86 protein-coding genes, 1 tRNA gene and 6 pseudogenes (1 of these 93 running past the window's edge) are annotated in these 115,343 nt (G+C 72.4%); 48 read left to right on the top strand and 45 right to left on the bottom strand.

Annotated elements, in window-relative coordinates:
• Window positions 1-91: 91 nt before the first annotated feature.
• Together ACFY4A_RS00005 and ACFY4A_RS00010 are read right to left on the bottom strand one after the other, a co-directional pair.
• On the bottom strand, window positions 92-1,921 hold the full coding sequence (locus tag ACFY4A_RS00005; RefSeq protein WP_390827117.1) for a glycoside hydrolase family 3 protein: 1,830 nt from the start codon (window positions 1,919-1,921) through the stop codon (window positions 92-94).
• Window positions 1,922-2,250: 329 nt separating this feature from the next.
• On the bottom strand, window positions 2,251-3,168 hold the full coding sequence (locus tag ACFY4A_RS00010; RefSeq protein WP_390827118.1) for a LysR family transcriptional regulator: 918 nt from the start codon (window positions 3,166-3,168) through the stop codon (window positions 2,251-2,253).
• Between the two features lie 96 nt (window positions 3,169-3,264).
• Between ACFY4A_RS00010 and ACFY4A_RS00015 the strand changes: the two genes are divergently transcribed.
• A complete protein-coding gene (locus ACFY4A_RS00015) occupies window positions 3,265-4,209 on the top strand; it encodes an EamA family transporter (protein ID WP_390827119.1) in 945 nt (314 codons plus the stop codon).
• 31 nt (window positions 4,210-4,240) lie between these two features.
• On the opposite strand, the gene ACFY4A_RS00020 is transcribed toward ACFY4A_RS00015, so the two are convergent.
• The 3 genes from ACFY4A_RS00020 to ACFY4A_RS00030 all read right to left on the bottom strand — a co-directional run bounded on the left by ACFY4A_RS00020 (window position 4,241) and on the right by ACFY4A_RS00030 (window position 7,370).
• Entirely contained in the window at window positions 4,241-5,041 is an 801-nt protein-coding gene (locus ACFY4A_RS00020; RefSeq protein WP_390827120.1) for a sugar phosphate isomerase/epimerase family protein, read from the bottom strand.
• Between the two features lie 31 nt (window positions 5,042-5,072).
• The gene (locus ACFY4A_RS00025; RefSeq protein WP_390827121.1) at window positions 5,073-6,005 is read right to left on the bottom strand and encodes a GNAT family N-acetyltransferase; all 933 of its coding nucleotides are present in this window, start codon (window positions 6,003-6,005) and stop codon (window positions 5,073-5,075) included.
• A gap of 315 nt (window positions 6,006-6,320) precedes the next feature.
• Window positions 6,321-7,370, bottom strand: coding sequence for a LacI family DNA-binding transcriptional regulator (locus ACFY4A_RS00030; RefSeq protein WP_390827122.1), 1,050 nt, complete (start codon window positions 7,368-7,370; stop codon window positions 6,321-6,323).
• 290 nt (window positions 7,371-7,660) lie between these two features.
• Here ACFY4A_RS00030 and ACFY4A_RS00035 point away from each other — a divergent pair, with 290 nt between their 5' ends.
• The 4 genes from ACFY4A_RS00035 to ACFY4A_RS00050 are packed head-to-tail and all read left to right on the top strand — an operon-like array spanning window position 7,661 to window position 11,370.
• A complete protein-coding gene (locus tag ACFY4A_RS00035; RefSeq protein WP_390827124.1) occupies window positions 7,661-8,812 on the top strand; it encodes a Gfo/Idh/MocA family protein in 1,152 nt (383 codons plus the stop codon).
• Window positions 8,809-9,960, top strand: coding sequence for a dihydrodipicolinate synthase family protein (locus ACFY4A_RS00040; RefSeq protein WP_390827125.1), 1,152 nt, complete (start codon window positions 8,809-8,811; stop codon window positions 9,958-9,960). Before ACFY4A_RS00035 ends, ACFY4A_RS00040 begins: the two co-directional genes overlap by 4 nt.
• Window positions 9,957-10,793: a sugar phosphate isomerase/epimerase family protein gene (locus tag ACFY4A_RS00045; RefSeq protein ID WP_390827126.1), complete on the top strand. Its 837-nt coding sequence runs from the start codon at window positions 9,957-9,959 to the stop codon at window positions 10,791-10,793. The genes ACFY4A_RS00040 and ACFY4A_RS00045 overlap by 4 nt, the downstream gene beginning before the upstream one ends.
• Before the next feature lie 4 nt (window positions 10,794-10,797).
• Window positions 10,798-11,370, top strand: coding sequence for a hypothetical protein (locus ACFY4A_RS00050; RefSeq protein ID WP_390827127.1), 573 nt, complete (start codon window positions 10,798-10,800; stop codon window positions 11,368-11,370).
• 22 nt (window positions 11,371-11,392) lie between these two features.
• On the opposite strand, the gene ACFY4A_RS00055 is transcribed toward ACFY4A_RS00050, so the two are convergent.
• Together ACFY4A_RS00055 and ACFY4A_RS00060 are read right to left on the bottom strand one after the other, a co-directional pair.
• Entirely contained in the window at window positions 11,393-12,295 is a 903-nt protein-coding gene (locus ACFY4A_RS00055) for a ribokinase (RefSeq protein WP_390827128.1), read from the bottom strand.
• A gap of 114 nt (window positions 12,296-12,409) precedes the next feature.
• A complete protein-coding gene (locus tag ACFY4A_RS00060) occupies window positions 12,410-13,414 on the bottom strand; it encodes a LacI family DNA-binding transcriptional regulator (protein WP_390827129.1) in 1,005 nt (334 codons plus the stop codon).
• Window positions 13,415-13,517: 103 nt separating this feature from the next.
• Between ACFY4A_RS00060 and ACFY4A_RS00065 the strand changes: the two are divergent.
• The 3 genes and pseudogenes from ACFY4A_RS00065 to ACFY4A_RS00075 all read left to right on the top strand — a co-directional run bounded on the left by ACFY4A_RS00065 (window position 13,518) and on the right by ACFY4A_RS00075 (window position 17,632).
• Window positions 13,518-13,714, top strand: a pseudogene (locus tag ACFY4A_RS00065) (DUF4287 domain-containing protein).
• Window positions 13,715-13,824: 110 nt separating this feature from the next.
• Window positions 13,825-16,089 carry an ATP-dependent RecD-like DNA helicase gene (locus ACFY4A_RS00070; protein WP_390827130.1) on the top strand — a complete coding sequence of 755 codons (2,265 nt, stop codon included), beginning with the start codon at window positions 13,825-13,827 and terminating at the stop codon, window positions 16,087-16,089.
• A 253-nt stretch (window positions 16,090-16,342) separates the two neighbouring features.
• Window positions 16,343-17,632: a citrate synthase gene (locus tag ACFY4A_RS00075; protein WP_390827131.1), complete on the top strand. Its 1,290-nt coding sequence runs from the start codon at window positions 16,343-16,345 to the stop codon at window positions 17,630-17,632.
• A 663-nt stretch (window positions 17,633-18,295) separates the two neighbouring features.
• On the opposite strand, the gene ACFY4A_RS00080 is transcribed toward ACFY4A_RS00075, so the two are convergent.
• Entirely contained in the window at window positions 18,296-20,581 is a 2,286-nt protein-coding gene (locus tag ACFY4A_RS00080) for a heavy metal translocating P-type ATPase (protein ID WP_390827133.1), read from the bottom strand.
• A gap of 44 nt (window positions 20,582-20,625) precedes the next feature.
• Window positions 20,626-20,865, bottom strand: a complete 240-nt coding sequence (locus ACFY4A_RS00085) for a heavy-metal-associated domain-containing protein (protein WP_390827134.1) — start codon at window positions 20,863-20,865, stop codon at window positions 20,626-20,628.
• Window positions 20,866-21,167: 302 nt separating this feature from the next.
• Here ACFY4A_RS00085 and ACFY4A_RS00090 point away from each other — a divergent pair, with 302 nt between their 5' ends.
• Window positions 21,168-22,211, top strand: a complete 1,044-nt coding sequence (locus ACFY4A_RS00090) for a zinc-dependent alcohol dehydrogenase family protein (RefSeq protein ID WP_390827135.1) — start codon at window positions 21,168-21,170, stop codon at window positions 22,209-22,211.
• Between the two features lie 80 nt (window positions 22,212-22,291).
• Here ACFY4A_RS00090 and ACFY4A_RS00095 read toward each other — a convergent pair whose 3' ends face one another.
• Complete coding sequence (locus ACFY4A_RS00095; protein WP_390827136.1) at window positions 22,292-22,495, bottom strand: helix-turn-helix transcriptional regulator; 204 nt, start codon at window positions 22,493-22,495, stop codon at window positions 22,292-22,294.
• Between the two features lie 655 nt (window positions 22,496-23,150).
• Between ACFY4A_RS00095 and ACFY4A_RS00100 the strand changes: the two are divergent.
• From ACFY4A_RS00100 to ACFY4A_RS00150, 11 genes and pseudogenes are all read left to right on the top strand, one after another.
• A pseudogene (locus tag ACFY4A_RS00100) lies at window positions 23,151-23,336 on the top strand (hypothetical protein); the annotation flags it as partial.
• A gap of 14 nt (window positions 23,337-23,350) precedes the next feature.
• Window positions 23,351-24,853, top strand: coding sequence for a CoA-acylating methylmalonate-semialdehyde dehydrogenase (gene mmsA, locus ACFY4A_RS00105; protein WP_390827137.1), 1,503 nt, complete (start codon window positions 23,351-23,353; stop codon window positions 24,851-24,853).
• A 319-nt stretch (window positions 24,854-25,172) separates the two neighbouring features.
• Entirely contained in the window at window positions 25,173-26,591 is a 1,419-nt protein-coding gene (locus ACFY4A_RS00110) for an APC family permease (RefSeq protein WP_390827138.1), read from the top strand.
• A 126-nt stretch (window positions 26,592-26,717) separates the two neighbouring features.
• A complete protein-coding gene (locus ACFY4A_RS00115) occupies window positions 26,718-29,408 on the top strand; it encodes a CocE/NonD family hydrolase (RefSeq protein WP_390827139.1) in 2,691 nt (896 codons plus the stop codon).
• On the top strand, window positions 29,405-30,268 hold the full coding sequence (locus ACFY4A_RS00120) for an ABC transporter permease (RefSeq protein WP_390827140.1): 864 nt from the start codon (window positions 29,405-29,407) through the stop codon (window positions 30,266-30,268). The genes ACFY4A_RS00115 and ACFY4A_RS00120 overlap by 4 nt, the downstream gene beginning before the upstream one ends.
• 287 nt (window positions 30,269-30,555) lie before the next feature.
• Window positions 30,556-30,741: a hypothetical protein gene (locus ACFY4A_RS00125; protein WP_390827141.1), complete on the top strand. Its 186-nt coding sequence runs from the start codon at window positions 30,556-30,558 to the stop codon at window positions 30,739-30,741.
• A gap of 246 nt (window positions 30,742-30,987) precedes the next feature.
• On the top strand, window positions 30,988-31,215 hold the full coding sequence (locus ACFY4A_RS00130; protein WP_390827142.1) for a chaplin: 228 nt from the start codon (window positions 30,988-30,990) through the stop codon (window positions 31,213-31,215).
• A 125-nt stretch (window positions 31,216-31,340) separates the two neighbouring features.
• Window positions 31,341-31,997 (top strand): chaplin, encoded by a 657-nt coding sequence (locus tag ACFY4A_RS00135; protein WP_390827143.1) that lies wholly within the window; start codon window positions 31,341-31,343, stop codon window positions 31,995-31,997.
• Window positions 31,998-32,751: 754 nt separating this feature from the next.
• Complete coding sequence (locus ACFY4A_RS00140) at window positions 32,752-32,991, top strand: chaplin (RefSeq protein ID WP_390827144.1); 240 nt, start codon at window positions 32,752-32,754, stop codon at window positions 32,989-32,991.
• 233 nt (window positions 32,992-33,224) lie between these two features.
• A complete protein-coding gene (locus ACFY4A_RS00145) occupies window positions 33,225-33,512 on the top strand; it encodes a hypothetical protein (RefSeq protein ID WP_390827145.1) in 288 nt (95 codons plus the stop codon).
• 71 nt (window positions 33,513-33,583) lie between these two features.
• Window positions 33,584-34,093, top strand: coding sequence for a hypothetical protein (locus ACFY4A_RS00150; protein ID WP_390827146.1), 510 nt, complete (start codon window positions 33,584-33,586; stop codon window positions 34,091-34,093).
• A 567-nt stretch (window positions 34,094-34,660) separates the two neighbouring features.
• On the opposite strand, the gene ACFY4A_RS00155 is transcribed toward ACFY4A_RS00150, so the two are convergent.
• From ACFY4A_RS00155 to ACFY4A_RS00165, 3 genes and pseudogenes are all read right to left on the bottom strand, one after another.
• Window positions 34,661-35,872 (bottom strand): helix-turn-helix domain-containing protein, encoded by a 1,212-nt coding sequence (locus ACFY4A_RS00155; RefSeq protein WP_390827147.1) that lies wholly within the window; start codon window positions 35,870-35,872, stop codon window positions 34,661-34,663.
• Between the two features lie 113 nt (window positions 35,873-35,985).
• The gene (locus ACFY4A_RS00160) at window positions 35,986-38,016 is read right to left on the bottom strand and encodes a hypothetical protein (RefSeq protein WP_390827148.1); all 2,031 of its coding nucleotides are present in this window, start codon (window positions 38,014-38,016) and stop codon (window positions 35,986-35,988) included.
• A 943-nt stretch (window positions 38,017-38,959) separates the two neighbouring features.
• Window positions 38,960-39,133 (bottom strand): annotated as a pseudogene (locus ACFY4A_RS00165) (VOC family protein); the annotation flags it as partial.
• Between the two features lie 764 nt (window positions 39,134-39,897).
• Between ACFY4A_RS00165 and ACFY4A_RS00170 the strand changes: the two are divergent.
• Entirely contained in the window at window positions 39,898-40,623 is a 726-nt protein-coding gene (locus ACFY4A_RS00170; protein ID WP_390827149.1) for a hypothetical protein, read from the top strand.
• 311 nt (window positions 40,624-40,934) lie between these two features.
• Here ACFY4A_RS00170 and ACFY4A_RS00175 read toward each other — a convergent pair whose 3' ends face one another.
• Window positions 40,935-41,288 carry an antibiotic biosynthesis monooxygenase family protein gene (locus tag ACFY4A_RS00175; protein WP_390827150.1) on the bottom strand — a complete coding sequence of 118 codons (354 nt, stop codon included), beginning with the start codon at window positions 41,286-41,288 and terminating at the stop codon, window positions 40,935-40,937.
• Window positions 41,289-41,457: 169 nt separating this feature from the next.
• Window positions 41,458-41,715, bottom strand: a pseudogene (locus tag ACFY4A_RS00180) (IS982 family transposase); the annotation flags it as partial.
• Window positions 41,716-41,874: 159 nt separating this feature from the next.
• Between ACFY4A_RS00180 and ACFY4A_RS00185 the strand changes: the two are divergent.
• Together ACFY4A_RS00185 and ACFY4A_RS00190 are read left to right on the top strand one after the other, a co-directional pair.
• Complete coding sequence (locus ACFY4A_RS00185; RefSeq protein WP_390827151.1) at window positions 41,875-42,552, top strand: alpha/beta hydrolase; 678 nt, start codon at window positions 41,875-41,877, stop codon at window positions 42,550-42,552.
• 400 nt (window positions 42,553-42,952) lie between these two features.
• Window positions 42,953-43,192, top strand: coding sequence for a hypothetical protein (locus tag ACFY4A_RS00190; RefSeq protein WP_390827152.1), 240 nt, complete (start codon window positions 42,953-42,955; stop codon window positions 43,190-43,192).
• A gap of 179 nt (window positions 43,193-43,371) precedes the next feature.
• Here ACFY4A_RS00190 and ACFY4A_RS00195 read toward each other — a convergent pair.
• Window positions 43,372-43,444 (bottom strand) — tRNA-Arg (locus tag ACFY4A_RS00195).
• A 321-nt stretch (window positions 43,445-43,765) separates the two neighbouring features.
• Here ACFY4A_RS00195 and ACFY4A_RS00200 point away from each other — a divergent pair.
• The 10 genes from ACFY4A_RS00200 (at window position 43,766) to ACFY4A_RS00245 (ending at window position 55,444) form a co-directional block, all read left to right on the top strand.
• Window positions 43,766-45,379, top strand: a complete 1,614-nt coding sequence (locus ACFY4A_RS00200) for a dynamin family protein (protein ID WP_390827153.1) — start codon at window positions 43,766-43,768, stop codon at window positions 45,377-45,379.
• 3 nt (window positions 45,380-45,382) lie between these two features.
• Window positions 45,383-47,461 carry a GTPase gene (locus tag ACFY4A_RS00205; protein ID WP_390827154.1) on the top strand — a complete coding sequence of 693 codons (2,079 nt, stop codon included), beginning with the start codon at window positions 45,383-45,385 and terminating at the stop codon, window positions 47,459-47,461.
• Between the two features lie 208 nt (window positions 47,462-47,669).
• Complete coding sequence (locus ACFY4A_RS00210) at window positions 47,670-48,137, top strand: single-stranded DNA-binding protein (protein WP_390827155.1); 468 nt, start codon at window positions 47,670-47,672, stop codon at window positions 48,135-48,137.
• Between the two features lie 179 nt (window positions 48,138-48,316).
• A complete protein-coding gene (locus tag ACFY4A_RS00215; RefSeq protein ID WP_390827156.1) occupies window positions 48,317-49,720 on the top strand; it encodes a Cys-Gln thioester bond-forming surface protein in 1,404 nt (467 codons plus the stop codon).
• 123 nt (window positions 49,721-49,843) lie between these two features.
• Window positions 49,844-50,098 (top strand): hypothetical protein, encoded by a 255-nt coding sequence (locus ACFY4A_RS00220; protein ID WP_390827157.1) that lies wholly within the window; start codon window positions 49,844-49,846, stop codon window positions 50,096-50,098.
• A gap of 92 nt (window positions 50,099-50,190) precedes the next feature.
• Window positions 50,191-50,463 carry a hypothetical protein gene (locus tag ACFY4A_RS00225; RefSeq protein WP_390827158.1) on the top strand — a complete coding sequence of 91 codons (273 nt, stop codon included), beginning with the start codon at window positions 50,191-50,193 and terminating at the stop codon, window positions 50,461-50,463.
• A 477-nt stretch (window positions 50,464-50,940) separates the two neighbouring features.
• The gene (locus tag ACFY4A_RS00230) at window positions 50,941-52,164 is read left to right on the top strand and encodes a PP2C family protein-serine/threonine phosphatase (RefSeq protein ID WP_390827159.1); all 1,224 of its coding nucleotides are present in this window, start codon (window positions 50,941-50,943) and stop codon (window positions 52,162-52,164) included.
• Between the two features lie 437 nt (window positions 52,165-52,601).
• Window positions 52,602-54,266 carry an energy-dependent translational throttle protein EttA gene (gene ettA / locus ACFY4A_RS00235; protein ID WP_390827160.1) on the top strand — a complete coding sequence of 555 codons (1,665 nt, stop codon included), beginning with the start codon at window positions 52,602-52,604 and terminating at the stop codon, window positions 54,264-54,266.
• Window positions 54,267-54,275: 9 nt separating this feature from the next.
• The gene (locus tag ACFY4A_RS00240; protein ID WP_390827161.1) at window positions 54,276-54,722 is read left to right on the top strand and encodes an acyl-CoA thioesterase; all 447 of its coding nucleotides are present in this window, start codon (window positions 54,276-54,278) and stop codon (window positions 54,720-54,722) included.
• Entirely contained in the window at window positions 54,719-55,444 is a 726-nt protein-coding gene (locus ACFY4A_RS00245) for a hypothetical protein (protein WP_390827162.1), read from the top strand. Before ACFY4A_RS00240 ends, ACFY4A_RS00245 begins: the two co-directional genes overlap by 4 nt.
• Window positions 55,445-55,454: 10 nt before the next feature.
• On the opposite strand, the gene ACFY4A_RS00250 is transcribed toward ACFY4A_RS00245, so the two are convergent.
• From ACFY4A_RS00250 to ACFY4A_RS00320, 15 genes are all read right to left on the bottom strand, one after another.
• Window positions 55,455-56,414: an ABC transporter ATP-binding protein gene (locus tag ACFY4A_RS00250; RefSeq protein ID WP_390827163.1), complete on the bottom strand. Its 960-nt coding sequence runs from the start codon at window positions 56,412-56,414 to the stop codon at window positions 55,455-55,457.
• A gap of 49 nt (window positions 56,415-56,463) precedes the next feature.
• Window positions 56,464-59,220 carry an ABC transporter permease gene (locus ACFY4A_RS00255; RefSeq protein WP_390827606.1) on the bottom strand — a complete coding sequence of 919 codons (2,757 nt, stop codon included), beginning with the start codon at window positions 59,218-59,220 and terminating at the stop codon, window positions 56,464-56,466.
• Window position 59,221: 1 nt separating this feature from the next.
• Entirely contained in the window at window positions 59,222-62,491 is a 3,270-nt protein-coding gene (locus tag ACFY4A_RS00260; RefSeq protein ID WP_390827164.1) for an FtsX-like permease family protein, read from the bottom strand.
• A gap of 152 nt (window positions 62,492-62,643) precedes the next feature.
• The gene (locus tag ACFY4A_RS00265; protein ID WP_390827165.1) at window positions 62,644-63,048 is read right to left on the bottom strand and encodes a globin; all 405 of its coding nucleotides are present in this window, start codon (window positions 63,046-63,048) and stop codon (window positions 62,644-62,646) included.
• A 113-nt stretch (window positions 63,049-63,161) separates the two neighbouring features.
• Entirely contained in the window at window positions 63,162-64,466 is a 1,305-nt protein-coding gene (locus ACFY4A_RS00270) for an FHA domain-containing protein (RefSeq protein ID WP_390827166.1), read from the bottom strand.
• A gap of 93 nt (window positions 64,467-64,559) precedes the next feature.
• Entirely contained in the window at window positions 64,560-65,906 is a 1,347-nt protein-coding gene (locus tag ACFY4A_RS00275) for a VWA domain-containing protein (RefSeq protein ID WP_390827167.1), read from the bottom strand.
• 136 nt (window positions 65,907-66,042) lie between these two features.
• Entirely contained in the window at window positions 66,043-67,677 is a 1,635-nt protein-coding gene (locus ACFY4A_RS00280) for a PP2C family serine/threonine-protein phosphatase (protein WP_390827168.1), read from the bottom strand.
• Between the two features lie 3 nt (window positions 67,678-67,680).
• Window positions 67,681-70,254, bottom strand: coding sequence for a tetratricopeptide repeat protein (locus ACFY4A_RS00285; protein ID WP_390827169.1), 2,574 nt, complete (start codon window positions 70,252-70,254; stop codon window positions 67,681-67,683).
• An 8-nt stretch (window positions 70,255-70,262) separates the two neighbouring features.
• A complete protein-coding gene (locus ACFY4A_RS00290; RefSeq protein ID WP_390827170.1) occupies window positions 70,263-71,564 on the bottom strand; it encodes a hypothetical protein in 1,302 nt (433 codons plus the stop codon).
• 81 nt (window positions 71,565-71,645) lie between these two features.
• A complete protein-coding gene (locus tag ACFY4A_RS00295) occupies window positions 71,646-72,662 on the bottom strand; it encodes a glutamate ABC transporter substrate-binding protein (protein WP_390827171.1) in 1,017 nt (338 codons plus the stop codon).
• A 35-nt stretch (window positions 72,663-72,697) separates the two neighbouring features.
• On the bottom strand, window positions 72,698-74,137 hold the full coding sequence (locus tag ACFY4A_RS00300) for a hypothetical protein (protein WP_390827172.1): 1,440 nt from the start codon (window positions 74,135-74,137) through the stop codon (window positions 72,698-72,700).
• 267 nt (window positions 74,138-74,404) lie between these two features.
• Window positions 74,405-75,376, bottom strand: a complete 972-nt coding sequence (locus tag ACFY4A_RS00305; RefSeq protein ID WP_390827173.1) for an N-acetylglucosamine kinase — start codon at window positions 75,374-75,376, stop codon at window positions 74,405-74,407.
• Window positions 75,367-76,632, bottom strand: a complete 1,266-nt coding sequence (locus tag ACFY4A_RS00310; protein ID WP_390827174.1) for a 6-phospho-beta-glucosidase — start codon at window positions 76,630-76,632, stop codon at window positions 75,367-75,369. The genes ACFY4A_RS00305 and ACFY4A_RS00310 overlap by 10 nt, the downstream gene beginning before the upstream one ends.
• Before the next feature lie 113 nt (window positions 76,633-76,745).
• Window positions 76,746-77,957, bottom strand: a complete 1,212-nt coding sequence (locus ACFY4A_RS00315) for an ROK family protein (protein WP_390827175.1) — start codon at window positions 77,955-77,957, stop codon at window positions 76,746-76,748.
• Between the two features lie 189 nt (window positions 77,958-78,146).
• Window positions 78,147-79,253, bottom strand: a complete 1,107-nt coding sequence (locus tag ACFY4A_RS00320) for a mechanosensitive ion channel family protein (RefSeq protein WP_390827176.1) — start codon at window positions 79,251-79,253, stop codon at window positions 78,147-78,149.
• 312 nt (window positions 79,254-79,565) lie between these two features.
• Between ACFY4A_RS00320 and ACFY4A_RS00325 the strand changes: the two genes are divergently transcribed.
• A complete protein-coding gene (locus tag ACFY4A_RS00325; protein WP_141360845.1) occupies window positions 79,566-80,102 on the top strand; it encodes an HNH endonuclease in 537 nt (178 codons plus the stop codon).
• 386 nt (window positions 80,103-80,488) lie between these two features.
• On the opposite strand, the gene ACFY4A_RS00330 is transcribed toward ACFY4A_RS00325, so the two are convergent.
• The 4 genes from ACFY4A_RS00330 to ACFY4A_RS00345 form a co-directional block, all read right to left on the bottom strand.
• Window positions 80,489-81,844 (bottom strand): ABC transporter permease, encoded by a 1,356-nt coding sequence (locus ACFY4A_RS00330; protein WP_390827177.1) that lies wholly within the window; start codon window positions 81,842-81,844, stop codon window positions 80,489-80,491.
• Window positions 81,841-82,530 carry an ABC transporter ATP-binding protein gene (locus ACFY4A_RS00335; RefSeq protein ID WP_390827178.1) on the bottom strand — a complete coding sequence of 230 codons (690 nt, stop codon included), beginning with the start codon at window positions 82,528-82,530 and terminating at the stop codon, window positions 81,841-81,843. Before ACFY4A_RS00335 ends, ACFY4A_RS00330 begins: the two co-directional genes overlap by 4 nt.
• Window positions 82,527-83,060, bottom strand: a complete 534-nt coding sequence (locus ACFY4A_RS00340; protein WP_390827179.1) for a PadR family transcriptional regulator — start codon at window positions 83,058-83,060, stop codon at window positions 82,527-82,529. The genes ACFY4A_RS00335 and ACFY4A_RS00340 overlap by 4 nt, the downstream gene beginning before the upstream one ends.
• An 81-nt stretch (window positions 83,061-83,141) precedes the next feature.
• Window positions 83,142-86,159: a beta-N-acetylglucosaminidase domain-containing protein gene (locus ACFY4A_RS00345; RefSeq protein WP_390827607.1), complete on the bottom strand. Its 3,018-nt coding sequence runs from the start codon at window positions 86,157-86,159 to the stop codon at window positions 83,142-83,144.
• Window positions 86,160-86,416: 257 nt separating this feature from the next.
• Between ACFY4A_RS00345 and ACFY4A_RS00350 the strand changes: the two genes are divergently transcribed.
• From ACFY4A_RS00350 to ACFY4A_RS00365, 4 genes and pseudogenes are all read left to right on the top strand, one after another.
• A complete protein-coding gene (locus tag ACFY4A_RS00350) occupies window positions 86,417-86,731 on the top strand; it encodes a hypothetical protein (protein ID WP_390827180.1) in 315 nt (104 codons plus the stop codon).
• Window positions 86,732-88,924 carry a 4-alpha-glucanotransferase gene (gene malQ / locus ACFY4A_RS00355; RefSeq protein ID WP_390827181.1) on the top strand — a complete coding sequence of 731 codons (2,193 nt, stop codon included), beginning with the start codon at window positions 86,732-86,734 and terminating at the stop codon, window positions 88,922-88,924.
• Between the two features lie 87 nt (window positions 88,925-89,011).
• On the top strand, window positions 89,012-89,281 hold the full coding sequence (locus ACFY4A_RS00360; RefSeq protein ID WP_390827182.1) for a hypothetical protein: 270 nt from the start codon (window positions 89,012-89,014) through the stop codon (window positions 89,279-89,281).
• A gap of 103 nt (window positions 89,282-89,384) precedes the next feature.
• Window positions 89,385-90,497: pseudogene (locus ACFY4A_RS00365) on the top strand (FAD-dependent monooxygenase); the annotation flags it as partial.
• A 46-nt stretch (window positions 90,498-90,543) separates the two neighbouring features.
• Here ACFY4A_RS00365 and ACFY4A_RS00370 read toward each other — a convergent pair.
• Window positions 90,544-91,062, bottom strand: coding sequence for a MarR family winged helix-turn-helix transcriptional regulator (locus tag ACFY4A_RS00370; RefSeq protein WP_390827184.1), 519 nt, complete (start codon window positions 91,060-91,062; stop codon window positions 90,544-90,546).
• Between the two features lie 78 nt (window positions 91,063-91,140).
• On the opposite strand from ACFY4A_RS00370, the gene ACFY4A_RS00375 reads away from it, so the two are divergent.
• Both ACFY4A_RS00375 and ACFY4A_RS00380 read left to right on the top strand, forming a co-directional pair.
• Entirely contained in the window at window positions 91,141-92,106 is a 966-nt protein-coding gene (locus tag ACFY4A_RS00375) for an EamA family transporter (protein ID WP_390827185.1), read from the top strand.
• Window positions 92,107-92,217: 111 nt separating this feature from the next.
• Window positions 92,218-92,421, top strand: a pseudogene (locus ACFY4A_RS00380) (LysR substrate-binding domain-containing protein); the annotation flags it as partial.
• A 78-nt stretch (window positions 92,422-92,499) separates the two neighbouring features.
• Here ACFY4A_RS00380 and pepN (ACFY4A_RS00385) read toward each other — a convergent pair.
• Window positions 92,500-95,082: an aminopeptidase N gene (gene pepN, locus ACFY4A_RS00385; protein WP_390827186.1), complete on the bottom strand. Its 2,583-nt coding sequence runs from the start codon at window positions 95,080-95,082 to the stop codon at window positions 92,500-92,502.
• A gap of 112 nt (window positions 95,083-95,194) precedes the next feature.
• Here pepN (ACFY4A_RS00385) and ACFY4A_RS00390 point away from each other — a divergent pair, with 112 nt between their 5' ends.
• Window positions 95,195-95,707 (top strand): DUF1203 domain-containing protein, encoded by a 513-nt coding sequence (locus ACFY4A_RS00390; protein WP_390827187.1) that lies wholly within the window; start codon window positions 95,195-95,197, stop codon window positions 95,705-95,707.
• Here the strand turns inward: ACFY4A_RS00390 and ACFY4A_RS00395 are convergent.
• Complete coding sequence (locus ACFY4A_RS00395; RefSeq protein ID WP_390827188.1) at window positions 95,704-96,720, bottom strand: aspartate-semialdehyde dehydrogenase; 1,017 nt, start codon at window positions 96,718-96,720, stop codon at window positions 95,704-95,706. The two genes, ACFY4A_RS00390 and ACFY4A_RS00395, sit on opposite strands and share 4 nt — an antisense overlap.
• Window positions 96,721-96,919: 199 nt before the next feature.
• Window positions 96,920-100,240: a S8 family serine peptidase gene (locus ACFY4A_RS00400; RefSeq protein ID WP_390827189.1), complete on the bottom strand. Its 3,321-nt coding sequence runs from the start codon at window positions 100,238-100,240 to the stop codon at window positions 96,920-96,922.
• 315 nt (window positions 100,241-100,555) lie between these two features.
• On the opposite strand from ACFY4A_RS00400, the gene ACFY4A_RS00405 reads away from it, so the two are divergent.
• Window positions 100,556-101,002 (top strand): NUDIX hydrolase, encoded by a 447-nt coding sequence (locus tag ACFY4A_RS00405; RefSeq protein WP_390827190.1) that lies wholly within the window; start codon window positions 100,556-100,558, stop codon window positions 101,000-101,002.
• 409 nt (window positions 101,003-101,411) lie between these two features.
• On the opposite strand, the gene ACFY4A_RS00410 is transcribed toward ACFY4A_RS00405, so the two are convergent.
• Both ACFY4A_RS00410 and pepN (ACFY4A_RS00415) read right to left on the bottom strand, forming a co-directional pair.
• The gene (locus tag ACFY4A_RS00410) at window positions 101,412-102,473 is read right to left on the bottom strand and encodes a hypothetical protein (RefSeq protein ID WP_390827191.1); all 1,062 of its coding nucleotides are present in this window, start codon (window positions 102,471-102,473) and stop codon (window positions 101,412-101,414) included.
• 203 nt (window positions 102,474-102,676) lie between these two features.
• Window positions 102,677-105,373, bottom strand: coding sequence for an aminopeptidase N (gene pepN / locus ACFY4A_RS00415; RefSeq protein WP_390827192.1), 2,697 nt, complete (start codon window positions 105,371-105,373; stop codon window positions 102,677-102,679).
• A gap of 135 nt (window positions 105,374-105,508) precedes the next feature.
• On the opposite strand from pepN (ACFY4A_RS00415), the gene ACFY4A_RS00420 reads away from it, so the two are divergent.
• Window positions 105,509-106,183, top strand: a complete 675-nt coding sequence (locus ACFY4A_RS00420) for a DsbA family protein (protein ID WP_390827193.1) — start codon at window positions 105,509-105,511, stop codon at window positions 106,181-106,183.
• 81 nt (window positions 106,184-106,264) lie between these two features.
• Here the strand turns inward: ACFY4A_RS00420 and ACFY4A_RS00425 are convergent, their stop codons facing one another.
• Window positions 106,265-107,686, bottom strand: coding sequence for an amino acid permease (locus ACFY4A_RS00425; protein ID WP_390827194.1), 1,422 nt, complete (start codon window positions 107,684-107,686; stop codon window positions 106,265-106,267).
• 408 nt (window positions 107,687-108,094) lie between these two features.
• On the opposite strand from ACFY4A_RS00425, the gene ACFY4A_RS00430 reads away from it, so the two are divergent.
• The gene (locus ACFY4A_RS00430; protein ID WP_390827195.1) at window positions 108,095-108,706 is read left to right on the top strand and encodes a biotin transporter BioY; all 612 of its coding nucleotides are present in this window, start codon (window positions 108,095-108,097) and stop codon (window positions 108,704-108,706) included.
• A gap of 133 nt (window positions 108,707-108,839) precedes the next feature.
• Here the strand turns inward: ACFY4A_RS00430 and ACFY4A_RS00435 are convergent, their stop codons facing one another.
• The gene (locus tag ACFY4A_RS00435) at window positions 108,840-110,315 is read right to left on the bottom strand and encodes an amino acid permease (protein WP_390827196.1); all 1,476 of its coding nucleotides are present in this window, start codon (window positions 110,313-110,315) and stop codon (window positions 108,840-108,842) included.
• A gap of 218 nt (window positions 110,316-110,533) precedes the next feature.
• Here ACFY4A_RS00435 and ACFY4A_RS00440 point away from each other — a divergent pair, with 218 nt between their 5' ends.
• A complete protein-coding gene (locus tag ACFY4A_RS00440) occupies window positions 110,534-111,019 on the top strand; it encodes a ribose-5-phosphate isomerase (RefSeq protein WP_390827197.1) in 486 nt (161 codons plus the stop codon).
• A 342-nt stretch (window positions 111,020-111,361) separates the two neighbouring features.
• Window positions 111,362-112,183, top strand: a complete 822-nt coding sequence (locus ACFY4A_RS00445; protein ID WP_390827198.1) for an Fpg/Nei family DNA glycosylase — start codon at window positions 111,362-111,364, stop codon at window positions 112,181-112,183.
• Between the two features lie 10 nt (window positions 112,184-112,193).
• Here the strand turns inward: ACFY4A_RS00445 and ACFY4A_RS00450 are convergent, their stop codons facing one another.
• A complete protein-coding gene (locus ACFY4A_RS00450) occupies window positions 112,194-113,435 on the bottom strand; it encodes a GNAT family N-acetyltransferase (RefSeq protein WP_390827199.1) in 1,242 nt (413 codons plus the stop codon).
• A gap of 162 nt (window positions 113,436-113,597) precedes the next feature.
• On the opposite strand from ACFY4A_RS00450, the gene ACFY4A_RS00455 reads away from it, so the two are divergent.
• Window positions 113,598-114,776 (top strand): PP2C family protein-serine/threonine phosphatase, encoded by a 1,179-nt coding sequence (locus tag ACFY4A_RS00455; RefSeq protein WP_390827200.1) that lies wholly within the window; start codon window positions 113,598-113,600, stop codon window positions 114,774-114,776.
• 42 nt (window positions 114,777-114,818) lie between these two features.
• Window positions 114,819-115,271, top strand: a complete 453-nt coding sequence (locus tag ACFY4A_RS00460) for an HD domain-containing protein (protein WP_390827608.1) — start codon at window positions 114,819-114,821, stop codon at window positions 115,269-115,271.
• Here ACFY4A_RS00460 and ACFY4A_RS00465 read toward each other — a convergent pair.
• Window positions 115,261-115,343, bottom strand: partial view of an acyltransferase family protein gene (locus tag ACFY4A_RS00465; RefSeq protein WP_390827201.1) — the 3' end only. The gene runs 1,102 nt beyond the window's last position; only the last 83 of its 1,185 coding nucleotides appear in the window; the start codon falls outside the window, past its right edge; it ends in the stop codon at window positions 115,261-115,263. The genes ACFY4A_RS00460 and ACFY4A_RS00465 overlap by 11 nt on opposite strands.

Raw genomic sequence — 115,343 nt, forward strand, 5'->3', positions numbered from 1 at the left:
GTACGCGGACGACCCTCCGCCTTGCGATGCACCGCACCAGACGCCGCGGGGCCCGCCCTCCGGGCGGACGGCGCTACTTTCGAAACACGCCCTAGTACGACAGGCCGTACCCGATGGGGTACAGGACCTGCGCCGGGTCGTCCGCCCGCTGGACCGGCACCGGGAGCTTGCCGCGCGGCCTCACCTGGCCCGCGATCACCCGTGCGGCGGCGCGCAGTTCCACGTCCGTCCAGGAGTAGGCCGCCAAGTAGGCCGGTACGGTCGGCAGTTGGGCGATGTCGTAAGGGTTGCGGATCGCCACCGCGATCACCGGGCGGCCGGTGGCGACGAGCCGTTCCACCAGCGTCCTCTGGGAGCTGCTCGCCGTGACGTTGTACGTCCCGACCACCACCGCGTCCGCGTCCTGTGCCGCGGCCACCGCCTTGTCGACGGTCGCCGCCGACGGGGCGGTGCCGGTCGACAACGCCGTGGCCTGGAAGCCGAGTTCGGTGAGGGCGGCGGCGAGCACTCCGGTGGGCGGGCCCGTGGTGCCCGACGGGGAGGCGGGGTCGGCGCCGACGACGAGCAGCTTGCTGTGGCTGCGGCGGGACAGCGGCAGCAGGCGGCCCTCGTTGGCCAGCAGGGTGGTGGTGCGCTCGGCGATGCGGTCGGCCGCCGCCAGGTGGGTGCCGATGCCCACGACGCGGTCGACGTCCGCCTGGCTGACGTAGGGGTCCTCGAGCAGTCCCAGCTTCGCCTTCAGCCGCAGAATGCGCAGGATCGATTCGTCCAGCCGTGCCTCGGTCAGCTCGCCGTCGCGCACCGCGTTCAGCACCGCGTTCCAGGCCACGTCCAGCGAGGGCGGGTTGAGCAGCTGGTCCACGCCCGCCTTCAGCGCGAGCACCGGCACCCGGTTGTCGCCGTACTTGGTGCGCACGCCCTCCATGCCGAGCGAGTCGGTCACCACGACCCCGTCGTAGCCGAGTCGGCCGCGCAGGATGCCGGTGAGGATCGGGTGGGAGAGGGTGGCCGGGTCGTCGGAGTCGTCCAGCGCCGGGACGACGATGTGGGCCGTCATGATCGAGTCGATGCCGGCGGCGATCGCGGCCCGGAACGGCGGCGCGTCCAGCTGCTCCCACTGCTCGCGGGTGTGGTGGATGTAGGGGAGCTTGGCGTGGCTGTCGTCGACCGTGTCCCCGTGCCCGGGGAAGTGCTTGGCGGTCGCCGCCACCCGTGAGCTCTGGTAGCCCTTCACCTCCGCGGCCACCAGCCTCGCCACCGCGTCCGGGTCGGCGCCGAAGGACCGTACGCCGATGACCGGGTTGGCCGGGTTGACGTTCACGTCGGCGTCGGGGGAGTAGTCCTGGTTGATGCCGAGGGCGCGCAGCTCCGCACCGGAGATACGGCCCAGGGTGTGGGCGTCGGCGGGCGAGCCGCCCGCGCCGATCGCCATGGCGCCCGGGAAGAGGGTCGCGGGCTTGCCCACGCGGCAGACGATGCCGTGCTCCTGGTCGGTGGCGACGAGCATGGGCAGGCCGCGCGGCTGCCCGAGGGAGGCCTGCTGGATCCCGTTGGACAGGTCGGCTATCTGGTGCGGGTTCTGGGTGTTGTGGGCCCAGGCGAAGTAGATGATGCCGCCGACCCGGTACTTGGCGATCAGCTCGGCTGCCGTGCGGACGCCGATCTCCTTGAGGTTGGCGTCGATGTCGGCCTGCGTCGGGGCGGTGGCCGAGTGGCCGTAGACCCGCGTCACGAAGAGCTGGCCGACCTTCTCCTCGAGCGTCATCCGGGAGATGAGGGCATGCAGCTTCTTGTCGTTGTAAGAGGCGGCGTGGGCGGTGCCGGTGCCCTGGACCGCCAGGGCGGCGGTGATGCCGGCGGTGGCGGCGAGGACGGTACGTCTGGAGGGAAGTGCGGTGGTTCCCGTGCTGGTGTCGTGCACGTGCGCCCCTTCCGGAGGAGATCGGCTGGAGGACCACTGAAGGAAACTTCCGAGGAGTCACCAATATCCGGGAAGTTTCTGCCAGTCAAGGGAGTGCACAGGAACCGGTGAGAGCCGCCGCCGGCGCTGCCGGAGGGGGCGCGCCGACGGCGGCGGGCTGCCGGCCGCGGTGCGGAGGAGAGGGTGGTCGGCGATCGCAGCCGTCGGCGAGGCCGACACCGCACCGCGCGGACTCTCCGGCAGCTCGCCGGTTGGACGGGCGGGGGCGGGGCCGGGTTCCCGGCCGGGAGCGGATTCCCGCACGTCGGTGCGGGTGTGGCCGCGGCGGTTCAGCGGGGCGTGTGGGCGGACACCGCGGGCCAGTGCTCCCGCAGGGTGCGGACCGTCTCCGCGATGGCCGGCCGGCGCGCGGCGCCCGTGCGCCACAGCGCGTACAACCGCCGTACGGGCATGGGGTCCAGCGGCACCTCCACGACCCCCTCGGGCAGCGGGCCCCGGCCCAGGCGCGGGATCAGCGCGACGCCCAGGCCCGCGGCGACCAGGGCGACCAGGGTCGGGTTCTCGTCGGCCTGGTGGACCACGTCCGGCTCGTGTCCGGCGGCGCGCAGGGTGCGCAGCAGCCAGTCGCTGCAGACCCGGCCCGGCGGCTGGCAGATCCACCGCTCGCCGCCCAGCTCCTCGCGCCGTACCGCCGTCCGCCCCGCGAACGGGTGCCCGGCCGGCACCAGCAGGTCGCACAGGTCGTCCCCGATGACCGCCTGTTCCACCCCGGCCGGCGCGGGCAGCGGGGCGATGTCCCAGTCGTGCGCGACGGCCAGGTCGACGGCGCCCTTGGCGACCAGGTCCACCGACAGGTGCGGGTCGACCTCGCTGAGCCGGGCGTCCAGGGCCGGGTGCCGGTGGGCCAGATCCGCCAGGACGCGGGGCATGAGCCCGCGCGCCGCCGAGGCGAACGCCGCCACCAGCAGCCGCCCGGCGGGCACCCCCCGCCGCTCCTCCAGCTCGGTCTCGGCGCGCTCCACGATCGCCAGCAACTCCCCGGCGGCGGCCACCAGTTGGTGTGCCTCGTCGGTGAGCCGCACCCCGCGCCCCTCGCGCTCCAGCAGGACGGTCCTGGTCTCCCGCTCCAGCTTGGCGATCTGCTGCGACACCGCCGACGAGGTGTATCCGAGCACGGTGGCGGCCGCCCCGACGGTGCCGTGCACGGAGACGGCGTGCAGGGCGCGCAGACGCTGGAGATCGAGCACGGTTCCTCCGACGGGCCGACCGGTTAGTGATGCTTCACGCAATGGTGCAGCAATCATCGCTGGTGCTTCACGGTCCGCGGAAGTGATCCTCAGTACATGCGACCCGTCCATGTCCTGCTCGCCGTCCTCGTCGCCGCCGTCTGGGGCGTCAACTTCACCGTCATCGAGGTCGGTCTCGGCCACTTCCCGCCCCTGCTCTTCTCGGCCCTGCGCTTCCTGGCGGCCGCGGTCCCCGCCGTCTTCCTGGTGGGCCGGCCGAAGGTGGCGTGGAAGTGGATCGTGGCGGTGGGGCTGGTGCTCGGCGTCGCCAAGTTCGGGCTGCTGTTCGTCGGGATGGACGCCGGGATGCCCGCCGGGCTCTCCTCCCTGGTGCTCCAGATCCAGGCGGTGTTCACGGCCCTGTTCGCCTTCCTGGTGCTGGGCGAACGGCCCTCGGGCGTACGGGTGCTGGGCATGGGCGTGGCGCTCGCCGGCATCGGCGTCGCGGCCGTGGACGAGGGCACCGCGGGCCCTCTCGGGGCCTTCGCGCTCGTCGTCGCCGCGGCGGCCTGCTGGGGCGTCTCCAACGTCCTGACCCGCAAGGCGGCGTCCCCGGACGCGCTGAACTTCATGGTCTGGGTGAGCACGGTCCCGGTCCTGCCGCTGCTCGGCCTGTCGCTGCTGCTGGAGGGCTCCTCCCGGGACCTGGCCGCGCTGCGCGCCCTGGACTGGCAGGGCACGGGCACCGTCCTCTACGTCGCCTGGATCACCACGGTCTTCGGCTTCGGCGCCTGGGGCTGGCTGCTGCGCCGCCACCCGGCCTCCACGGTCGCGCCGTTCTCGCTGCTGGTCCCGGTCTTCGGCATGTCCTCGGCGGCGCTCTTCCTCGGTGAATCGGTGAGCGCCCTGCGCTGGTGCGCGGCGGCGCTGCTGGTGGGCGGGGTGGCGCTGACCTCCCTGGCGCCGGGCCGCCGCCGCGAGCAGCCGTCCGTTCCGGTCCTGGAGAGCGCCGTCCACGCCGAAGGCCTTGCGCCGTCGCACCCCGTCGGGCGGCCGCGGTGAGCGCGACGGTGGCCGCCCGGCCCGGCGGAGCTCAGGCCGACTCGGTCAGCAGCCGGCCCAGGTGCTCCCGCCCCGGACCGAGCAGGTCCGGCAGCGGTGCCGCGGTCTCGTACCAGCGCTTCTCGTACTCCCAGCACAGCCAGCCGTCCCAGCCGTGGCGGGCGAGGACCTCCACGCACTCGGCGAGCGGCAGGACACCCGCGCCCAGGGGGAGGGGCGTCGTGTCGTCGGCCGAGGCGATGTCCTTGACCTGGACGTAGCCGAGGTACGGGGAGAGGGCGGCGAAGGTGTCCGAGGGCTGCTCGCCGCCCAGCCAGGTGTGCATCACGTCCCACAGGGCGCCGACCTGGCGGTGGCCGACCGGACCGAGGACGCGCAGGACGTCCGCGCCCGTGCGGTGCGAGTCGTGGGTCTCGAGCAGGACGCGGACGCCGAGGTCGGCGCCGTACCCGGCGACGGCCGCCAGCCGCCGGGCGGCGACGGCGTCGCCCTCCTGCTGCGGCCGGTGCGGATCCGCGCCGGGAAACACCCGTACGAAGGAAGCGCCCAAGTCCCCGGCAAGCCGCAGGAGTTCACGGATCTCGCGTACCACGGCCGCGTCGTCGCCGGGCGCTGCGACCCGCGCGTACCCCGCGAGCCCCAGGATCTCGACCCCGCCCGCCTCGAACGCGGCGGCCACCTCGGCCCGTTCACCGGCACCGAGCCCGGGGTGCACCGGCTCCTCGGGGTGGGCGCGCAGCTCGACGCCGTGGTAACCGTGTGCGGCGGCGAGCCGGACCACGTCGGGTACGGGCACACCGGGCACACCCAGAGTGGAGAAGGCGAGCTTCATGGGCACGAACCCTACTCGTCGTCTCGCCACGTCATGCGCCCGGTTCGGACAGATTCAGCCGCCAGTCCTGGCCCACCAGATCCTTGCCGAAGGAGCGGTGCGGCTGCTCGGCGACCAGGACGAAGCCGTGCCGCTGGTAGATGCGGCGGGCACCGCCGAGCACGTCGTTGGTCCACAGCACCAGGTCCCGGTAGCCGGCCCCGCGCGCGAAGTCGACGACCGTCCGCACCAGCCGGTCGCCGATGCCCAGTCCGCGCGCCTCGGGCCCGACGAGCAGCAGCCGCAGCCGGGCGGTGGCCGGGGCCTCGTCCCGTACGCACATCACGCACCCCACCGGCCGTCCGTCGAGCTCGGCGATCCACACCCGCTCCAGGTCCGGGTCATGGTCCTCGGCGAAGTCGGCGACGATCCTCGCCACGAGGCCCTCGTAGTCGGCGTTCCAGCCGTACTCGGCGGCGTACACCGCGCCGTTGCGCTGCACGATCCAGCCCAGGTCGCCGGGTCCGGGCCCGCGCAGCACGACGTCCTGCGGCCGGGGTGCCCGCTCCTCGGACAGGATCTCCCGGACGGTGCGCATCGCGTCCGCCAGTCGCGGCCGGTCCGCCGGCGGCACGGAGAGCAGCAGCCGGCCCACGGACTCCCGCGCCCGCTCCTCCAGCAGGCCGGCGGCCTCCCTGCCGTGCGGGGTGAGGGTGATGCTCCGCCGCCGCGGATCACGCTCGGACGGCCCGCGCTCGACCAGTCCCTCCCGCTCGAACTTGTTGAGGATCCGGCTCAGGTACCCGGCGTCCAGCGAGAGTTCGGCCCGCAGGTCGGCCGCGTCGGTCCGGGGCGCGTGCGCGAGCTCGTAGAGCACCCGTGACTCGGTGAGCGTGTAGGGGGCGTAGAGGTGGCGGCCGTAGTCGAGGGCGCCGATGGCGTTGGTGTAGAAGCGGTTGAAGGCGCGGATGTCCTGGACGGTCATGGCGGGCCCCGTGGGTGAGGGGGTGGGCGGCGGGCGCGGTTCCGCCGCCGGGCGGACACGGATGTTTGACTCAGTCAGAGAAACCGCTCGGTCCGAGGCTAGACCGGCGGCGACCGTCCGTCCACGGGCGCGGTCACCCGGCCCGCCCCGCCTCACGTCTCGCGCGCTGCTCCTGTGGGCCCGCGTGATGCGGTTATGTCTCGCGCGGTGCTCCTGTGGATCCGCGTGATGCGGTTATGTCTCGCACGGTGCTCCTGTGGATCCGCGTGATGCGGTTATGTCTCGCACGGTGCTCCTGTGGATCCGCGTGATGCGTCATGCCTCGCGCGGTGCCCCCGTGGACCCGCGCACCATCAGCTCCCCCGTGACGGTCGCGACCCCTCCGGGCGGCGGCTCCTCGCGGCCCGTCGCGATGCGGCCCGCGCGCGCACCCGCCTCCGCCAGGGGCAGCCGGACCGTGGTGAGGGCGGGGACCGTGTCGACGCTGAAGGGCAGGTCGTCGAAGCCCACCACCGAGACGTCCTGGGGGATGCGCAGACCGGACTCGCGCAGCGCGGCGCAGGCGCCCAGCGCGACGGAGTCGTTCGCGGCGACGACCGCCGTCAGGGACGGGTCGCGGCGCAGCAGTTCCTGGGTGGCCTCGTGGCCGGACGAGCGGTCGTACCGGCCGTACACCGTCCGGCGGGGGTCGTCCTCGATGTCCGCAGCCGCCAGCGCCTCCCGGTGGCCCTCCAGGCGGTGGCGGGTGGTCGTCCGCTCCTCGGGGCCCGCGATGTAGCCGAGCCGCCGGTGGCCCAGCGCGATCAGATGTTCCGTCAACCGCCGTGCGCCGCCCCTGTTGTCGAAGGCCAGCGCGATCGCCTGGGTGCCGGGCACCGGCGGCCGTCCGCACAGCACCACACGCGTCCCGGCGTCGGCCAGCTTGCGCAGCTTCGCCGAGACCGCCGCCGCGTGCGGAGCGTCCTCCACGGCCCCGCCGGTCAGCACCACCGCCGCCGCCCGCTGCCGTTGCAGCAGGGTCAGGTAGGTCAGCTCGCGGTCCGGTGAGCCGCCCGTGTTGCACACCACCGCCAGCCGCTCCCCGCCGGCCCGGCCTCCGGGGCCGCCGATCTCCGACTGGATGGCGCTGGCCATGATCCCGAAGAAGGGGTCGGCGATGTCGTTCACCAGGATGCCGACCAGGTCGGAGGTCGCGGCGGCGAGCGAGCTCGCGGGGCCGTTGAGCACGTAGTCCAGCTCGTCGACCGCCTTCAGCACCCGCTCCCGGGTGGACGCGGCGACCGGGTAGTTGCCGTTCAGCACGCGCGACACCGTCGCGGGAGAGACCTGTGCGCGGGCCGCCACGTCCGCCAGGGTCACCGTCATCTCGTCGTCCTCCGGTCGCGCATGTCGTCGTCGTACGTGCCGTGCTCAGCCGGTACGTGCCCACCCGCGGCCCGCCGCGGGGATGCGGCCGGCCAGGGGGTGTCGTGCAGACCTTACGGCCACCCGGCCCGCCGGTACGCCGCCTCGAACAACCACGTCCTGGACACGCTCTTGTCCGGACCGCTGTCCAGAGGCTAGCTTCTCTGTGCATAGAAAGCGCTTGCTGCAACGCTCACCAGTGCGACCACGGGGGCGTACGCGGCGCGTGGACCGCGTACGAAGGGGCTGACGTGACACGCAAGACGGTGCGGATCGCCATGAACGGTGTGACCGGGCGGATGGGGTACCGCCAGCATCTGGTCCGCTCGATCCTCGCCCTGCGCGAGCAGGGCGGACTCGACCTCGGCGACGGCACCGTGCTGTGGCCGGAACTGGTCCTGGTCGGCCGGCGCGAGCACGCGCTGAGGGCGCTCGCCGAGAAGCACGGCCTGGAACACGTCTCGACCGACCTGGAGGCGGTCCTCGCCGACCCGGCCGTCGACATCTACTTCGACGCGCAGGTCACCTCGGCCCGCGAGGAGGCGATCAAAAGGGCGATCGCCGCCGGCAAGCACGTCTACACCGAGAAGCCCACCGCCACCGGCCTGGAGGGCGCCCTGGAGCTCGCCCGGCTCGCCCGCGAGGCCGGCATCAAGCACGGCGTCGTCCAGGACAAGATCTTCCTGCCCGGCCTGCTCAAGCTGAAGCGGCTGATCGACGGCGGCTTCTTCGGCCGGATCCTGTCCGTGCGCGGCGAGTTCGGCTACTGGGTCTTCGAGGGCGACTGGCAGGACGCCCAGCGCCCGTCCTGGAACTACCGCGCCGAGGACGGCGGCGGCATCGTCGTCGACATGTTCCCGCACTGGGAGTACGTGCTGCACGAGCTGTTCGGCCGGGTGACCTCCGTACAGGCCCTCGCCGCCACCCACATCCCCCAGCGCTGGGACGAGAACGGCAAGCCCTACGCCGCCACCGCCGACGACGCCGCCTACGGCGTCTTCGAGCTCGAGGGCGGCGTGATCGCCCAGATCAACTCCTCCTGGGCGGTCCGCGTCAACCGCGACGAGTTGGTCGAGTTCCAGGTGGACGGCACCGAGGGGTCGGCCGTCGCCGGTCTGCGCAACTGCCGCGTCCAGCACCGCTCCGCCACCCCCAAGCCGGTCTGGAACCCCGACATCCCCGCCACCGAGGCCTTCCGCGATCAGTGGCAGGAGGTGCCCGACAACCAGGACTTCGACAACGGCTTCAAGGCCCAGTGGGAGCTGTTCCTCAAGCACGTGTACGCCGACGCCCCCTACCACTGGGACCTGCTCGCCGGCGCCCGTGGTGTCCAGCTCGCCGAACTGGGCCTGAAGTCCTCGGCCGAGGGCCGCCGCCTGGACGTACCGGAGATCCAGCCGTGACCATCCGACTGCCCGGCGCGGGCGGGGCGCTGCGGACCTACGAGCCCCGCACCGAGCCGCTCGCCCCGGCCCCGGGCACGCCCTTCACCTCCCGTACGGTCTTCTCGGCTGCGCACGTCGTCGCCGACCCGTTCGCCGATGTGTCTCCCGACTCGCCCGCCGCCGTCGACTGGGACGCCACCCTCGCCTTCCGCCGCCACCTGTGGGCCCACGGGCTCGGCGTCGCCGAGGCCATGGACACCGCGCAGCGCGGCATGGGCCTGGACTGGGCGGGCGCGGCCGAACTGATCCGCCGGTCCGCGGCCGAGGCCCGCGGCGCCGGCGGGCGGATCGCCTGCGGCGTCGGCACCGACCAGCTCACCGACGGCTCGCTCGCGCAGATCCGGGCCGCGTACGAAGAACAGCTCGCCGTCGTGGAGGAGGCGGGCGCCCAGGCGATCCTGATGGCCTCGCGCGCCCTGGCGGCCACGGCGAAGGGCCCGGAGGAGTACCTGGAGATCTACGGCCACCTGCTGCGCCAGGCCACCGAGCCGGTGATCCTGCACTGGCTCGGCCCCATGTTCGACCCTGCGCTGGAGGGCTACTGGGGTTCGGCCGACCTGGACGCGGCCACCGGCACCTTCCTCGAGGTCATCGCCGCCCACCCCGACAAGGTCGACGGAGTGAAGATCTCGCTGCTGGACGCCCAGCGGGAGATCGACCTGCGCCGCCGCCTGCCGCAGGGCGTGCGCTGCTACACCGGCGACGACTTCAACTACCCGGAGCTGATCGCCGGCGACGAGGAGGGCTTCAGCCACGCGCTGCTCGGCATCTTCGACCCGCTCGGACCGCTGGCGGCCGAGGCGGTACGGGTCCTGGACGCCGGGGACGTCAAGGGCTTCCGCGGCCTGCTCGACCCCACGGTCGAGCTGTCCCGGCACCTCTTCCAGGCCCCCACCCGCTTCTACAAGACGGGCGTGGTGTTCCTGGCCTGGCTCGCCGGGCACCAGACGCACTTCACGATGGTCGGCGGCCTCCAGTCGGCCCGCTCCCTGCCGCACCTCGCCCGCGCCTACGAACTCGCCGACGGACTCGGCCTGTTCCCGGATCCGCGGCTCGCCGAGGAGCGGATGAAGAACCTGCTGTCGCTGTACGGGGTGAACCAATGAGCACGGGTCTGGAACGCTTCTCCATCAACCAGATGACGGTCAAGCAGCTGTCACTGCCGGAACTGGTGGACAGCTGCCTGGAGTTGGGTGTGCCGGGCGTGGGCCTGTGGCGCGAACCGGTCCAGGCGTACGGGGTGGAGGCCGCCGCCAAGCTCGTACGGGACGCGGGCCTCACCGTCACCACCCTGTGCCGGGGCGGCTTCCTCACGGCGATCGACCCGGTCGAGCGGGCCGAGGCACTGGGCGACAACCACGCGGCGATCGACGAGGCCGCGATGCTCGGCACGGACACGCTGGTGCTGGTCTCCGGCGGACTGCCCGCCGGCAGCAAGGACCTGCACGGGGCCCGTGAGCGCATCGCGGACGCCCTCGCCGTCCTCGGCCCGTACGCGGCCGAGCGCGGGGTCCGCCTGGCCATCGAACCGCTGCACCCCATGTACGCCGCCGACCGCTGCGTGGTCTCCACCCTCGCCCAGGCGCTCGACCTCGCCGAGCGCTTCCCCGCCCAGCAGGTCGGCGTCACCGTCGACACGTACCACATCTGGTGGGACGACACCGCTCCCGAGCAGATCGCCCGGGCGGGCGCGGGCGGCCGCATCCACACCTTCCAGCTCGCCGACTGGACCACCCCGCTGCCCGAGGGTGTGCTCAACGGCCGCGGTCAGATCGGCGACGGCTCGATCGACATGCGGGAGTGGAAGCGGTACGTGGAGGCGGCCGGCTACACGGGTCTCATCGAAGTCGAGCTGTTCAACGAGGACTTGTGGGCGTGCGACGGACGGGACGTGCTGGCGGAAACGGCGGACCGGTTCCTAACGCACGTGATCCAATGACCGTATGACGGAGAAGGACAGGAGAACGTCCCTGGGGCCGTTGGAACTGACCGACGGCCGCTGGGTGGTGGGAGACTCCTGCGGGCCGAAAGGCCACTGGGTCGAACTCCGCGCGGACGGGCTGTACCAGCACGAGCCGGACTCGGAGGGACATCTGATCCCATGGCCCAGGGTCATGCCGGGGATGTTCTTCACCCTGGGCGCCAAGTACCCGAGGAAGGGAAACTACTCCCCGATGGGAATGCTCGGCGGCCTGCCGGGCCCCTGGAGGGGGCGGGGCAGCGGTTATCTGCACATGACACTGCGACACCCCTACGAGGATTGGGTGGCCCGCTTCGACCGGCACCCCCGCTTCTACGGTGGCACCGAACTCGTGCTGTTTGAAGAATTGCTGAGACAGACCGCTCAGGCAGGCGAGGCACACCTGTTCGGCGACCCGGCCTGGCTGGGCTCCGTGGCCGGACGACTGGCCCTCCAGCGGCCCTGGTCGGCCCGCGCGACATGTGCGGCGGTGGCAGAGGCCCGGCAGGCCGCACGGCCGCCGCGGGATGATGAGGAAAACCCCGAGAGCTCCTGACAGCTGGGGATGCCCGCCTGTTTCACAAGGCGTCGACCTCCGCCGCCGTGGGATAGGACTCCTGCGCGCCCCGCCGGGTGACGGCGAGCGCGCCGACCCGGGAGGCGTAGGCCGCGGCCTCCTCCAGGGACGCGCCCGCGCCCAGCCGCCAGGCCAGCGCCGCGGTGAACGCGTCGCCCGCGCCCGTGGTGTCCACGGCGTCCACCTTCACGGACGGGACCCGGGCGACCCCGTCGGCGGACGCCACCAGCGCGCCCTCGCCGCCCAGGGTGATCACCACCGAACGCGGGCCGAGGGCCAGCAGGTCGCGCGCCCAGCTCTCGGGGGTGTCGCCCGCCTCGGAGCCGCCCAGGATCACCCTCGCCTCGTGCTCGTTCACGATCAGCGGGTCGCAGGCCTTCAGGAGTTCCTGCGGCAGGGGGCGCGGCGGCGACGGGTTCAGCACGAAGCGGCTTCCCGCCGTCAGGTTCCGCACCACCTCCACGACCGTCTCCAGCGGGATCTCCAGTTGCGCCGAGACCACCCGGGAGGCGCGCAGGAGGGCGCCGGCCGCGCGGACGTCCTCCGGGGTGAGCCGGCCGTTGGCACCCGGCGAGACCACGATGCTGTTGTCCCCGGACGGGTCCACCGTGATCAGCGCGACCCCGGTCGGCGCCCCGCCCACCAGCACGCCCGCCAGGTCGACCCCGGCCGCGCGCTGGGAGTCGAGCAGCAGCCGGCCGTGGGCGTCGTCGCCGACCCGGGCCAGCAGGGCCGTCCGGGCCCCGAGCCGGGCGGCGGCCGCGGCCTGGTTGGCGCCCTTGCCGCCGGGGTGGACGCTCAGATCGGAACCGAGCACCGTCTCCCCGGCGGCGGGCCGCCGCTCGACACCGATCACCAGGTCGGCGTTGGCCGACCCCACGACCAGGAGGTCGTAGTCGTACATGTGTGCTTTCTCCTCACGGGGGTGATTCACGAGGGTGGTCGGCCGGGGCCGGCCGGTGGATACCGGCCATTCCGGGCGCCGGTGGTGGTCAGGTCGCCGGCGCCGGGCCGTCCGTCACGGCGCCGCCCCCGGCTCGCCGCAGGAGCGGCGTACGACCAGCCGTGCGGGCAGAGTGACGGACCGCGCGGGCCGCCCCCCTATGCGGTCGACCAGGGCGCGTACGGCGGCCCGCCCCAACTCGCCGGTGGGCTGGGCGATCGCGGTGATCGGCGGGTCGGTGTGCGGGAACCACGGGATGTCGTCGAACGCGGCCAGCGCGATGTCGTCGGGCACCCGCAGCCCGCGCGCGCGGATGGCGTCCAGCGCGCCCAGCGCCATCAGGTTGTCGGCGGCGAAGACGGCCTCGGGAGGCACGGGCAGGCCGAGGAAGCCCTCGGTGACCCGCCGGCCGCTCCCGGCCTTGAAGTCGCCCCGGCCGACGTACGCGTCCGGGAGCGGGACGCCGTGGGCGGCCAGTGCCTCGCGGAACGCCTCGACGCGCTCACGGCCGGTGGTGGTGGCCGCGGGACCCGCGATGATCGCGAGCCGCCGGTGGCCGAGCCCGTACAGGTGGGCGACGAGATCCCGTACGGCCGCCCGCCCGTCCGAGCGGACCACGGGCACGTCCACGCCCTCGATCCACCGGTCCACGAACACCATCGGCGTGCCCGCGCGCGCGGCGTCCAGCATCAGCGGGGAGCCGCCGTCGGTGGGGGAGACCAGGAGGCCGTCGATGCGGCGGTCGAGCAGGGTCCGTACGTGGTGGTCCTGGAGGGCGGGCCGCTCGTCGGCGTTGCCGATGATCACGCTGTGGCCGAGGGCGCGGGCCTCCTCCTCGACGGAGCGGGCCAGTGCGGTGAAGTACGGGTTGAGCACGTCGCTGATGACCAGGCCCAGGGTGCGGGTCCGGTGGGTGCGCAGGGACCGGGCGACGGCGTTCGGGCGGTATCCCAGTGTCTCGACGGCGGCCAGCACGCGTGCGCGTGCGTCGGCGCTGACCGACGGGTGCTCGTTCAGGACGCGCGAGACCGTGGCGACGGACACGCCGGCCGCGGCGGCGACGTCCTTGATGCTCGCCATCGCCCTTCCACCTCCTCGTGGAATCGATTACATCAGCGATTGGAAACGATTACACAACCGGCCGCAAGGTCCGTTGCCGGATCGTTGCGCTTCGGGGTCGGGGGTGGCGCGAACTCGCCGCCGTCCGGGCGATGAGTTCGCCTACGGCCGGCCGATCGCCGAGGGGAAGGCCTCATCCGCTCCGCGCCGCTGACCAAGCACTCGGAACTGGTCAACTGGCTCAAGGCCGAGCACGGTCTGGGGCACGGCCACTCCAACGCCCTGGTGGCCCACACCCTCGCCGAGGGCAAGGCCGGGTGAGCGGCGGGCTGCCCGACCCGCCGCCTGACCCGCCGCCGGACCCGCCGGCACGGAGCCGGGCCCCCGGCCCACTAGGCGGCGCTAGGACAGCCCGGCGGTACCGTCGGGTCATGACCACGGAGGCGAGTCGGAGCGTGCGGGCCGGTGACGGGGAGCGGCGTCCGGCCGTGCTGGAGGGCGTGCTCGAGCGGATCACGTACGCCAACGAGGAGAACGGCTACACGGTGGCCCGCGTCGACACCGGCCGGGGCGCCGGTGACCTCCTGACGGTCGTCGGCGCGCTGCTCGGCGCCCAGGTCGGCGAGTCGCTGCGCATGGAGGGCCGCTGGGGCTCCCACCCGCAGTACGGCAAGCAGTTTCAGGTGGACAACTACACCACCTTGCTCCCGGCCACTGTCCAGGGCATCCGCCGCTATCTCGGCTCCGGCCTGGTCAAGGGCATCGGACCGGTCTTCGCCGACCGCATCACCCAGCACTTCGGCCTGGACACCCTGAAGATCATCGAGGAGGAGCCCAAGCGCCTGATCGAGGTGCCCGGCCTCGGCCCCAAGAGGACCAGGAAGATCGCCGACGCCTGGGAGGAGCAGAAGGCGATCAAGGAGGTCATGCTCTTCCTCCAGACCGTCGAGGTCTCCACCTCGATCGCGGTGCGCATCTACAAGAAGTACGGCGACGCGTCGATCTCGGTGGTGAAGAACCAGCCGTACCGGCTGGCCGCCGACGTCTGGGGCATCGGCTTCCTGACCGCCGACAAGATCGCGCAGTCCGTCGGCATCCCGCACGACAGCCCGGAGCGGGTCAAGGCGGGCCTGCAGTACGCGCTGTCGCAGTCCACCGACCAGGGTCACTGCTTCCTGCCCGAGGAGCGGCTGATCACGGACGCGGTCAAGCTCCTCCAGGTTGACACCGGGCTCGTCATCGAGTGCCTCGCCGAACTCGCCGAGCCCCCCGAGGACGGCGCCGACCCCGGTGTCGTACGGGAGCGGGTGCCCGGCCCGGACGGCGGCGAGGCGGTCACGGCGATCTACCTGGTGCCCTTCCACCGCGCCGAGCTGTCCCTGTCCGCCCAGTTGCTGCGCCTGCTGCGCGCCAACGCCGACCGGATGCCCGTCTTCCGGGACGTGGCCTGGGACAAGGCGCTGGCCTGGCTGAAGGGCCGTACGGGGGCCGACCTCGCCCCCGAGCAGGAGGCTGCGGTCAAGCTGGCCCTGACCGAGAAGGTGGCCGTGCTGACCGGCGGCCCCGGCTGCGGCAAGTCCTTCACGGTGCGCTCGATCGTGGAGCTGGCGCGGGCCAAGAAGGCCAAAGTGGTGCTGGCCGCGCCCACCGGCCGGGCCGCCAAGCGCCTGTCGGAGCTCACCGGCGCGGAGGCCTCCACCGTGCACCGCCTGCTGGAGCTCAAGCCCGGCGGGGACGCGGCCTACGACCGGGACCGCCCGCTGGACGCCGACCTGGTGGTCGTGGACGAGGCGTCCATGCTGGACCTGCTGCTGGCCAACAAGCTGGCCAAGGCCGTGCCCCCGGGCGCGCACCTGCTGTTCGTCGGGGACGTGGACCAGCTCCCCAGCGTGGGCGCCGGCGAGGTGCTGCGCGACCTGCTGGCCGACGGCAGCCCGGTGCCCGCCGTCCGCCTCACGCGCGTCTTCCGCCAGGCCCAGCAGTCGGGTGTGGTGACCAACGCGCACCGGATCAACGCCGGGCAGCATCCGCTGACCGACGGCATGAAGGACTTCTTCCTCTTCGTCGAGGACGACACCGAGGAGGCCGGCCGGCTCACCGTGGACGTGGCGGCGCGCCGGATCCCGGCCCGGTTCGGGCTCGACCCGCGCCGGGACGTGCAGGTGCTCGCCCCCATGCACCGCGGCCCGGCGGGCGCCGGCACACTGAACGGCCTGCTCCAGCAGGCGGTCACCCCGGGCCGGCCCGACCTGCCGGAGAAGCGGTTCGGCGGCCGGGTCTTCCGCGTCGGGGACAAGGTCACCCAGATTCGCAACAATTACGAGAAGGGGGAGAACGGTGTCTTCAACGGCACCGTGGGCGTGGTCACCTCGCTCGACCCGGTCGACCAGCGTCTGACGGTGCTGACGGACGAGGACGAGGAGGTGCCGTACGAATTCGACGAGCTGGACGAACTGGCGCACGCGTACGCGGTGACCATCCACCGCTCGCAGGGCAGCGAGTATCCGGCCGTGGTGATCCCGGTCACCACCGGCGCCTGGATGATGCTCCAGCGCAACCTGCTCTACACGGCGGTGACCCGGGCCAAGAAGCTGGTCGTCCTCGTCGGGTCGCGCAGGGCGATCGGCCAGGCGGTGCGCACGGTGTCGGCGGGGCGGCGCTGCACGGCCCTGGACTTCCGTCTCGGCGGCGGCTGAAAACCGCCGTCCGGTGGGCCGGAACCCACAGCCTGACGCAGTGTCAGAAAAAATGATCGATCAAATGAGTCGTAAAGGTCACACAGCACTTCCCGTGGCCGGAACGAGGGGGCAGGATGAACAGGTTGACGGCACTGAGTGCCGCCAATGGGCCCAATGGTCGACCCCGAGTGCACTCTCCTGAGCCAAATGGGGGATGGTAGAGACAGTCAGGGCACCTCGAAGATGAGGCACTACGTCGGTGAGGGAAGACGTGAGCGACAACTCTGTAGTTCTGCGGTACGACGGCGGCGAGTACACCTACCCGGTGGTCGACAGCACCGTCGGCGACAAGGGCTTCGACATCGGGAAGCTGCGCGCCCAGACCGGTCTCGTGACCTTGGACAGCGGATACGGCAACACGGCCGCCTACAAATCCGCCATCACCTACCTCGACGGTGAGCAGGGCATCCTCCGGTACCGCGGCTACCCGATCGAGCAACTGGCCGAGCGCTCCACCTTCCTGGAGGTGGCCTACCTGCTGATCAACGGTGAGCTGCCGACCGTCGACGAGCTCGCCTCGTTCAAGAACGAGGTCACGCAGCACACCCTGCTGCACGAGGACGTCAAGAACTTCTACACGGGCTTCCCGCGCGACGCCCACCCGATGGCGATGCTGTCGTCGGTCGTCTCGGCGCTGTCGACCTTCTACCAGGACAGCCACAACCCGTTCGACGAGAAGCAGCGCAACCTCTCCACGATCCGCCTGCTCGCCAAGCTCCCGACGATCGCGGCGTACGCGTACAAGAAGTCGATCGGTCACCCGTTCGTCTACCCGCGCAACGACCTCGGTTACGTCGAGAACTTCCTGCGCATGACCTTCTCGGTCCCCGCGCAGGAGTTCGAGCCGGACCCGGTCGTGGTCGCCGCGCTGGACAAGCTGCTGATCCTGCACGCCGACCACGAGCAGAACTGCTCGACCTCCACGGTCCGCCTGGTCGGCTCCTCGCAGGCCAACATGTTCGCCTCGATCTCGGCCGGCATCAGCGCCCTGTGGGGCCCGCTGCACGGTGGTGCCAACCAGTCCGTCCTGGAGATGCTCGAGGGTATCCGCGACTCGGGCAACGACGTCGACACCTTCATCCGCAAGGTGAAGAACAAGGAGGACGGCGTCCGCCTGATGGGCTTCGGCCACCGGGTCTACAAGAACTTCGACCCCCGCGCCAAGATCATCAAGGCCGCCGCGCACGACGTGCTCTCCGCGCTGGGCAAGGAGGACGAGCTCCTCGACATCGCCCTGAAGCTGGAGGAGCACGCCCTGTCCGACGGCTACTTCGTCGAGCGCAAGCTCTACCCGAACGTCGACTTCTACACCGGTCTGATCTACCGGGCCATGGGCTTCCCGACCGAGATGTTCACGGTCCTGTTCGCACTCGGCCGGCTGCCGGGCTGGATCGCCCAGTGGCACGAGATGATCAAGGAGCCGGGCTCCCGCATCGGTCGCCCGCGCCAGATCTACACGGGCGTGGTCGAGCGCGACTTCGTCCCGGTCGAGGAGCGCTGAGCCTCCCGGCGGCGTCACCGGCCGCGTAGTGTGACCGGCCCCGTATCCACGCGATTTCCGAGGGTGCGGGGCCTTGTGCCGTGTCGAGCGCCCCGGAGGCGTACCCGTACGGGAGGGGAGCCGGGAGGAAGAGGAAACGGGGTCACGCGAGAAGCGGAAGGCGCCCCGGCGCGCCGGTCCCCCCACGGGCCGGCGACCAGGGCGCCTTCCCATGTCCCGGTGCGGATTCCCCCCACGGGATCCGGCCGGGCGTTCAAGGACCAGCGCCTGAATCGCTGTGAGCACAACGAGCAGAACTCGTCGCACCTGGTGCTGTGCGGTCTGCCGGGACGCGCACGCGCGGGAGGGCCGCTCAAAGCTTCCCGGTGTACGTGCCCCGGCAACGCACCTCTGAGGAAGTCCCCCAAGACATCCCCAGATGCCGGTCAACGCCCCCCAAGACGCTGCCCGACATCGCCAACTTAGACCTTCGAACCCCTTCGATGGTTACGTTCACATCACTGTGATCTGCGTCTCTTGCATATGTCCGTTAGGTACGCAAGAGCCCAAGTATGGCGACCGCGACCCAAGCGTAAGGATGATGCGCGAGCTTTGTGAAGAGCTTATGTGAGGCCCGCTTTGGACTCCAGGGGGACTCTTACTTCGGTCTCGACTGCTTTTCGTTCAGCGGAACGTGCGCAGCCGCAGACTGTTCGTCACCACGAACACCGAAGAGAACGCCATCGCAGCCCCCGCGATCATCGGGTTGAGCAGTCCGGCGGCGGCCAGCGGCAGCGCGGCCAGGTTGTAGCCGAAGGCCCACACGAGGTTGCCCTTGATGGTGGCCAGCGTCCGCCGGGACAGGCGGATGGCGTCCGCGGCTGCCCGGAGGTCCCCGCGGACCAGGGTCAGATCGCCGGCCTCGATGGCGGCGTCCGTCCCGGTGCCCATGGCCAGTCCCAGGTCGGCGGTGGCGAGCGCGGCGGCGTCGTTGACCCCGTCGCCGACCATCGCCACCGTGCGCCCCTCGGCCCGCAGCCGCCTGACGGCCTCGACCTTCTCCTCGGGCAGCACCTCGGCGACCACGTCGTGCGGGTCGATCCCGACGGCCCGTGCCACGGCCTCGGCGACGGCGCGGTTGTCGCCGGTCAGCAGGACCGGGCGCAGTCCCAGCGCGCGCAATTGCGCCACCGCCTGCGCGCTGGTCTCCTTGACGGCGTCCGCGACGGCGATGACACCGCGTGCCACCCCGTCCCAGCCGACGACGACCGCCGTACGGCCTTCGCTCTCCGCCTCGTGCCGTGCGCGGGCCACCTCCTCGGGCAGCTCGGCGGTGAGGTCCACGAGCCGTCCCACGGCCACGGCATGGCCCTCCACGCGCCCGCGTGCACCGCGTCCGGGGACGTTCTCGAAGTGCTCGACCGGGGGCAGCGGGCCGACCCGTTCCTCGGCGCCGGCGGCCACGGCCCGCGCGATCGGGTGCTCGGACGCGTGCTCCAGCGCGCCCGCGAGGCGCAGCAACTGCTTCTCGTCGGTGCCCTCGGCGGCGTGCACCTCCTGGAGGGTCATCCGGCCCGTGGTGACCGTTCCGGTCTTGTCCAGGACGACCGTGTCCACGCGGCGGGTGGATTCCAGCACCTCGGGGCCCTTGATGAGGATGCCGAGCTGGGCGCCCCGGCCGGTGCCGACCATCAGCGCGGTCGGCGTGGCCAGGCCCAGCGCGCACGGGCAGGCGATGATCAGAACGGCGACGGCCGCGGTGAACGCGGCGGTCACCTCACCGGTCGCGAACAGCCAGATGACCAGGGTGCCCACGGCGATGAGCAGGACGATCGGCACGAAGACCGCCGATATGCGGTCGGCCAGCCGCTGCACCTCGGCCTTGCCGCTCTGTGCGTCCTCGACGAGCTGCGCCATCCGTGCGAGCTGGGTGTCCGCGCCGACCCGGGTGGCCTCCACGACCAGCCGGCCGCCGGCGTTGACCGTGGCACCGGTGACCGTGTCGCCGGTGCCGACGTCCACGGGCACCGACTCGCCGGTGAGCATCGAGGCGTCGACCGCCGAGGCGCCCTCGACGACCGTGCCGTCGGTGGCGATCTTCTCGCCGGGCCGTACGACGAACCGGTCGCCGACCGCCAGCGCGGAAACCGGGATCCTCCTCTCCACTCCGTCCCGCAGGACGGAGACGTCCTTCGCGCCCAGTTCCAGCAGCGCCCGCAGCGCGGCGCCCGCCCGCCGCTTGGAGCGGGCCTCCAGAAAGCGGCCGAGCAGGATGAAGGCGACGACCCCGGCGGCGACCTCCAGGTAGATCGTGGAGGCCGCGTCCATCCGGGAGACGGTGAGGCCGAACTCGTGGCGCATGCCGGGCATGCCCGCGTCGCCCAGGAACAGCGCCCACAGCGACCAGCCGAACGCGGCCAGGGTGCCGATCGAGACGAGGGTGTCCATCGTGGCCGCGCCGTGCCGGGCGTTGGCCAGGGCCGCCCGGTGGAACGGCAGTCCGCCCCAGACGACGACCGGCGCGGCGAGGGTCAGCGAGAGCCACTGCCAGTACGTGAACTGCAGCGCCGGGACCATCGCGAGCAGGACGACGGGGGCGGCGAGGAGCGCGGAGACGATCAGGCGCCCGCGCAGGGAGGCCGGCTCGGCATCCCGCGACGCCCGCCCTTCGTCCGGCCGGGACTCCGCGTCCGTCGCCGGTTCGGGTGCCGGCGGCGGGGGCTCCTCGGCCGTGTAACCGGTCCTGACCACGGTGGCGATCAGATCGGCGACCGATACCCCTGCCGGGTAGGAGACCCTGGCCTTCTCCGTGGCGAAGTTGACCGTCGCGGTGACGCCGTCCATGCGGTTGAGCTTCTTCTCGACGCGGGCGGCGCAGGAAGCGCAGGTCATTCCCCCGACGAGCAGCTCGACCTCGGCGGCGCCCGGCCGGTCGGCTGTGGACGTCTGCGGGGCGGCGTGGGTGTTCATCCTCGGAACTCCAGACGACCTGAGGGCAGGCGGACCGACCTTCGTCAGGCCTCGCCGACGAGTTCGAAGCCGGCCTCGTCCACGGCGGCGCGCACCGCCTCCACGTCCAGCGGGGAGGCGGAGACGACGGTGACCTCGCCGGTGGAGGCGACGGCCTTCACCGAGCTGACGCCGGGCAGCTCGGAGATCTCGGAGGACACGGAACCCTCGCAGTGTCCGCAGCTCATCCCGCTCACCTTGTAGACAGTGGTGACGGTGTCCGGGGTGCCGGTCTGGGCAGTCATGTCGTTCTCCTCGTCGTGGTGGGTGGGGCGCGGGGGCCACGGGGGCCCGCCATTCCTCAACACTATACCCCTAGGGGGTATTCCCCCAAGGGATCGCCACGGTGAGGGGGAGTGGAATCCACGCCTGACAGCAGGGTCGCACGCGCGGCGTCGCGCTCCTCGGAGATCCGGCGCCGGAAGCCGTGGCCGCACGCCTGCCCGACGGGGTGGGTCAGGCCCTTGGTGCCCGGGATGTGCCCGCGTACTACGGTTTCGCCGGCGGCGGTGGGCCGCGAAAAAGCCGGACGGAAGGCGAGGCGGCGATGCGGGCAGTGGTGTTCGAGCGGTACGGGGAGCCGGCCGAGGTGCGCGAGGTGGCCGACCCGAGGCCCGCGGAGCACGGGGTCGTGGTGCGGGTCGAGGCGACCGGCCTGTGCCGCAGCGACTGGCACGGCTGGCAGGGCCACGACCCCGACATCACGCTGCCGCACGTGCCGGGGCACGAACTCGCCGGGACCGTCGAGGAGGTGGGCCCCCGGGTGACCCGCTGGCGGCCCGGCGACCGGGTGACCGTCCCCTTCGTCTGCGCCTGCGGCACCTGCCCCGCCTGTGCGGCGGGCGACCAGCAGGTGTGCGAGCGGCAGACCCAGCCGGGCTTCACGCACTGGGGCTCCTTCGCCCAGTACGTGGCGCTCGACCACGCCGACGTGAACCTGGTCGCCGTACCCGAGGGCCTGTCCTTCGCCACGGCGGCCTCGCTCGGCTGCCGGTTCGCCACGGCGTACCGCGCGGTGGTCCAGCAGGGCCGGGCCGCCGCCGGCGACTGGGTCGCCGTGCACGGCTGCGGGGGCGTGGGCCTGTCGGCGGTGATGATCGCGGCGGCCGCGGGGGCCAGGGTGGTCGCGGTGGACGTGTCCGCCCGGGCCCTGGACCTGGCGCGGAGGTTCGGCGCCGCGCAGTGCGTGGACGCCTCCGCCGTCAAGGACACGGCGGAGCGGGTGCGCGAGGTGACCGGCGGGGGCGCCCATGTCTCGCTCGACGCGCTCGGCTCGCCCGCCACCTGCGCGGCCTCGGTGAACGGTCTGCGCCGCCGGGGCCGCCACGTCCAGGTCGGTCTGCTGCCCTCCACCACGGGCACCACCCCGGTGCCCATGGCGCGCGCGATCGCCCTGGAGCTCGAACTCCTGGGCAGCCACGGCATGGCCGCGCACGCCTATCCCCAGATGATGGAGCTGGTACGGGCTGGTGTGCTGCGCCCCGACCTCCTGGTGACGTCGGCCATCCCGCTGGCAGCCGTCCCGGAGGCGCTCGCCGCGATGGGCACGGCACCCGGATCCGGGGTCACGGTCATCGAGCCGTGGAGCTGACACGGTGCCCCACCTCGCGTGGGGCACCGTCATGTCAGCGAACGGGGAAGGAGCCGGGCCCGCGGCCCGGCAGCGGTGGTTCAGTCGGCTCTGCGTCGGCCGCGGTTGCCGGGCCGGGCGGCGACCCAGGCGCGGACGGTGTCGGCGTACCAGTAGGGCCTGCCGCCCTCCACGTGATCGGGTGGTGGCAGCAGGCCGTGCTTGCGGTAGGACCGCACGGTGTCCGGCTGCACCCGGATGTGCGCCGCGATCTCCTTGTACGACCAGAGCCTTCGGTCGGTCATGACGTGCACCTCCCCGCGCGCACCACGGCGGCGGCCGGAGCGGCCGTCGGGGGAGCCGGGCGCAGCGCTGGCGATCTCCAAGCCTGTGGTCGGTGAACGACACGGACCGCGCACCGGCAAGCGGCTGTCGGCCGGGTGTGACCGAGGGCCCGCGTACCCGCGACATGCGTGACACGGCAGAGGCTTTTGTGACACACCTGAGGCAAGCGACCCCCGCGTGCCGAGGGTTCGGCGCGGCCGGACGGCTCATCGCCTCGTCCGTATGTCCGGACAAACCATTGACAGGGGTCCGTGCCCGGCACTAGAACCGGGGGAACCGAGGGAATCGAGGCGAAGGGAAGCCGAGGGCAGCCGATGGCGTGCGACCTGATCACCGCGGGACCGTGCTCGCGGCGCGCCCGAGACGGCACGGCGGACCAAGAGTTTCCCCACCCGAGCGGCGAGGGCACGCTGGGTGGAGACCCGCACGCGCCTCGTGGCGCCCCGGGCACAGAACGCCTCCGGCGCGGGACGCCGCTTCGCCCTGGCAGGAGCGAAGTGCGAGCGTCGACTCCCCGCCCGCTACGGCCCCGCGCCGGAGGTCCCGACAACCCACCGCGGGACGGCGGCCGGCCGCACTCGGCCCGTCTGCGGATTCCGCACGCCGTCCTCGCCGGGGCGCGCGGCGGACACTCCCACATGTGTCTACGTGGAGACGGAAACCGCAGACACAGTGTCGGGCGCGCCCTCGGCGCATGCCTGGTGGGATGTACCTGTGGCCGGGACCGCGACGCGCCCGTCGCCGGTCACGGCACATGAGCTCTGCGAACGGCACGTTTCGACCCGTCGCCGCCATCTGTGAAGGAGTAACCGGGCATGACGAAGATCGTCAACCACTGGATCGGCGGGAAGACCGTCGAAGGCGCCTCGGGGACGTACGGGCCGGTCACGGACCCGGCGACCGGCGAGGTCACCACGAAGGTCGCGTTCGCCTCCGTGGAGGAGGTGGACGCCGCGGTCGCCGCCGCCAAGGACGCGTACCTGAGCTGGGGGCAGTCCTCGCTGGCCCAGCGGACCTCGATCCTGTTCAAGTTCCGCGCGCTGCTCGACGCCCACCGCGACGAGATCGCCGAGCTGATCACCGCCGAGCACGGCAAGGTGCACTCCGACGCGCTCGGCGAGGTCGCCCGCGGCCTGGAGATCGTCGACCTGGCCTGCGGCATCAACGTGCAGCTCAAGGGTGAGCTGTCCACTCAGGTCGCCACCCGCGTCGACGTCGCCGCGATCCGGCAGCCGCTGGGCGTGGTCGCCGGCATCACGCCGTTCAACTTCCCGGCGATGGTCCCGATGTGGATGTTCCCCATCGCCATCGCGTGCGGCAACACCTTCGTGCTGAAGCCGAGCGAGAAGGACCCGTCGGCCTCCCTGAAGATCGCCGAGCTGCTGGCCGAGGCCGGGCTGCCCGACGGCGTCTTCAACGTGGTCCACGGCGACAAGGTGGCCGTGGACCGCCTCCTGGAGCACCCGGACGTCAAGGCGGTCTCCTTCGTCGGCTCCACCCCGATCGCCCGCTACATCCACACCACCGCCTCCGCGAACGGCAAGCGCGTGCAGGCCCTCGGCGGCGCGAAGAACCACATGCTGGTGCTGCCGGACGCCGACCTGGACGCGGCCGCCGACGCCGCCGTCTCGGCCGCGTACGGCTCGGCGGGCGAGCGCTGCATGGCCATCTCGGCCGTGGTCGCGGTCGGTTCGATCGGCGACGAGCTGGTGGAGAAGATCCGCGAGCGCGCCGAGAAGATCAAGATCGGCCCGGGCAACGACCCGTCCTCCGAGATGGGCCCGCTGATCACCAAGGCACACCGCGACAAGGTGGCCTCGTACGTGGAGAACGCCGCGAGCGAGGGCGCCGAGGTAGTCGTGGACGGCACCGGCTACACGGTCGAGGGCCATGAGGACGGCCACTGGATCGGCATCTCGCTGCTGGACAAGGTGCCCACCGGCGCCAAGGCCTACCAGGACGAGATCTTCGGCCCGGTGCTGTGCGTGCTGCGCGTGGACACCTACGAGGAGGGCGTGGCGCTCATCAACGCCTCGCCGTTCGGCAACGGCACGGCGATCTTCACCCGGGACGGCGGCGCGGCCCGCCGGTTCCAGCTGGAGATCGAGGCCGGCATGGTCGGCGTCAACGTGCCGATCCCGGTGCCGGTGGGCTACCACTCCTTCGGCGGCTGGAAGGACTCGCTCTTCGGCGACCACCACATCTACGGCAACGACGGCACGCACTTCTACACCCGCGGCAAGGTCGTCACCACCCGCTGGCCGGACCCGTCCGAGGCCCCGACGGGCGTGGACCTCGGGTTCCCGCGCAACCACTGACCGTCGCGACCCCACCATCGCCTCAGGCGATGACGAGGCCGTCCGATATGCGGACGGCCTCATCTTTTTTCGGGGGGTCGCTGCGGTTCCCGCACGCCCGTAAGGGCCCCAACAATCGGACCGTTCGACGCGTGAATCAGTCGTAGATCGCTGTTCCGCCGCGAATTCCGTAGGTTAACGACCATTGACGCAGCGGTTTTCGTTGATGTTCGATAACCGGGCCGGGAGCGGACGAGAGTGCGTACGACCGCGAACCGCCGGAGGCGATAGCGCGCTCCCTGGCCCCTCACCTGTTGCACAAGTCGATCGGAACCGCTGCATGACCGACATGCTCCGCTCTGTCGAGAACTCCGCCCCGGAAGTGGCCGGCAGTCCCACAGAGGCGACGGACAGCCCTATCAAGCTCAAGCGTTCCATCGGGGTCGTCGGCGGCACCCTCCTGACCCTCTCGTGCGTGACCCCCGCCTCCACGCTCTTCGTGGTCGTTCCCGACCTCCTCGGCACGCTCGGCACCGCCACCGCCCTCACGATCGCCATCGGCTCCCTGCTGTGCATCGCCGTGGCGTTCTGCTACTCGGAGCTGGGCACCCTCATCCCCAGCGCGGGCGGCGAGTACGCCATGGTGTCGACCATGGCCGGGCGGCTGGCGGGCTGGCTGGTCTTCGTGCTGTCCCTGCTCGTCGTCATGATCGTCCCGCCGGTGATCGCGATGGGCACCGCCGACTACCTGACGCCGATCGTGCACCTCGACCCGGCCTGGACCGGCGCCGGCGTGATGCTGCTGGCCACCCTCGCCGGCCTGCTGGACCTGCGCGCCAACGCCTGGATCACCGGCATCTTCCTGGTCCTGGAGGTCATCGCGGCGGGCGTGGTCGCGCTGCTGGGCTTCGCGCACAGCCACCGCGGTCCCGGCAGCCTGATCTCCATGCAGGTGGCCGGCGCGGACGGGCACACGGACACCGTGACGGCCATGCTGGTCGTCTCCGGTCTCGCCATCGCCCTCTTCGTCACCCAGGGCTTCTCGACGGCCGTCTACCTCTCCGAGGAGCTGGAGAACCCGCGCCGCAACGTCGCCCGTACGGTGCTCGCCACCCTCGCCATCTCGTCCGTGATCATCCTGGTGCCGGTCGCCGCCATCACCATGGGCGCCTCCGACATCAAGGAGCTGACCGACGGCAACCTGAGCTCGATGGTGGCCGCCTGGTCCAACTCCGCCGTCGGCACCTTCGTCAGCCTCTGCGTGGCCCTGGCGATCATCAACGCCGGCATCGTCATGGTCATCCAGAACTCCCGCGTGCTGTTCGCCTCCGCCCGCGACAAGGCCTGGCCCTCGCCGGTCAACAACGTCTTCTCCAGGCTCGGCCGCTTCGGCTCCCCCTGGGTCGCCACCCTCGCGGTGGGCGTCCCCGGCGCGCTGCTGTGCTTCGTCAACCTGGACACCCTGTACGGCGTCACGGGCGTGTCGGTGACCGGCATGTACCTGCTCGTCGCGGTCGCCGCGCTGCTGTCCCGCCGCGGCTCCCACAAGCACACGCCCGCGTGGCGCATGCCCCTGTGGCCGGCCGTGCCCGTGCTGCTCATCGCGCTCCTGGCCTACATCCTCAGCCAACAGGAGGTCGCCTACCTGCTGTGGACCGGCGGCATCATGGCGGTCGCCACCCTCTACTGGGCCTTCTACCTCCGTCCCCGCCGCGACACCCGCTGGCTGGTGTCGATCCCGGAGGACACCCAGCCGTAGGACGACGGGGCCGCCCGGCGTACCGCGCCCGCGGTACGCCGGGCGGCCCCGTACTCCCCGGGGAGGTGCGCGGGTTCGGTCCGGCGGCGGCTTCGGTTGTCGGCGGCGGCCCGTACCGTGGGGGACATGGATCTTCGACTGCCCGGCTTGCGCGGGCTGCTGCGGCGGCCCCGGCGCCCGCTGGCCGCCGGGGCCGCCGTCGCCGTGCTGGCCGGTGCCGGCACGTGGACGGCGATCGCCTCCGACGACCCGCCCCCGGTGCACCGCGCCGACCAGGTGATGACCATGGGCGACGGGGTGCGGATCGACACCTCGTACTTCACCCCGGCCACGCCCGGCCGTCACCCCGCCGTCCTGCTCGGGCACGGCTTCGGCGGCAGCAAGAACGACGTGCGGCGCCAGGCGCAGGACCTCGCCAGGGACGGATACGCGGTGCTGACGTGGTCGGCCCGCGGCTTCGGCGGATCCACCGGCAAGATCGGGCTGAACGATCCGGAGGGCGAGGTCGCCGACGTCTCCAAGCTGATCGACTGGCTGGCGCGGCGGCCCGAGGTCCGGCTCGACGGGCCCGGCGACCCGCGCGTGGGCGTGGCCGGAGCCTCCTACGGCGGAGCGATCTCCCTGCTCGCCGCCGGACACGACCACCGGGTGGACGCCATCGCCCCGGCGATCACCTACTGGAACCTCGCGGACGCGCTCTTCCCGGGCGGCGTCTTCAAGAGGTTGTGGGCGGGTGCCTTCATCAACTCCGGTGGCGGATGCGCCAAGTTCGAGCCCACGCTGTGCCGGATGTACGAGCGGGTCGCCGAGTCGGGCAAGCCGGACGCCGAGGCGCGCCGACTGCTCCAGGAACGCTCGCCGTCCGCCGTCGCCGACCGCATCAAGGTGCCGACCCTGCTGGTGCAGGGCCAGTCCGACTCCCTCTTCCCACTCGGCCAGGCCGACGCCGCAGCCAGGGCGATCCGGGCGAACGGCGCCCCGGTCGACGTCGACTGGATCGCGGGCGGCCACGACGGCGGCGACATGGAGACCGGCCGGGTCCAGGCGCGTGTGAAGACCTGGTTCGACCGGTACCTCAACGGCGACAAGAACACCGACACCGGCCCCGCCTTCCGTATCACCCGTACCGGAGGCGTCGACTCCACCGACGGCCGGGCCCTGCTGCGGGGCGCGAGCGGCAGCGCGTATCCGGGCCTTGACGGCGGTCAGCGGTCCATCGCCCTGCGCGGAGGCGAGCAGCGCTTCGAGAACCCCGCCGGGGCCAACCCGCCCGCCGTGTCCTCCTTGCCGGGCCTCGGCGGATCCGGCGGTCTGGCCCAGCTGTCCTCGCTCGGCGTCGGGGTGTCACTGGACTTCCCCGGCCAGTACGCGCGGTTCGACTCCGCTCCGCTCGGCGGCGGCCTGCGCATCACCGGATCGCCGGCGGTGACCGTCCACGTCACCTCGACCGGCGACGACGCGGTGCTCTTCGCCAAGCTCTACGACGTCGGACCGGGCAAGGAGCAGCCGGTGCTGCCCGCCCAGCTGGTGTCCCCCGTGCGCGTCGAGGGCGCCAAGGCAGGCAAGGACGTCACCCTCACCCTCCCGGCCGTCGACCACGAGGTGCAGAAGGGCCACCGGCTCCGCCTGGTCCTCGCCTCCACCGACCTCGGCTATGCCTCACCGGCCGCCCCGGCGACGTACACCGTCGGTCTGAAGAGCGACCTGAAGGCGCCGACCGCGCCGGGCGTGACCACCGCGGCGGCGCCGCTGCCCGGCTGGGTGTGGTGGCTGCCCCCGGCCGGCGCGGCGGTCGCGCTCGCCCTGCTGCTGACCGCCCGCCGCCGCACGGCCGCGCCCGCTCCCGACCCGGAACTGGCCGACGTCCCGCTGCGGATCACCGGCCTGAGCAAGCGGTACGCGAAGTCGGCGGACCTCCCCCAAGCTCTCGGCTTCGCTCGAGCAGGGGGGACCCCCATCGCGGTACGGGACCTGTCGTTCCGGGTGGACAAGGGCCAGGTCCTCGGCCTGCTCGGGCCGAACGGCGCGGGCAAGACGACCACCCTGCGCATGCTGATGGGCCTGATCCGGCCGGACGCCGGCGAGATCCGCGTCTTCGGCCACGCCGTCCGCCCCGGCGCGCCCGTGCTCTCGCGGGTCGGCGCCTTCGTGGAGGGCGCCGGCTTCCTGCCCCACCTGTCCGGCCGGGAGAATCTGGAGCTGTACTGGCGGGCCACCGGCCGCCCGCCCGAGGACGCGCACCTGGACGAGGCCCTCCGGATCGCCGGCCTCGGTGAGGCGCTGGCGCGCGCGGTACGCACCTACTCGCAGGGCATGCGCCAGCGTCTGGCGATCGCACAGGCCATGCTGGGCCTGCCGGACCTGCTGATCCTGGACGAGCCGACCAACGGCCTCGACCCGCCCCAGATCCGCGAGATGCGCGAGGTGATGATCCGTTACGCGGCCGGCGGCCGTACGGTCATCGTCTCCAGCCATCTGCTCTCGGAGGTCGAACAGTCCTGCACGCACCTGGTGGTGATGGACCGGGGAGGTCTGGTGCAGGCGGGTCCGGTCGGCGAGATCGTCGGCTCCGGCGACGCCCTGCTGGTGGGCACCGCCACCCCGGTGGAGGACCCGGTCGTGGAGAAGGTGTCCGCCCTGCCGGGCGTCGCCTCCGCGCTGCGCACCGAGGCCGGCCTCCTGGTCCGGCTGGAGACCGGCGGCACGGCGCGGAACCTGGTCGTGGAGCTGGTGCGGCTGGAGGTGCCCGTCGTCTCGGTCGGCCCCCACCGCCGGCTGGAAGACGCCTTCCTCACCCTGATCGGAGGTTCCGTATGAGCACGCTCGCCGAGAGCACCGAGGTCGCCTCCGGTTACCGGGCGGGCCGCACCCTGCCCCTGGGGGTGGAGCTGGTGCGGCAGCTCAAGCGGCGCCGCACGCTGGTCATGGGCGGCATCCTGGCCGCGCTGCCCTTCGTGCTGGCCGTCGCCTTCGCGATCGGCGGCGGTCCGGGCGGCCGCAGCGGACGGGTGACGCTGATGGACACGGCCACCGCGTCCGCGGCCAACTTCGCCGCGGTGAACCTGTTCGTCTCGGCGGGCTTCCTGCTGGTGATCCCGGTGGCGCTGTTCTGCGGGGACACGGTCGCCTCGGAGGCGAGCTGGTCCTCCTTGCGCTACCTGCTCGCCGCCCCCGTGCCGCGGGCCCGGCTGCTGTGGTCCAAGCTCGTCGTCGGACTCGGGCTCAGCCTGGCGGCGATGGTGCTGCTGCCGCTGGTGGCGCTCGCCGTCGGCACGACCGTCTACGGCTGGGGCCCGCTGGAGATCCCCACCGGCGGCGCGCTCGACGCGGGGACCGCAGCCCAGCGGCTGCTGGTGGTCGTGGCGTACATCTTCGTGTCGCAACTGGTCACCGCGGCGCTGGCGTTCTGGCTGTCCACCAGGACGGACGCGCCCCTGGGCGCCGTGGGCGGCGCGGTCGGCCTGACCATCGTGGGCAATGTCCTGGACGCTGTCACGGCCCTCGGGCACTGGCGCGACTTCCTGCCCGCGCACTGGCAGTACGCCTGGGCCGACGCCGTGCAGCCGCACCCCGAGTGGTCCGGGATGATCCAGGGCGCAGCGGTCTCCGTCAGCTACGCGCTGGTGCTGTTCGCCCTGGCCTTCCGCGGGTTCGCCCGCAAGGACGTGGTGTCGTAGGAGCCCGCGTCCGTGAATCAGGTGAGGGGCTCGGAATCTTGATCACTGGCCAGTCCTTTCTGAAACCCCTCCACCGGAGCGTTCTCGTCAACTGACAGGCCGCAACCGGGTTTCTCCTGTTCACTCCGCCGGGGCCATGTGGGCTGCCTGTGCGTTTCCCGGACTCCGCGATTTTCAGACCTTTCCCGTGAGGTGCGGGCCAACCGGGTGAACTCCCGCAACCAAACATCCGGCACGCGGTTGATGAGGCCGTAGGGACTGCGTCGCTACGAGGAAAGGAACGCGCAGTGCTCAAGAGGGCAATGGCCGCCGCCGTGGCCGCCGCTTCCGCCGTCGGAATGCCGGTGGCGGCCGCTCCCACGGAACTTGCCATCGGGAACGACAACTGTCCCGCCGCCGCGAACGGTGCCGCCGCCTCGTCGGCGTTCGGCAACGGCGATCTGCCGGTCCTTTCCTCCACCGTCGGGAGCTGAGCCGAGCCGGGTCAGCCAGGTTGTCCGTCGCTTCGGCGGCGGGCCGCCGGGACCTTTCCGTAAAACTCCTTCCGTCAAAACACCCGATGTGAACCGCGCGATAGTGCGATGCGATCGAGTGAACTGCCGGCGGCGCACGTTCGGTGCTTCGTCACGGCTATTCCTCGTTCAGCATCGCGGCCGAATCGGTTGTGTTCACTCGGTTTCTCGCCGCCATCGGGGCATGGCCCCAAGAAGGGAAAATTCATGAAGAAGAGTGTTGCTGTCGTGTCGGGTGCCATCGTGGCCCTGGGCATGGCAGGGCCCGCGTTCGCCGACTCCGGGACCACGGGTACCGCCACCGGCTCCTCGGGTGTGCTGGCGGGCAACGGCATCCAGGCTCCCGTGCACGTCCCGGTCGGCGTCTGCGGCAACACCGTCAACGTCGCGGCGCTGCTGAACCCGGCGTTCGGCGGCACCTGCGCCAACGGCTGACCGTCCCGGCGCACCAGCCGCACCGGCTGTGTCACGGCCGGCCTTGGACATCACTCTTTCGCCCAAGGCCGGCTTTCCACTTCTTCACGCCGCTCCAAGCGGCTTCAAGCAGGAAGACGAATAGATTGCGACAGACCCTGAGCAGGGGAGTGTTCGCGGCGGCCGCCGCGACGAGCATGCTGAGCCTGTACGGCAGCTCCGCCTTCGCCGACTCGCAGGCGAACGGTACCGCCACCAACTCGGGCGGCCTCCTGTCCGGCAACACCGTCCAGGCCCCGGTGCACGTCCCGGTGAACGTTTGCGGCAACACCGTCAACGCCATCGCGCTGCTGAACCCGGCGTTCGGCAACAACTGCGCCAACGGCTCACAGTCGATCCCTACTCCGACTCCGACGCCGACTCCGACGCCGACTCCGACGCCGACTCCGACTCCGGCGACTCCGACTCCGACTCCGGCGACTCCGGCAAACCCGGACGAGAGCGGGGCGCAGCCGTCACCGACTCCTCCGCCGTCCTCCGGCGACAGCAGCACGGCCTTGCCTCCCAAGGTCATCCCGCCGCTCATCGAGGACGACCCGCTGCCGTCCGCGGGCAACGACGCACCCGCGCCCGTGCATGCCGATACCCTGCCGGCTCCGGTCGACGAGACCGCGCCCTCCGGGTCCCCACAGCTGGCAGAGACCGGTAGCGGGACCTTGCTGGCGACATCGGCCGCCAGCGCGGCACTGCTCGCCGGTGGCATGATCCTCTACCGCCGCGGCCGGGCCGCCTCCCACCGATAGGGCAGGCGTCCGGGCCGCAGTGACGGCCCCGGGTGCCGGGCCCGACGTCCGGCACCCGCACCCCGCCGACGGATCGATGAGGCCGACGGTCTCTTCCGTCGGCGGCGTATCACCACCCGCCCCCGGATCCGGATCCTCCGTGCGGGGAGCGGGGCGAACAGCCCTGACGGCGGTGGCGCCCCTCCCTTGCCTGAGTTTCCGGTCTGGTCGCTGGGCTTCTCCGGCTTGAGTGCCGCCACCGTCGGGACCACCACGACGGGCTCCGGGCGCTCTGCGGCCCCTCATGGCCGCGCCCGCGGCAGCAGGTTCTGCCCCTTCTGCAGGCACAGCCGCCCCACGCACACCACGAGCGTCGCAGACGTCTCGGCGCCGATGAGCGGCGCGATTCTCGCGCGTACGGCGCCCGCGGGGACAGAGCAGGAGCGCCGTAACGACTCCGTTGCGCACGACCTGCCGCTGCCTGGTGATGACAGCACGCCTACCTGTCGCGCGCTCGTCACTTTCTGGCGCACGCCACCCGTGCGCCCCAACGCGCCTCCAGTTCAGCGTCAGGGCCGTGCCGACCCAGCCGCCGCCTCGAACACCGGGCGTACGACTGCCGGGTTCCCGGCGATCGCCTCGCGTGCCGGAGCCGTACGTCCGTACCCAGCAGGATCACCCCTTCGGCGGCACAACTCGACGGTGCGTGGCGCGTTGACACAGAGCCGGGCATCCCGCCCGGGTGTTTTTGTGTCAACTCAAGGAGCACTTCCCCATGTCCCGTATCGCCAAGGGCCTGGTCCTTACCTCCGTCGCCGCCGCGGCCGTCGCGGGCGGTGCCGGTATCGCCGCCGCCGACAGCGGCGCGACCGGTGCGGCCGCCAACTCTACGGGCGTTCTGTCGGGCAACGTCATCCAGGCCCCGGTCCACGTCCCGGTCAGTGTCTGCGGCAACACCGTCAACGGCATCGGCCTGTTGAACACGGCGTCCGGCACCACCTGCCTCGGCAGCTGACGCCCGAGCGCGTACCTTAGGCCGGCCGCCGTCCCCGGGTTCTTTCCGGGGAGGCGGCCGTTCCGTTTCCCCGGACGGCGCCGGCGCGACGGCTGCTGCCTCCGAGTCCGCCGGCGATCTCATATGAGGACTTCGGCAATCCCGCCCGCCGGGGTTTCCGGCCCGCCCTGGGCTCGTTGGGCACGGCGACGCGATCCCCCGCGCTGACCCACGTCGCCGAAGAAAGGAACACGATGAAGTCCCTGAAGGCTGCCGCCGTCCTCGCCGGTTCCCTGGCCGTCGCCGGTGCCGCCGCGCCCGCGTTCGCGCAGAACGCCGCCGACGCCGCGCCCGCCGGCCTCAACGGCGCCGTCAACACGCTCACGCTCGCCAAGGGGCCCCTCGACGTCATGCCGCTGCGGCACCAGTCCGACGCACTCAACACCGAGAACAAGGCCTCGGTACTCCACACGGTCAAGGAAGCCGCCAAGACCCTGAACGCCCCCAAGCCCCTGCTTGGCGGCCTGCCGCTGCAGAGCTGACGTCAGGACCGTAGGCCAATCGCGCACGTCGCGGACATCGAACCCCGAACCCTGAAAGGGACCGTACTGACATGAAGTCGACCACTCGAGGAACCCTTGCCGCGGTCATCACGGGCGTCTCCGCGGCCGTGGGCGCCGCCGCGACCCCCGCCGCGGCGGTCGGCGCGATCCCCATTTCCGTACCGCTGGACGGCGCGGAAGCGGCCCTCGGCACGGAACTGCCCGAGGTCGGCGGGGAGTTCCCGCTGCCCGCGCCGAGCACCCCCGAGGCCCCGCGGTTCGTGCAAGGAAGGCTCATGCCGGAGCACACGGTGCCGCGGCTGCCGGTCGACGGCGGGCTGCCCGGCCTGGAGTTGCGCGCCCCGCTGGCGCACGCCATGGACGACGGCTTCGACCACGTCGGCGTCGGCGTGCCCGCCTCCGACGTGCGGACCCTGACCCCGGGTCTCGCCCTGGACCCGCCCTTGACCGCCCCGAGCCCCGGCGAACTGCCCACCCTGAAGCAACCGGAACTGGCCGTCCTCGCCCCTGCACTGCGCACCACCCCGGGCACCGACCTGACGGCCGGTCCCGGCCTGTAGCGGTCCCCGGGGCGTCAGCCCACCACGTAGAGGCCAGCGCGGTGGCCGGCCACCCGCCCCTCACGCGCCGCCGCACAGGAGCGACTGGCCGTCGGAACGCACGCGCCGGACCGCATGGACCGCATGGGTGCGTCGCCGGACGGCGCCGGTCGCGTCACCGCTGGAGGTTGCCGGACACGCCGGGCCGAAGGCCGCCGGGCGCAGGGCGCGTCGGGGCCGCAGGTCGCCGGGCGCAGGGCGCGTCGGGGCCGCAGGTCGCCGGACGTGCCGCCGCCGGAAGTCCCCGGACGTACCGGTGGAGATGCCGGACGTGCCGCCGCCGGAAGTCCCCGGACGTACCGGTGGAGATGCCGGACGTGCCGCCGCCGGAAGTCCCCGGACGTACCGGTGGAGACCGCCGGACGCGCCGCCGCGGTGGCCGGCGTACGGCGCCGCGACCGGCGCGACGCGCCCCAGGGGGCGTCGCCCCGATGCGCCCGTACGCACAACGACGCGGAGGACCCATCGCCCCGGGGCGGTGCGGATCGTGGCAACGCACCCGCCGCCCCCCCGGCGCGGCCGGCGCCGTCAGCCGTCCGACGCCGGGCGGTGTCCGCCGAGGCGGGCGGTGACCTGGGCGGCGGATTCGCGCACCGTCTCGCCCAGCACCGGGACACCTTCGGCGGAGACCCGGAACCGGGGCGCGGAGACGAGGACCGAGGCGACGACCTCCCCGCGGTGGTCGAAGACCGGGGCGGCGATGCCCACCTCCTCCAGCGAGGTCTCGCCGTAGTTGACGGCGTAGCCGCGCTCGGCGCTCTCCGCGAGGCGGAGCAGGTAGGCGTCGACCGCGGCGTCGCTGAGCCCGGGGTGGACCACGGCCCCGCTGGTGACCAGGGCCCGTACCCGCTCCGGGGGCAGCCGGCTGAGGAACACCTGCACCGAGGAACTCGCCGCCGTCCGGTAGCGCGTGCCCAGTGGAGTGCTGTGCTTGACCTCGTGCCGGCTTGCCACCTGCTCCACGCAGACCGCCTCGGCGCCGTTCCACACCAGCAGCGCCGCGGTCTCGCCGGTGCGGTGGCTCAGCTCCTGGAGCACCGGGTACGCCGCCCGGCGCACATCGAGGTCGGCCAGCAGCGGACCCGCCATCGCGATCACGCCGAGCCCCAGCCGGAACCGCCGGGAGCCCGGGTCGCGCTCGACCAGGCCGTCCTGCTCCAGGGTGGCGAGGATCCGGGAGACGGTGGACTTGTGCAGTCCGACCCGGGTGGCGATCTCGGTGACGCCCAGCTCGGGCTCGTCGACGCTGAAGGTGCGCAGCACCCCGATGCCGTTGCGCAGCACGGTCATACCGCGCCCGGAGCCGGCCGCACCGCTGTCGGGGATCTCGTCCGTCGTATTGCCTGCCATGGTGCGCTCCATCATGCCCTTGCCGGAATGCCGACCGGGGCTCAGGGAGCAAAATGGAGGACCCCGCAGGGGGATCTCGTCGAGGTCGTCGCCCACGACCACCCGCCCGCCGAAACCTTTCTTCGCCAGCTTGCGCCACGAGGCGGCCGACACCAGCTTCTTGTCCGCGGGCACGATGTGGCTGAGCACCAGCGTGCTCACCCCGCAGCGCTCGGCCAGCGGCCCGATGTCCTTGACGTCGGTGTGCGAGACCTTCAGGTGGTCCAGCAGGGCGGCGGGAAGCCCGAAGTTCTTGTAGGTGTCCAGGTCGATGACCTCGTGGACGAGGATGTCCGCCCCACGGGCGAGGCGCACGATGTTGTCGCTCAGTGAGGTGTCCCCCGAGAACACCACCGAGCCCTTCGGCGTGTCGAAGCGGTAGGCGAAGGATGCGCCACTCCGGCAGGATGTCCGTGGCGCCCCGGCAGGACTCGAACCGATCGCCTGGAAGGCGCCCCGCGGAATCAGCCCCTGACGTCCGCGAGGGCTCTCGCCGTCATACCCGCCCGGTGTTCGTCGGTCAGCGCGCACAGCGCACGGGCCGCCTCATTGAAGCGGACGACGGACGGCGGATCGGACGGGCCCAGCAGGTCCAGCTTGAGCTCGGCGCGGGCCTCGGCGTAGGGGTCCTTCTCCGGGTGGCGCACGGACTCCAGCAGGGCCGGTACACCGGAGGCGTCCGGGGTGACGACGGCGCCTGCCCGGACAGTGGGGAAGGTGTCGCGGAAGTCCTGCTCCGGAAGGCCGCTGGTGTTGGCGACAGCGTAGGGCTTCTCGCTCGCCAGATAGTCGGATATGACGCTGGAGACATCGCTGACCAGCAGGTCGGCCACGTTGAAGCAGGCGTAGACGGTCGGCCGCGCCTCGGTGATGATCCGGTGCTCCCACGCGGGGAACGAGGCCCAGTACGCGGCCTCCCAGGCGGCGGTCGCGGCGGCCACCGCTGAGGCCCGACCGGATTCCGGGACCGTCTGGAGCAGCATCCGCTCCGCGTTGTCCGCGCTCGCCCGGAACGAGGACGTGGTCAGCCGGTCGAGTTCGGCGGTCCGCCGGGCCAGTTCCGCCGCTGCGGAGGGCGTGGGTCGCTCATCGGGGTGTTCCGCGACACGGAGAGTGTTCGCGGCGCGGATCATCTCCTGGATCCGGGCGTTCGCGGTCGCCGCCCGGGGATCGACCGAGCCGGTCAGGGGGTGCGGCTTGTACAGGAGCCGGACCCCCGGGTCGGCCAGGAGGGTGCGGACGATGTTCTCGCCGGCCTCGATGACCGAGGTGTTGCCCGGGTTGCCGTCCCATCCCTCCCATGTGGGGGCGTAGAGAACCGTGGTGTACGAGCCCACGGGCGCACCGGCATACGGCTCGATCGCGTCCAGCTGCGGGCGTCCGATCTCCACGATGTCCTCGTCGTCGACCCCCACGTTCGCCAGGGCGTACCGCTCGCGCGCCGCGGGACCGGCCACCCACACCTCGTCGTACGCCTTCGCATACGGATTGCAGCTGGACAGTTTGTCGCTCTCGCCGTGGTTGACGAACGCGTGCTTGATGGTGGGGATGCGCAACACCTGCGAGGTCTTCCCCGAGTTCGACGGGTGGATCAGCATCATCAGGGTGGAGTGCTCGAGCCTCATGAGGTCGGCGACCTTCGGCAGACACACGATCGGGATGTCGGTGGACGCGATCTGCTTCACCATGAAGCGCTCCCGCAGCACGATCAGCGGGCGGCCCTCCAGCCGGGCCAGCGGCTCCAGCCACATGTTCGCCTGATAGGCCGAGCTCGTGCCGCCGGAGAAGTACATGCCCACCGTCGGCTGGTACTCCGCGAGCCAGGCATCGAACCACTCCAGCGCCTGCTCGCTCGTCACCGGCCTGCGTCCCGGCAGCAGCCGCAGGAGCAGCATGCCGATGGCCACCACGGCGAGGGTGGCGGACAGGGCGATTCCCGCGACGGCCCACCAGGCCGAGCCGCCCATCGCGGTGGTCAGCAGGCCGGCCGTCGAGGGCAGACCGAACAGGAGGAGCCGCTGCCCGGAGCGTTGCATCAGCAGCTTGGGGGGAGCGATGCTCAGCCGTAGTGGCGAGGCGTCGATGTTCCGGGTCACCACGGGCAGGGTGCGGGTGCGGCGTACGAGGATCGCAAGCGCCTGGGATGCGAAATGCAGGCTGTAGAAGATCAGCAGACCGCAGACCAGAGCCAGGTATTTCGTCTCATAGTCCTGGTCGTCGATGCGGATCAGGCTGGTCACCAGCAGAAGGTCCCGGACGACTTGGCGCACGGTCACGGTCGCGTGCAGCTTCCCGAGGGCGCTGATCACCTTCCGCTGCCACCGGTGCAGGGCGACGTCCGCCGCCAGCCCGACAGCGGTGGAGGCCACGAGCAGGGGAACGCTGGGGAGGAGGGCACCTACTGCCTGAACGGCGAACGACAGGGCGAGCACTGTGGGCAGGAGCAGGCGTGCCGCGTCGGTGCGCGACCGAGCGGGCAGGGGCGATGCTGACACTTCGCGGGCTCCAGGCAAATCACCATCCTTGAGCACGGCCTTGCTGACTGGCGCGATCAGATGGCCGCGGACCGGAAGCCGATGCGTACGGATGTTCTCGTTCAAATCCGTGGCGGACTTTACCTACGCCGCATCCTCCGGCTCCAGGGAGGACAGGAGGATTTTATTTGAAGGAACAGTGCATCGTTGTGCCCGATGTGTCGGTCGAGTAACCGGGTGACGCTACTCGCGAAATGCATGACGTGACTGTGCGAAGCGCCTGTGGGCAGGCGTAAGCGAAAGAGTGAGGAATAAAGGTCCGGGGGTGGCGGGTCGGGCACCCTCGAGCGCGACTGCCGCTGAGCTGGAGACGCCACAAATTCCCACCCTTTCTCGGTGGGTTGACATCTTCAATACTCCTGGGCTGGACTCTGGAGCGTGTTGCTCCTCCCCGGCTGGAGTGTGATGGCGGTGCGAAGACCAGCCCGTACGCGATGACGCTCTGTGTTGCGCTGAAGCTCGCCACTGTCGGTGGGTTGCCGACGTCCTGACCGCTCTTTGCATTTCATCGGCAGACGGAAAATCAGAACGAATCCGCAGCGATTTCACCGCAAGTAAAGAGTTCGCGTTCGACAGATTCAGGCACACTGAAGAGCTGGACCTCGATCACCTGTCGCCTCTTTCGCCTCTGTTGCCTTTGCTGTCTTTGTGCGATGGAGAGGTGGTCCGCGGCCGGCGGAGCGGCTTTGGGTGAAGCGGCTTCGGGGGAGCTGCTTTGCTGCGATCTGAGCACGGCCAATTACGCTGGACCGCGAGCCGTGATCTTCGAGGCTTGCGTCAAAGTGGCTGCTTCTTGATCTCGCTTGTCGAGCGACACAAAACCCATCACGGCCAGCTGGTCGTCCTCACAGGAGCATCGCTGCGTGTGTGGTCACGACCGCTGCGCTCGGCGTCGAGTGTCTACGCCGACTCGGATCTCGCCGTGGCCGATCAAGCGATCCTCGGTCGGTACCCGCACCAGCTCCTCACCCCCGAACGCCTGGGAGACGGAGTCGAGGAAAGCGCCCGTGTCGTCGGTGACGACCCTGGGCGCAACGGTGGTGTAGCCGGCTGGCGCGGCGTTGGTCCGCTCGGGCATCAACGTCCTTCCGCAGACGTTGGTTGCCGACGGCGACGAGAGGCGGCAACCAGGGATCGTCGGGGGAGTGCCCGGGGCTTCGTCGTGCGCGGTGAAACCCGGCCTGACCAGCGCAAAAGCCCTCCCGCTGGGGAGGGCTGCCAAAGGCGTCCCCGGCAGGACTCGAACCTGCGGCCAAGCGCTTGGAAGGCGCCTTGCGGGTCGGGCGGCACGCCCTGCTCAGGAGCTTCTCTTCCATTGTCTGGCGTCTCATCGACCGCCCTTCGACACACATTCGGAGCAATGCTCATGACTTGTGGATCGGCCCTCGGGGCGGCACGTGAAGGGCGTACCTTCCCGAGGGATCGACTGATGGTCATCGAGTAGGCCCGTGTTCGCAGCACGGGTCTGGAAGGGTGACCACGCCCGTGCTCAGCGTAGCCAACGACGACGGCTCCACCGCTACCGGATCCCTGATCGACGAGATCGTGCGGGAAGGCGCCAGGCGGATGCTCGCCGCCACCTCGTCGCTCTCGTCCGCTCCGGCGCCCGCTTCGAGAATGGCCACCTCAACTCGGCCGCGACGGCTTGCTCCAGTAGGCACAGTGCTGTTGAAGACCGCTGTCAACAGCCTCATCCCACTGGCGTCGACCTTGTCGGCCCACTCCCGATGCGTCCGCCGGTACACGCGCGGAAACACGAGGAATTAGAAGTTCCGGTACAACTCTTGGGCCGGGCTGTATGTCATACGGTGCAGCACCTGCCCTATCTACTGGGAGACTTACGTGTACAACGGCATACGCCGCGCCGCCGCGGCCGTCTTCGCCGCCTCCGCCCTTGCCCTGGTCGCCGCCTGTGGAAGCGGTGCCTCGGACGCCAAGGACGCCAACCCGGGCGGCGAGACTTCGGCCGCCTCCGAGCCGACATCTGAACCGCTGAGCAGCCGTGAGGCGGAGAAGGCGCTGCTGGCCGACAGTGATCTGCCGACGGGCTGGAAGCGGGACCCCGAGCTGGTGATCGACGGTTCTGAGCAGGCCGCTCCCGAAGATCTGCTCGCCAAGCCGGCCGACGCGACCTGCCAGCCGCTGGTGGACCTCTTCAACACGGGCCGGATCGACGCCGACTACAAGGCGAACGCCCAGGCGGTCTTCCTCAAGGGCGAGAGCATGATCAGCCAGGACGTCAGCGCCTACTCGCCCGACCAGGCGGAGCGCGCGATGACCGCCCTGGGCAAGGCCATCGACGAGTGCGGCACGTTCGACTCCAAGTTCGGGGGCGGGAAGGCCAAGGTCACCACCAAGACCCTGGAGGTGGAAGGGTTTGGCGACGAGACGTACGGCTTCAGCCTCAAGGTGGAATACGGCGACGACATGGTGGTGGACGTGGAGTACGGCGTGGTCCGCGACGGGGCCAACACCACCAACGTGCAGAACAACTGGGTTGATGACCGCGGCATAGAGGCCTTTGAGAAGGGCCTGGCCAAGGCTGCCGAGAACCTGGTTCGGGACTGACCCGTCCGGGTACGGTTTCGCACCAGCACAGCCTGGGGCCTCTGCCTGAGTAGGCAAGCTTGTCGAGTCAGCCCAGGCCCGTTGAAGAGGCGCCAACGGCGCCCACCTGGTCACTCTGGTCCGCGCCGGAGCCCGCTTCGACCGCGGCGTGCTGGTGGCGGTCCGTGCCGACTGACCGACGCTGGTCGGCGAGGGCGTCGCACCGTGACGGCGTCCTCGCCGAACGCGACGATGCCTCAACCATCCGATTGTGCCGCGTCAGAGGACCTTTGCCCTTCGGTTGGTCAGCCTGCTGTCGGGCTCTGCGGGACCTACGCTCGCGTGAACCCGTGGCTCCGCTCCACTTTCGCCACATGCAGCGTGTAGCTCTGGTACCACTCGGCTTGCCCGCGCTTTTGCGCCGCGCGGTGCTCGGCGTTGCTCCGCCACTCCGTGAGGGCGTCGGCGTCGCGGAAGTACCCGACGGTGATGCCCAGCCCGCCAGGAGTCTGCGCGTGGTCCATCCCCAGGAACCCAGGGACGTCCTTCACCAGGTCTTCCATGCGTGCGTTGGTCTCGCTGTAGCCGCTCTGGTCCTGGGTGCGCACCGTAGTGAAGACAGCCACGTAGTAGGGGGGTTCATAGGCCTCGACGGGCGCGACAGGCGCTTCCGGGTGATCGCTCATGGCGCCACCGTAAGGCGGGATGCGCCCAACGATCCAGCGTCTTTCCTGAACGGGACACATAAGGGATCGGGCTCTTGCTCAAAGCTGTCCGAGCTCTCCTCCAGCTCCCGGAAACGGCCACGAGCCTACCGGCTCACAGAATCCGGCTACACCACTACAGGGGACATGACCGCTTGTTGTACCCGCGCTGCTTCGGCAGGTAGGGGAACAAGTGCCGCAGGTGGGCGCGTGCGTGGCGGATCCACCGGGCCTCGGAGGTGAAGCCCAGCAGCGCCTGCATGACCGAGAGCGTGACCAGTTCGGCGTCACTCAGCCGCGGCGTGATGCCGACCTCCGGGCGGTACGGGGCCAGCTGCGGCGATGCCTTCAGCAGGTCGTCAGTCTTCACGTAGAGTGCGGTCGCGAGGGTGTCCAGATTGTTCGTCACACAATGATCACGGATGCCCTCGCCTCATCACCGCCTGGAACAGTTCCTCCCGGATGCGGGGACAACTCCAGCCCGGCGGTGGGGCGTTCGCTCGCCGTACCTCGACGGGCAGCGCGACGGCATTGAGACACCGTGTCCGCTACCGAGAGGGCGCTGACGATGACTACGTATGTGCTGATTCCTGGTGCCGCGTCCGGCCCGTGGTACTGGCATCTGCTGGAGGCCGAGTTGCGTGGGCGGGGCCATGACGTGGTGGCGGTGGACCTGCCGTGCGATGACGACTCGGCCGGGCTGGCCGAGTACGCCGACACCGTGGTCGACGCCATCGGTGATCGCGCCGACCTGATCTTGGTGGCCCATTCCTTCGGCGGGTTCACCGCCCCCCTGGTGTGTGACCGCGTGCCAGTGGACCTGCTGGTGATGCTGCAGGCGCAGATCCCGGCACCGGGCGAGAGTCCAGGCCAGTGGTGGGCCAACACCGGCTACGAGCAGGCCAGGCGCGAACAAGACGAACGCGACGGCAGGGACCCTGACGACGACACCGCCCTGTTCCACCACGACACCCCGCCAGCACTGGTCGCCGAGGTCAAGAAGCACACGCGCACGCAATCGGCCACTCCGTTCATGAAGCCATGGCCACTGGCCGCGTGGCCGGATGTGCCCACGAAGTTCCTCCTGTCCCGGGACGACCGCTTCTTCCCCGCCGACTACATGCGCCGGATCGTGCGGGAACGCCTTGACATCACACCCGACGAACTGCCCGGTGACCACTGCCCCATGCTCGGCCACCCCACAGAACTGGCCGACCATCTGGAGGCATACCGAACCGGGGCGTAACAGCCGCCCGGCTCCACGCTCGCCTTCCACGCGTTTTTCGCCACGCTGTACTACTGCGGGCCGCGTCCCGAGGAAGCAGTGGCCATTCGGGTGAAAGATGTGATGTTGCCCGCCCCTGGCGCCGAGGACCAGTGGAGTGAACTCCTGATCCACACGGCGACGCCGGAGGTCGGCGAGCAGTGGACCGACACGGGGGGATCCACGAAGAGCGCGACCTGAAGGGCCGTGCCGCGGGGGAGACCCGTACCGTGCCGGGGCACCCCGCTCTGACGCACATCCTGCGGCAGCACATCGAGGGCGAGTGGCTTCAGCCGGGTGACCTGCTCTTTCAGGGGGAGAGGGGCGGCATCCTCGCGGGGGCTCCGTCGTCCGCCGGGCCTGGCGCGGCGCGCGCAAGGCGGTGCTGCCTCCCCACGTCTTCGAGTCGCCCACAGGGAAGCGCCTGTACGACAACCGGCACACGCGCCTGACGAAGTGGCTCAACGACGGGATACCGCCCGCTCAGGTGGCGCACTGGGCCGGCAACAGCGTCCCGGTGCTTCTGGCCACGTACGCCCGCTGTGTCGAGGGGCAGCTTCCTGATCTCAAGAGGCGGCTCGAAGCCGCGGGGGATCTCCCGGAGCTGCCGGACGTCGGCTGACCGTCCAGGCCGAGAACTTCGACACGTATTCGACACGGCCACCCGCGAAGACCCGGTGACAGCCGGACAGCCGCGGAAACTCCCCGTGATCGTCGGGGGAGTGCCCGGGGCTTCGTCGCGTGCGGTGAAACCCGGCCTGACCAGCGAAAAGCCCTCCCGCTGGGGAGGGCTGTCAAAGGCGCCCCCGGCAGGACTCGAACCTGCGGCCAAGCGCTTAGAAGGCGCCTGCTCTATCCACTGAGCTACGGGGGCCTGGTGTGGTGGCCTCTGTCGCGGTGCCCTGGTGGGGGCTGATCCGTGACATCGCCGGGGACAAGGATAGGGCTCCCGGATCCATGTCCCGGTCGCTTCGCCTCCGTGGCTCAATGTGGAGGTTCGGTGAAGCGATCCTGATAATCGCAGGCGGGTACGAATCGTGCATCGCTTTTGACGTCCGGCGCACCTGGTGTTGTGCACTCGTTATGCCTGGACTGCGCCCGTGTCCCAGTCATCCCTTCCGTCCGTTGTGTTCTGTCGGCGCGCAGACATGCTCATATGCTTCAGAATTCCCCTAAAATTGGGCATTCTTCGCATGTGGTGACCTTGGACGTAAGGCCTCAGCTGCTCGACGCACTCTCCGCCCTGCGCGACCGTGTCGCCGCCGCACGCTTCCCGCTGCCCCTGGCGGGGGCTCCACGCGCGCGTGCCAACCGCGACGAACTGCTCGCACAGCTCGACGACTACTTGGTGCCCCGGTTGCGAAGGCCCCAAGCGCCGTTGCTGGCGGTCGTCGGGGGATCGACAGGCGCAGGGAAGTCCACCCTCGTCAACTCGCTCGTCGGACGGCGGGTCAGCGAGGCGAGCGTGCTGCGGCCGACCACACGGACCCCGGTGCTGGTCTGCCATCCGGAGGACCACCACTGGTTCAGCGGCACGCGCGTCCTGCCAGACCTCACGCGCGTGTGGGTGCCCAGGGGCGGCCCCGGGGCGGGAGACGACCTGCTGATGCGGGAGAGCACCCACTCCCGCGTGCTGCGCGTGGAGACCGTCGACACCCTGCCCCCCGGGCTCGCCCTGCTCGACGCGCCCGACGTCGACTCCCTGATCGCCGACAACCGCGTCCTGGCCGCCGAGCTGATCTGCGCCGCCGACATCTGGGTCATGGTCACCACGGCCGCCCGGTACGCCGACGCGATCCCGTGGCACCTGCTGCGCACGGCCAAGGAGTACGACGCCACGCTGGTGACCGTGCTGGACCGGGTGCCGCACCAGGTCGCCTCGGAGGTCTCCCGCCAGTACGGGGCGCTGCTCACCAAGGCCGGACTCGGCGAGGTACCGCGGTTCACCGTGCCCGAGCTGCCGGAGTCGGCGTGGGGCGGGGGCCTGCTGCCCGCCTCCGCCGTCGCGCAGCTGCGCACCTGGCTGGTCCACCAGACCCAGGACCCCGCGGCCCGGGAGTACGCCATGGCCCGCACGGCTCAGGGCCTCCTCCACTCCCTGAAGGCCAGGGTGCCCGAGCTGGCCAGTGCCGCCGCCGCCCAGTACGCCGCCGCGCTGCGGCTCACCTCGGCCGTCGACACCGCCTACGACAGCGAGCACACGCGCGTGCGGGGACGGCTCCAGGCCGGGGCGGTGCTCGCCGGGGGCGCCCTGAAGAGGTGGCGCGCCTTTCCCCTGGACTGCTCCGCCAGGGAACTCCTCGACGCGCTCGTGGAGAGCCTGGGCGCCCTGCTGCTGTGTGCCGTCACCGCCGCAGACGAGCGCGTGGACGACGCCTGGCGGCACGAGCAGGCCGCCACGGCGCCGGGGCTCTCCGACCGCGACCGCGCGTCGGAGAGCGCCGAGCACCGCATCGGGCTGGCCGTACGGCGCTGGCGGCGGGAGCTGGAGGAGTACGCCGAGGACGAGGTGCGCCGGCTGGACCGGAGCGTCGCGCCGGACCCAGAGGCCGTCGCCGCCCTGGCCGCCACCGGGCTGCTGGGAGGCCGCCGGGCGCGGTCCGCGGGGGAGGGGCTCGCCGAACGGATCGGCGCGCACGGAGCGCTGCGGCTGCGCGACCGCGCCGGGCGGCTGCTCACCGAACACCTGGACCGGGTGATCCACGTCGAGCGCGAGCGCCGTCTGGCCCCGCTCGACGCCCTCGACGTGCACCCCGATCCCCAGGCCGAACTCATCGCCGCGCTGTCCGTACTGCTGAAGGAGAGGTGACCGGTGACCGCCGTCACTGACCAGGACCGAACGGAACACACCGATCAGACTCAGGGCACCGTCCTCACGGACGGAGAGACGGACGGAAGGGCGAATGGGGAGAGGACGAGCAGCGAGCAGATGCGCGGAGAGACATGGGTCCGGGACCGGGAGGCAGACGCCAGGGCCGAGGACGGCCGCGGCGTCGAAGGCGTGCCCGAGGCCGGAGACGCCGAGACGCCCGGGGACGCCGAGGACCATCGGGTCCGCGGAGCGGCGGCCTTCGAACCCCCGGTGGCCGAGCAGGTCAGCATGGTGAAGGAGGCCGCCGTCGCCCACGCGCGCGTGCGGCACGACGACTGCGACGCGCGCGGGACGGACGACGACACACCGAGCCGTACGGACGCCGACGGCGCCTGGGACGACGGATTGATCGCGCGCCGCGTCAGCGAGACGGCCGCCGCCGAACTCGTACCCGTGGAGCCCCGGACCGCCCGGCAGCCGGCCGTGCCCCCACTGGCGTACGACGGACCGCTGCGGTCCCGGCTCGACGCGCTGCGCGAACTCGTGGGCCTGTCCCGCACCCGGCTCGACAGCGGCACCCTCGCGGAGGCGGGCCGTGTCCTGGACGAGGCCGCGGCGCGGCGCCGGCTCTCCGGGCAGCACACCGTCGTCGCCATCGCGGGCGCCACCGGCAGCGGCAAGTCCCAGCTGTTCAACGCCCTCGCCGGCGTCGCCATCTCTGAGACCGGTGTACGGCGGCCGACCACCGCGGCGCCCATCGCGTGCAGTTGGAGCGACGGCGCGGCCAGTCTCATCGACCGGCTCGGCATCCCGGGACGGCTGCGCAGGCGCCCGGTGCAGGCCCAGGACGCCGACCCGCAGCTGCGCGGCCTGGTCCTGGTCGACCTGCCCGACCACGACTCGGCGGCCGTGCAGCACCGCGAGCACGTGGACCGCATCCTGCGGCTCGTCGACGCCGTCATCTGGGTCGTCGACCCGGAGAAATACGCCGACGCCGTCCTCCACGAGCGCTACCTCCGGCCCATGGCCGGCCACGCGGAGGTCATGTTCGTCGTCCTCAACCAGGTCGACCGGCTGCCCGGCGAGGCCGCCGACCAGGTCCTCGACGACCTGCGACGGCTGCTCGACGAGGACGGGATCGCCCTCGGCGAGTACGGCGAGCCGGGCGCGACCGTGCTCGCGCTGTCCGCGCTCACCGGGCACGGCGTCGGTGAACTGCGCGATTCGCTAGGCCAGTTCGTGGCCGAACGCGGAGCCGCGGTGCGGCGGATCTCGGCCGACGTGGACGCCGCGGCCCAGCGCCTGCGGCCCGTCTACGCCACCCGGTCGAACGCCGGGCTCAGCGAGGAGGCACGCGAGGAGTTCGCCGCCCGGCTCGCGGACGCGGTGGGCGCCACCGCCGCCGGCGAGGCGGCTGAGCGGGCCTGGCTGCGCAACGCCAACAAGGCCTGCGGCACGCCCTGGCTGCGGCTGTGGCGGTGGTGCCGGAGCCGGCGCGAGGCGCCCACCGGACGCTTCCTGCTGGGTGCCCAGCAGGACGAGGAGGCCACCGCGCGTCAGCGTGTCGAACACGCGGTGCGCACGGTGGCCGACCAGGCCTCGGCCGGCATGCCGGCGCCGTGGGCGCAGGCCGTGCGCGAGTCCGCCGTACGCGGTGCGCAGGGGCTGCCCGAGGCGCTGGACCAGCTGGCCGCGCGGGCCGGGCTGCCCTCGGGGCGGCCCCCGCGTCCGGGCTGGTGGCCCGTCGCGGTCCTCGTCCAGGCGGCGATGACGATCCTTCAGGTGGTCGGCGGCCTGTGGCTGGTCGGCCAGATCGTCGGGGTGATGGCGCCGAACCTGGGGGTGCCGGTGCTGCTCATGCTCGCCGGCATCGTGGGCGGGCCGCTCGTGGAGTGGAGCTGCCGGATCGCGGCGCGCGGACCCGCACGGCGGTACGGCCAGGAGGCCGAGCGCCGACTACGGGAGGCGGCCTCGGGGTGCGGCCGGGCCCGGGTGCTGGATCCGGTGTCGGCGGAACTCTTGCGATATCGGGAGGTGCGGGAGCAGTACGCGCTGGTGAGGGGAGCGGGGGTCGGATGAGAGGCGGTCCTCACCCGCAAGGGTGAGGGAGTTTTCCACAGGCAGGCGCTGGTCCACAGGGCTCGGCGGGCTCGGCCCGGACGGAGGCAGTCTGGTCCCGCGGCGATCGCGACGGACGCGGTCGTCACGGCAGACGCAGCCGTACGGGGCGGGCCCGTACGCGTGTCCGCCCGGGCCGAGCGGGCCGGGCGAGGGAGGGGATTCGACGATGAACGAGACGATCGTCTGCACCGTGGGCAACGTGGCGACGCAGCCGGTGCACCGGGAGCTGCCCTCGGGCGCCTCGGCGCGGTTCCGGCTGGCGGTGACCTCGCGCTACTGGGACCGGGAGAAGAGCGCCTGGACGGACGGCCACACCAACTTCTTCACGGTGTGGGCCAACCGCCAGCTCGCCGCCAACGCGGTGGCGTCGCTGACCGTGGGCGACCCCGTCATCGTGCAGGGCCGGCTGAAGGTGCGCACCGAGACCCGCGACGGCACCAGCCGGACCTGGGCGGACATCGACGCCCTGGCGATCGGCCACGACCTGGCGCGGGGCACGTCGGCGTTCCGGCGCACCGTCAGGACGGAGCAGCAGACGGCGAGTTCGCCTCCGCAGCCGGAGCCCACGTGGGAGACGGCCGCCGCGCATTCGGAGTCCCCGCGACAGCCGGAGCCGGCCGCGGCGGCGTGCTGAGTGATCTTGGCGATAACGATTGCGATTCGGATCAGTCATCTGACGATACGACAGCGAAGTCCTGGTGCGCGGATCCATAGGATGCCGGACACAGCTCTCTGGGCTTGTCTCTGGGCTTGAAGATTCTGCTGGTGGGACCACACCCCCATGTCAACGGGTCCTGCTCGAAGGGGAATTCTGTGTGTGCTTGGTTCTCTGCGCCGTCCGCGCGCAGGCGGGGGGCGGCCCGGCTCGCAGCCGCCACCCTGGTCTCCGGATTCGTCGCCGCCGGCGTGCTGGCCGCCGCCCCGGCCGCCGCCGACGGAATGCCGCAGAGTCCGGGCGGCGCGACCGCCACCATCGGCGGCCTGAAGACCTACGGCACCGCCGTCATCCATGACGACGGCGGTGACCACCAGGTCTCCGCGGGCCTGTTCGAGATGTCCGTAGACGGCGGCGGGACCCTGCAGACGTACTGCGTCGACGTGCACAACCCCACGCAGCGGGAGGCCAAGTACCGCGAGACGCCCTGGAGCGGCACCTCCCTGGCCACCAACAAGAACGCCGGGAAGATCCGCTGGATCCTGCAGAACTCCTATCCGCAGGTCAACGATCTCGCGGCGCTCGCCGCCAAGGCAGGCGTCGGGAACCTCACCGAGCAGGACGCGGCGGCCGGCACCCAGGTGGCCATCTGGCGCTACTCCGACGGCGCGGACGTCGACGCGGTCGACCCGCGGGCCGAGAAGCTCGCGGACTACCTGGAGGAGAGCGCCCGCGACCTCCCCCAACCGCGGGCCTCGCTCACCCTCGACCCGCCCGCCGTGTCCGGTCGCCCGGGCGGGCGGCTCGGCCCGGTGACCGTGCACACCAACGCGAGCAGCGTGACCCTGACACCTCCCGCGGGCGCCGCCACCAGCGGCGTGCGGATCGTCGGCAAGGACGGCAAGGAGATCACGTCCGCCAGGGACGGGAGCCGGGTGTTCTTCGACGTGCCCGAGGACGCCGGAGACGGCTCGGTGACGCTGACCGCGCAGGCCACCACCACGGTTCCGGTCGGCCGCGCCTTCACCTCCGACAGCCGCAGCCAGACCCAGATCCTGGCCGGCTCCAGCGAGTCCACGGTCGCCGACACCAGCGGTGCGACCTGGGCCTCCGAGGGCGCGATACCCGCCCTGTCCGCGGTGAAGAACTGCGCCAAGGGCGCCCTGGACATCACTGCGGCCAACAAGGGCGACGAGCCGTTCACCTTCGAGCTGATGGACACCCGGTACAGCATCGCCGCGGGCGCGTCCGAGACGATCACCATCCCGCTCCAGGAGGACCAGGCCTACGACTTCACGATCAGGGACCCCGGCGGCCACGCGCAGCGCTTCACCGGTGTCCTCGACTGCCGCACCCAGGGCAGCCCGAGCGGCACCAGGACCCAGACCGTGGGCGAACCCAGCCCCGTCACGGCGGGCGGCGGCACCTCGCCCAACCCCAACCTGGCCGAGACCGGCGGCACCAGCACCACCCCGCTGATCGCCGCCACCGGCCTCAGCCTGCTGGTTCTGGGCGCCACGGCCCTGAGCATCGTCCACAAGAGGAAGAGCGCTCGGAACTGACCTAGCGTGGAGGGGGACGTCGAGCGGATGCCCGGCACCAGCCGTTGAACGGGATGTGACATGACCGTGCGCGCGAGCAGGACAGACTCCGACACAGCGCCTGCCGGCGCACCGGTTCCGATCATGAAGTCCCACGGCGCCCGCGCCGCGGCCGAACGGGTCGTCTCGGGCGATTCGGTGACCGTCTCCCTGGGCGGTCTCCGAATCGAACTGCCGCCGCGGGACCAGCTCGCCTACCTCGCGGGCCTCGGTCTCCTCACGGCATTCGACGTCATCGAATGGCCGATCGCGCTCGCCATCGCCGTCGGGCACGAACTGGCCCGCAGCCACCGCGGCAAAACCCTGCGCGAGTTCGGTGAGGCTCTGGAACAGGCGTGAGCGCGCCTGGGTTGAATGTCCGAATAATGATCATGCTGTGACCTGCGTGTATTCAGCACGGAAGCCCTGATCACTACGGTTCAACCGTTCCAGTGAACGACGAGGTGCCCACGGATCACGACCGGCGGGACGACGAGTGGAACGCGGTGCCCGACGACGATTTCGTCAGAGGCGCCATGGTGAAAGAGGGCTCCGCGCCCGCCTCGAAGCGGGTGTGGCCCCGGAGCGCCGCGCCGGCCGTGGCGGCCTTCCTCGTTCTGAGGCACACCGGCTCATCGTCCGACGAGGCCGCCGCGCCCGAGTCGGCGGCTTCCGCCCCCGCACCGTCGGCGGCCGCGGCGGCCCTGCCGCGGCACGGCCGGTGATCCCCCTGGCCGGGGCGTTTCCGCTGTCTCAGGCAGCCTGGGCCGTCTCTGGGCCGTCATGAGCGCGACCGGCGGCCCGGCCTCAATGATCGCTGCTATGTGTGCGGCGCCCATCCTCGCAATATCAGCTGGCACCGGCGCATCAAGCGCGGCTGTTTATTCCTCGTCCACATCATCGGTGTCCGCGCCATCGGTCGGTTCCCTGCCTGCGACCAGCCCCCTGCCCGCCGGGCGGTGGCCAAGACAGCTGGGGCGGCGGCCAAGGCAACGGGTGGCGCGGCAACGAGCACAACCGCTACTGGCATCACCACCACAACGATGTCGAAAACTACTACCACCATTTGCTGCCTCATCACCACGACTATCGGGGCTAAAGGCCTGCGGCTCAGGCGTCGGTTGCGGCTGGCGAGCCCGGACCCCGGATCGTCCTTAGAATGGCATTTGAGGTAGTAGCGCTCGCGAACCTGGAGAGCGCGTATGTCACTGGACATCGATTTCGAGGCCTTCTGTGACGCCGCACCGAGCCCGTATCTGGTGCTGGACATGGATCTGGTGATCCGCTACGTCAACCCGGCATATCTGCAGATCACCGGGCGAACCAGGGAAGAGCTGATCGGGAAGTACTTCTTCGACGCCCTACCGGAAAACCCCGGAGCCCCCGAGGACGGCGCAGAACACCTGAAGGCGTCATTGCTGGATGTCCTGGGCGCCGGGAAGCCGGACACTCTGACGCTGCATCGGTACGACCTGCCCTTCCCTGACGAGCCGGGCAGGTTCGAGGAGCGGTGGTGGTCCGAGGTCCACACCCCGGTTCCCGGGCCGGACGGCAACGTGAAGTGGATCGTCCAACAGGCAGACGACGTCACCGCCTTCGTCCACTCGCTCAGGGCACCTCAGCTCACCGAGTGCGACAAAGGCATAGCAGCCGAGCTCTACGTGAGGGCGCGCGAGTTGCACCGGCTGAACCAGGAACTGAGCCAAGCCCACGCCCGCGAACGCCAGGTCGCCGTCACCTTGCAGGAAGCCATGCTCGACGATGCCGATCTGCTCCGATTCGACAACATCGCCGTGCGGTACCTGCCCGCGACCACTTCACTCAACGTGTGCGGCGACTGGTACGACATCGTCGACCTGCCGCCCGACCGCTACTCGGTGGCGGTCGGAGACGTCGTCGGCCATGGCCTGCACGCCGCGGCCGTCATGGGTATGCTCCGCAGCGCCCTGAGCGCAGCCATCCGGGCCCTCCCCAGCCCCGCCCAGGCCCTGGAAATCCTCGGCCTGTACGCCCGCTCCATGGAAGGCGCGACGGCCGCAACCGCGGTGAAGGTACTCGTCGACCCCCGTACCAGACTGATCATCTACAGCAACGCCGGGCACCCACCGCCCGTTCTGCTCCATTGCGACGGGACTTGCGAGCTGCTGGACCAAGCCACCGATCCGCCGCTCGGCGCCCGCCCGCATCATGTCCCCCGCCCCCAGGCCAGCGTGTCCTACGCCCGGGGGGACACGCTCGTGCTCTACACCGACGGGCTCATCGAGCGCCGCGGCGAGGACATCTACATCGGCCTGGCTCGCCTGACCGATGTCCTGGCTCAGGCCACCACCCTTGCCCCTGGCCGACTGGCGGACACGCTGCTGGCTCGCCTCGAGGTCACCAACGGCGGCAGCGACGACATAGCCTTGGTCGTCATCCGCCTGTGACTTCGAGTGACGCGGCGTACGCGGTACGGCACCGTGCCCCAGGCGTCCGATCGGACGGCGAGTGGCGGGGAGCAAGGGAGAGCGTCGGTGAGCGTTCCAGGAACGCTCAGGTCAGCGTCGCGACGGCTCAGCCCCGATCCGCATACGCGATCTTCCCCACCGGTGCCGGCGGCACAGTGCAGCCACCGGTCAGGCTGCTTCTGGGCTGATCCGATCAGCGGCGGCCGTGGTGATCGTCCGCTGGGCCGTCCCTGGGTCGTCCGACGCCCCCGAGACCGGCCAACGGCGACCGGCAGTGACAGACCTGCCACCGCTGGCAGCAGCGAAACCCCAGGTCAGAGGTCCCCGACCGCACGGGTTTCCGCCCAGGGGTGGCGGTACGGCAAGATGGGGTGTATCTGCCCACTGCCTGATTTCAAGCTGCCGGACGGTTTCTCTTGGCTGAGTTCATTTACACCATGCGCAAGGCGCGCAAGGCGCACGGCGACAAGGTGATTCTCGACGACGTCACCCTGAACTTCCTGCCGGGTGCCAAGATCGGCGTCGTCGGCCCGAACGGTGCCGGTAAGTCGACCGTGCTGAAGATCATGGCGGGGCTGGAGCAGCCGTCCAACGGTGACGCGTACCTGTCGCCCGGCTACAGCGTCGGCATCCTGCTGCAGGAGCCCCCGCTGAACGACGAGAAGACGGTCCTGGAGAACGTCCAGGAGGGCGTGGCCGAGATCAAGGGCAAGCTCGACCGGTTCAACGAGATCGCCGAGCAGATGGCCACCGACTACTCGGACGCGCTGCTGGAGGAGATGGGCAAGCTCCAGGAGGAGCTCGACCACGCCAACGCGTGGGACCTCGACGCCCAGCTCGAGCAGGCCATGGACGCCCTGGGCTGCCCGCCCGGCGACTGGCCCGTCACCAACCTCTCCGGTGGTGAGCGCCGCCGTGTCGCCCTGTGCAAGCTGCTCCTCGAGCAGCCCGACCTGCTGCTGCTGGACGAGCCCACCAACCACCTCGACGCCGAGTCGGTGAACTGGCTGGAGCAGCACCTGGCCAAGTACGAGGGCACCGTCGTGGCCGTCACCCACGACCGGTACTTCCTCGACAACGTCGCCGGGTGGATCTGCGAGGTCGACCGCGGCCGCCTGCACGGCTACGAGGGCAACTACTCCAAGTACCTCGAGACCAAGGCCACCCGCCTCAAGGTCGAGGGGCAGAAGGACGCCAAGCGGCAGAAGCGGCTCAAGGAAGAGCTCGAGTGGGTGCGGTCGAACGCCAAGGGGCGGCAGGCCAAGTCCAAGGCGCGTCTGGCCCGCTACGAGGAGATGGCCGCCGAGGCCGAGAAGATGCGGAAGCTGGACTTCGAGGAGATCCAGATCCCGCCGGGCCCGCGCCTGGGCAACGTCGTCGTCGAGGTCAACAACCTCAACAAGGCCTTCGGTGAGAAGGTCCTCATCGACGACCTCTCCTTCACGCTGCCCCGCAACGGCATCGTCGGCGTCATCGGCCCGAACGGCGCGGGCAAGACCACGCTGTTCAAGATGATCCAGGGCCTGGAGCAGCCGGACTCCGGCAGCATCAAGGTCGGCGACACCGTCAAGATCTCCTACGTCGACCAGAGCCGCGAGAACATCGACCCGAAGAAGACGCTGTGGGCCGTTGTCTCCGACGAGCTGGACTACATCAACGTCGGCCAGGTCGAGATGCCCTCCCGGGCGTACGTGTCCGCGTTCGGCTTCAAGGGCCCGGACCAGCAGAAGCCGGCCGGCGTGCTCTCCGGCGGAGAGCGCAACCGCCTCAACCTCGCGCTCACCCTGAAGCAGGGCGGCAACCTGCTGCTCCTCGACGAGCCGACCAACGACCTCGACGTCGAGACCCTGTCCAGCCTGGAGAACGCGCTGCTGGAGTTCCCCGGCTGCGCCGTCGTCGTCTCCCACGACCGGTGGTTCCTGGACCGCGTGGCGACGCACATCCTCGCCTACGAGGGCGACTCCAAGTGGTTCTGGTTCGAGGGCAACTTCGAGTCGTACGAGAAGAACAAGATCGAGCGGCTCGGCCCGGACGCCGCCCGGCCGCACCGCGCCACCTACAAGAAGCTGACCCGGGGCTGATCGAAGCAGATGCGCCACATCTACCGCTGCCCGCTGCGCTGGGCGGACATGGACGCGTACGGCCACGTCAACAACGTGGTGTTCCTCCGCTATCTGGAGGAGGCGCGCATCGATTTCCTGTTCCGCCCGGACAAGGAGTTCAAGCAGGGGTCGGTGGTGGCGCGTCACGAGATCGACTACAAGCGCCAGCTCGTCCATCGGCACACGCCGGTGGACATCGAGCTGTGGGTCACCGAGATCAAGGCGGCGTCCTTCACCCTCGCCTACGAGGTCAAGGACGGCGACCAGATCTATGTCCGCGCCTCGACGGTGATCGTGCCGTTCGACTTCGAGGCGCAGCGTCCGCGCCGGATCACCGCGGAGGAACGCGAGTTCCTCCAGGAGTACACCGACGACGCCGGCACCGGTGACGACGCCGCGGACGCGGGCGACAAGGAGGAGGCCGTCGCCGCATGACGGTCCTCCACCTCGCCGACGAGACGGAGGCGGCCGACCTCGCCGCCTTCCTCTCCCGGCTGCTGCACTACGACCGTTCCGCCGCGGTGCGCCTCCAGGCGGCGGGCACGGCGCTCGCCGTCTTCGGGCGGCCGGCGTCCTTCGAGGTGCTGGCGGTGCGCGCGGTGCGGCTCGCCGAGCCGTACGGGAACGAGCCCGACGCCACCCTCGACGTGACCGTCTCCGCCGGTGAACTGCTGGAGTCCGTCGACGAGTCGGCGGCCACGGCCGCTGTCCCGGCGGCGGTCACCGGGCCACCGTGGGCGGGTGTGCTGCCGCCGCGCGGCGGCTGGCGGACGGAGCCGGGGCTGCCCCCGGCCGGGGCCCTGGGCGCGGCGGTCGCCGCCGCGATCGCCGAGTTCCGCTCCCGTACACAGGAGTTGGCGCAGGAGCACCGCACGCGTGCCGAATTCGACCGGATCGGGCGGGAGATCTGGTCCCGGCTGGTCGGCGAGACCCAACTGCCCGTGCGGGCCGTGCACGCGGCACAGTCGCTGCGGTTCCTCAGGCCCCCCGCCGCGGTCGGCGAGGGGGACCCCGCGAGGCCCGCGGCGGCCTCCGGCGAGGAGGACCTCGCGCTGCTGTCGTCGGGGACGTGGCTGCGGCTGCGGACCCCCTACGGGTCGATCGCGGTACGGCGGGCGGAGACGGGACTCGGCGCCCTGGACGTCAGCGTCCGCTGAACCCGGCGGGTCAGCTCCCCTCGCTGTCGTCCGGCCGCACCGCGATGTGGTCGGGCTCCAGTTCCAGCGCCACCCGGTCGCGCATCCCCAGGGCCTGGGTGTACTCGGCGGGCAGTTGCAGACGGCCGGCCCGGTCGAGCATGGCGTACTCGCGGCTCACCAGCTTCTCGTCGCCGGTCGCCGCGTCCACCTCGCTGCGGCGCAGCACCTCCGTGGAGGTGCGGCCGTCGCGGATGGCGACCGTGCGGCGGACCTCGCCGGCGACCGCCTGGTCGTGGGTGACGATGACGATGGTCGTGCCCAGACGCTCGTTGGCGGTGCGGAAGGCGGCGAAGACCTGCTCGCCGGTGTGGGAGTCCAGTTCGCCGGTGGGCTCGTCGGCGAGCAGCACCGCGGGGTTGTTGGCGAGGGCCACCGCGATCGCCACGCGCTGCTGCTGGCCGCCCGACATCTGGTGGGGGCGGCGGTCCCGGCAGTCGCCCACCTCCAGCAACTGCAGTAGTTCCACGGCGCGTTCGGCCTTGGCGCGGCGGCTTCGCCCACGGGAACCGGACAACTGCATGGGCAGGGCGACGTTCTGCGCCGCCGTCAGATAGGGCAGCAGGTTGCGGGAGGTCTGCTGCCAGACGAAGCCGACGACCTCGCGGCGGTAGCGGAGGCGGTCCTTCGCGGTCATGGCGAGCAGGTCGTTGCCCGCGACCCGGGCGGCGCCCGCCGTGGGGGTGTCCAGGCCGGCGAGGATGTTCATCAGGGTCGACTTGCCGCTGCCGGACGCGCCGACGAGGGCCATCAGCTCGCCCTCGCGGACCAGCAGGTCCAGGCCCTGGAGGGCCTGGACCTCCACGCCGTCGGCGGTGAAGACGCGGACCAGGCGGTCGCAGCTGATCAGCGCGTCGTGGCCGTAGGCCGGGCGGGTGCGGTTCGCGGTGGCGCGCTCGGCCAGGTCGGCCAGGGTGGGGTTCGTCGTCATCGGGGCTCTCCTGCGCGGCGGCTACGGCGGCTGTGGCGGTCCGGTCGGTTCATCTGGCGTCCCCCGCTCTCAACTCCCGCACCGATCCCTTGCGTCCCGTCCACCACGCCTGGCCCACCGCGATCCCCACGGTCAGCAGCAGCACCGCCGCCGCCGGCAGGGCCAGCGAGAGCGGGTCCGTCCGCAGCGCGTTCCCGCCGACGGACGCCGCCGTCGACGGCAGCGCGATGGCCGTCAGGTCGACGCCGGGGGAGAGCAGCAGGACGGTCGCCCAGCCCGTCAGCGCTCCGCCCGCCGCGGCGAGCAGCGCCTGGGGCAGGGACTCCAGGACGAGCAGGCGGCGGCCCTGCGCGCGCGTGAGGCCCATCGTGCGCAGGCGGGCGAGCAGCGCGGCACGCTCGGGGGCGGCGCGCAGCAGGGCGAGCAGCAGGGCCAGGACGGCGTAGCCGGCCCCAGCGGCCACCGCCACCGCGTAGACGCGCTCGGGGCCGGACTGGAGGGGCGAGTCGACGTACTGGGCCCGCTCCTCGGAACGCAGGTGCACGGACGCCGACTTGCCCACGGTCCGGCGCAGGGCGCCGCCGTCCAGGTGGCCGCCGGTCAGGAGCAGCGTGTTCGTACGGGCCGCCTCCCGGTTCAGCCCGGCCCGGTCCACGACCAGGAAGCTGGTGCCGACCACGGCAGGGGTCCGGTCCCGGACGGCGACGATCCGGACGCTGACCTCGGTACCGTCGCCCAGCATCAGGGCGAAGGGCTGGGTGCCGTACATGTCGGCGATCGAGGGGGAGGCCAGTGCCGGCAGCGGGGCCCGGGGGCCGTCGGCCGGGCGCCGCAGCTGCTGCTCGGGGAAGACGCCGAGCCCGGTGCTCCCGGCCAGGGACGCGTACGACGCCGGGTCGACGCCCGCCAGGGACACCCGGGTCAGGTCCGCTCCCCCCTTGGCCAGGGAGTCGACGCTCACCTCGGTGAGTCCCCGTACGCCCGGTGTCCGGCGGACCTGGTCGGCCAGCCCGGCCGGCAGGGCGCCGGTGTCCTCGACGCGGGCGTCGGCGCCGACGGCGAGGAGGGCCGCCTGGTCGCGGGCGCCGGCCACTCCCGCCAGCACCGAACCGCCGAAGGCGGCGGTGGTGAGCGCGGTCAGCAGCGCCAGCAGGGGCAGTACCGCCGAGACGGAGGAACGGCCCGCGCGGGCCAGGGACAGATGGCCCACCGCCCCGCGCAGCCGGCCGGCCGGACGCATCAGCCAGCGCAGCGGCAACGGGTACAGGCGGACCAGCACCAGGGCCGCGATCACGCCCACCAGCACCGGGGCCAGGGACACCAGTTGGTCCCCCGACCCGCCCGAGGCGCCGGCATCCCCCGACGGTCCCGATACTCCGTGCCGCCGCAGCGCCTCCACCGCTCCCGCCGCGATCACCAGCAGCGTCAGCTCGGCGACCGTACGGCGCCGGGAGGGGCGTACGGACACCGTGTCCTCGCGCGGTCCGTGGACGCGGACCACGCGGTGCGCGACCAGCGCGCGCACGGGCAGCGCGGCACAGGCGACGGCGGTGACCGCCGCGGCCGCGAGGACCGCGTAGCCCAGGCGGCCCTCGGGGACGGCGAGCAGGGCCGCGCCGAGTCCGAGCGCCCCGGTGGGCACGGCGACCACCGCCGTCTCGGCGAGCAGCCGGCAGGTCAGACCGGTCAGGGAGGCGCCGCGGGCGCGCAGCAGGGTGAGTTCGGAGCGGCGGCGGTCGGCGGCCAGGCCACCGGCCATCAGCAGGACGACGGCGGCGACCGTCGCGCTGCCGACGGCGGCGACCGCGACCAGCGGGCCGACACCGGACCTGAGGCGGCCGTAGGAGACGAGCACGTCGTCGAGGTCGGTGCTCACCTGCGCGGCCAGGTCGGTGGCCGTGCGTACCTGTCCCAGGCCCGGCCCGGACTTCAGAGCGGCGACCGCGGAGTTCAGGCCGTCGAGGTCGTGGGCGTGCAGGGCACGGGTGTCGGGGGCCACCTGCCAGTAGCGGATCGGCTGGCCCTCGGTGCCCAGCATGGCGGGGGCCGCCTCGGGCGGGAACAGCAGGGCGCCGAGCCAGTACTTCTCCGAGAGCGGGTCGGTCGGGTTCACGGGGACCAGCGCCGGGGTGCGCATCAGGGACTGCGTCGCCCAGTACGCGCCGTCCGGCTCACGCGGCGTCAGGATGCCGGTGACACGCACGGTCAGCGGGGGGCGGGACACGGCGGGTACGTGGATGACCGAGCCGGCCTCGATGTGCAGGCTTCTGGCCGTCTCGGCGGTCACGGCGGCCTCCACCTCCTCGGTCGCCGCCGTCACCTCACCGTTCGCCCGCGGCAGCCGGCCCGTGCGCACCGAGGAGTGCGCGGCCAGTCCGCTCTGCGCGACCAGGCGCATCTTCGGGGGCAGCCCGTTGGGCCGCGGGAGCCAGCGGTCGGGGACGGTGAGTTCCTTGCCGGTCAGCACCCCGTACGCCGACTGGCCGGGGTCGGCGGCGAGCGGCCGTCGGACGGTGCCGAGGACGGCGGTGTGCTGGCGGCCCATGACCGGCGGGAGCAGCGCCTGTTGCCGTTCCCGCTGCGTGAGCTGGAGGCCGGGCTGCGGGGCGTACATCAACAGGGTGGTGCGATTCGGGGTCGCCCGGTCGACGGCCCGGACCAGGCCGGCGTCCTCGTACCGGTCGACTGCGCGCGGGAACGCGGCCGCCAGGCACGCGGTCAGCGCGACCAGCAGGGCGAGGGCGGCCGCGGCACCCGGCGCGGTGCGCAGGCGTACCCGGACCCAGGCGGGAGTGACGGCGTTCAGCTCACTCACCTCCGCGGTCTCGAAGGGACAGTGCCGGGTCGGGCCGGCGCAGGGTCAGCACCGCAGTGACGACGAGCGGCGCGGCGGCGACGGCCGCCAGCAGCAGGGCCACCTGGGCGACCGGAAGTTCGACCAGGACGGTGGGCATCGGTTTCGTGGCCTGCCCGGTCAGGACGATCAGCGGGATCACGGCCCGGGCCAGCACGGTGCCCAGGGCCACGCCGACCGTCAGCGCCAGGGCCAGCAGCACGCCCTGCTCGGCGGCCAGCGTCCGGGCCAGTTGGCGGCGCGGGGCGCCCAGGGCGCGCAGTACGGCGAACTCGGCGTGCCGCTCCCTGAGCGCTCCGGCCCCGCTCACCGCGAAACCGACCGCGGCCAGCGCCGCGGCGACCACGGCCGCCGCGGTGAACGCGGCCGCGGGTCCGGCGCCGAACGGGTCGTCGCGCAGCTGGGCGGCGATCTCCTCTCGCACGATCACCTGCGCCGGGTCGATGTCGGGCAGTGCCCGCAGGTCCGCGGCCACACTCGCCGCCTGGTCGGCATCGGTGCGCAGCCACCACTCGGTGGGCACCGCGCTCTCGCCGTGGCGCGCCTGGAGCAGCCGGTTCACCGACCGCAGATCCATCAGCACGCCTCCGCCGTCGTGCGCCGTGGAACCGCCCTGGACGGCACCGGCCGTGGTCGGCAGCTTTGGTACCGCGCGGACGATCCGGACCGGAACGTTCTGGCCGCCGAACGTCACGTCCAGCCGCTGTCCCGCACGCGCGCCCGTGGAGGCCAGGAAGCGGTCGGTCGCCAGGGCCGCGATCTCCGGCTGCGCGGGCTGCGCGACCTGGAGCCGCAGGGTCAGCGTGCCCGTCGCCCAGCTCTGGTCGCGCGGCACGTATCCGGTGCCGTAGGCGACGGTCAGCGGGCTGGATGATGTCACGGCGGGTGCGGCCGGGGTGTTGTCGCCGTAGGGGGTGGGGTCGGCGCCGGTGGCGGCCGATGTCGCCTTCCAGGCCGTCGGCAGGCTGAGGTGCCGTTCCGTCCCGTCGGCGCCGGTCGCGGTCGCCTCGGAGACGGTGAGGTGGTGCCGCTCGGCGTGGTCGACGGGCTGGAGCAGGGTCAGGTCGAGGCCGGTGAGGATCAGTGGGCCCGTGGCGGCGGGGAGGTCCAGGTCCAGCGGGCGGGGGCGGCCGTCGGCGGGCAGCGCGCCGAGCGGCATCCGGTACGGGACTCCGTAGCGGTCCTCGACGGTGGCGCCCACGTCCGCGGAACTCCCGGCACCGGCGCCGCGGATGGTGGTCGTCAGCCGCAGGCGGGCCGTCCCGGCGGGCAGCTTCAGCCCCGCCGTCGGGCTCTTCGGCGCGAGCCCCGCCAGCAGCGGCCGTACGGGATCGGACGCCAGGTCGGGGCGCATCAGCATCGTGTCCGCCGCGTTCGCGGTGTCCAGCGCGAGCACGGTCGCGGCGCGATCGCCGGACAGCGGCAGCGTGGTGCGGACGGCGGGGGCGGCGGCGCGCACGTGGGGGACGGCCGCGTACTGCTCGGTGCGGCCGAGGCCTGCTTCCCCGGCGGCGAGCACGCGTACCGGCGCACCCGCCCGGAAGTCGGCCTGGTCGTCCTGCGAGCGGTCCCAGGAAGCACCCTGACCGATCGCCAGCATGCCCAGCGCGATGGCGAGTACGAGCAGCAGCACCGGACCGGCCCCGCGCATCGGGCGCCGGCTGAACTGCCAGCCCGCCAGCGCGGCCGGCAGTCCGCGGCCTGCTGTCGCGCGGCGCTCGGCCAGCCGGGCCACCGGCGGCAGCAGCCGCAGGGTCAGCACGGTTCCCGCCAGCAGGGCCAGCGCGGGCGCGGTGACCAGCAGCGGGTCGATGCCGAGCGTGCCCGTGAGGTCGCCGCCGACCGCGCCGGAGGGCTGCCGGTTCAGCTGCCAGTACGCCACACCGGCCACCGCCAGCAGCCCCAGGTCCGCGCCGGCGCGCAGCGGCGCGGGCAGCGTACGGGCCCGCGAGCCGGCCGTGAACGATGAGGTCAGCGCGGGCAGCGTCACCGCCATCGCGCAGCCCAGCGCCACGGCGGCCGCCACCAGCCAGACACCGGGGCGCCCGGTCGCGGAGACGTCCGGGTGCAGTCCGATCCGGGCCAGGGCGCCCTGCCCGGCCAGCAGCCCGGTCAGCGGCCCTGCCAGCAGCGGCGCGCAGGCCACAGCGGGCACGGCGAGCAGCAGCGCCTCCGTGGCGGCGAGGCCCGCGAGCCGGGCACGGGAGCCGCCGCGGGCCCGCAGCAGGCGGGTCTCCGCGCCGCGTTCGGTGCTCAGCAGGCGGGCCACCAGCAGCAGCGCGTAGCCGGCGAGCAACGCCAGCTGGAGCACGGCGATCAGCAGGGTCGAGCGGGCCACGAGCAGCGAGCGGTCGATCCGGTCGAGGACACCGGGCAGCGAGGTCGTGACCTCCGGGGCGCCGCCCACCGCGGCGGACTTCCGCAGGGACGCGGCACCCTCGCGCACCGCGTCGCGCAGCGACCCGATCCGCCCGGTCGTCAGCCTGGAGAAGTCCGCCGAAGCCTGCCACGCGGTCTGTCCCGCGCTCACCCTGCCGCCGGTGACGACGCCGGGGCCGGTCAGCAACGGCCCGTACATCGTGAAGCCGACCTTGCGGACGCCGCGGCCGCCCAGTTCGTCCAGCCGCCAGTACGGCGCGTCGGCGCGGGCGGGGCGGTAGAGCCCGGTGATCCGCACGTGGGCCTTCCGGCCGCCGAGGCGGTCGGTGAGGGCGAGCCGGGCGCCGGGCTTCAGCCCGAGGCGCTGCGCGGCGGTCTGCGGCAGCGCGACCTCGAGGTCACCCGTCGCCGTCTCGCGGGGGAGACGTCCGGAGACGAGCCGCACCTGCGTGGGGTCCATGGCAGCGAAGTAGGTCAGGTCCGGGTCGCCCGAGCGCTCTGCCGGGGGCCGCAGTGACAGGGGCAGGCCGTAGGGGCCGGAGCGCACCAGCGTGCGCACGGTGACGGGCAGCCCGTCGAAGGCCTTGCGCGTCTGCTCGCGTACGGCGGCGTCGGCGGCCGCGCGCCCCTCGGGCGGTGTGTGGCCGCGGACCACCAAGGTGGCGTCGGCGGCGTTGCGCGGGTCCCGCAGGGAGTGGCGCAGCGCCGCGTCGCCGATCGCGCCGGAGTAGGCGGTGAGCGTCGCCAGCACCGCCGTGGTCAGCAGGACCGTGAGCAACGCGGCGGCCAGCAGCAGCCGGTGCGCGCGCGCTCGCAGCAGGACGAATCCCGTGAACCCCGCCACCCGGCTCCCCCTGCCGCCGCCCAGGCCTTTCGGCGATGTTGTCAGAGGGAACACGACGCGGGTAAGCGTTGCTGGGCCGAGCTTGACCGGATCGTGATCGGAATCCGGCGCCGAACGACCGGAACCCGGTACTCAGGTGCCTGCGCGGCGGCTCAGTCGGGCGTGTTCACCATCGACGCCGCCGCGTACGTCAGGTAGTTCCACAGCGTCTGCTCGTGCTCCTGCGACAGGCCGAGATCGTCGACGGCCACCCGCATGTGCCGCAGCCAGGCGTCGTGCGCCGCCCGGTCGACCTGGAAGGGCGCGTGCCGCATCCGCAGCCGCGGATGGCCGCGCCGCTGGCCGTACGTCGTCGGACCGCCCCAGTACTGGATCAGGAACAGCCTCAGGCGCTCCTCGGCCGGTCCCAGATCCTCCTCGGGATACATCGCCCGCAACTCGGGGTCCCCGGCCACCCCCTCGTAGAAACGGTGGACCAGCCGGCGGAAGGTCTCCTCGCCGCCGACCTGCTCGTAGAAGGTCTGCTCCTGAAGCGTGCCACGCCGAATCTCATTCACCCGTCCATGCTCTCAGACGGCCGGACGAGGACCGGAGGCCTAGGTCCCGCCGCTTCGACGACAGGGACCGGGACCACCGGTCCCGACGTGATCCGCGTGATCCGGGCGGGGTCTCAGCCGCGCCTGATCGTGATCGTCGTCCACGCGCCCACGTGCACGCGGTCGCCGTCCTGGAGGGGGACCGGCACGAAGGGCTGGATGGGGTCCTCCGAGCCGTTGACCGTGGTGCCGTTGGTCGAGTTCTGGTCGACCACCGCCCAGCTGCCGTCGGGCTGCTGGACCAGCACCGCGTGCTGGTGGGAGACGCCCGGGTCCTCCGGCGGGACCGACAGGTCGATGTCGGGGGTGTCGCCGGTGGAGTGCCGGCGGCGGCCGATGGTGACCTGGTTGCCGCTGAGCGTGCGCTGCTGCTCGGGCGAGTACGCGGGCAGGTTCAGGCCGGCGGCCTCGGGGCCGGAGCGCTGCATCATCGCCATGAAGTAGTCGCGGTCCGGACCGATCGTCGCCGTCCAGGTCGCGGGCTGCTGCTGCGGCTGCTGCGGGAAGGCCGGTCCCGGCGGGGCCTGGGTGGCACCCGGCTGCGGGTAGCCGTAGCCGCCCCCCTGGCCGGGGCCCGTCCGGCCAGGGGCGCCCGGACCGGACGGTCCCGCGGACGACGGCGGGGAGATCACCCAGTCGTCGTCACCGCCGTGCTGCGGCCGGCCCGTCTCCTGCGGGAACGCGGGCGGAGCCGGCGGGCCGGGCTGCTGGAACGCCTGCGGGGCGCCACCGGGCGCTCCGGGGGCACCGGGCGGCGGCGGAACCGGCCGGGACGGGTCGGCGCCGAAGTTCGGCGGGCCGGGGCGGCCCGGGGGCTCGGTGCCGAAGTTCGGCGGGCCGGGGCGGCCCGGGGGCTCGGTGCCGAAGTTCGGCGGGCCGGGGCGGCCCGGGGGCTCGGTGCCGAAGGGCGGGGCGTGCGGGATCGGCTCGGCGGGCCGGTTCACCTGGGAGGGCCGGGAGCCCTGGTACTCGAACGAGTCGCCGCCGAAGGCCGGGCCGGGCGGCTGCGGGAAACGGGGGCCGGGACCGGGGCCGGGCGCCGGCGGGGGCGGCGCCGCCGGCGTGTACGAGGTCGCCGTGTTCGTCAGGAAGTTCCACCGGCACTCCTCGCAGAACGGCGCGCCGCCCTCGCGGGGTGTACGGCACTGCGGGCAGAGCTCCGGCTCGGGGTCCGCTACGGCGGACAGGTGCGGGCGCCCACCGGGCACGCCGGGCACACCCGGCTGACCGGGGCCGCCGGGCCCCGGCGCGGGCGGGAAGCCGTAGCCCCCGACCGGGGGTGGCGGCGGAGGCGGAGGCACGGCACCGGCCATGCGGTGACCGCACACCTCGCACCAGTCGTCGGAACCCGACTGGTGTCCGTTCGGGCAGGTCGGCATGTCGGCGCTTCCCCCTCTCCTTTTCCGGCCGGTGCGGCCGGATTTCTCCAACCCCGAGGGGCCGGGCTCGTTGTCTTCCGCGGTCTTCCCGCGTCACTTCTTCACACGAACGGTCTTGGTGGACCGGGTCTCGAGAGTCATCTCGTCGGCCTCCTCCACCTTCGCTTTCAGTCGCACAGTACCCGTCGCGGCGTCGACCACGTCCACTACCTTCGCAAGCAGTTTCGCAGTATCCGCGTTCCCCGAGGCGCCGGCGAGCTGAACCGCCCGGCCCAGTTTGGCCGTTGCTCCATCGATATCGCCCGCTTTGCGAAGGTCGAGACCCTGTTGGATGACCTGTGCCAGTTCGGCCTGCCCGGTGTAGTGGGCCACCTGGGGGTTGATCGAGGTGGAGGCGGTCATGTCGTCGGTCCACACGGCCCGTACCAGGCCCTGGGCGCCGAGGTTCTGCACCGTTCCATCCGGTTTGGGCACCACCAGGGAGACCCGGGCGGCGAGCATCTCCTGCCCGATGCCGGCCGCGGGCACCTCCACGCAGAGGTGGTAGTCGCGGGACTCGTCCCCCCAGGAGCCGGTGGGATAGTCCCCGGCGCGCGGGCCCGCCTCGGCCCGGCGGTCGGTCAACTCCTCGACGGCCGGGGCGACTTGCTTGACGAACTTGATGGCCGTGCCCAGCGGCGTCCACACCCGCAGCCGGACGTCCGCGACCTCCTTGCCCATCGCCGTCTCCATCATCCGCGTGAAGTCGGCGGCCAGGCCCGCCGGGTCGGCGACGATGTCGGCGGTGCCGAGCAGCGCGGAGGCGATCTGTGTGACTTCTTTCACTTCCCAGTCGGTGCCCACGCCCCGCGCGTCACACGTGAAGCGTCCCGCGCAATCGTCGAGCGCCCGCCTGAGGTCCTCGGGCGACTCGTGCTCGTTGCGGCCGTCGGTGAGCAGGATGCCGTGCCGGATGGTGACGTCGGCCGAGGACAGCAGCCGGTCGGCCAGCCGCAGCCAGGTGCCGATGGCCGTGCCGCCGCCCGCGCTGAGTCTGCGCAGCGCCTGCTTGGCCTGGTCGCGGGTGGTCGCGTCGGCGACCGCGAGCCGGCCGCCGCCCGGGTAGACCTCCTTGGCCACGTGCGTGCCGCCGATCACCGCGAAGTGCACGCCGTCGCGCAGGGTGTCGATCGCGGCGGCCGTGGCGTCCCGGGCGTTGCGCATCTTGGTCGGCGGGTAGTCCATCGAACCCGAGCAGTCGACCATGATCGCCACCGCCGCGGACGGCCCCTGCCCGGGCGTGTACAGGTGCGGTGCCGCGACCGCGCTGCCGATCGTGCCGCCGCCGGTCGCGGTGACCGTGACGATCGCGTTGACCTCCCGGCCGCCCTCCGGCAGGTACTCGTTCTGGTACACGTCCACCGAGAACTGCGGCACGCTGGACTTCGAGAAATTCGCCATGCCTTCCCAGATCCCCCTCTGGACCCCGTGAACGGGGACGACGACTGTGAAGGGACCGGCCCCCGCCGGCCCTTGGAGCTTCCCCGCGCCGAGGACTCGGCCGGGGGTTTCCGTCACGCGTCCCGGCGTACGTCCCTCAGGCCGATCCTGCCCCCTGCGGCGCGGCCGGGAACGGCAGGACGGCCACTGTTACGTTGTCGTGGCCCCCGCCGTCCAGAGCGTGGCCGACCAGGACCCGGGCGCTGTGCAGCGGGCGCACGGCGGCGTCGGTGGGGACGGCCTCGGCCATCTCCCGGGCCGTCTCGGCGTAGTTCCACAGCCCGTCCGTGCACACCACGACCACTCCCGGCCGGTCCGGCTTGAACGAGGCGGTGTGCGGCTCCAGCTCGTAGGCGTCCGCGCCGAGCCAGCCGGTGATCGCGTGGGCGCGCTCGTCGGCGTACGCCTCCGCCTCGGACATCAGGCCCGCGGAGACCATCTGCGCGGCCCACGAGTCGTCCTCGGTGAGCCGGGCCGGGGGCGCGGCGCGGTCCACCGGCACCCAGTAGGCGCGGCTGTCGCCGACCCAGCCGACGACCAGCAGTCCGCAGGTGACGACCGCGCCGACGAACGTGCAGGCCGGCGCGTTCTGGTGGGCGGAGTGCCGGCCGGCCGGCGAGGGCTCCCCGGCGAGTGCGTCGACCGCCTGCCCGGCGGCGACGATCGCGTCGTGCATGGCCTGCTGCGGGTGCGTGCCCCGGGGCAGGGCGGCCAGCAGCGACTCGCTCGCCGCTCGTGAGGCGGCCAGGGAGGCGTCGTCGGGGCGGGTCGCGGAGGACACGCCGTCGCAGACGATCGCCGCGAGGGCGGGCGAGCCGTCGGGCAGCGCTGTGCGGCCGAGGGCGAAGGCGTCCTCGTTGCGGTGGTGGCGCAGGCCGCGGTCGCTGACGGCGGCGATCGGGCCCGACTCCTGCTCCATGTGGTCGCGTTCGCGCGGCTGGGCGTGTCCGCAGTTCTCGCAGTAGCCGTCGCTGTCGACCCGGCCGGCCCGGCAGGCCACGCACACCGCGGTGGCCTCGCCCGGGGCGGCCTCGCCCGGGGTGGCGGCGTCGGCGGGCACGCGCGGGTCCGGCGCCTGCAAGGGGTACTCGTCGGGCTCCGTCGGCCGGTCCAACCGCACGCCCGAGGCGGGCGCCCCGGAGAGCGGCGGCTGACCCTGGCCTTGCTGCGGCCGGCCTTGCTGCGGTTGTCCCTGAACTGCGGCCTGTGGCTGCGCTTGTCGCGGAGGCTGAGCGGCCGGCTGCGGATGCGGCCGGACCGCAGCCTGGGCCTGGGCTGGCGGCTGCGCCTGCGGCTGGGGCTGCGGCTGGGGCTGCGGCTGGGGCTGAGCCGTCGCCTCTGGCTGCCGCGGGGTCTGCACCGCCGGGTGCGGCTGCTGCTGAACCGCCGCCCGGGCCTGGGCTTGAGCCTGCGGCTGCCGTGCCGGTGCCGGCAGCGGGGAGCCGCTCGAGTCCGTGCTCGGCAGGTCCGTCGGCAGGTGCAGCCGCGGTGGGGCCCCGGAGGCGTCCGGGTGCGGTGCGCGCGGCCATACGGCGTCGTCGGCACACTCGCCGGGGCCGGCCGGGCGCGGCACCGCGCCGCGGTCCATGGTGAGCGTCGGCGTGTCGCCCGGTTCCGCGGCGGCCGCGGACAGGTCGTACCCGCACGCGCCGCAGAAGCGGTCACCCGATTCGAGCGGCTCCGCGCAGTTCGGGCACTTCGGCAGCGCGGCCTGCTGGTGCATCTGCGACATCAACTACACCCACGTCCGGGGGCGGTAACGGTTGGCACGTTCCACCAGGTCGATCCTCTCCTCGCCACCGGGGGCCAGCCGGGCCAGCGTGCGGTACGAACGCTCCAGGCCGAAGCGGAGTCCCCGCTCGTCCAGGTCGCTGCCGAGCAGCACCCGCCGGGCGGCCGGGTCGGTGGCCCGGCCCCCGGAGAGTACCCAGTCCAGGGCGCAGCCGAGGACTTCCGCCGACAACCGTTCGCGCCGCGCGGGGTCCAGACCGTAGGCCTGAAGTGCCTCGACCTGCCCTGAGGCGGCCGTCAGATCGTCCAGGAACGGCGTGTCGGAAGCCGCCGCCGTACGGTGCCGCAGCCGTGCCCGTACGGCCGCCACGCGCGCCGCCGTGTAGTGGATGGAGGACTCCGGAACGGACTCCAGGGTGCGTACCGCGCCGTGCCGGTCGCCGGTGGCGAGCTGCACGCGGGCCAGGCCGAACGCGGCGCTGACCTGGCTCGGGTCGGTCGACCACACCAGGCGGTAGTACTCGGCGGCGTTGTCGAGCTGGCCGAGCACCTCGGCGCACAGGCCCAGCGCCAGCTTCGGTGCGACCTCACCGGGGAAGGCGTCGTAGACCGCGTCGAAGGCGAGGGCCGCCTCCTCGTGGTCGCCGGTGACCAGGGAGGCCACGCCCCGGTACCAGACGACCCGCCAGTCGTCCGGGTGCTGCTGCTCCAGTCGGCGCAGCACCTCCAGCGCGGTGGCCGGTTCGCCGGTCTCCAGCCGGGCCCTGACCTGGCGCAGCCGGGTCTCGGCCGACTGCGTGGGCGCCGCCGCGAGCGCGTGCGCCAGTTCGCCGGGCGCGGACGTCAACAGGCCTGCCAGAAAACCCGCGTTCGGGTCACCCGGGTCGACGTGCGGGACCGGCAGGGCCAGCGCGGCGGCGGGCGTGTCGACGGGCTTGACGAGCGCAGGGGTAGCCGGGGCGTTCGGCGTGTCCGGGGCGGCGTGGCCGTTCGCTGTACCGGCCTCGAGGGCCGGGGCCGATCTGCTCGAGCGTGTCGCCCGCGCCCCCAGCCGGGACACGTCCCCGTCCAGCTTCGGGAACAGCTCCGTGTCCGTCACCCGCAGTTCCGGGCCGAACAGCGTCGAAAGGGCCGGCTGCGCCCGGCCGGTCTGCAAGGACACGACCTCCCGCAGCACGCCCGTGAGCTGCTCGGACATCTCCTGCGCCGAGGCGAACCGGCGGGCCGGGTCGGGGTCGGTGGCACGGACCAGCAGCCGGTAGAAGGACTCGTACCGGCGGAAGACCTCTATGTTGTCCGGGTCGGGCAGGGAGTCCGCGAAGACGTTCGTGTAGCCCTGGAAGTCGAAGGTGAGCACGGCCAGCGTACGGCCCACCGTGTACAGGTCGCTGGCCACCGACGGGCCGGCCTCGGCGACCTCGGGCGCCTGGTAGCCGACCGTGCCGTAGATGGCCGACTCGTCGTCGTCCATACGGCGTACCGCGCCCATGTCGATCAGCTTGAGCTGGTCCTCGGTCTGGATCGCGTTGTCGACCTTGAAGTCGCAGTACAGCAGGTTGCGGCTGTGCAGATGGCCGAGCGCCTCCAGGGCCTCGATGCCGTACGCGCAGGCCTGCTCCACCGGCAGCGGGTCGCGTCTGCCTTCCGGGGTGCGGCGGGAGTTGGCGATCTCCTTCAGCGACTTGCCGCCGACGTACTCCATCACGATGTAGCCGTCGAGGGAGCCGGTGCGCTGGTCGAGGTGCTCGACGAAGTTGTAGATCCGCACGATGTTGGCGTGCTCGATCTCCGCCAGGAACCGCCGCTCGGAGATCGCCGCCGCCATCGCGTCCTGGTCGCCGGTGTCCAGCAGGCCCTTGAGCACCACCCAGCGGTCGGACACGGCCCGGTCCACGGCGAGGTAGATCCAGCCCAGGCCGCCGTGCGCCAGACAGCCCGCGACCTCGTACTGGCCGTGGACGATGTCCCCGGCCCTCAGCTTGGGCACGAAGGAGTACGGGTGCCCGCACTTGGTGCAGAAGCCCTCCGTACGGCCCGGGCGGTCCCCCCGCGCGCGCCCGACCGGAGCACCGCAGTCCGAGCGCGAGCAGAACCGCTTGCGCTCCGGCACCTCGGGATTCTCGAGCACCATCGAACGCGGGTCGGGCCGCGGTACCTGCGGCACCTGCACCAGACCCGCGCCCAGCCGGCCGCGGCCGGAGGAGCCCGTCGTGGAGCCGGAGCTGCGCACCGACACCGAGCGGCCGGTCGCCTTGCCCGACAGCGACCGCGAGAGCCGTCCCGACACCGAGCGGCGCGACTTCGACGACTGCGACGACGTACGGGAACTGCGGGCGCTGGAGGCCGAGCCGCCGCTGCCCGCCGAACCCCGCGAGTCCCGGCCGCCGCCGGTGACGCCGGTGGGCGGCGAACCCACCATGCCTTCCCCAAGCTCTCGACCGCGCTCGGGCAGGGGAGGCCCCAATGCCGACACGACCGGCGCGAGACCGCACGTGTCGCAGTACAGCTCGCCGCCGCCGACGTCCTCGTACGTCCCGCCGCAGTCCGGCCGCTGACAGGTCTGCCCCGCCTGACTCATGACTCCCCCTACCGTCCCTCGGGCCCGCCCTGCTCCGGCACCCGGGAGCCGACGAGCAGCTCGGCCGCCGCCTGCTGGTAGCGCAGCACGGCCTGTTCGGCCACCCGCAGGTCGCAGGGCGCGCTCCACAGCACGCGGCGCGCCGCGTCGTACCGCTCGACCAGCAGCGGGTCCTCCGCCAGGCCGTGCCGGGCGACCTTCGCCTTGTACGCGTCCAGCCGTCCGCGCAGCTCGGCACGGACCGCCAGCGGCGCGGTGACCGCAGTCAACGACTCGCGGGCGCGCTGGAGTTCGTCCTCCGCCTTCTGCTCCAGCGACTCCAGCAGCGGCGACAGCCGGTGCCACCGGGCCTGCCTGCGGTACTCGGCGGCCGTCGCCAGCTGCTCCTGGAGGGCGGTCGGCGGACCGCTGACCACCGGCACCTCCGTGGCGGCGATCTTCGCCAGCACCTCGCCGCGCGCGGTGCGCGCCTCGGCGAGCGTGCGGTCCGCGCGCGAGAGCACGTCCCGCAGCCTGATCAGCCGCTGCTCGGCGTCCTGCCGGACTCCGAGCACGGCCTCGATCTCCCGGCGCACCTCGTCCAGCGCCCGCGCCTCCCGGTCGTACACCGTGGTGTCCGGCCGTCCCCCGCCCGGCGCCGAACTGCCCTGCGCGGGTATCCAGAAGGCGAGCGGATCGGAGATCACCTCCGCGCGCAGCTTCGTCAGCGTGCGCGTGACGCGCTCCAGGTCGTCGCCCGCCGGGTGCTCGCCGGGGCGGACGCCGACCGAGTGCGCGAGCCGGCGGGTGCGCTGGAGCTCCGCGGCCAGCAGATCGATCCGGGCGGGCAGCGCCGACCACACCGCGTCGGCGGCGACCACCATGTCCAGACCGGCCGCGTACAGCTCGTTCATCCGGTCCACCAGCGTGGCCAGGGAGAAGCTCTGGCTGAGCCGGCCGGGACCGGGCAGCGCGGGCGCGGCAGCGGCGCCGGGGACGGTGACGGACTCGCCGCGCAGCAGTTCGGTCAGCTCCACCAGGTCCTCGCGGCTGGACCAGCGGCGGCGGGCGCGGATCTCACGGGCGGTGCGCAGAGCGCCGCTGTAGGCGTCGAAGTACGCCCACAGCAGCGTGATCGACGCCTCCGTGGCCGCCCAGCGCTCCTTGGTGACACCGGTCAGTTCGGCGCCCTCCAGGAGTCTGCGGCCCGCGTGGTCCTGAAGGGCGAGCAACGAGGTCTCGATGGCCTCGTGCTCCGCGCCGAGCCGCGCCAGCGCACGGTCCACCTCGTCCCGGTCCATCACCGGCCCGGCGGGGTCCGTGACGCCCATCGATCACCTCTCGCTGCTGCGTGTCGCCTGTGTGCTGTCGGGTTGTGCCGGTCCGTCGGCGGCGCTCGGGCCGGTGACCGGTCACCGGTAGGCCGGCGTCGGCGCGGTGGCCGACGGTGAGTCCTTACCCAGCGTGGCGGACAGCCACGTGCCGTACGACGCCTTCCAGCCCCCGTCCTTGCGGTAGTTCTCCAGTGTCCGGTTGACCTGGCGGACCAGATCGTCGGCACCGAGCTTCATGGCCACACCGTAGAACTCCTTGGTGAAGGAGGCGCCCTTCAAGGCCACCGTGGGGTCCTGCGCGGCCTGGCTGGCGGCGAGCGCGCCGTCCGTCACCACCGCGTCCACCTCGCCGAGTTGCAGCCGCACCAGGCAGTCCAACTGGTTGGGGACGGTGGTGGTGATGTCGGTGGACGCGGGGAGCCTGCCGTCGTTGGTGTCGGCGGACAGGTGGTCGTAGGCCGTGGAGCCGGTCGCCGAGCAGATCTTCTTCCCGGCGAGGGAGCCGTCGTAGCCCGTGATGTCCGAGGTCTTGGGGGCCAGGACCTGCTGGCCGGTCTGGAAGTAGGGGGCGGAGAACGCCACTTGCTTCAGCCGGTCGCAGGTGATGGTCATGGTGCGCACCACCATGTCCACCCGGCCGCTGCGGATCGCGGGTATCCGCTCGTTGGTGGGGATGGCCTTGAACTGGACCTTGTCCGCGTCGCCGAGGATGTCCTCGGCGACGCGGTGCACGAGGTCGATGTCGAAGCCCTCCAGCGCGCCGGAGGCGTTGTTCGGGTTGCGGTAGCCCCAGCGGTAGCTGTTCTGGTCCACGCCGACCGTCAGGTATCCGCGCGACCGGATGGCGTTCAGCGTGGGGCCGCCGGCGCCGGACGGGGACAGGCTCAGGTTCTGGGCCTGGCTGTCCTGGCAGTCGTCCGCCTTGGACTGCGTGCCCTGCGCGGCTCGCGGGCCGCTCATGGCGGGGCCGCCCGCCCCGTCCGGCTGGGTGCGCGGCAGCAGCAGGACGAACGCCAGCGCCAGGGCGCAGACTGCCGCCATCGCACCGACACCGCCCCAGCCCTTCAGGCCGGCCCGCAGACGTCGTGCTCGCATCACCACGCCCCCTTTCACCGCTGCCACGCTCCCTTTCACCGGTACTCCGAAAGCCTGCGCCCGATGCCCAGCACCGCGCCGGCCGCGCCGAGCACCGCGAGCACCGCGGAGCCGACGGGCAGGCCTGTCATGGCGGCCCGGCCGTTCTCCGCGGCCTGCCGGAACCTGCCCGTCTCATGGGTGAGTGCCGACGCGAGGGAGGAGTCGACGTTGTCGAAGCACTCACCCGTCGACTCCGCCCGGTCCTTGGCCGTGGTGCCGACGACCCGGTCGCGTGCCTTCTGGTAGTCGCCGGAGTCGTTGGCCCGGCGGGCCAGTTCGTGCCGGGACTTCCAGACCTTCATCGACTCGTTCGCCGTGTTCACCGGCTTCCTGCCCGCCGGGTCCTCGGCGAGGGCGCCGGCCCGGGCCAGCGCCCGGGCGAGGGTGCCGATCTCCTGGTCGTACGCCCAGTCGTAGGCGTCCATGACCGTGCCGTCCTTCAGTGTCTTGGTCTCCGCGCCGCGGCTGACGAGGGTCAGGTTCTCGTCGCTGCGGGCCTTGAGGGAGGCGATACGGGCGTCGTGCAGCACGTTCAGCGAGCGCACGCCGTGCGTGTGGGAGCCGTTGAGTCCCGCGCGCGCGACGCTGTGGCCGATCACCAGCCACAGCAGGACGACGGTGGTGGCGGCGGTGGCGGCGACCAAGCCGTGGTTGAGCACCCGGTTGGTCCGCAGGTAGTTGCGCCGCTGGGCCCAGGCGAGGGCGGCCAGGGCGACGACGCCGAGGGCGATCGCGGCCCACGGGTACGGTGTCGCGTCCCCGTAGTCGGAGCGCAGCCGCTGGTTCTCCTTCTGGTACAGGTCCTCGGCCGCCGGGAGCATCTCGTTCTGCATGGTGTCGTTGGCGGCGCGCAGGTACGCGCCGCCCACCGGGAAGCCCTGGCGGTTGTTGGCGCGGGCGGACTCGACCAGGCCCTTGTAGCGCGGCAGGAGTTCGTTGAGCTTGGTGACGGTGGCCGCGGAGGGGCTGCCGGGGGCGGAGTTGGCGGCGGCGGTGACCAGCTTGGCGGCGGCCGTGCGCACGTCGGACTCGTAGCGCTCGCGGGTGGCCGTCGTCTCCTGGAGGCCGGCCAGGTAGCCGCTGGTGGCCATGGTGTTGGCGTCGGCGAGCGAGCGGTAGATGTCCGCCGCGTCGGAGCTGAGCGGCTGGCTGCGGTGCAGGACGTCGTCGGCGGCCGTGGCGCGGTCGGTGGTCTGCAGGGCGGTGACGGCACCGAAGGCCACGACGAGGAGCGCGAGTACGGCGCCGATGATGCGGAGGCGGCCGGGCTCCGTGGTGGCGGCGGCGCGCAGGCGCTCGGCACCCTCGGCGAAGGCCGTGCGGCGCGGCGGCGCGGGCCGGGCGGCGGGGGCCGCGGGCTGCGGCGGAACCGCCGGCAGCGTGGGCAGGCCCGGGCCCGGCGGCGCCGAGCTGCTCGTCGGCGGTTGTGTCACTGTTGACCTCCCCCGTGGTCATCGTCGCCGCAAGTATCGCTGCCAGGACCGACATCCGCACCGGCCTTCACCGGATCCCGGCCGGGCCGCGGTGCGCTGGCCCCGTACCACCCCTTGCCCATGAACACGCCGGGGGAATCAGTTCGGTTCCCCTCGCGCCCGCGGCGCGCGGACGGCCCGGCCCGCTCCCCCCGGCCGCCGTACGCGGCGGCCCCACCCCCGCGCCGGCACCCGCCCCGTGCGCGCCCGCGGGAGGCGCGCCGTCCCTCACTGTTCGAAGTGGGCCCGCACCCTTTCCTGGGCGGCCGCCGGCGCTCCCACGTGGTCCAGGCCCAGGAGGGCCGCGCCCAGGACCGGACGGGCCGTGACGACCCGCGGGACCGCCTTGGGGGCGCGGGCGGCGAGGAGATCGCGGACGGCGTCGTCGAGCCGGGGGTGGCGGGCGGCGAGGACACTGCCGCCGAGGAGGACCGGGGTCTCCTCGGCGAGCAGGCCGAGGCGGGTCAGGGCGACCGTGGCCATGGCCACCACTTCCTCGGCCTGGCGGTCGACGATCGCGCGGGCGACCGGATCGCCCTGCGCGGCCGTGGCGAACAGGACCGGGGCCAGTTCGTGGCGGCGGTGGTGGCCGACGTGCCCCAGGTGCAGCGCCTCGATGAGGGCGTACATGGAGTCCAGCCCGAAGTGGGCGGGGAGGGTGCGGGACAGGGCCGTGGGCGCTCCGCGGCCGTCCTCCGCGCGCGCCGCGTACCACAGGGCCTCCTCCGCCAGGCCCCAGCCGCCGCCCCAGTCGCCGGAGACCCGGCCGAGCGCGGGGAAGCGCGCGGTGCTGCCGTCCGGGAGCATGCCGACGCAGTTGATGCCGGCGCCGCAGACGACCGCGACCCCACGCGGTTCGGCCACGCCCGCGCGCAGGATCGCGAACGTGTCGTTGCGGACCTCCACCGTCGTGCCCCACGCGCGCGCGTGCAGGGCCGACGCCAACTGCTCCTCCTCAACGGGCAGATCGGCGTTGGCCAGGCACGCCGAGACATGGCCGGCGCCGGTGACGCCGGCCTGCGCGTACGCCCGCCGGACCGTTTCCCCCAGGGCGTCCACCGCGGTCTCGACGCCCACGGCCGGCGGCCGGAACCCGCCGCCGCGGGCCGTGGCGAGGACGCGCCCGTCGGCCGCCACGACCGCGACGTCGGTCTTGCTGTTGCCCGCGTCGATCGCGAGGACGCTTGCGGTCAGACCCACGCGAGGTACTCCCGGTTGTGCGCGACCAGTTGGTCGGTGAGGCTCTCGGCGTGGGCGTACTGGCCGATCAGGGGGTGCGAGAGGAGGGCGCGGAAGACCCGGTCCCGGCCGCCGCGCAGAGCCGCCTCCAGGGCCAGGTCCTCGTACGCCGTCACATCGGCCATCAGGCCCGCGTACAGCGGGTCCACGGGGGAGACGGGGAGGGGGACCGGGCCCTTGGAGCCCACCGCCGCCTGCACCTCGATCACCGCGTCGTCCGGGAGGAAGGGCAGGGTGCCCTTGTTGAACGTGTTCACCACCTGGTACGGGTTGCCCCCGCCGCCCAGCAGGGCCGCCGCCAGGTCCACGGCCGCCTCCGAGTAGTAGGCGCCGCCCCGCCTGGCGAGCAGGGCCGGCTTCTCCACCAGGGCCGGGTCGCCGTACATCGTCAGCAACTCCCGCTCCATCGCGGCCACTTCGGCCGCCCTGGACGGCTTGGTGCGCAGCTCCTCCACGACCTGGTCGTGCGCGTAGTAGTAGCGCAGGTAGTAGGAGGGGACCACGCCCAGACGGTCCAGGAGCCGGCGGGGCAGGCGCAGATCGCCGGCGATCGTCCCGCCGTGCTCGGCCAGGAGCCGGGGGAGTACGTCCTCACCCTCCGGGCCGCCCAGGCGCACCCCCGTCTCCCAGGTGAGGTGGTTCAGGCCCACGTGGTCCAGGTGGACGTCGGCGGGCGCGAGGCCGAGCATCCCCGCGAACTTGCGCTGGAGGCCGATCGCCACGTTGCACAGGCCGACCGCCCGGTGGCCGGCCCGGAGCAGGGCGCGGGTGACGATGCCGACCGGGTTGGTGAAGTCGATGATCCAGGCGTTCGGGTTGGTGCGGCGGACGCGGTCGGCGATGTCCAGGACCACCGGGACCGTGCGCAGGGCCTTGGCCAGACCGCCCGCGCCGGTGGTCTCCTGGCCGACGCAGCCGCACTCCAGGGGCCACGTCTCGTCCTGCTGCCGGGCCGCCTGACCGCCGACGCGCAGCTGGAGCAGCACCGCGTCGGCGCCGTCGATGCCCGCGTCCAGGTCGGAGGTGGTGACGACACGGCCCGGGTGGCCCTGGTGGGCGAAGATACGGCGGGCCAGTCCGCCGACCAGCTCCAGCCGGTCAGCCGCCGGGTCCACCAGTACGAGTTCCTCGACGGGCAGGGTGTCCCTCAGGCGCGCGAAACCGTCGACGAGTTCGGGGGTGTAGGTCGAGCCGCCGCCGACCACGGTGAGTTTCATAGCTGTTCAACCCTTTACTCCGGTGAGGGTGACACCCTCGATCATGGCTGGATCTCCCTGGGACGGGCGGGCGGTGAGGAGGGGGTGGGGCGGGTACGGGGCCGGTACGGCGGTCAGCGCGAGGTGTCGAAGACCTCGTCGCGGGTGGTCGCGAGCGCGCTCTCCAACGCGCCGCGCAGCACGGGGTGTTCACGGAGGTCGGCGACCACCAGGCGCGGCCGGGGGGCGGCGAGCTCCTCCAGTTCGGCCTGGACCAGGGCGCGCAGCACCTCGCCGCCGGCGGTGAGCGAGGCGCCGCTGAGGACGACGAGTTCGGGGTCGAGGACGGAGACGAGGGAGGCGAGACCGGTCGCGAGCCGGGTCGCGTACCTCGTCAGGAGCGTGCGGTCGAGGCCGGTGGCGTGGTCGGCGGCGCGGGCGACGAGTGCGGCGGCGGCCTCGGCGGCGGATCCCGTGGGCAGGTCCACGATGCCCAGCTCCCGGGCCAGTTTCGGCAGCGCCTGGGAGCCGGCCAGCTCCTGGTAGCCGCCGCTGTTGGCCCTGGTGACCTGGCGGACCAGCGGGGTGCCCGGCACCGGCAGGAAGCCGACCTCGCCGGCGCCGCCGGTCCAGCCGCGGTGCAGCCGGCCGCCGATCACCAGGGCGGCGCCGAGGCCCTCCTGGTTCCACAGCAGCACGAAGTCCCGGTGGCCGCGCGCCGCGCCGAGCCGCTGCTCGGCCATGGCCACGAGGTTGACGTCGTTCTCGTACTCCACCGGCATCGGCAGGGCGGCGGCGAGTTCGTCGAGCAGGGTGGGGGAGTGCCAGCCGGGCAGGTGGGAGGCGTAGCGCAGGCGGCCGGTGTTGGGGTCGAAGGCGCCGGGGGTGCCGATGACCAGCCGGTGCACGTCGCCGCGGGCCAGCCCCGCCGCCTTCACCGCGCCGTCGAGGGCGTCGGTGACCTGCCGTACGACGGGCTGGGAGGGACGCCGGCCGGGGGTCGGCAGTTCGTACTCGCCGACGGTGCGGCCGGTGATGTCGGCGACGGCGGCGCGGATGCGGACGGGGTTGACATCCAGCCCCGCGACGTGGGCTGCGGCCGGATTGACCGCGTACAGCTGGGCGTTGGGGCCCGGGCGTCCCCTGCTGGTCCCCGTGGCGAGGACCAGCCCGGCGGCCTCCAGGCGGGCCAGGAGCTGGGAGACGGTCGGCTTGGACAGACCGGTCAGCTTGCCGATCCGGGTGCGTGACAGCGGCCCGTGCTCCAGCAGGAGGTCCAGGGCTGCACGGTCGTTCATGGCGCGCAGGACGCGTGGGGTGCCCGGCGTGCCGGCGGTTCCTGCCATGCGTGTCGCCACCTGCCCTCCGCCGCAATACTGTTAGGAAGGTTTCCTGTTCGAGTGGCAGGAAGGTATGCCCAGCGCGAAGCGGCCGTCAAGAGAGAGCACCCCGCGGCAACGGAGTCGTGCCTGCGGGGGCGACGAGGGCGCCCTTTTCCGGGCGCCGCTCCTTTTCGCCGTAGGCCCGCGGTGGGCCTACTTCGTCATCGACTGCGGCGGGATCGGTGATGCCGCCAGGGACTGCGGGGAGGTGGTGCTGGAGTAGGCGGAGGGTGCCGCCATCCCTGCCGTCGGGTCCGGCGGGGTGTCGTCAGCCGGGGTCGTCGCGTCGCCCACGATACGGATGTCGGCCGCGTCGAAGGCGCGCTTGATGCGCCAGCGCAGCTCCCGCTCGACGGTCACCGACTTGCCCGGCATGGTCTTGGCCGTGACGCGGACGACCATGGAGTCGATCAGCACGCTGTCCAGACCGAGCACCTCGATCGGGCTCCACAGGAGCTCGTTCCAGGGCTCCTCCTTGCTCATCCGCTCGGCGACCTCCTCCAGGGTGGCCTTCACCTTGTCCAGGTCCTCGTCCGCCCTGACGGTGACGTCGACACCGGCCGTCGCCCAGCCCTGGGAGAGGTTGCCGATCCGCTTGATCTCGCCGTTGCGGACGTACCAGATCTCGCCGTTCGCACCGCGCAGCTTGGTCACGCGCAGTCCCACCTCGATCACTTCGCCCGCGGCGACGCCCGCGTCGATCGAGTCGCCGACGCCGTACTGGTCCTCCAGGATCATGAAGACACCGGAGAGGAAGTCGGTGACCAGGTTGCGGGCGCCGAAACCGATCGCCACACCGGCCACACCGGCCGAGGCCAGCAGGGGGGCCAGGTTGATCTCGAAGGTGGCCAGCACCATCAGCGCCGCGGTGCCCAGGATCAGGAAGCTCGTCACCGAGCGCAGCACCGAGCCGATCGCCTGCGAGCGCTGCCGGCGGCGCTCGGCGTTGACCAGCAGCCCGCCCAGAGCGGTGCCGTCCACCGCCTGGGCGGTACGGGCCATGCGGTCTATGACCTTGGTGATCGCCCGCCGGACCACCCCTCTCAGTACCGCCGCGACCACCAGGATCAGCAGGATCTTCAGGCCGATGGCGAGCCATGTGGACCAGTTCTGCTCGACCCAGCTGGCCGCGTTCGTCGCGGTCTCGTGGGCGTCCTGGAACGTCGGGACCGTCAGGGCCGGCGACTCGGAGGGCGACGGCGACGGACCGGCGGCCAGTAGGACGGCGGGCAAGGACACGGCAGGTACCTCCAGGTGCATCCGCCCTCCGGCACGGGGTCAATATCGACTGGGTCACGAAGAGATCACCGGACGGGCAGAACCACCACACTAACGGGGCAGGGTGTGTGCGTTCCCGTGAAGTTCCGGGAAGGGCGCATGGGGAGACGGTGACCACCGGCCTCTGATCAGGCTGTGTGAAGGGGCCGCGGTCCGGGGGATGAATGAGGTGTGGTCGAAAACACTCCCAGCCCGTTACCGGGACATGGTGGCGCGTTCACCAGGCATGAGGGGAAACTGACTGCAGGCAGCCCCGGCGCGAGCCACGCGCCGCCGGCGTACAAGGAGGCATCCGTGCCGCATGTCCTGGTCCTCAACGCGTCGTACGAGCCGCTCGGCGTCGTACCGCTCCGCCGCGCGCTCGTCCTCGTCCTCGAGAACAAGGCAGTCTGCCTCGAGGAGTCCGGCGCCTATCTGCACAGCGCGACCGTCACCGTCCCCGCACCCAGCGTGGTCCGGCTCAAGCGTTTCGTGCGGGTTCCCTACCGGGGGCCCGTTCCTCTGACCCGAAGGGCGCTGTTCGCGCGCGACGGGGGCCGGTGCATGTACTGCGGTGGCATCGCCACCAGCGTCGACCACGTCATACCGCGCTCACGCGGGGGCAAGCACGTCTGGGACAACGTGGTGGCCTCCTGCCGCCGCTGCAACCACGTCAAGGCCGACCGTCACCTGGTCGAGCTCGGCTGGCGCCTGCGCCACAAGCCGGCCCCGCCCACCGGCCTGGCCTGGCGCATCATCGGCACCGGGCATAGAGACCCGCGCTGGCTGCCCTACCTGCAGCCGTACGGCGCGGACGACGCCCTGGCCCGGATCGACGGCATCTCCGCCTGACGATTCCGGGCCTTCGCATTGCCCCGCGGCCACCCGCCCGGAGCGCGGTCCCCACGGCCACCGGCCCGGGGCCGCGCTCCGGACGCGGACCCCGCGCGGCACGCGTCACCGGAGCCGGTCGCGACGACCGGAAGGATCAGGCTGTGTCGAGACTCGCCAGGGCGTGGATGGCCGCGAGTGCCTCTTCGCCGCTGACGTCGAGTTGTCTGGCCGCGGCGGCGCAGCCGCCGGCGTACTCGTACGGCTTCGCCTTGACGTCGGTGGCGGGCGCCGGGGCGATGACCTGCGTGCCGGAGCCCCGGCGGCTCCTGACGAGGCCCGCGGCCTCCAGTTCGCGGTAGGCATGCGTGCTGCCACTTGGCCCCTCGTGCTCCCGGGACCGGCGATCACGCGTACCGCAGCTCCGCCGGGCGGACCGAGCGTCGTAGCAGCGGGAGTGAGGCGGCCGTGGTCAGCAGGCAGGTGGCGTACACGCCGGCTGGGACCAGGAGTGCCGTGTACGGCACGGTCCCGGCGGTGAGGAGGCCGTACCAGAGGCCGATCGCCAGGCCACCCGTGCCTGCCACGAGGACGGCCGGGGCCAGGGGCAGGGCGGTCTCCAGCAGGAGGGCTCGGGCGAGTACCCGTTGGGGTACTCCGGCGGCCACCTGCGCGGCCAGCGCCCGGCGACGGGTGGCGACGGACTCGGCGGTGCCGACGGCGAGCGCGGTGAGGATGATCGCGAGGGCGAGGACGATGGCCGCGGCCGTGAGGTTCAGGCCCGTGACGTAGAAGGAGGCGTCCGCGGCGAAACCGTTCGTGTCGTCCGCGGTCTCCAGTCCGGCGAGCAACGCCTGCCGTACTCCCGTGTACCCGGTCCCGACCACCGTCACCAGCAGCACCGCCGCATGGGTACGTGCCGCCGCCCACGGGTCGTCCCGCAGCCGTTCCGCCGCGATCAGCACCGCCGGGGAGACGGTCCGGGCCGCGAGCAGCCGGCCGGTCAGCCGGGACAGGGCGCCCGTGAGCCACACCGCGCCCCCGCCGACGGCCAGGACCGCCGCCATGACGATGAGCGGGCCCCTCGTCAGGCCCGCGTGCCGGGAGTCGGCGGAGGTACCGGCCACGGCCCCCAGCGCCGCCACGCCCACGACCAGCAGTCCGCCCACGAACACCAGCGCCGGACCGCGCCCCGACCGCGCGTGGCTCCGCCGCACCCACCCCAGCGGTGAGGCCACCACGCGGCGCAGCGCCAGCACCCCGGCCGCCGTGCCCAGTACCGGTACAACGGCCGCGACCAGCGCCATCCCGGCCCAGGCCGGCGCGGTCGGCCGCTCCCACGCGGCCACCAGCACCGCCGCCGCCCCGGCCGTGGCGAGCGCCGAGCCCAGCAGGCAGGCCGACCCGGTCTCCAGCGCGGCGATCCGCCGTACCCGGCCCGGCTCCGCGCCCGCCAGCCGCAGCACGGCCGTCCGCCGGTCGCGGTGCACCGCGCCGATCCGGGCGCACTGCCCGAGGAACCCGAGCACGGGGACCAGCAGGAGCAGCAGTGCGACGATCACCCCGGAGCGTTCGCCGGGCTCGTCGAGAAGGCCGTTGCCGAAGGAGAAGCGGTATCGCCCGTGCACCGAGGCCAGGACGGCGGCCGCCAGGCCCAGCCCCGTCGCGCACATCGCCCCCGCCGCCGTGAGCGCGATCCGCCACCACTCCCGCCGGTCCGAACCCCGCACGAGCAGCCAGGCCAGCCGCAGATCGGTCCTCATGCGAGCACCCCCGACCCGACCGCCACGCCGTCCTGCAGCCGCACCTCGCGGTCGGCGTACGCCGCCACCTGGGCGTCGTGCGTGATCAGCAGCACCGCCGTGCCCGCCTCCCGGGCGGTTCCCACCAGGGCCGTCATCACCTGTTCGCTCGCCAGCGAGTCCAGTGCCCCCGTCGGCTCGTCCGCGAACACCACCCTCGGACCGGTCACCAACGCCCTTGCCAGCGCCACGCGTTGTGCCTGGCCGCCGCTCAACTCCCCGGGGCGCGCGCCCTCCTGTTTCCGCACGCCGAACCGCTCCAGCCACGCCCTCGCCTGCTCCTGGGCCGCCCCCCGTGCGGTCCCGGCCAGCATCAGCGGCAGCGCGACGTTGTCCACGGCGGTCAGCTCGGGGATCAGCTGGCCGAACTGGAACACCACCCCGAAGTCGGTGCGGCGCAACTCGCTCAGGCGCTGCTCCGGCAGCCTGTCGACGTGTTCCTCGCGGTACGTCACCGAGCCGGCGTCCGGCCGGACGATGCCCGCCAGGCAGTGCAGCAGCGTGGACTTCCCGCTGCCGCTGGCGCCGGTCACGGCGACGATCTCGCCCTCGCGCAGCTCCAGGCAGGCACCGCGCAGCGCCGGGGTCCTGCCATGGGTCTTGACGAGGTCTCGGGCCACCAGAAGGGGCGCCGGACGGTTGCTCATGCTCGGTCGACCTCCACGGTCAGAGTGGTGAGCCGGGCCTGGGTGGTGGTCATCCAGCGCAGGTCGGCGTCGAGGTGGTTGAGGGCGTAGTCCGCCGAGAGCACGGTCGCCGGATCGGCGCCCGGGGCGGTCTTGACCGCCGTCAGCTCCCGCATCCGCTCCATGTGCGCGGCGCGTTGCGCGAGCAGGTGGGCGGCGGGGTCGCCGCCGGTGAGGATCGCCACGACGACCTTCGCGAAGATCTCGTTCGTCACGAAAAGGGCGGGAGGCGTGACCTGCCCGGCCCAGACGGCCACGTCGCGGGAGCCCTCGGCCGTGAGGCGGTACAGCGTGCGCTCCGGTCCGCCGTCGGAGTCGGTGCCCTCCACCTCCGCCAGCCCGTCGCGGACCAGCCGCTGCAAGGTCGTGTAGACCTGCCCGTAGGCCAGCGGGCGGGCTTGCGGGAAGTGTTCGTCGTGGCGTCGCTTCAGGTCGTAGCCATGGCTCGGCCCTCCGGCGAGCAGGCCCAGCAGGATGTGTCGGGTGCTCATGGGCTCAGTATGCACTGAGTACATGTACTGAGTGAATAGTGATCGCCGAACAATCTGGAGACCCCGGTCCGCCCGGCAGACTCAGTCCGCGACCGCGTACGCCTCCACCGACCAGAGTGAATAGCCGTACCGGGTGGCTCGTTTGTCGCCCTGTACGCGGATGTGGCGGACGTCGCGTGCGTCCATGCGCAGGGTTTCGCGGCCGCCGGTGCTGTTGCGGACGGTGGTGGCGGTGCGCCAGCGGCGGCCGTCGGGGGAGACCTGGATGCGGTAGGCGGAGGGGTGGGCGTCCTGCCAGTGGAGGGCGACCTTGCCCAGGCGCACCGCGTGCGGGAGTTCCACCTGCCACCAGGCGCCGTCGTCGACGGGGGAGGACCAGCGGGTGTCCGGGTTGCCGTCGATCGCGGCGGAGGCCGGGAAGTCGGGGGTCTCGTCAGCGGAGGAGCCGGCCGTGCCGGTGCGCGCCAGGTCGGGGCCGGCGGTGCGCGGGAAGGCGCGGACCGTGAGGGTCCGGGTCACTCCGGCGAAGGTGACGCGGATGTCGTACGCGCGTGAGGGCGAGGCCGGCGGCACGGTCACCTCGACCGGGACGTCCACCGCGGTGCCGCGGGGGACGGTGAGCGACGTGGCGGGGACGCGGACCTCGATGCCCTTGGGGGCCTCGACGGTGACCTTGCCCCGCACGTCGGCCGGACGGCCGGAGGACAGCCGGGCGGTCAGCCGCTCCGTGCCGCCGATCTCCGCGTCGGCCTCGGCGCGCGGCAACTCCAGGTCCGCGACCGGGGTGTCGGCGAACCAGGGGACCAGATGGCGCACCCGGGAGGGGTCGGCGCCCGTCACGCGGACGGCGTCGACGCGGGTGCCGGCCGACGGGGGAGTGGGCTGCACGAGGGCCGGCGGGCGGGTCCGGACGCCCGGAGCCGGGGAGACCGGCGGCCAGAGGGCCGGCGGGTGCGTCACCGGGCCGCCGGGGGACGGGGACTGCGCGGTGTCGAGCTCCGTCGCGCCCCGCTCCGCCAGCGTCCCCACCCGGCGCCAGCCCAGTCCGGGGACGTGGACCTCGACGGCACCGGCGGTTCCGGGGTCGCTGAGGACCGTCACGGCGGTGAGGGCGCGGGCGTGCGGGAAACGGACCGTGCGGCCGTCCGGCGCGCCGCCCCGGTCCGCGGCCGGCTCGTGCGTCAGGCCCGCCCAGGTCTCGTACTCCTGCCGCGCCCGGTCGAGGAAGGGGTCCAGTACGCCCTTGCCGACCGTCACGTCGGCGTGCCCGATCTCGGACCGCAGCCGGTCCAGCGTCAGGTACGCGGTCCAGGCTCCCGCCGCGTCGCCCGCGCGCTGGGCGCGGAGCATATCGAGCGCCGCCTCGCCCGCCTTGCCGTAGCGGCCCGACTGCGCGGACCACGGGGCGACTTCGGTCGCCAGGGTGCCGTCGCCCGCCAGTCCCCGCGGCAGCTTGCGCAGCACCGTGAAGGCGGCGCGCAGCCGCTGCTCGGCACGCTCGTTCGCGGCCCGGTCCGTCGTCGTACGGGCCTGCCACACGGCCGCGATCAGCGGGCGCAGATACGCCGACTCGGTGCCGCCGAGCACCGAGGACGCGTCGTTGCCGGCCAGGGCCGACAGCGCCTCGTGGCGCCGTGCGTCGCCCCCCGCGAGGTCGGCGATGGCCGCCCGCCAGGACTCCTCGGGCCGGTAGTCGCGGGGGTTCCAGGCGTAGTCGGCCGCCGTGAACAGCGGGATGCGGGAAGCCTCCGCCTGCTCCATCGCATTGGCCAGCAGGGCGGCCGAGCCGCTGGCGACGGCCGGTTCGCGCCCGGTGTACGGGCCGAGGAAGATGCGGTCCTCGGCGTAGTCGTTGACCGGGTAGTTGTCCATGGTGACCAGCGGGTGCGAGAACGCCGCGCGGGCGTCGGCCAGTTCGTCGCCCGTGATGGTCCGCGGCACCACGCCCACCCCGGTCCAGGCGACGTGGACCGACGCGTCCAGCGCGGATGCCAGCGCCCGCCGGTAGGGCGTCGCGCCGTCCTCGTAGAACTCCGTCGGCATCAACGACAGCGGCGCCGCGTCCGGGTGGCGTTCCGCCAGGTAACGGGCGACCTCGTTCGCCACCCGCGCCTGCGCGCGTGCCGCCGCGTCCGGGCCGGAGCCGAAACGGGCCGGGTCCGCGCCGCAGTGCCACTCGCTGTAACTGACGTTCTGGAACTGGAGCTGGAACGCCCGGAACCCGAGCGCCCACATGGCCTCCAGCTTGCGGGTCAGCGCCCGTACGTCGTCGTCCGATGCGAAGCACAGCGACTGGCCCGGCGCCACTGCCCAGCCGAGCGTGACGTGGTTGGCGCGCGCCCGGTCGGCCAGCTCCCGGAAGGCGGCCCGCTGCCCGGCCGGGTACGGCTCGCGCCAGCGCTCCTGGCGGTAGAGGTCGTCGCCCGGGGCGTACAGGTACCGGTTCTGCTTGGTGCGGCCCATGAAGTCCAGTTGGGCGAGCCGCTGCTGCTGCGTCCACGCGGTGCCGTAGAAGCCCTCGGTGGTGCCGCGCACGGCGGTGCCCGGCCAGTCCCGGACGGTCACGCCGGGGACGGTCCCGTCGGGGCGCAGCAGTTGCCGCAGCGTCTGCACGGCGTGGAAGAGGCCGTCCTCGCCGGTGCCGGTGAGCGTCAGGGAGCCGCCGCCGGTGGTGATCAGGTAGCCGCCGGAGGGCAGCGCGTGCCGCGGATCGCTGTGCGCCCGCTCGGTGTGCGCGCGCACCACCAGGGCGTCCGCCGGAACCGGGTCCGTCCCGGTGAGGTCCGTGACCGTCCGGGCGCCGGCCCCGAACAGCAGCGAGCGCAGCGCACTCAGGGCGTACGGGTCCGCCTCCGCGTCGGTGACCAGGGCGACGGCCCGGTCGGCGACCTTCACCGCGCCGCCGCTCGCCCGCAGGGACTGCGGGCGCGGCCACACCGCGAGGCCGGAGGAGGCCGTGGCGGGGTGCTCCGGGTTCGCGGCCGGGAGGCCGGTGCCGGGGTCGGGGGCGGACGGCGCCGCGACGGCCGCGGGCGCGGCTCCCAGTGTTCCGGCCATGACGGCGAACGCGAGTGCGGCCGCGCTCTTCCCGTGCCCCATACCGCGCCGAAGCCGCACGGCCCCTCCTCGTCGATCGGCCTTCGCCGGGCGGAGCCGAAGGCAGTGTCGAAGAGTCTTGACCACACCACCCCCAGGGGATGGTGTCAACGAGAGTGGCCGTTGTGCCGCGATTGCCCCAACCTGGTGGAGGGGAATGTGACCAGCGGCACGTAGGTCGTTCCGATACGTCTGCCGCGGCGAGCTCTGGGTAGGGCTGCGGTAATCCCCTTGATGCCGTACTCGACAAGGAGGCCCCCGTGGCCGCACCGGCACACCTTTTGCTCTCGGCCCTGTCCAAACACGTGGCGGAGCCGCCCGCCGACCACCTGTCGCCCGCCGACCACCTGCCGCCCACCGACGTCCTGCCGCCCCAGTACCGGCTGCCCGCCGACCCCGGCCCGAGCGTGTTCAGCGCGGAGGGCACCCGCGCCGACGTCCCGCTGACCAGCGAGCCGCCGCTGCCCGACGCCGAGCCGCTCACCAGCGAGCCGCCGCTCGCCGAGACCGCGCCCCTGACCAGCGAATCGGTCGCCGAATCGACCGAACAGGACCCTTGTCGCGCGGAGTTGTAGATGACGGAACCGCGGTCGGCCGAACCTCCCGGACCTCTCGGTGACGAGCTGACCCGGCTCGCCGCGCTGCACGGCGTCGCCACCTCCTACAGCCCCTCCCCGGGCCGTACGGTCACCGCATCCGCCGCCGCGGTCGTCGCGGCCCTGGCCGCCCTGGACGTCGACGCGAGCACCCCCGCGGCCGCCCGCGCCGCGCTCACCGCCCGCGAACGGGAACGGGACGAACGGCTGCTGCCGCCGACCGTGGTGTGCCGGCCGGGCCCCACGGACGGCCCCACGGGCGGCGGCCCCGCGGCAGAGGCGGACGCCGGGCTGCCGCCGGCCGCCCTCGCCGGGCTGCCGCCCGGTACCCGGCTGGACGTCGAGACGGAGCAGGGCGAGACCCGCTCGTGGGTGCACGGCGTGGACCGCCCGGACCGGGTGGACGGCCTTCCGCCGGGCGTCCACCGGCTGACCGCCACCGCCCCCGACGGCCGCACCGGGCGGGCGTACCTGATCGCGGCCCCGCCCCGGCTGCCCACCCCGGCGCGACGCTCGTACGGGCTGCTCGTCCAGCTGTACTCCCTCCTCTCCCACCGTTCCTGGGGCATGGGCGACCTCGGTGACCTCGCCGAGCTGAGCGGCTGGGCCGGACGCGCGCTGGGTGCCGGGTTCGTGCAGGTCAACCCGCTGCACGCGGCCGTGCCCGGACCACCCGCCGACCCGTCCCCCTACCGCCCCTCCTCGCGCCGCTTCCCCGACCCGGTGCACCTGCGCGTCGAGGACGTCCCGGAGTTCGCGTACGCAGCGGACCGCGAGCGGCTGCGGCCCCTGCTGGAGCGGGCCGGCCGGCTGCGCGCAGCCGTACTGGACGAGGGCGCGCTGATCGACCGGGACGCGGTCTGGGAACTCAAACGGGAGGCGCTGGAGCTGGTGCGGCGGGTGCCGCTCGGGCCCGGCCGCCGCGCCGCCTACGCCGACTTCCTCGCCGGGCAGGGCCGGGCCCTGGAGGACCACGCCACCTGGTACGCCCTCGCCGAGGTGCACGGCCCGGACTGGAGCCGCTGGCCCGAAGGGCTGCGGGACCCGCGCTCGGCGGAGACCGCCCGCGCCCGCGCCGCGCTGAGGGATCGCGTCGACTTCCACTCCTGGCTCGCCTGGCTCACCGACGCCCAGCTCACCGACGCCCAGCGCACCGCCCGCGAGGCGGGCATGGGCATCGGGATCGTGCACGACCTCGCCGTGGGCGTGCACCCCGGCGGGGCCGACGCCTGGGCGCAGCGGGACCACTTCGCGGCCGGTATGTCGGTCGGCGCACCGCCGGACGCCTTCAACGCGCGCGGCCAGGACTGGGGCCTGCCGCCCTGGCGCCCCGACCGCCTCGCCGCCTGCGGCTACGCGCCCTTCCGCCGGCTGCTGCGCGCCCTGTTCCGCTACGCCGGCGCCCTGCGCATCGACCACGTCATGGGCCTGTTCCGGCTGTGGTGGATCCCGCAGGGCCTGCCGCCCACCGAGGGCACGTACGTCCGTTACGACGCCGAGGCCATGCTCGCCGTGCTGGTGCTGGAGGCCTCGCGGGCGGGGGCCGTGGTGATCGGCGAGGACCTGGGGACGGTGGAGCCCGGGGTGCGCGAGACCCTGGACCGGCGCGGGGTGCTCGGCACCTCGGTGCTGTGGTTCGAACGGGACTGGGAGGGGTCGGGCCGCCCGCTGCCCCCCGAACGCTGGCGCGCGGACTGCCTGGCCACCGCCACCACCCACGACCTGCCGTCCACCGCGGCCCGCCTCACCGGCGAACACGTCGAACTGCGCCACCGCCTCGGCCTGCTCACCCGCCCGCTCGAGGAGGAGCGCGCGGAGGCCGCCGCGGACACGAGCGAGTGGCTGGCGCTGCTGGCGGAACTGGGCCTGCTGCGGGGCACGGGCGGCGGGGCCGGCGCCGCCTCGGAGGAGGACGGGATCCAGGCCGTCCACCGCTTCCTGCTGCGCACCCCGGCCCGCATGATCGGCCTGTGGCTGCCGGACACGGTCGGCGACCGGCGTCCGCAGAACCTGCCCGGCACCTGGGACCAGTACCCGAACTGGCGCCTGCCCGTCGCCGACTCCGAGGGCCGTCCGGTGACCCTGGAGGACCTCGCCGCGTCCCTGCGGCTCCGCGCCCTGACGGACGTGCTGCGGACGGACACGCGGACCGCGCCGGGCGACGCGGGCTGACCGCCGGGCCACTCGATCCGGTGCTGTCCGTTGCGGATACGGCACCCCGGGCGCGCGACCCGTTCCGGCGTTCGCTACGTTTGCACCGTGGACAAGAAGAACGCCCTGCGCGCCGGCGCTCTGGCCGCCGGTACGACGCTGATGATGCTGCTCATGTCGTCTCCCGCGCTCGCGCTGACGCGCGACGACGGCGACGACCCCGGCACGGGCCTGAGCGTCATCCAGACGCTGGGTCTGTTCGTCGGTCTCCCCCTCCTGCTGTTCCTGGTCATCACCGGCCTGGTCATGGCCCTGGACAAGTCCAAGGACCGGCAGCCGCGCACGAGCCGGGACGTGGACGTCAGGGCCAAGGCCTGACCGAGTCCTCCTCCCGCCGCGGGCCCGTCCGCAGCACACTCCCTCCGAGGGCGCCCACCTCGCCCACGTACGGCGGCTGTGCGCGTACGTACGGCGAGGTCGGCGGCGTGCGGTCAAGGCCGGTGTGGACTTCCGGTACGAGACCGAGGTGACCGGCCTGACCCAGGACGCGGACGGCGTCACGGTCCAGGTCCGCGGGCCCGGCGGCCGGACGGAGCCGCTACGGGCGGCATACGTCGTGGGCGCGGACGGAATGCGCAGCGGCGTGCGACGGGCGGTCGGGCTGCCCTTCCCGGGGCGCTCGGTGATCCGCTCCGTCGTCCTCGCCGACGTACGTCTCGCGGAGCCACCCGAAACCCTGCTGACCGTCAACGCCGTCGGTGACGCCTTCGCCTTCCTGGCTCCCTTCGGCGACGGCTATTACCGCGCCATCGGCTGGCGCCGCGGCACCGAGGCCGCCGACAGCGCGCCCGTCGACCTGGAGGAGATCCGGGAGATCACGCGGCTCGCCCTGGGCACCGACTTCGGCATGCACGACGCCCGCTGGATGTCCCGCTTCCACAGCGACGAGCGCCAGGCGCCCGCCTACCGTGTCGGCCGGGTCTTCCTCGCCGGCGACGCCGCCCACGTCCACAGCCCGGCCGGCGGGCAGGGTATGAACACCGGCCTGCAGGACGCGGCCAACCTGAGCTGGAAGCTGGCCCGGGTCGTCACCGGGCACGCCCCCGAGGCACTCCTGGACACCTACCAGGCCGAACGCCACCCCGTCGGCAGGTCCGTGCTCCGCAGCAGCGGCGGCATCATCCGCCTCGCCATGGCCCGCCGCCCCTGGACCCTGGCCCTGCGCGCCGTGCTCGCCGCCGTCCTCGACAAGGTCGGCCCGGTCCGCCGCAGGGCGGCAGGCCGGATCACCGGCATCGGCGTCCGGTACGCCGCGCCACGGGGCGCCCACCGGCTCGTCGGCACCCGCGTCCCGGACGTCGCCCTGGCCGGCGGCGGCCGGCTCTACCAGGCCCTGCGCGGCGGCCGGTTCGTACTCGTCGCGCCGCAGGCGCACCCGGTCGGGCAGGACAGGGCGGGCCGGCTGACCGCGGAGCGCTGGGCGAGCGACCGCCGCACGGCGGTGCTGGTCCGCCCCGACGGCTACGTGGCCTGGGCGGCGGACTCGGCCGACCCGGGCACGATCGACGCCGCGCTCGTCACGCACGTGGGCTGAGCCGCCCCGCCGGAGCCGGCCCCCGCCCGCGGCGACCACCCGGCCACTACGCCGACTGGCCGGGCGTCCCGGCCAGCAGCTCCCTGAGCAGACCGGCCAGCTCGCCCACCCGTTCGGCGTCCAGGGCGGACAACGCCTCCGTCTGCGCGGCCAGTCCCGCGCCGACCGCCTCGTCGATGAGTCGCAGCCCCTTGTCGGTCAGCGTGACCTTGAGGCCCCGGCGGTCATGCGGATCCGGCGAGCGGCGCAGCAGCCCGGCGGCCTCGAGCTTGTCCAGCCGCCCGGTCATCCCACCTGTGGTGAGCATGAGCGTCGCCGAGAGCTGCCGGGGCGAGAGGGTGTAGGGCTCACCGGCCCGGCGCAGGGTCGCCAGCACGTCGAACTCGCCCCGCGAGATCCCGAACGGCGCGTACGCCTTCTCCATCCGGTCTCCCATCGCCCGCGAGAGCCGGTAGATCCGCCCGAAGACCTCCATCCCCGCGGTGTCGAGATCGGGCCGCACGGCCGCCCACTGGTCGATGATCGCGTCGACGGCGTCCCTGCGCTGCTGGGGGCGTTCACTCATGGACCGAGTATCCGCCGCCCTACGGTCGACCGCAAGAAAGTGGCTTGACGTTAAGTAGCTTAGGGCTAAGCTAATTGCATGGCTGTCTCCCGGCGCCCCGCCGCCACCTGGTCCCTCGTCGCCCTCACCGCCCTCGCCCCCGTCTCCTGGGGCACCACCTACGCCGTCACCACCGAGTTCCTTCCGCCCGGACGGCCGCTCTTCACGGCGCTGGCCCGGGCGCTGCCCGCCGGGCTGCTGCTGCTCGCGCTGGCCCGTGTGCTGCCGAAGGGCGCCTGGTGGTGGAAGGCGGCGGTCCTCGGCGCGCTGAACATCGGCGCTTTCTTCCCGCTGCTGTTCCTGTCCGCGTACCGGCTGCCGGGCGGGATGGCGGCGGTCGTCGGTTCGGTCGGGCCGCTGTTCGTCGTGGGGCTCTCCGCGCCGCTGCTGGGGCAGCGGCCGACGGGGCGGGCGCTGCTCACCGGGGTCGTGGCCGCTTTCGGGGTCAGCCTCGTCGTGCTGCGGGCGGCCGGGGCGCTGGACGGCGTGGGCGTCGCCGCAGCCCTCGCCTCCACCGCCTCGATGTCCACCGGCACCGTGCTGGCCAAGAGGTGGGGCCGCCCGGCCGGTGCGGGTCCGCTCGCGCTCACCGGCTGGCAGCTCACCGCGGGCGGACTGCTGATCGCGCCCCTCGCCCTGCTGGCCGAGGGGCCGCCGCCCGCGCTGGACGCCCGGGCCCTCGGCGGCTACGCCTACCTCGCCCTGGCCAACACGGCACTCGCCTACTGGCTCTGGTTCCGCGGCATCGGCCGGCTCTCCGCCACCCGGGTCACCTTCCTCGGCCCGCTGTCACCGCTCACCGCGGCCGTGGTCGGCTGGGCCGCCCTCGGGCAGGCGCTCACCCCGGTCCAGCTGGCCGGCATGGCGCTGGCCTTCGGGGCGACGGTGGCGGGACAACTCGGCACCGCCCGCCCGGCGGCCGCACCCCCACTTTCGTTCAATTCGGCTGAAAGGAATGCTCGAAAAGATTCGATGGACCTGACGGGTTCGGTGCTGCGACGGTAGGGCGGACCGCGCTCACCCACCAGCGAGAGGACCTAAGTGGCCGACGTCCGCCCTCGGACCACCACACCGCCCCCGCACACCGGCCGTCGCACCCCCGCCCGCCCCGCCGCCCCGAAGGCTGGCATGGGCGTGGCGCTCGTCCCGCGCATGGCGGCCGTGGGCAGGGAGGGCGTGGTGATGCGCGCCCTGGGCGCCGACCGGCCGTACCGGCATGTGGTGGCGGCCGTGCGCAAGGGGGCGCGGGACGCGCCCGCCCCGGCGAGGGTGCTGGCGGCACTGCGGTCCGCGGCCGCCGGGCTCGCCCGCCACGAGTGACGGGACAGAGGGCGGAGACCGGAAGGGAGAGGGGCGCCCGGTCGAGCACCGGGCGCCCCCATCGCTGTACGGCCGGCGTTACGCCTGGACCGCCGCGTCCGCCGCCTGGGCCTTCAGGGCGCGCTCGACGCCCGCCCGCGACTCCGAGACCAGCCGGCGCAGCGCCGCGTTCGGCTCGGCCGAGGCCAGCCACTCGTCGGTCTTGCGCAGCGTGTCCTCGGACACCTGGATCGACGGGTACAGGCCGACCGCGATCTGCTGGGCCATCTCGTGGGAGCGGGCGCCCCAGATGTCCTTGACCACCTCGAAGTACCGGTCGGCGTACGGCGCGAGCAGCTCGCGCTGGTCGGTCTGGACGAAGCCCGCGATGACCGCCTCCTGGACGGCGTTCGGGAGCTTGTCGGACTCGACGACCGACGCCCAGGCCTCCGCCTTGGCCTCCTCGGTCGGGCGGGCGGCACGGGCGGTGGCCGCGTGCCGCTCACCGGCCGCGGTCTTGTCGCGCTCGTACTCACCCGCGATCTCCGCCTCGTCGAACCGGCCGACGGCCGCGAGCCGCTCCACGAACGCCCAGCGCAGCTCCGTGTCCACGACCAGGCCCTCGATGGTGTGCGAGCCGTCCAGCAGGGACTCGAGCAGGTCCAGCTGCTCCGGCGTACGGGCGGTCGCCGCGAACGCGCGCGCCCACGCCAGCTGGTGGTCGCTGCCCGCGTCCGCCGCGCGCAGGTGGGCCAGCGTGGCGTCCGTCCAGCGGGTGAGCAGGGCCTCTCGGGCGGCCGGGTCGGCGTACAGGTCGACGGCCAGCTTCACCTGGCGGTGCAGCGACTGCACGACACCGATGTCGGACTCCTTGCCGATCCCGGACAGCACCAGCGACAGGTAGTCGCGGGTCGCCAGCTCCCCGTCCCGGGTCATGTCCCAGGCCGACGCCCAGCACAGGGCGCGCGGCAGCGAGGACTCGAAGTCGCCCAGGTGCTCGGTGACGACGGCCAGCGACCCCTCGTCCAGGCGCACCTTGGCGTACGACAGGTCGTCGTCGTTGAGGAGGATCACCGCCGGGCGGCGCCGGCCGGCCAGCTGCGGCACGGCGGTCAGCTCGCCGTCCACGTCCAGCTCGATCCGGCCGTCCGCGGCGCGCACCAGCTTGCCGCTCGCCCCGTCGAGGTCGTACAGGCCGACCGCGATCCGGTGCGGGCGCAGGGTCGGCTCGCCCTTCGCGCCGGCGGGCAGGGCCGGGGCCTCCTGGCGGATGGCGAAGGAGGTGATGACGCCGTCGGCGTCGGTCTCGATCTCCGGGCGCAGGATGTTGATGCCGGCCGTCTCCAGCCACTTCTTCGACCACGTCCTCAGATCGCGTCCGGAGGTCTCCTCCAGCGCGCCCAGCAGGTCGGACAGGCGCGTGTTGCCGTAGGCGTGCCGCTTGAAGTAGGCCTGCACGCCCCGGAAGAACTCGTCCATGCCGACGTAGGCGACCAGCTGCTTGAGGACGCTCGCGCCCTTGGCGTAGGTGATGCCGTCGAAGTTGACGAGCACGTCGTCCAGGTCGCGGATCTCCGCCATGATCGGGTGGGTGGACGGCAGCTGGTCCTGCCGGTACGCCCACGTCTTCATGGAGTTGGCGAACGTGGTCCACGAGTGCGGCCAGCGCGAGCCGGGGGCGTACGCCTGGCAGGCGATGGAGGTGTAGGTGGCGAACGACTCGTTCAGCCACAGGTCGTTCCACCACTCCATGGTGACCAGGTCGCCGAACCACATGTGGGCCAGCTCGTGCAGGATCGTCTCGGCACGCACCTCGTACGCCGCGTCGGTCACCTTGGACCGGAAGACGTACTGGTCGCGGATGGTGACCGCGCCCGCGTTCTCCATCGCGCCCGCGTTGAACTCCGGCACGAAGAGCTGGTCGTACTTCTCGAACGGGTAGGCGTAGTCGAACTTCTCCTGGAACCAGTCGAAGCCCTGCCGGGTGACCTCGAAGATCGCGTCCGCGTCGAGGAACTCGGCCAGGGAGGGACGGCAGTGGATGCCGAGCGGGACCGACTGCCCGTCCTTCTCGTACACGCTGTGGACGCTGTGGTACGGGCCGACGATCAGCGCCGTGATGTACGTCGAGATGCGGGGCGTCGGCTCGAACACCCAGACGTCGTCCCGCGGCTCGGGCGTCGGCGAGTTGGACACCACCGTCCAGCCCTCGGGGGCCCTGACGGTGAACTGGAAGGTGGCCTTCAGGTCCGGCTGCTCGAAGGAGGCGAAGACCCGACGGGCGTCCGGGACCTCGAACTGGGTGTAGAGGTAGGCCTGGTCGTCGACCGGGTCGACGAAGCGGTGCAGGCCCTCACCGGTGTTGGTGTACGCGCAGTCGGCGACGACTCGCAGGATGTTGCGGCCCTGGAGCAGGCCAGGCAGGGCGATCCGGGAGTCCTCGAAGACCTCGGCGGGGTCGAGGGCGTCGCCGTTGAGGGTCACCTCGTGGACGGCCGGGGCCACCAGGTCGATGAAGGAGGCGGCGCCGTCCTCGGCGACATCGAAGCGCACCGTGGTCACGGACCGGTAGGTACCGCCCTCCTGCGCGCCGGAGAGGTCGAGATCGATCTCGTACGAGTCAACGGTGAGCAGCTTCGCCCGCTGCTGCGCCTCTTCGCGAGTCAGGTTTGTGCCAGGCACGCTGTCATCTCCTCGTGATGTGTGGATTGCGCCATCCTTCCACGTGACCCGCGCGAAACGCGATGTCCGGAACCCGCCGGTGGCCGGGGCGGCGGAGCGCGAGCCTGGGGGCATGACGACCGTGAGGGAAACGACGGGATACCGCGCACGTGCCATCGCCCCGGACGTGCTGGCGGGGCTGCGGGAACGGGACGACGCCGGACGTCCGACGGCCCCGTTCAGCGACGAGGAGGGCGGCGCGCCCCTGCGCTGCTGTCTGCGCCGCAGCGAGCCGGGGGAGCGGATCGCGCTGGTCTCCTACGCCCCGCTGCGGCGCTGGGCGGCGGAGACGGGCGCCACTCCGGGCGCGTACGACGAGCAGGGGCCGGTCTTCATCCACGCGAGGGAGTGCGCGGGGCCCGCCGGCGAGGGCCACCCGTTCTCCAACGCCCGTCGCGTGGTCCGGCGCTACGGCGCCGACGGGCGCATCCTGGGCGGGCGGCTGGTCGGGGAGGGCTCCGCCCGGTTCGGCGCGGCCTTCACCGAAGCGTTCGACGACCCGGCCGTGGCGCTCGTCCACGTCCGGGCCGTCGAGTACGGCTGCTTCCTCTACGAGGTGCGCCGGGACCGGGTGACCGGTGACTAGCCCTTGAGCTCCGCCGCCACCAGCTCCGCGATCTGCACCGCGTTCAGGGCCGCGCCCTTGCGGAGGTTGTCGTTGGAGATGAACAGGGCGAGGCCGTTGTCCACCGTCTCGTCGCGGCGAATGCGGCCGACGTACGACGGGTCCTGGCCGGCCGCCTGGAGCGGCGTCGGGATGTCGGAGAGGGCGACGCCGGGGGCGCCACCCAGCAGCTCGGTCGCGCGCTCCACGCTGATCGGGCGCGCGAAACGGGCGTTGACCTGGAGGGAGTGACCGGTGAAGACGGGCACGCGCACGCAGGTGCCGGACACCTTCAGCTCCGGGATCTCCAGGATCTTGCGGGACTCGTTGCGGAGCTTCTGCTCCTCGTCGGTCTCGTCCAGGCCGTCGTCGACGAGGTTGCCCGCGAAGGGGAGCACGTTGAAGGCGATCGGGCGCTTGTAGACGGACGGCTCGGGGAAGTCCACGGCCGCGCCGTCGTGGGTCAGCCTGTCGGCGTCCGCGACGACCTTCTGGGTCTGGCCGTGCAGCTCGGCGACGCCCGCGAGGCCCGAGCCGGACACCGCCTGGTAGGTGGCGACGACCAGCGCCTCGAGGCCCGCCTCCGCGTGCAGCGGCTTGAGGACCGGCATCGCGGCCATGGTCGTGCAGTTCGGGTTGGCGATGATGCCCTTGGGGCGGTCGGCGATCGCGTGCGGGTTCACCTCGGACACCACCAGCGGGACGTCCGGGTCCTTGCGCCACGCCGAGGAGTTGTCGATCACCACGGCGCCCTGCGCGGCGACCTTCTCGGCCAGCGCCTTCGAGGTCGCGCCGCCCGCCGAGAACAGCACGATGTCCAGGCCGGTGTAGTCCGCGGTGGCCGCGTCCTCCACCGTGACCCCGTCGAGGACCGTCCCCGCCGAGCGGGCCGAGGCGAACAGGCGCAGCTCGGTGACCGGGAAATCACGCTCCGCGAGGATCCCGCGCATGACCGTGCCGACCTGACCGGTGGCTCCGACGATTCCGATCCTCACGGTGACTCCTTCTGTTCACTTCACTGGCTCTGCGTACGCGGTACGCGCAGGACGGTTCCATCATGCGTCTGTCCCGGGTCCGTCTGTCCAATCATTGCCCACGGAGTGGGACGGCCCACTGGTGAGCTTCGCCGCAAACGCAAGGGGCGGGCTCCGAATGGAGCGCCCCGCCGTCACGTACCGGAGGTGGAGACCGCCGTTACGGGACGACCTTGCCGATCTTCACGCTGCCGAGTCCCGCGACGGTGCCGCGGGTGTTCAGCACCTGGACCTCGCCGAAGAACTCGCGGCCCGCGGGGGCCGGCTCGTTCGCGACGACGTCGGCGGAGATCTGCGCCGTGCCGTTCGGGGCGAGCGTGAACACCTTCGCCTCGTCGACCTTGACCGAGCCGAGCGCCGCCGAGTAGTACACGTCCCGGTAGTCGTAGGCCGTGGTGCCGGCCGGCACCGAGTAGGCGTCGATCAGGACGGTGTACGTGCCCGCGGCGGGCTTGGCGATGGAGACGGACTCCTCCGAGCCGCCCGCGGCCGAGTAGGCGACCCGCTGGCCGGCCGCGTTGTACACGTACAGGTCCAGGTCGGCCCCGGCGTCCGAGACGTTGCCGATGGCGACGTCCAGCCGCTCGGCACCGGCGGGGACGACCACCGTCATGGTCTGGGACTCACGGTTGGCGATGGTCGGGCGCGCCGACTTCGACGAGCCCAGCGAGCCGCCCTTCAGCTTGGCGTCCAGCCCGGCAAGCTTGTTCGTCAGCGTCCAGGAGACGGGGGTCGGCGTACCGGCCTTCGCCTCGTCGACCGACTGCACCGCGGGGCTGAAGTCCAGTCCGTACACCGCCGCGTTCAGCGTGTACGGGTTGTCCAGCAGCGGCGAGGTACGACGCGACTCGACCTCGATCTCCCAGACGCCCGGCATCGGCTTGGCGTACGAACGCACGTCCGGACGGCAGGTGTTGGCCGGGTTGTTGTAGTTCGGGTAGCAGTTCGGCGTCGAGGTGGGGTCCACCGGGGAGCCGTACGGGTGGATCGTGATGAAGCGGGTCTGGCTGCCGTCCTTGAGACCGCTCATCGAGACCTCGAGGGTCTTCGCGCCCTCCGGGACCGTCACGAAGTACGACTGGGTGCTGTTGCGCTGCGCGACACCCGACACCGAGTAGGCGTAGGACGGCTTGGCGATCTCCGTGGAGACCACGACGGTCAGCATGATCTGCTTGTCCGCGCCCTCGGTGCGGCGGTCGTCGACCTCGAGGATCGCGCTGTGCACGCCGGCCGAACCGGGACGCGCCTCGATCTTGACCGTCACCGGCTTGTTCAGCGGCAGCGAGACCTCGTCGTCGCCGAGGATCTTGAAGGTGCCGTCGTCGTTCTTCAGGCTCAGCTCGTGCCTGACCGAACCGGCCGGGCCCGTCGTACGGGTGACCTGGACGTCGTAGGTCTTCTTCTGGCCCTTCTTCAGACCGCCCTCGCGGTCGTACAGGCCGGTGCCGAAGTCGGGCGTCTTGAGCGCCCAGGACAGCGAGGTGCTGACCGGGGCCTTGACCGCGTACTCGTGCGCCGAGGCGCCCTTCTCGATCGACTTCCAGGCCTTGACGATGTCGATCAGGCCGGCGCCCTCGCTGTGCGGCTGCTCGCCCTTGATGTGCTTGGCGGTCGAGGTCAGCGCGGTGCGGAGCTTGGCCGGGGGCAGGTCGATGCGCTTCTGCTTGGCCGCCGACAGCAGCAGCGCGGACGCGCCGGCCGCCTGCGGGGACGCCATCGAGGTGCCCTGGAGCATCGAGTAGCCGGCCGGCAGCGAGTAGCCGGCCTCCGCGACCGGGCCGCCGGGCAGCCAGGTCTGGGTGGTGTTGATGGCCGCGCCGGGCGCCGAGATGATCGGCGTGAAGCCGCCGTCCTCACGCGGACCGCGCGAGGAGAACGGCATCATGGCGTACGACTTGTCCACCATGGAGCCGTAGTTGGCCGCCCAGGTCTCCTTGGAGATGGTCGCGCCGACCGAGATGACCTTGTCGGCGAGGCTGGGGTCGCCGATGGTGTTCAGGCCCGGGCCGCTGTTGCCCGCCGAGATGACGAGCTGCACGCCGTAGGTGTCGATGAGCCGCGTGTACAGCTGCGCGCGGGCGTTGTTGCCGTCGTTGAGCGCCGGCAGGCCGCCGATGGACATGTTGACGATGTCCACGCCGCGGTTGACGACGAGGTCGATCATGCCCTCGGTGAGCGCGACGTTGGTGCAGCCGCCGTTCCAGTTGCAGGCCCGGGAGGAGACGATCTTCGCGCCCGGGGCGGCGCCGTTCATCTTGCCGCCGAACAGGCTGTTGGCGGCGGTGATACCGGCGACGTGCGTGCCGTGCTCGGACTCGATCACGCCGATGTTGACGAAGTCGGCCTTCTTGCCGACCCAGGACCCGCCCTTGGGGTCCATCGGCACGTCCTTGCGGGTCTCGACGACGAACGGGACGCGCATGCTGGCGCCGGTCGCCGGGTCCGTCCTGTCCTGGCCGAAGTAGCCGACCTGGTAACCGTCCTTGTACGGCTTCATCGGGACGTCGTCCGTGAAGTCGTTGTTGTTGTTCAGGTCGACCCGGACGGTGCCGTTCACCTGGTCGTAGAGGACGCCCCACACGCTGGTCGTCCTGCCGTCGCGGTCCAGGTCGCCGTCGGCGTCGCCGCCCTTGGTCGCGGACTCGCCGAAGGTGTTGAACCGGAAGTCGCCCGCCGGTGTCTTCCAGGTCTTGCCGCCGGCGGTGAACTCGGGGCCCGAGACGCTGGTGGTCATCTGCAGCCAGGTGCCGTCGCCGTCGACGATCGGGTCGGTCGCGGTGACCCAGTCGACGATCTTGCGCTCACCGGTGGTGGTCTTCTGCAGCGCCGGGTGGGCGATGTCCACGCCGGAGTCGAGGATGCCGATGGTGACGCCCCGGCCGTCCGCCTTCGGGTTCTGCTTCACGAAGTCGACGGCGCCCGTCTCGAAGGACGGGTTGTACGGGTTCTCGGCGGGGGTGTTCTTGTCCGGAGCCGGGTAGGTGCCCTCGTCCGTGCCCGCGCTCTCGCCCTGAGGGGCGTCCGCCTCGGGCCTCGGATCGTCGAGCGGGATGTCCTGCTTGAGGTCGATGGCCTGCACGGAGGACAGCTTCGCGGCGGCGGCGATCGCCGAGTCCGCCTTGCCCGTCGGCACGGTGGCGCGGACGTAGCCGAGCTTGTCGTAGGCGCGGCCCACGGCGCCGCCGTCGACCGCGTCCAGCTGCTTGGCGACCTGCGCGGTCTGCCCGGGCGCGGTCGCGATCATCATGGTGACGTTCTTGGCGCCCTCGGCCTTGGCCTCGGCGAGCAGTTCGGCGTCGGCCGAACCGAGTTTGTCGCCCGCCGGCTTGACGGTCGGGTCGGTGGACGCGGGGCCGTCCTGGGCGACGGCCAGGGGTATCGGGCCGGCCACGGAGAGCGCGGCCACCACACCGGCGGCCATGGCGATGCGGGCCAGGCGTCTCGCGCCCGTGAGCGGCGCGCGCTGGGGGTCGGGGGTCATCGGCATCCCTTGCAGGTAACGGAACCAAGCGAGGTGCGATCGGAGTCGATCGCGATCGTCCGGATTTCGGAGTCGGATGATCGCTCAGCTTTACCCAAAGGAAAGATGTTTGACGAGACTTGGTCCTGGCGGGATGGAAGCATGGCGTACTTCCGCCATGCGTCACGAGGGGCATAGGGGTCCAAACCGTGGCGCTTCCCTCGACGACGCGAAGTCGCAACCACCCCTCCCGGAACGGGCGTTCACTCAGCCACGCCCTGTACCGCCCTTGCCGATTCACGCCGGACAGACCCCTTCCTGCCGTAACGTCCCCCTATGAAAAAGGAGTTGAGGGTGGCGGCCTACGCCGTGTGTGTGCGGGACGGACGGCTGCTGCTGGCCCGCTGGGTGGCGGGCGACGGCACCCGGCGCTGGACGCTGCCCGGCGGTGGCATGGAGCACGGCGAGGACCCCTACGACACCGTCGTGCGCGAGGCCGAGGAGGAGACCGGCTACACCGTCGAACCGGTCGCCCTTCTGGGCCTGGACTCCGTCCGCCGCAACTACCCGCGCCCCCTGGGCGCCCACGCCGACTTCCACGGCCTGCGCATCCTCTACGAGGGCCGTGTCACCGGCGGCGAACTGCGCCACGAGACGGGCGGCTCCACGGACCGCGCGGCCTGGCACCCCCTGGACGCGGTGCCCGCACTGCCCCGCGTCGGCCTGGTCGACGTGGGCCTGCGCCTGTGGCGCGACCGCCCACCCACGGGAAATCCTGCCTGACCGCACCCGGCCGACCGTGCCCGCCGGGCCGAGTGCGATCCCGCGCTTGCCTGTCGGCGCCCGGTCGATCGCGGCGCTGGCTCGCGCCTGCTTGTCCTGTGCCCGGCCGAGCGCGACACCGGCGCGGTCGCCTGTCCGCGCCCGGCCGAGCGTGCCTGCTTGTCCGTGCTGGGTCGGGTGCGGCATCGGCTTGCGCTCGCTTGTCCGTGCTGGGTCGGGTGCGGCATCGGCTTGCGCTCGCTTGTCCGTGCTGGGTCGGGTGCGGCATCGGCTTGCGCTCGCTTGTCCGCGCCGGACCGACCGCGGCACCGGCCCGTACGCCTCGCGGTGAGCGAGGAGGGGCTGCCGGATCACGTCCCGGCGGCCCCTCCTCTCCCCTCCTGGTGCGTCCCTGCCGGAGCCTTGGTCACTACCGGGGCAGCACCACCACGTACGCGGCCGGGTCGCGGTCGGTGGCTGCCATCAGGGCGGTGCGGACGACGGTCGCCTGCTGGTTCAGGGCCTCCCTCAGTTTCCTGGGGGTGATGTGGACGACCGTGATGCCCAGCCGCTCGAGCCGCTCGCGCTTGCGGGTGTACTCGGAGCACAGCGCCTCGTCGTCCGGCCGGCCGCCGTGGCGGGGAGCGAGGGTGTCCAGCTCCAGCGCGACCGCCTGCTCCGGCCAGTACGCGTCCACGCCGCCGAGACGGGGGCCGCCCGGCAGGCGCAGGTCCACGTTCCAGACCGGGTCCGGCAGGCCGTGCTCACGCACCATCCGGTACAGCCGGTCCTCCGCGAGCGCCCGCCCCTCGGCCAGCAGCAGGTCCACCGCGTCCACCACGTGCGGCCGGCCCAGCAGCCCAGCGCCGGCCAGCTCGCGGACCACGGCGGACGGCTCGCAGTACCCGCCGCGCACCGCTTCCGTCAGCAGCCGCCGTACCGTGCCCGCGTCGGACAGACCGGCCACCGCGTCCGCCAGGGCACGCGGCACCGGGGCCACCGGCAGACCCGTGACCGCCTCGGCGGCGGGCAGGCCGGCCGCCCGGACGATCCGCGCGCAGCCGGCCGAGCGCAGCCGCCGGCCGCGCTCCACCAGGACGTCGATCTGCTCCAGGGCCGGCAGGCCGGGCGACGTGGCGAAGCCGTGCAGGGTGAGCGCCGCCAGACCGGTGACCATCACCTCCGCGTACACCGGGCGGTGCGGATCCCCGGCGGTCGGCTGCGTCGGCACCCCGGCGGCTGTTCGCGGGAGCGGTCCGCGCGCCGCGTACAGGAGCACCGCGTGCAGCCGCTCCTCACTGGTCGGCGGGCCGGAATGGAGCAGGAACACCCCCGGCAGGAGCTGTCGCCAGGGCCCGCCGGCGCGGCACCGCACGGCCGCCTCGGCCGCAGACACTCCGTGCTCGCGCAGCTGAGCGGTGGTCAGGACCCGGCGGGGCGCCTCGGCGAGGTGGTGCAGGGGGCGGGGGGAGAGCGGGGTTTCGTGGTTCATGTCCGGCACGTTTCCCGCCCCGGGTCCGGCCCTTAACCGCTGTTACACGCCCGTTGGCAAATCTGGACAAGCTCGCCCTAAAGGACGGTTGTTCGGCTGCCGAAAACCCCTGGTCCCCTCGCGGGTGGACCAGGGGTTACGGCGAGCCGGGCACGCATCTTGTAACAGTTATCGCGCGCCCGACCCTTGGCCAGAACTACGGGTCATCCGGCGGGCGTTCCGGCCGCCGCGTCGCCCGCCTGTCCGCGCAGCGCCCGGGCCAGGTCGTCCCGGGCCTCCAGCACCAGGCGGCGCAGGGCGGGAGCGGCTCCCTCGTGCGCGGCGAGCCACGCGTCGGTCGCCTCCAGGGTCTGCGGCGAGTCCTGCAACGCCGGGAACAGCCCCCGCACGACGTCCATGCCGATCTGGATGGACCGCTCGGTCCACACCCGCTCGATCGCCTCGAAGTACGTCGGCGCGTACGGCGCGAGCAGCTCCCGCTGGGAGGCCTGTCCGAAGCCCGCGATGGTCGCCTCCACCAGCGCGTTCGACAACGCGTCCGAGTCCACCACCTGCTCCCAGGCCCGCGCCTTGACGGCGGCGGAGGGCCGCGCGGCCAGGCAGCGCACCTGGTGCCGCTTGCCGGAGGCGGTGTCGTCCCGGGCGAGTTCGGCGGCGAGCACCCTCTCGTCCGCCACCCCGTGCGCCGCCAGCGGCTCCAGGAACGCCCAGCGCAGCTCCTGGTCGACGTCCAGGCCGGCGATCTCCTCCGTGCCGTCCAGCAGGCCCTTCAGCAGCTCCAGGTCGTCCGGCGCCGAGGCCGTCGTGGCGAAGAAGCGCGCCCACGCGAGCTGGTGCTCGCTGCCCGGCTCGGCCTGCCGCAGCTCGGCCAGCGCGCCCTCGGCCAGCGCCCGCCCGCCCGTCTCCCGCCACTGCGGCGCCGCGTAGTGCACCAGCGCGGACTCCGCCCAGGCGTGCAGCATCTGGAGCACGCCGATGTCGGTCTCCCGGCCGGCGAAGCGCAGCACCAGGTCGACGAAGTCCCGCGCCGGCAGCAGCGCGTCCCGGGTCAGGTTCCACAGCGCCGACCAGCACAGCGCGCGGGCCATGGGGTATCCCCTGCCCGAAGAGCCTGGGGAGGGGTCGGTCAGGCCGCCGAGGTGCTCCCGCAGGGTCGCCAGCGAGGTCTCGTCGAAGCGGATCTTGCAGTAGGTCAGGTCGTCGTCGTTGACCAGCACCAGATCGGGCGCGTCCGCCCCCGCCAGCCCGGACACGACCGTGCGGGCGCCGACCACGTCGATCTCGGCGCGCGCGTACCGCTCCAGCGCCCCCGCCTGGGACCGCTGGTACAGGCCCACCGCCACCCGGTGCGGGCGCAGTTCGCCACGCGGCGGAGCCGCCTGATCGGATACAGCCGACTCGGCGGCCTCCTGCACCACGGCCAGCTCCTCGATCCGGCCGTCGGCGCCCAGCACCACCTGCGGGGTCAGAGAGTTGACCCCGGCCGTCTGGAGCCACGACCGCGCCCACGCGCCCATGTCCCGGCCGCTGGTCTCCTCCAGCACCGCGAGCAGATCGCCCAGCCGGGTGTTGCCGTACGCGTGCCGCTTGAAGTAGCGCCGCGCGCCCTCCAGGAACGCGTCCTGGCCGACGTACGCCACCAACTGCTTGAGCACGGAGGCGCCCTTGGCGTAGGTGATGCCGTCGAAGTTCAGCTTGGCGTCCTGGAGGTCGCGGATGTCCGCGGTGACCGGGTGCGTGGAGGGCAGCTGGTCCGCGCGGTAAGCCCAGGCCTTGCGGCGGTTGGCGAAGGTGATCCAGCCGTTCGCGAAGCGGGTCGCGCCGACCAGCGAGAACGAGCCCATGAAGTCGGCGAAGGACTCCTTCAGCCACAGGTCGTCCCACCACTCCATGGTGACCAGGTCGCCGAACCACATGTGCGCCATCTCGTGCAGGATCACATTGGCCCGGGCCTCGTAGGAGGCCTGCGTCACCTTCCCGCGGAAGATGTACTCCTCCCGGAAGGTGACCAGGCCCGGGTTCTCCATCGCGCCGAGGTTGTACTCGGGCACGAACGCCTGGTCGTACTTGCCGAACGGGTACGGGTAGTCGAAGTGGTCGTGGAAGAAGTCCAGGCCCTGCTTGGTGACCAGGAAGACGTCGTCGGCGTCGAAGTGCTTGGCGAGCCCCTTGCGGCACAGCGCGCCCAGCGGGATCTCCAGCCGCGTACCGTCCTCGAACACCCGCTCGTAGGAGTCCGTCACTTGGTGGTACGGGCCCGCGACCACGCAGGTGATGTACGTCGAGATCGGCTTGGTCTCGGCGAACCGCCACACCCCGCCCGCCCGTCGCCCACCACCGCCCTTCTGCGGAAGCGCTTCGCGCACTTCTTCGATGCGCTCGCCGACCCCGTTGCTCCACACCGTCCAGTCCTCCGGCGCCCGCACCTCGAAGCGGAACGGCGCCTTGAGGTCGGGCTGCTCGAAGTTCGCGAAGACCCGGCGGGAGTCGGCGGGCTCGTACTGCGTGTAGAGGTAGACCTCGCCGTCCTCCGGGTCGACGAAGCGGTGCAGGCCCTCGCCGGTGCGCGAGTAGGCGCACTGCGCGTCCACGACGAGCTCGTTGTCGGCGGCCAGGTCCTCCAGGAGGATCCGGGAGCCGTCGAAGACCTCGCTGGGGTCGAGGTCCCGGCCGTTGAGCGAGACGGCGGTGACGCTCGGCGCGAGCAGGTCCGCGAAGCTCGACGCGCCCGGCTCGTTGCAGCGGAACCGGATCGACGTCACGGACCGGAACGTCCGCGGACCGTCCCCGGTGTCCTCGCCCACCGCGGACCGCACGTCCAGGGACACCTCGTATCCTTCGACGGACAGCAGGGCGGCGCGCTCCCGGGCCTCGTCGCGGGACAGATTCTCACCGGGCACAGGCGGCACTCCCTCGGAACATTTCACGATGTGGACAGCACCGATCCTGCCATGCGGGTTTGCCGGGCGGCAGCCGGGAATGCCGTGCGCGACCATCGATGTTTCCAGTTCAACGACCCGTTACCGAGGAGAGCCATGTCCGAGACCGCCTCCGCCGCGACCCCGTCGTCCGGCAAGACTCCTGTCGACTTCTGGTTCGACCCGCTGTGTCCCTGGGCCTGGATCACGTCCCGGTGGGTGCTGGAAGTGGAGAAGGTGCGGGACATCGAGGTCCGCTGGCACGTCATGAGCCTGGCGGTGCTCAACGAGCCGAGGCTCGACGAGCTGCCCGAGGAGTACCGGGAGCTGCTGACCACCAAGGCGTGGGCGCCGGTGCGGGTGGTCACCGCGGCGTGGCAGAAGCACGGCCAGGACGTCCTCGGCCCCCTCTACACCGCGCTCGGCACCCGCTTCCACAACCGCGGCGAGGGCCCGACCCGCGAGGCCGTCGTCGCCGCGCTCGAGGAGGTGGGCCTGCCCGCCGACCTGATCGAGTACGCCGACCAGGAGGATTTCGAGTTCGACGCCGAACTGCGCGCCTCGCACAAGGAGGGCATCGAGAAGGTCGGCCAGGACGTCGGCACCCCGGTCATCGCGGTCCCCGGCCCGGACGGCGAGCAGATCGCCTTCTTCGGCCCGGTCGTCACCCCCACCCCCAAGGGCGAGCAGGCCGCCCGGCTCTGGGACGGCACCCTCGCGGTCGCCTCCGTCCCCGGCTTCTACGAGATCAAGCGCACCCGCACGGTGGGGCCGGACTTCAGCAACCTGTGACCTGCCGGTCGGCAAAAGCCCCCGCGAGTCACGTTCTCGCGGGGGCTTTCCTCTGCGCTCCGGGCGGTGCTGAGCGCCGCGTCAGCTCCGGGCGCGCATGCGCTGCCAGACGTACCCGACCACCGCCAGGAAGATCGTCATGCCGCCCGTCGAGTACAGCTGCACCCGGGTGCCGGACTCGCCCGCCATCAGGACGAAGACCGTCGCCATACCGGCCAGGGCCACCCAGGTGAGCCACGGGAACGCCCACATCCGGACCACCAGCTTCTCCGGCGCCTCCTGCTCCAGCCTGCGGCGCAGCCGCAGCTGCGAGACGGCGATGAAGATCCAGACGACGAGGATCACCGCGCCGATCATGTTCAGCAGCCAGGGGAAGACGTCGTTGGGCCGCCAGTAGCTCAGCAGCACGCAGACGAAACCGAAGACGGAGCTGGCCAGCACCGCGATCCGCGGCACCCCGCCCGAGACCTTCGCCAGCGCCTTCGGGCCCTGACCGCGCTCGACCAGCGAGTACGCGATGCGTGAGGAGCCGTAGATGTTGGCGTTCATCGCGCTCAGCAGCGCGACCAGCACCACCACGTTCATCAGCTGACCGGCCCCCGGGATGCCGAGGTGGTCCAGCGCGGCGACGTACGGGCCCTTCCCGACGACATCCTCGGAGTCCCAGGGGACGAGCGTGACGATCACCGCCATGGAGCCGACGTAGAACAGCGCGATGCGCCACATCGCCGTACGCACGGCACTCGCCACGCCGCGCACCGGGTTCTCCGATTCGGCCGCCGCGATGGTGACCGTCTCCAGGCCGCCGTAGGCGAAGACCGAGGCGAGCAGGCCGATGACCAGGCCGTGGCCGCCGTGCGGCAGGAAGTCGGTGAGGTTGGAGGCGCCCGGGGAGTCCGTGCCGGGCAGCACGCCCGCGACGGCCAGCACACCGAGGACCAGGAACAGGGCGATCGCGCCGACCTTGAGCGCGGCGAACCAGAACTCGAACTCGCCGAAGTTCTTCACCGCGGCCAGGTTCGTGCCGCAGAACACCACCATGAACAGCGCCACCCACACCCACTCCGGCGTGCCCGGCAGCCACCCGGTGACGATCTTCGCGGCTCCCATGCCCTCCAGGCCGACCGCGGTGCACAGCAGCACCCAGAACGACCAGCCCGCGGTGAAACCGGCCCACGGGCCGAACGCCCGCTCGGCGTGCGCGGAGAACGAGCCGGACGACGGGTACGCGGCCGACATCTCCCCCAGCATCCGCATGACCAGCATCACGAGGGCGCCGGACAGGGCGTAGGCGACGACGATCGAGGGGCCGGCGGCGGCGATGCCCGCGCCGGAGCCGACGAACAGGCCGGCACCGATCACACCGCCGAGGGCGATCATCGACAGGTGACGCTGCTTCAGGCCGTGGGACAGGGAGGCGTCGTCCGCCCGCGGGGGCGTCGATGGGGGTCCCCCCTGCTCGAGCGAAGCCGAGAGCTTGGGGGAGGTGGTGCTGCGTGGCATGGGGGCGGCTCGTCCGGTGGGGGGGCAGATGCGAAAACCCCCACAGTCTGAGCGGCCGCTCCACCGCGACGGAGCGGCCGCTCACCATCCGGACGCGCTGTGTGCGCACAGTGAGACGGTGATTACCCGCCCCGGTGTCGCGGACCGGTGCGCGGCGCGTGGCACCGACCGTGATCGAGCAGCCGAGCTGTTTGGCGGGACCCTACAGTCGCCATCCGCTCGGCGCGCGTGGCGGAAACCGCGCCACCTCAGTGACAGGCGTCACGTCCCGCCGGGTGTACGGCCGTTCCTTTGTGCGAAACCGACCAAGCCCCCGTTCCCCCCTTGTCGAGCGCTGACGGTGATCGCCGCGCCGCCGCTGGGATAGCGTCACGCTGTCCCGAACTGCCCTCACCTCGCGGAGTCCCCATGAGCACCGCTGCCGCCACCCCCGCCCGTACCGGGGTCGTCCTCGCCGACCTGCTGCCCTCCCCCAAGCTCTTCGAGCAGGGCGGTGCCCCCGCCCGTGTCCGGGACGTGGCCCTCGTGGTGGGCGGCGCCGCGCTCACCGGACTCGCCGCCCAGATCTCGCTGCCCGTGCCGCACTCCCCGGTGCCGGTGACCGGCCAGACCTTCGCTGCGCTGCTCGTGGGCACCACGCTGGGCGCCGGCCGCGGTTTCCTCGCCCTCGCGCTGTACGCGCTCGCGGGCGCGGCGGGCGTGCCGTGGTTCGCGGGCGGTGCCTCGGGCGCGGGCTCCGTCTCCTTCGGCTACGTCCTCGGCATGCTGCTCGCCGCCACGGTCGTGGGCGCCCTGGCCCGCCGCGGCGGCGATCGCAGCGTCTTGCGCACGGCCGGCACGATGGTGCTGGGCCAGGCGATCATCTACGCGGTCGGCGTGCCCTCCCTGGCCCTGGCCACCGGCATGTCCGCGTCCGCCGCGCTCGCCGCCGGCCTCACCCCGTTCCTGATCGGCGACGTCCTCAAGGCCGCCCTGGCGATGGGCCTGCTGCCCACCGCCTGGAAGCTGGCCGGGAAGTGACCGTCCCCTTCGGGATGCCGTAGCCCCCACCGGTTCCGCGAAATCCCGTGAAAGAGGCCCGCCGCGTCGCAGAGCGACGCGGCGGGCCTCTTTCACGTCCCGTGCGGCTGCCGGAGCCCGGCAGCGACCGTCGTCAGCCGGTCGGGACCTTGTCCGTCTCCTCGGCGGCAGGGGCCGCGACCGCCGTACGGCCGCTCCCGAGCTTCTGCTTGACGAGGGAGATCACCAGCACGATCGCCGCGACCAGCAGCGACAGCAGCACGGTCTCGCGGCCGTCGTGCTCGGTGTCGGTCAGCATGTAGCCGAAGACGAAGACGATCAGCGCGGCCGCCGCCCAGGTCAGATACGGGTACAGCCACATCTTCACGACCAGCTTCTCCGGCGCCTCCCGCTGGATGATCTTCCGCATCCGCAGCTGCGAGAAGCAGATCACCAGCCAGACGAACAGGGCGACCGCGCCGGAGGAGTTGACGAGGAAGAGGAATACGGAGTCCGGGAACTTGTAATTGAAGAACACGGCCACGAAGCCGAACACGACCGACGAGACGATCGCGGTCATCGGCACGCCGCGGCGGGTGGTCCGCGCGAACGCCTTCGGCGCGTCCCCGCGCTCGCCGAGCGAGAAGGCCATCCGGGAGGCGGTGTAGAGGCCGGAGTTGAGGCAGGAGAGCACCGAGGTCAGCACGATGAAGTTCATGATCTGACCGGCGTGCGCGATACCGAGGGAGTCGAGGGCGGCCACGTAGGAGCCCTTCTCAGTGATCGACTTGTCGTTCCAGGGGAGCAGGGCGACCACGACGAAGATGGAGCCGAGGTAGAAGACGCCGATGCGCCAGATGATGCTGTTGGTCGACTTGGTGACGGCGCGCTGCGGGTCCTCCGACTCGCCCGCCGCGAGGGTGGCGATCTCGCTGCCCATGAAGGAGAAGACGACGAGCAGGACACCGGTGAGGATGGCGCCGGGCCCGTTCGGCAGGAACCCGCCGTGGTCGGTGAGATTGCCGAGCCCCGCCTTGCCGCTGTGCACGCCGGGCAGTACGCCGAAGACGGCCAGCGCGCCGACGAGGATGAACGCGGCGATCGCCACGACCTTGATCCCGGCGAACCAGAACTCGAACTCGCCGTAGGAGCCGACGGAGACCAGGTTGGTGGCGGTCAGGACCACCATGACGATGAGGGCCCAGCCCCACTGGGGCACGGCCGGCACCCAGCCGGAGAGGATCTTGGCGCCCGCCGTCGCCTCCACGGCCAGCACGACGACCCAGAAGAACCAGTACAGCCAGCCGATGGAGAACCCGGCCCAGCCGCCGAGTGCCCGGTCGGCGTGCGCGGAGAAGGAACCGGAGGTCGGGTTGGCGGCGGACATCTCGCCCAGCATGCGCATCACGAGGACGACGAGCGTGCCGACGAGGGCGTAGGAGAGGAGGATGCCCGGTCCGGCGGTGGCGATGGCCGAGCTGGAACCGACGAAGAGACCGGCGCCGATGACGCCACCGATGGCGATCATCGACAGATGGCGGTTCTTGAGTCCGGCCTGGAGCCCCGAGCCGTGTCCCTCGGGGCTCGTGTGGCCGCTTCCGGTCTTCGGCAGGGGCGGCTGCGAAGTCATGGACGGAATTTCCTTTGCTCTGGTGGAGCGGTCCCCCGTACGAGCGGTGTACGGGATGGTCCAGTGAAACTGAGGTGTTGGAATCCGTGAACCTTCGAAATGTAATTGTTACTTGAGCTTTCCTTGAGCTTTGAAGAGTTCATCACATTCTTCTGACAGATGTGATAGCGCGGTGACCCGGCGCTGCCGCCCGCATTCCGCCGTGTCACACTCGGACCATGCGCGTGTATCTCGGCTCCGACCATGCGGGCTTCGAACTCAAGAACCACCTCGTCGAGTGGCTCAAGGCGGCGGGCCACGAGCCCGTCGACTGCGGGCCGCACATCTACGACGCCCAGGACGACTACCCGCCCTTCTGCCTGCGCGCCGCGGAGCGCACGGCGGCGGACCCCGACTCCCTCGGCATCGTGATCGGCGGCTCCGGCAACGGTGAGCAGATCGCGGCGAACAAGGTCAGGGGTGTGCGCGCGGCCCTCGCCTGGAGCGAGGAGACGGCTTCCCTCGGCCGCCAGCACAACAACGCGAACGTCGTCGCGGTGGGCGCGCGCATGCACACCACGGAGGAAGCGACGAAGTTCGTCGAGACCTTCCTCGACACCCCCTTCTCCGGAGACGAACGTCACATCCGCCGCATCGACATGCTCACGGCCTACGAATCAACGGGCGATCTCCCCCCGATCCCGCCCCACCACCCCCAGCAGTAACCGACTCCCCACCCCAGGCGCGGCAACCCTCAGGGGAGCCGTGCCGCCCCTTTGCAGGCCGGCTCAGCCCCTCGAGGTGGGGCCGGCCCCGGTGCAGAGGGACGGAGTCCCCGGCTGGAGGTCTCGGGCGAGTGCTACCAGGTGGGGGTGCAGGGGGCGGAGTCCCCACGAGGATCAGGGATCTCCGCGGGGCCCGGGGAATCCCCGCAGGGTCTACGCAGTCCCCGCGGGGTCCGGGGCGCAGCCCCGGCGGCGTCCGGGGCGGAGCCCCAGGGCCGGTGCCCCTCCACCCACCGAGTCGGGCGGGCGGGTGGGCGAAGAACCGCAAGAAGGGACACCCCCGTGCCAGAGGGGCACACCATCCACCGCCTCGCACTGGACTACGCCGCCCACTTCAAAGGCCGGCCGGCCCACGTCACCAGTCCCCAGGGCAAGTTCTCCACAGCCGCCACCCTCCTCACCGGAGGGGAGCTCACCCGCACGGAAGCCCACGGCAAACACCTCTTCCTCCGCTTCCGCGACAGCGACTGGATCCACATCCACCTCGGCCTCTTCGGCAAGGTCACCTTCGGCGACGCCCCCGCGCCCCCGCCCACGGACACCGTCCGCCTCCGCCTCGCCAACGCGACCTCGTACGTCGACCTCCGCGGCCCCACCACCTGCGCCCTGATCACCGACGCCGAGAAGCAGGCCGTGCACGACCGCCTCGGCCCGGACCCCCTGCGCCCCGACGCAGACCCCGACCGGGCCTACGCCCGCATACGCCGCAGCCGTACGACCATCGCCGCCCTGCTGATGGACCAGAAGGTCGTCGCCGGGGTCGGCAACGTCTACCGCGCCGAGGTCCTCTTCCGGCACCGCGTCGACCCCTACCGCCCCGGCAGGGACCTCACCCCGGCCGAGTGGGACGCCATCTGGGCCGACCTCGTGGCCCTCATGCGCGAGGGCGTCCGCAACAACCGCATCGACACCGTGCGCCCCGAGCACACCCCCGAGGCCATGGGCCGCCCGCCCCGCGTCGACGACCACGGCGGCGAGGTCTACGTCTACCGCCGGACCGCCCGGCCCTGCCACATCTGCGGCACGGACATCCGCACCGCCGACCTCGCCGCCCGCAACCTCTTCTGGTGCCCCACCTGCCAGCAGCCGGCGAAGGCCGGATGAGACACCCGTCTCAGAATCCGTGCGGCAGCCACGGCGCCACCGCCGAGCCGAACGCCACCGACGCCTGGGCCAGTGCCCCGCTCCGCAGCTCCCGCACCCGTCCGGCCGCCGCCAGCCCGGCCAGCGGCACGCCGCCGAGGTAGGCCGCACCCAACTCCCGTACGGACAACGAGAGTTCCGCCGCGTCCGAGGTCCGCTCGCAGGACGCCCCCTTCGCGTCCCCGGTCAGCCGCCACCGCCCGGCGTTCCAGGGGCAGAAGTCGTCCGCCACCTCCAACACCACGTCCACCGGGGTCTGGTAGGTCCGCGCGGCGAGCGCCGCCCCCACGTCCACGAGCCGTACGTACAGCGCGTCCCGCAGCCGCGGCCGGCACCGCCGGATGTCGGACACCAGGTACTGCCAGGCGTCGTCGACCGGCCGCTCCCGCACGATCAGCGTCGAGGTCAGGTCGATGCCGAACAGGAAGCGCCACAGCGCCGCGTCGCTCTCCGGGTCCAGCGCGGCCAGGTCGCTCAGGAGCACCGTGCCCTCGTGCCCGCCGACGCCCCAGCCGGGCTTGACCCGATAGCGGGCGTACCCCGTGACCTCGCCGGCCCGCTCGGTGACCACGCACTGCAGCGGCGAGGCGCCGTCCCGTGCGCTCTCCGGGTCGATCAGCGCCAGCCGCCCCCAGCCGGGCTGCCGGGCCAGCATCCCTGGCCGGCCGGGCACCAGCCGCGCGTAGACCGCCTCGCAGGCGTCCAGCGCGTCGGCGGGCGCCGCGTACCGCAGGCGTACGCCGTCCGTGCCGGCCGGGACCGTCAGACCGGCCCGGTCGGTGTCGATCTCGGCGCCGAGCTGGAAGGTCGCCGCGCCGTACCCGAAGCGGCCGTAGATCGCCGGCTCGGAGGCGGTCAGCACCGCCAGCGGTTCGCCCCAGGAGCGCACGTCGTCCAACTGCCGCCGCATCATCGACGTCAGCACACCGCGCCGCCGGTGCGTGGCGGCCACACTCACCATCGTGATGCCGGCCGCCGGCAGCAGGTCGCCGCCCGGCACGGTGATCCGGAAGCGGAACGCCCCCGTCGTGCCCACGCACGTGTCCCCGTCCCAGACCCCCAGGGAACGGTCCAGTTCGGTCAGGGAGTTCCACGCCTCCCGCTCCTCGGCCGACTCCGGGACTCCTCCGAACGCGCGGATCAGATTGTCGTACCAGCGGTCCCACTCGTCCCGCCGCAGCACCCTCGGCTCGGTCGCATGCTCAGTCGCCATGCGCCATGCCTACCAGCGCGCCGAGGACCGTGCGAACGAATTTCGCCCGGGCGGCAGCGAGACGGGCGCCGGTGAAGTTCACTGTGAATCCGAGCCTCGGACGGGGGACAAGTGGGACCTCCCGTGCCAAGCGTCAGGTCCGATGGATAGGGTCCCCAACTAATGGCAGCAGGACGACAGCGGCGCGCGGAAGCCGAGACGTTCACGGCCCGGTTGAAGATGCAGTGGCACCGGGCCCGCGTCGGCGTGCGCAGAGCCGCCGTCGACTACTTCCGCGGGGACGGCTCGGACTGGATCGCGCTCGGCGGTCTGCTGCTGACTATCCCGCTGATCCTGGCGCTGACGCTCGCCAACTCGGTGTGGTTCTCACCGGTCGCGCTGGTGCTGCCCATCGTCGCCGGCGGGTTGCTGCTGCGCCCGGCGAGCCTGCTCGGTCTGTACGCCGCCGCGGCCACGGCGCTGATCGTGGAGTCGGTGCGGCTCGGACCGTACACCGAGGGCCCGTCCCGGGTGACCCCGGGCGTGGTGCTCGTGGTCGCCGCCTGCGGCTTCTTCGGGCTGCTGATCGCCCAGTTCCGCAGCCGGGTCGGCGTGCCCTGGCGGCGCGGCGGCACCATGCTGTTCGACCTGCGCGAACGCATCCGCGTCCAGAGCAAGCTGCCGCAGCTGCCCGGCGGCTGGCACCACGAGATGGCGCTGCGCCCGGCCGGCGGCCAGTCCTTCTCCGGCGACTTCGTGGTCGCGGCCCGCACGAACGGCGGCCGCACCCTGGAGGTCGTGCTCACGGACGTGTCCGGCAAGGGCATGGACGCGGGCTCGCGGGCGCTGCTGCTGTCGGGCGCGTTCGGCGGTCTGCTCGGCAGCCTGCCCCCACACGCGTTCCTGCCCGCCGCCAACGGCTACCTGCTGCGCCAGGACTGGGACGAGGGCTTCGCGACCTCCATCCATCTGGTGCTGGACCTGGACTCCGGCGACTACGAGCTGTACTCCGCCGGGCACCCGCCGGGCCTCCAGCTCAGCGCGGGCAGCGGCCGCTGGGAGGAGAAGGTCGCCGAGGGCCCGCTCCTCGGCGTGTACGACGGCGCCCAGTTCGACCCGGTCAAGGGCTCCCTGCGCGCCGGGGACGTCCTGATGCTGTTCACCGACGGCCTGGTGGAGACGTCCGACCGCGACATCGTCGAGGGCATCGACCGCCTCACCGGCGAGGCCGACCGCTATGTCGCCGGCGGCTTCCACGGCGCCGCCTGGCACCTGATCGAGGCGGTGGCGAAGGACGTCAACGACGACCGCGCCCTGCTCCTGATCTGCCGCGAAGGCCCCACGGCTCTGGCGGCACGCTGACACACTGGGCACGTGACCGACACGTCCCGCACACCGCGCACCATGTCCCTGGCCGAGGTCGAGACCGTCGCCCGGGCCGCTCACGAGGGGCAGACCGACAAGGCGGGCCGGCCCTACGCCGAGCATCTCCGATCGGTCGCCGAGGGCGTACGGGCCCGGGGCGGTGACAGCGAGCAGATCGCGGCGGCCTGGCTGCACGACTCGGTGGAGGACGGCGTCCTGACCGAGCGGTGGCTTCGCGAGGCCGCGCTGAGCCGTCGTACGAAGGACATCGTGCGCGCGGTCACCAAGCGGGCGGGGGAGGACCCGGAGGCGTACGCGCGGCGGATCCTCGCCACGCCCGGCGCACTGCTGGTCAAGGAGGCGGACCTGGCGCACAACGCCGACCCGGTCCGCCTAGCGGTCCTCGACGAGGCCACCCGCACCCGGCTGACCGGGAAGTACGCACGGATGCGCGCACTCCTCGGTCTTCCGGACGGTCCTCTCAGACGCTGACCGAGCCGGTCTTCGCCAGGTGCGGCCGCTGTGCCTCCCGGCGCTCGCGGGCCTGCTCGCCCGCGTCCTGCC

This window comes from Streptomyces sp. NPDC001292 (assembly GCF_042896465.1).
Classification (GTDB): Bacteria; Actinomycetota; Actinomycetes; order Streptomycetales; family Streptomycetaceae; genus Streptomyces.

Excerpts from the sequence above, each read along its gene's own strand:
- ACFY4A_RS00175 (WP_390827150.1), bottom strand. The coding sequence starts at position 41,288 with ATGAGCGATCACCCGGAAGCGCCTGTCGCGCCCGTCGAGGCCTATGAA.
- ACFY4A_RS00315 (WP_390827175.1), bottom strand. The coding sequence starts at position 77,957 with ATGGCAGGAACCGCCGGCACGCCGGGCACCCCACGCGTCCTGCGCGCC.
- ACFY4A_RS00115 (WP_390827139.1), top strand. The coding sequence starts at position 26,718 with ATGGATCTTCGACTGCCCGGCTTGCGCGGGCTGCTGCGGCGGCCCCGG.
- ACFY4A_RS00455 (WP_390827200.1), top strand. The coding sequence starts at position 113,598 with ATGGCAGCAGGACGACAGCGGCGCGCGGAAGCCGAGACGTTCACGGCC.
- ACFY4A_RS00435 (WP_390827196.1), bottom strand. The coding sequence starts at position 110,315 with ATGACTTCGCAGCCGCCCCTGCCGAAGACCGGAAGCGGCCACACGAGC.
- ACFY4A_RS00080 (WP_390827133.1), bottom strand. The coding sequence starts at position 20,581 with ATGAACACCCACGCCGCCCCGCAGACGTCCACAGCCGACCGGCCGGGC.
- ACFY4A_RS00060 (WP_390827129.1), bottom strand. The coding sequence starts at position 13,414 with ATGGCGAGCATCAAGGACGTCGCCGCCGCGGCCGGCGTGTCCGTCGCC.
- ACFY4A_RS00270 (WP_390827166.1), bottom strand. The coding sequence starts at position 64,466 with ATGCCGACCTGCCCGAACGGACACCAGTCGGGTTCCGACGACTGGTGC.
- ACFY4A_RS00245 (WP_390827162.1), top strand. The coding sequence starts at position 54,719 with ATGACGGTCCTCCACCTCGCCGACGAGACGGAGGCGGCCGACCTCGCC.
- ACFY4A_RS00335 (WP_390827178.1), bottom strand. The coding sequence starts at position 82,530 with ATGAGCAACCGTCCGGCGCCCCTTCTGGTGGCCCGAGACCTCGTCAAG.
- ACFY4A_RS00280 (WP_390827168.1), bottom strand. The coding sequence starts at position 67,677 with ATGTCGCAGATGCACCAGCAGGCCGCGCTGCCGAAGTGCCCGAACTGC.
- ACFY4A_RS00390 (WP_390827187.1), top strand. The coding sequence starts at position 95,195 with ATGACGACCGTGAGGGAAACGACGGGATACCGCGCACGTGCCATCGCC.
- ACFY4A_RS00430 (WP_390827195.1), top strand. The coding sequence starts at position 108,095 with ATGAGCACCGCTGCCGCCACCCCCGCCCGTACCGGGGTCGTCCTCGCC.
- ACFY4A_RS00095 (WP_390827136.1), bottom strand. The coding sequence starts at position 22,495 with ATGACCGACCGAAGGCTCTGGTCGTACAAGGAGATCGCGGCGCACATC.
- ACFY4A_RS00210 (WP_390827155.1), top strand. The coding sequence starts at position 47,670 with ATGAACGAGACGATCGTCTGCACCGTGGGCAACGTGGCGACGCAGCCG.
- ACFY4A_RS00145 (WP_390827145.1), top strand. The coding sequence starts at position 33,225 with ATGAAGTCCCTGAAGGCTGCCGCCGTCCTCGCCGGTTCCCTGGCCGTC.
- ACFY4A_RS00140 (WP_390827144.1), top strand. The coding sequence starts at position 32,752 with ATGTCCCGTATCGCCAAGGGCCTGGTCCTTACCTCCGTCGCCGCCGCG.
- ACFY4A_RS00220 (WP_390827157.1), top strand. The coding sequence starts at position 49,844 with ATGAAGTCCCACGGCGCCCGCGCCGCGGCCGAACGGGTCGTCTCGGGC.
- ACFY4A_RS00370 (WP_390827184.1), bottom strand. The coding sequence starts at position 91,062 with ATGAGTGAACGCCCCCAGCAGCGCAGGGACGCCGTCGACGCGATCATC.
- ACFY4A_RS00275 (WP_390827167.1), bottom strand. The coding sequence starts at position 65,906 with ATGGCGAATTTCTCGAAGTCCAGCGTGCCGCAGTTCTCGGTGGACGTG.
- ACFY4A_RS00050 (WP_390827127.1), top strand. The coding sequence starts at position 10,798 with ATGACGGAGAAGGACAGGAGAACGTCCCTGGGGCCGTTGGAACTGACC.
- ACFY4A_RS00285 (WP_390827169.1), bottom strand. The coding sequence starts at position 70,254 with ATGAGTCAGGCGGGGCAGACCTGTCAGCGGCCGGACTGCGGCGGGACG.
- ACFY4A_RS00120 (WP_390827140.1), top strand. The coding sequence starts at position 29,405 with ATGAGCACGCTCGCCGAGAGCACCGAGGTCGCCTCCGGTTACCGGGCG.
- ACFY4A_RS00240 (WP_390827161.1), top strand. The coding sequence starts at position 54,276 with ATGCGCCACATCTACCGCTGCCCGCTGCGCTGGGCGGACATGGACGCG.
- ACFY4A_RS00345 (WP_390827607.1), bottom strand. The coding sequence starts at position 86,159 with ATGGGGCACGGGAAGAGCGCGGCCGCACTCGCGTTCGCCGTCATGGCC.
- ACFY4A_RS00375 (WP_390827185.1), top strand. The coding sequence starts at position 91,141 with ATGGCTGTCTCCCGGCGCCCCGCCGCCACCTGGTCCCTCGTCGCCCTC.
- ACFY4A_RS00020 (WP_390827120.1), bottom strand. The coding sequence starts at position 5,041 with ATGAAGCTCGCCTTCTCCACTCTGGGTGTGCCCGGTGTGCCCGTACCC.
- ACFY4A_RS00045 (WP_390827126.1), top strand. The coding sequence starts at position 9,957 with ATGAGCACGGGTCTGGAACGCTTCTCCATCAACCAGATGACGGTCAAG.
- malQ (WP_390827181.1), top strand. The coding sequence starts at position 86,732 with ATGACGGAACCGCGGTCGGCCGAACCTCCCGGACCTCTCGGTGACGAG.
- ACFY4A_RS00320 (WP_390827176.1), bottom strand. The coding sequence starts at position 79,253 with ATGCACCTGGAGGTACCTGCCGTGTCCTTGCCCGCCGTCCTACTGGCC.
- ACFY4A_RS00450 (WP_390827199.1), bottom strand. The coding sequence starts at position 113,435 with ATGGCGACTGAGCATGCGACCGAGCCGAGGGTGCTGCGGCGGGACGAG.
- ACFY4A_RS00030 (WP_390827122.1), bottom strand. The coding sequence starts at position 7,370 with ATGACGGTGACCCTGGCGGACGTGGCGGCCCGCGCACAGGTCTCTCCC.
- ACFY4A_RS00110 (WP_390827138.1), top strand. The coding sequence starts at position 25,173 with ATGACCGACATGCTCCGCTCTGTCGAGAACTCCGCCCCGGAAGTGGCC.
- ACFY4A_RS00340 (WP_390827179.1), bottom strand. The coding sequence starts at position 83,060 with ATGAGCACCCGACACATCCTGCTGGGCCTGCTCGCCGGAGGGCCGAGC.
- ACFY4A_RS00310 (WP_390827174.1), bottom strand. The coding sequence starts at position 76,632 with ATGAAACTCACCGTGGTCGGCGGCGGCTCGACCTACACCCCCGAACTC.
- ACFY4A_RS00425 (WP_390827194.1), bottom strand. The coding sequence starts at position 107,686 with ATGCCACGCAGCACCACCTCCCCCAAGCTCTCGGCTTCGCTCGAGCAG.
- ACFY4A_RS00330 (WP_390827177.1), bottom strand. The coding sequence starts at position 81,844 with ATGAGGACCGATCTGCGGCTGGCCTGGCTGCTCGTGCGGGGTTCGGAC.
- ACFY4A_RS00185 (WP_390827151.1), top strand. The coding sequence starts at position 41,875 with ATGACTACGTATGTGCTGATTCCTGGTGCCGCGTCCGGCCCGTGGTAC.
- ACFY4A_RS00055 (WP_390827128.1), bottom strand. The coding sequence starts at position 12,295 with ATGTACGACTACGACCTCCTGGTCGTGGGGTCGGCCAACGCCGACCTG.
- ACFY4A_RS00420 (WP_390827193.1), top strand. The coding sequence starts at position 105,509 with ATGTCCGAGACCGCCTCCGCCGCGACCCCGTCGTCCGGCAAGACTCCT.
- ACFY4A_RS00440 (WP_390827197.1), top strand. The coding sequence starts at position 110,534 with ATGCGCGTGTATCTCGGCTCCGACCATGCGGGCTTCGAACTCAAGAAC.
- ACFY4A_RS00290 (WP_390827170.1), bottom strand. The coding sequence starts at position 71,564 with ATGGGCGTCACGGACCCCGCCGGGCCGGTGATGGACCGGGACGAGGTG.
- ACFY4A_RS00130 (WP_390827142.1), top strand. The coding sequence starts at position 30,988 with ATGAAGAAGAGTGTTGCTGTCGTGTCGGGTGCCATCGTGGCCCTGGGC.
- ACFY4A_RS00085 (WP_390827134.1), bottom strand. The coding sequence starts at position 20,865 with ATGACTGCCCAGACCGGCACCCCGGACACCGTCACCACTGTCTACAAG.
- ACFY4A_RS00090 (WP_390827135.1), top strand. The coding sequence starts at position 21,168 with ATGCGGGCAGTGGTGTTCGAGCGGTACGGGGAGCCGGCCGAGGTGCGC.
- ACFY4A_RS00400 (WP_390827189.1), bottom strand. The coding sequence starts at position 100,240 with ATGACCCCCGACCCCCAGCGCGCGCCGCTCACGGGCGCGAGACGCCTG.
- ACFY4A_RS00405 (WP_390827190.1), top strand. The coding sequence starts at position 100,556 with ATGAAAAAGGAGTTGAGGGTGGCGGCCTACGCCGTGTGTGTGCGGGAC.
- ACFY4A_RS00410 (WP_390827191.1), bottom strand. The coding sequence starts at position 102,473 with ATGAACCACGAAACCCCGCTCTCCCCCCGCCCCCTGCACCACCTCGCC.
- ACFY4A_RS00070 (WP_390827130.1), top strand. The coding sequence starts at position 13,825 with ATGACCACGGAGGCGAGTCGGAGCGTGCGGGCCGGTGACGGGGAGCGG.
- ACFY4A_RS00295 (WP_390827171.1), bottom strand. The coding sequence starts at position 72,662 with ATGCGAGCACGACGTCTGCGGGCCGGCCTGAAGGGCTGGGGCGGTGTC.
- ACFY4A_RS00230 (WP_390827159.1), top strand. The coding sequence starts at position 50,941 with ATGTCACTGGACATCGATTTCGAGGCCTTCTGTGACGCCGCACCGAGC.
- ACFY4A_RS00150 (WP_390827146.1), top strand. The coding sequence starts at position 33,584 with ATGAAGTCGACCACTCGAGGAACCCTTGCCGCGGTCATCACGGGCGTC.
- mmsA (WP_390827137.1), top strand. The coding sequence starts at position 23,351 with ATGACGAAGATCGTCAACCACTGGATCGGCGGGAAGACCGTCGAAGGC.
- ACFY4A_RS00460 (WP_390827608.1), top strand. The coding sequence starts at position 114,819 with ATGTCCCTGGCCGAGGTCGAGACCGTCGCCCGGGCCGCTCACGAGGGG.
- ACFY4A_RS00025 (WP_390827121.1), bottom strand. The coding sequence starts at position 6,005 with ATGACCGTCCAGGACATCCGCGCCTTCAACCGCTTCTACACCAACGCC.
- ACFY4A_RS00250 (WP_390827163.1), bottom strand. The coding sequence starts at position 56,414 with ATGACGACGAACCCCACCCTGGCCGACCTGGCCGAGCGCGCCACCGCG.
- ACFY4A_RS00015 (WP_390827119.1), top strand. The coding sequence starts at position 3,265 with ATGCGACCCGTCCATGTCCTGCTCGCCGTCCTCGTCGCCGCCGTCTGG.